The sequence below is a fragment of the Bradyrhizobium sp. BRP22 genome (assembly GCF_020194175.1).
Taxonomy (GTDB): Bacteria; Pseudomonadota; Alphaproteobacteria; order Rhizobiales; family Xanthobacteraceae; genus Bradyrhizobium.
Window position 1 is genome coordinate 56,960 of record NZ_JADYVX010000005.1, and the last position, 110,684, is coordinate 167,643.

Here is a 110,684-nt window from a genome sequence, read left to right on the forward strand (position 1 = left end):
ACTTCCTGTCCGCGCGTCAGCATGTTGTTCTTGGAGAACGTATCGCGATGCGGGATCTGATCCTGCAGATGCGTGCCGGGCACGACTTCCAGCGCGCCGTTCGCCTTATTGCTCTCCGACAGCGCGACCCACGCGGTGACGACATCCGGGCTCGACAGGCCCCAATAGGTGGAGTCCTGATGCCATGACACGAAGGACGGGTCTTCCGCTTCCTTGATGAAGAAGCTGCTGGCCCAGCACAGGATGTTCTCGCCGTAGAGATCCTCGATCGCATCAACGATGCGCTCTTCGCGGATCAAGTCGTTCAGCCAGGTGAACAGGAGATGGCTCCGTCCGCGCAGCGACCCGCTGAGCGGACCGCCGGTGCTTCGCTCGAACGCTTCCAGCTTCTCGCGGATCGACGCCGCTCGCTCGGTCGAGATCGCGCGGATAGGAGCGACATATCCATCCTTCCAAAAGCCCTCGACTTGCTCGGGCGACAACACCTTCGGCATTTGCTTCTCCCTTATCGTTCTTGCCCTTCTTATGATGTACATTGCATTCAATGTACATTAATGGCAGGATACTGCGTCAAGTTCGGACCGGTCAACCCTCCAGGCGGTCCGGCCGGACGAAGCAATGAGGCCGCGCGAAGAAAGCGGCCCGCACAAGCTAGGGAGAGTTCCAATGCCATTCAGCCATACCGTCCGGCGGGTGTTTTTGGCGGCCGTCACTATTCTTGCCGCAACCTGCACGGCTTCGGCGCAGACGAAGTACGACGTCGGCGCCACCGATACCGAGATCAAGATCGGCAACATCATGCCCTATAGCGGGCCGCTGTCCGCCTACGGCGTCATCGGCGAGACCGAGGCCGCGTACTTCAGGATGATCAACGAGCAGGGCGGCATCAACGGCCGCAAGATCAATTTCATCTCATATGACGACGCCTACAGCCCGCCGAAAACAGTTGAGCAGGCGCGCAAGCTGGTCGAGAGCGACGAGGTGCTCCTGATCTTCCACGCATTGGGAACGCCGACCAACAGCGCCATTCACAAATACATGAATACGAAGAAGGTCCCGCACCTCTTCGTCTCCAGTGGCGCCACCAAGTGGAACGACCCGAAGCACTTTCCGTGGACCACGGGCTGGCAGCCGAACTATCAGAGCGAAGCCCGCATCTTCGCGAAGTACGTGCTCAAGGAGAAGCCCGACGCCAGGATCGGCGTTTTCTATCAGAACGATGATTCCGGCGTCGATTTCATGAAGGGCTTCAGGGACGGGCTGGGCGACAAGGCCCGCTCCATGATCGTGGCCGAGGAGAGCTACGAGACCTCGGAGCCGACGATCGACTCGCACATCGTGAAAATGAAGTCGGCCAATGTCGACGTCATCGTCAACTTCGCCACTCCCAAGTTCGCAGCGCAGGCGATCAAGAAGATTGCCGAAATCGGCTGGAAGCCCATGCATGTCATGACCAGCGTCTCGATCTCGGTGGCGAGCGTGATGAAGCCGGCGGGCGTCGAGAACGGCCAGGGCATCGTATCGGCCACCTATCTGAAGGATGCGACCGATGCCCAATGGAAGGACGATCCCGGCATCCAGCGTTTCGACACGTTCCTGGCGAAATACTATCCAAGAGGAAATCGCGCCGACGTGCTGGTGCTGACGGGCTATTCAGCGGCCCAATCGCTGGTCCATGTCCTGAAGGCCTGCGGCGACAACCTGACCCGCGAAAACGTCATGAAGCAGGCCGCGTCGATGAAGGACGTCGAGCTTGACGGGCTGCTGCCGGGCATCAAGATGAACACGAGCGCCAATGATTTTGGCCCGATCCAGGACCTGCAGCTCATCCGCTTCAAGGGCGAAAGCTGGGAGCGCTTCGGCGACGTCATATCCGGACGCCGCGCCGCGAGCGAGATGAACTAGCACTTCACCTCGCTCCGCTAGAGGGGCGAGGTGACCCCCGGCTTGCTTTCTGATTCTAGAACGGCGTTCCCATCAGCTTCGACAATCTTTCGATGCTGAGATAGCCGGCGCTATAGGCCCACATCGCGACGCCAAAAATGACCGCCGAGATCAGTGTGGTCCAGATGAGCTTGCGACCCATCCGCGCCATGATCGGCGCGCCCGGATCGGTGCCTTCAGCGCCGCCGCCCTCCTCGTGCTGGCTGCGCACGCCGAATGGCAGTGTCAGAAACAGCACGATCCACCACAGGACAAAGTAAATCGCGAATGCAGTTGAAATGCTATAGGCCATCAGAGCATGATCCGGAAAAGTGGAAACCGGTTTTCCGAAAGGATCATGCTCAAATAGAGAGACGAGGTCATGATCCGATTCCGTCTAATCGGATCATGCTCTACGCCTGCTCGATCTCGACCAGCGCGCCAGAAAAATCCTTCGGGTGGAAGAACAACACCGGCTTGCCGTGGGCTCCGATCTTGGGCTGGCCGTCGCCGAGCACGCGCGCGCCCTCCCCGACCAGCCGGTCGCGCGCGGCGATGATGTCGGGCACGTCATAGCAGACATGATGGATGCCGCCATCGGCGTTGCGCTCGACGAATTTTGCGATCGGCGAAGCGTCGCCGAGCGGCTCGATGAACTCGATCTTGGTGTTCGGCAAGGTTACGAACACGGTGATGACGCCGTGCTCCGGCAACGGCACGGCATCCGAAATCTCGGCGCCGAACGCGGTGCCATAGATCTTGGCCGCCTTCTTCGCGTCCTTGACCGCTATCGCGACGTGGTTGAGCCGGCCCATCATGTTGTCTCTCCCTCGCAGTTGCGCCTGTTCTTATCGCGCCCGTACCGCATCAGACCGTCAGCACGTGAACGAGGCAGATCGGCTTCTTGCCCCAATGCTCGTTCACGGTTGCCCGCACCGCGCGCCGCACCGATTCCGCAACCGCATCCGGGTCGCGTCGGCGTGCCCGCGGCAGGCTTTCCACCGTCGATACCACCACATCGAACACGATCTCGTCGAGCACCTCGCCCGCGGTATTTTTCTCGGGCACACCGACCAGATCGACCTCCGGATCCTCCGCCAATTCCCCCTGCTCCGTCATGGCCATCGCAACAAAGGCGCAGCCGGCAAACCCCATCCGCCGCCGCTCGACCACGGCGCGGGACTTGGCGTCCTCCAGAATGATGCCGTCCTTGTAGAGGCGCCCCGAGGGCAGCTCGGCGATGATCCCGGGCTCGCCGGGGCCGAGCTTGACCAGATCGCCGTTGCGGCACTCGATGACCTTTGGCACGCCGGCGGCACGCGCAAGCTTGGCGTGCTCGTGCAGATGCAGCGCCTCGCCATGCACGGGGATGACGATCTGTGGCCGCACCCAGGACAGCATCTCGCGCATCTCGTCGCGGCGCGGATGGCCGGAGACGTGGACCAGACAGTCACGGTCGGTGATGATCTCGATACCCTGCTCGACCAAATCGTTGATGATCGAGCCGACCGCTTTCTCGTTGCCGGGAATGGTGCGCGAGGAGAAGATCACGCAATCGCCCTTGTTGAGCGTGATCTCCGGATGATCGTCCTTGGCGATCCGTGCCAGCGCTGCGCGCGGCTCGCCCTGGCTGCCGGTGCAGATCGCCAGCACCTTGTCTGGCGGGAAATGGCCATAGAGATCGGGCCCGCGGAAATTCTGCACGCCATCGAGATAGCCGGTCTCGCGCGCGACCTGGACCACGCGGTCCATGGCGCGGCCGACCACCACGACCTCACGGTCCGCCACCCGCGCCGCATCGGCGACCGCCTTGATGCGCGCGACGTTGGAGGCGAAGGTCGTCACTGCGACGCGGCCCTTCGCGCCCTTCACCAGCTCGGCGATGGTCTTCGACACCTCCGCTTCCGAGGGCGAACGCCCGTCACGCACGGCGTTGGTGGAATCGCCGATCAGCGCGAGCACGCCGGCGTCGCCAAGCTCGCGCAAGCGCTTCTCATCGGTGGGCGCACCAACGGTGGGGGTCGGATCGAGCTTCCAGTCGCCGGTGTGCAAGACCGTACCGACCTCGGTGTGGATGGCGAGCGCATGCGACTCGGGAATCGAATGCGCGACCGGGATGAATTCGACATTGAACGGGCCGATATCGACGCGCCCGCCGGAGGGCACCACGGTGATCGGAATGTTCGGCGGATTGCGCTCGGCGGCGCATTTGGCTTCGAACAGCGCCGCGCTGAACTGGGTCGCGTAGATCTTGCATCGCAGCTTCGGCCAGAGATCGATGATGGCGCCGAAATGGTCCTCATGGGCGTGCGTCAGCACGAGGCCCATCAGGTTCTGTTGTTCCTTCTCCAGGAACGAGATGTCGGGCATGATCAGGTCGATGCCGGGCAGATGCTCCTCGTCGCCGAAGGAGACGCCGAGATCGACTGCGAGCCAGGACCGCTGGTGGCGGTTGCCGAGCCCATAGATCGACAGGTTCATGCCGATCTCACCGACGCCGCCGAGCGGCGCGAAGGTCAGTTCATCCGGCCGCGCCATCAGGCCGATCCTACTGAGGCCGCCGTGCCGAAATAGACCTCGCCTGCGGTTACGGGGACGTGCTTGCCGTCGGGCAGCCGGATAATCATGCAACCTGTCTCATCGATGGTGTCGAACGTGCCTTCGAGAATAGCGTCCCCTGTCCGGATCGCCACCTTCTCCCCCAGCCGGGCGGCACGCTGAAGCCAAAGCCTCCGGATCTCCGAAAAGCCGCGGCCGTTGTCCCAGATGCCGCGGAATTCCACCCAGGCCTCCGAAAGCGCGGTAAACAGCTCCTCGGCGCTGATATGGACGCCGAGGGCGGCCAGTGAGGTCGCGGGCGTCGGCGTGCCTTCCGGTGCCCCCACGACATTAGTGCCGATACCGACGACGACGGCAAGGCCGCCATCGGCAATGTTCTCCGCCTCGAGCAGGATGCCGGCAAGCTTCCTGTCCCCTGCCAGCACGTCGTTCGGCCACTTCAGCGAGAACTTCAGCGGGTCTATTCCGCCCAAACGGAGCGCCGCCTCGACGCTGATTTTTTGCAGCGCGGCCTCGAGCGACAGCCCGGCGGCAAAGCCGAGCGTCGCCGCAACCGCGGGCGCGACGTCCATCACCTCGAGGATGCTGCTGGCGAGATTGCCGCGCGGCGCGATCCAGGCCCGCTGCCGCCGGCCGCGCCCTGCCGTCTGCTCCGGCGTCACGAACCAGATCGGCCCCCGCTCGCCTTCGCGGGCGCGGGCCATCGCCTCCGCATTGGTCGAACCGATCTGGTCAAAGGCGGCGAGCCGGTAGCCGGCGGAGGTGGCGCGCGGACCGAGCGTGAACGGCATCTAGAAGAGCGACTTCGCCGCCGCCGTGGCGACGCTGACCAGCGGTGCCGGATAGGCGAAGAAGAAGATGTTGAAGAGGCCTGCGACCGCCAGCACGCCCCGCAACTCGATTCTGACAGGATCGAGCTTGCCGACCGGCTCGTCGAAATACATCGTCTTGATGATGGCGAGATAATAGTAGGCGCCCACCACGCTGGTGAGCACGCCGATTACGGCGAGCGTGAACAAATTGGCCTTGATCGCCGCGACGAAGACGTACCACTTGGCGAAGAATCCCGCGAGCGGCGGAATGCCGGCGAGCGAGAACAGCAGCATCGCGAAGAAGAAGGCGAGCAGCGGATTGGTGCGCGACAGCCCGGCAAAATCGCTGATCTGTTCGACCGCCTGCCCGTTGCGCTTCATCGCCAGGATGATCGCGAATGAGCCGAGCGTCATCGCGACATAGATCGCGATGTACATCAGCACGCCCTGCGCGCCTTCCACCGTGCCGGCGGCGAGGCCGACCAGCGCAAAGCCCATGTGGCCGATCGAGGAATAGGCCATCAGGCGCTTGATGTTCTTCTGTCCGATCGCGGCGAACGAGCCGAGCGCCATCGAGGCGATGGAGACGAACACCAGGATCTGCTGCCACTGCGGCACGATGCCGGGGAACGCGGTCAGCGTCGCACGCGTGAACACGGCCAGCGCCGCGACCTTCGGTGCGGAAGCAAAGAACGCCGTGACCGGGGTCGGCGCGCCCTCATAGACATCAGGCGTCCACATGTGGAACGGCACCGCCGAGACCTTGAAGCAGAGGCCTGCGAGCAGGAACACCAAACCGAACACGATGCCGGGGCTGCCGGTGTTGGCCGCCGCCGCGATACCGGCGAAGCTCACCGTACCCGTGAAACCGTAAATCAGCGAGGCGCCATAGAGCAGCATGCCCGAGGACAGCGCGCCCAGCACGAAATATTTCAGGCCGGCTTCAGTCGACTTGGCGTTGTCGCGATGGCTGGCGGCGACGACGTAGAGCGCAAGGCTCATCAGCTCGAGTCCGAGATAGAGCATGATCAGGTCGCCGGCCGAGATCAGCACCATCATGCCGAGCGTGGAGAGCAGCACCAGGATCGAATATTCGAAGATGCGGCGCGATGGGTCGGACAGGAATTCCGTCGACAGGATCAGGGTTGCCGCCGAGCCGATCAGGGCGAGGATCTTCAGGAAGCGGGCAAAGTCGTCGACAATGAAGCTGCCGCCGAAGGTGACGAGCTTGCCGGATGGCAGCATCAGTACGAGCGCGCCGGTGAGGATCAGGAGCAAAGTCGCAAGCGTGGTCACGAGCCTGGTGGTCCCCTGCCCACGATAGGCCCCGATCATCAACAGCACCATCGAGCCGACCGCGAGCACGAGCTCGGGCAGCACCGGCTGCAACTGATAACCTGCACTCGAAAAGCTCATGGGTAAGGCCTTATTGAACCGCCAGAGCGGCTGCCTTCACGGCAGTCACGGCAGTGTTGTAATTGTTGACGAGCTGCTGCACCGATGCCTCCGACATGTCCAGCACCGGCTTCGGATAGACGCCGAACAGAATGGTCAGCGCCACCAGCGGAAACAGGATCAGGCATTCGCGCGCCGTGAGGTCCTTGATGCTCATCAAGGACGGCTTGACCAGCGCGCCGAACACCACCTTGCGATAGAGCCACAACGCGTAAGCCGCCGACAGGATCACGCCCGTGGTGGCGAGCACGGTGGTCGGCAACGACACCTTGAAGGTGCCGAGCAGCGTCATGAACTCGCCGACGAAGCCACTGGTCCCGGGCAGGCCGACATTGGCCATGGTGAAGACCATGAACACCAGCGCATAGAGCGGCATCCGGTTCACCAGGCCGCCATAAGCGGCGATCTCGCGGGTATGCATGCGGTCGTAGACGATGCCGACACAGAGGAACAGCGCGCCCGAGACGATGCCGTGGGAGATCATCTGGAACACGCCGCCGGCAACGCCCTGCATGGTGCCGGCGAAAATGCCCATGGTGACGAAGCCCATATGGGCGACAGACGAGTAGGCGATCAGCTTCTTGATGTCCTCCTGCATCAGCGCCACCAGCGAGGTGTAGATGATGGCGATGACCGAGAGCGTGAAGATCAGCGGTGCGAAGTCGTGCGACGCCAGCGGGAACATCGGCAGCGAGAAGCGCAGGAAGCCGTAGCCGCCCATCTTGAGGAGGATCGCCGCCAGGATCACCGAGCCCGCCGTCGGCGCCTCGACGTGCGCATCGGGCAGCCAGGTGTGCACCGGCCACATCGGCATCTTCACCGCAAAGGAAGCGAAGAAGGCGAGCCAGGCCCACTTCTGCAGGCTGTGCGGCACGGCAGTGTGCAACAGGGTCGGAATGTCTGTTGTGCCTGCGTTCCAGTACAGCGCCATGATGGCGAGAAGCATCAGCACCGAGCCGAGCAGCGTGTAGAGGAAGAACTTGAAGGAGGCATAGACCCGGCGCGGGCCGCCCCAGACGCCGATGATCAGGAACATCGGGATCAGGCCGCCTTCGAAGAACAGGTAGAACAGCACGAGGTCGAGCGCCGAGAAGGTGCCGACCATCAGCGTTTCCAGGATCAGGAACGCCATCATGTATTCGCTCACGCGCTGCGTGACCGATTTCCAGCTCGCGATAATGCAGAACGGCATGACCGCGGTGGTCAGGATCACCAGCGGCAGCGAGATGCCGTCGACGCCCATGTGATAGCTGATGCCGGTGGCGAGCCAGTTCGTCTTCTCGACGAACTGGAAGTCGGGGTTCGCCGGGTCGAACCGCGCGACCAGGATCAGCGACACCAGGAAGGTGATCAGCGTCGTCCAGAACGAGATCCAGCGGGCGTTGCGGTTCGCCGCCTCGTCCCCGCCCCGTGCGAGCAGATAGACCAGCAGCGCGCCGAGCGCCGGCAGGAAGGTAACAACGGAAAGGATGGGCCAGGTCGTCATCACTGGCCTCCCAGGCCGAACATGAACCAGGTGATCAGGCCGGCGACGCCGATCAGCATCGCAAAGGCGTAGTGGTAGAGATAGCCGGTCTGGATCTTCACGGCATTGCGGGCGACGTCGAGCACGCGTGCCGACACGCCATCCGGCCCGAAGCCGTCGATGATGAGACCGTCACCCTTCTTCCAGAAGGTGTAACCGATCCACTTCGCGGGCCGCACGAAGATCAGATCGTACAGCTCGTCGAAATACCACTTGTTGAGCAGGAACTGGTAGAGCATCGGCTGCTGCTTGGCGAGCTCGACCGGCAGATAGGGCCGGCTGATGTAGAAGAGATACGAGATCAGGAAGCCCAACACCATCATGACCGTCGGCAGGAAAGCGACGCTGGCGGGGATGTGGTGCATCTCCTCGATGATGTGCGGGTTCATCTTCACGGATTCCCGGAAGAACTCCTCGATGCCGTGGCCCGCGAACAATTCCTTGAACGGGAAGCCGGCGAGGAAGGAGCCGACCGCGAGCACGCCGATCGGAATCAGCATCCAGATCGGGCTCTCATGCGCGGCCTCGTAGTGCTCCTCGTCATGCGGCGTGCCGTGGAAGGTCTTGAAGATCAGGCGCCAGGAATAGAACGAGGTCAGGAGGGCAGCGATCACCGTCAGCAGGAAGCCGTAGAATGCGAACGGATTATGCGAGGCATAGGCCGACTCGATGATCGCGTCCTTGGAGAAGTAACCGGCGGTCAGCGGGAAGCCGGTCAGCGCAAGCGTGCCGACCACCATCACTGCGTAGGTATAGGGAATCTTGCGCCACAGCCCGCCCATGTTGCGAATGTCCTGCTCGTGATGCATCGCGTAGATCACCGAGCCCGACCCCAGGAACAGCAACGCCTTGAAGAACGCGTGCGTGAACAGATGGAACATGCCGACTGAATAGGCCCCCGCTCCCATCGCCACGAACATGTAGCCAAGCTGGGAACAGGTCGAATAAGCGACGATGCGCTTGATGTCGTTCTGCACCAGGCCGATGGTCGCGGCGAAGAACGCGGTGGTCGCGCCGATGAACATCACCACGGCCTGCGCGTTCGGCGCCAGCTCGAACAGCGGCGACAATCGCGCCACCATGAAGACGCCGGCGGTCACCATGGTCGCGGCATGGATCAGCGCCGAGACCGGGGTCGGGCCTTCCATCGCGTCCGGCAACCAGGTGTGCAGCAGGAACTGGGCGGATTTGCCCATCGCGCCCATGAACAGCAGGAGGCAGGTCAGCGTCAGCGCATCGACATGCCAGCCGAAGAAATTGATGGTCTTGCCGGTCAGGCCTGCTGCCCCGCCGAAGATGGTGTCGAAATCGGTCGAGCCGACCAGCGCAAAGATCGCAAAGATGCCGAGCGCGAAACCGAAATCGCCGACGCGGTTGACGACGAAGGCCTTGATCGCAGCGGCGTTGGCCGACGGTTTCTGGTACCAGAAGCCGATCAACAGGTAGCTCGCCAGGCCCACCCCTTCCCAGCCGAAGAAGAGCTGCACCAGGTTGTCCGACGTCACCAGCATCAGCATCGCGAAGGTGAACAGCGACAAATAGGCGAAGAAGCGCGGCCGGTTCGGATCCTCGTCCATGTAGCCGATGGAATAGAGGTGCACGAGCGAAGAGACGGTGTTGACGACGACCAGCATGACCGCGGTCAGCGTGTCGATCCGGAGCGCCCAGGAGACCTGCAGGTCGCCGGAGGTGATCCAGGGCAAAAGCGTGACGCGGGCGTCATGGTGCAGGAAGCCGACATCGACCAGCGCGAACCAGGACAGCGCCGCCGAGACGAACAACAGTCCCGTCGTGATCAGTTCGGCCGCGCGCGAGCCCACCGCGGGCGGCTCGGTCACGTGGTGGTCATCATGGCCGTGGGCGTCGTGACCGTCAGGCTCGTGATGAGAGGCATGGATCACACCGGCATCTTCGTTGATGGGCGTGGTGCCGTGCCCATGACCGTCATCGTGATGCTCGACGGTGTCGCCGCTCGGATTGCGTCCATGCGCGCCGACGATCGCAATCAGGCCGGCAAGAATGGCGCCGAGCAGCGGCAGAAAGACGATTGCCTGGTACATCGGCGCGTTAGCCCTTCATCAGATTGACGTCTTCAACCGCGATCGAACCGCGGTTGCGGAAATAGACCACCAGGACGGCAAGCCCGATCGCCGCCTCCGCCGCGGCGACGGTGAGCACCAGGAGTGCGAACACCTGGCCGACGATGTCGCCGAGGAAGGTGGAGAACGCCACCAGGTTGATGTTGACCGAGAGCAGGATCAGTTCGATCGACATCAGGATGACGATGATGTTCTTGCGGTTTAAGAAGATGCCGAGGATCCCGAGCGTGAACAGGATCGCGGCGACCGCGAGATAGTGTCCGAGCCCGATCGTCATTGCACCCACTCCGCCGCATCCGCGTCCTGCAGCCCCTGCCCCGACGGCACCTTGCGCAGCGCCATCGCCATGTCGGGCGTGCGTGCATTCTGCACCGTGATGTCCTGCCGCTTGATGTAGGCCTTGTGCCGCAGCGTCAGCACGATGGCGCCGATCATCGCGACCAGGAGCACGAGGCCCGCGAGCTGGAAGTAGTGGATGTATTTCGTATAGAGCACGAGCCCGAGCGCCTCGGTGTTGGAGACATTGGTCGGGATCGCCGCGGTGATCGTCTTGGTGACGGCTGGATTGATCACCCAGGCGCCGACAACCAGCAGAAGCTCGAACAAGAAGATGCCGCCGATCACGATGCCGACCGGCAGGTATTCGATGAAGCCCTCGCGCAGCTCGCTGAAATCGACGTCGAGCATCATGATCACGAACAGGAACAGCACCGCGACCGCGCCGACATAGACCACGATCAGGATCATCGCCAGGAACTCGGCGCCCATCAGCACGAACAGGCCCGAGGCGTTGACGAAGGCCAGGATCAGATACAGCACGGAATGAACGGGGTTGCGCGACACAACCACCATCACCGCCGAAGCCACGCAGACCGCGGCGAACAGATAGAAGAACAACGCGGGAAGGATCATTGCTGCCCTCCCGTCATTCCGGGGCGCGCAACGCGCGAACCCGGAATCTCGCTCCACAAGTTCCAGATTCCGGGTTCGCGGACGTCGTCCGCGCCCCGGAATGACGTGGGAATGTTCTGAACGATCATGCCCTCACCTCAGCGGTACGGCGCATCGAGCGCGATCGCTTTTGCGATCTCGCGCTCCCAGCGGTCGCCATTGGCGAGCAGCTTGGCCTTGTCATAGTACAGTTCCTCGCGCGTCTCGGTCGCGAATTCGAAATTCGGTCCTTCGACGATGGCATCGACCGGACAGGCCTCCTGGCACAGGCCGCAATAGATGCACTTCACCATGTCGATGTCGTAGCGCACGGTGCGGCGGGTGCCGTCGTTGCGGCGCGGGCCGGCCTCGATCGTGATCGCCTGCGCCGGGCAGATCGCCTCGCACAGCTTGCAGGCGATGCAGCGTTCCTCGCCGTTCGGGTAGCGGCGCAGCGCATGCTCGCCGCGGAAGCGCGGTGAGATCGGGTTCTTCTCGAACGGATAGTTGATGGTCGGCTTCGGCTTGAAGAAATAGCGCATGGCGAGGAAGAACGCCGAGACGAATTCCGAAAGCAGAAGCGAGCGGGCTGTTGCGTTGATATTCATGACGGCCTCACTTCGGCGCGATGCCGGCGAACTGCAGCACCGCGGCCACAACCACCACCATCACCAGCGACAGCGGCAGGAACACCTTCCAGCCAAGCCGCATCAGTTGATCGTAGCGGTAGCGCGGCACGATCGCCTTCGCCATCGCGAACAGGAAGAACATGAAGAAGAGTTTCAGCGCGAACCAGATCACGCCGGGGATCCAGGTGAACGGCGGCAGCGCCACCGGCGGCAGCCAGCCGCCGAGGAACAGGATCGTCGCCATCGCGCACATCGTGGTGATCGCGACATATTCGCCGAGCATGAACAGCAGGTACGGCGTCGAGCCGTATTCGACCATGAACCCCGCGACCAGTTCGGATTCCGCCTCCACGAGGTCGAACGGCGGGCGGTTGGTCTCCGCCAGCGCCGAGACGTAGAACACCACGAACATCGGCAGTAGCGGCCACACATACCAGTTCAGGATGGTGAGCTGCGGCAGGCCGATCAGGTGGGCCAGCCCGCGGGTGTTCTGCGCTTCGACCACCGCGGAGAGATTGAGCGACCCGGCGCAGAGCAGCACGGTGATGATGACAAAGCCGATCGAGACTTCATAGGACACCATCTGCGCCGCCGAGCGGAGCGCGGCAAGGAACGGGTATTTCGAGTTCGACGACCAGCCGGCCATGATGATGCCGTAGATCGACAGCGAGGAGATCGCGAAGATGTAGAGGATGCCGACATTGATGTCGGAGATCACCCAGCCGAGATCCATCGGGATCACCGCCCAGGCGGCGAGCGCGAGCACGCAGGACACCAGCGGCGCCAGCAGGAACACGCCCTTGTTGGCGCTCGCCGGGATCGTCGGCTCCTTGAGCACGAACTTCAGGAGGTCGGCGAAGGATTGCAGCAATCCCCACGGTCCGACCACGTTGGGGCCGCGGCGGATCTGCACCGCCGCCCAGATCTTGCGGTCGGCGAGCAGGATGTAGGCGATCGCGATCAGGAGCACGACGAGCAGCAGCACGCTCTGCGCCACCATGATGATCAGCGGCCAGAGGAAGCCTGTCCAGAACGAGCTTGTGAAGAAATCAGTCATCAGTTCACGCTCACTCCGCTGCCGTCAGCATCCGCCCGGACGCCAGGCGCGAACATTCCGCCATCACGGCGGACGCCCGTGCGATCGGGTTGGTCAGGTAGAAGTCCTCGACCGGGCTCTTGAATGCCGCCTTGTCGGCGCTTCCGCCCCTCGACGCAAGCGTCTTGATATCGTCGGCCTTGCCGGGCTCGATCTGGTCGATCCGCATCAGGTGCGGTGCGGTCTTGAACAGCGCCTGACGCAAGGCAGCCAGCGAATCGTACGGCAGCTTCTTGCCCAGCACGTCCGAGAGCGCACGGATGATCGCCCAGTCCTCGCGCGCTTCTCCGGGCGGGAACGCAGCGCGGGCCGCCATCTGGGCCCTGCCCTCGGTATTGACGTAGATGCCGGACTTCTCGGTGTAGGCGGCGCCCGGCAGGATCACGTCGGCGCGGTGCGCGCCGCGATCGCCATGGGTGCCGATATAGACCACGACGGTCCCCTCCGGCACCTTGATCTCGTCGGCGCCGAGCAGGAACAGCACGTCGAGCGCGCCGGAGGTCGTCATCTGTGCCGCAGTCAGGCTGCCGGCGCTGGCCGAAAAGCCGACATCGAGCGCACCGACGCGCGAGGCGGTGTCGTGCAGCACGCCGAACCCGTTCCAGCCGTCCTTCAGCGCGCCGAAATCGACCGCAAGCTTCGCCGCCTGCGCCAGCACCGCCGCGCCGTCCTGACGCGCAAACGCGCCGGCGCCCACCAGCACGATCGGGTGCTTGGCATTCTTCAGCACGTCGGCGAAGGAATGCTTGCCGGCTGCGAGCGCCGCAAGCGTCTCCGGCCCGGCGCCAAGATAGTCGTAGTGATAGGTCAGATCCGCCTTCGGGCCGATCACACCGATCTTGAGCTGGCCGGTGCGCCAGCGCTTGCGGATGCGGGCGTTGATGATCGCGGCTTCCTTGCGCGGGGTCGAGCCGATGATCAGCAGCGCATCGGCCTGCTCGATGCCCACGATCGTCGGGTTGAAGATGTAGCTGCCGCGACCCGCCGTCGGGTCGAAGGCGTCGCCGCCCTGTACCGCGAGATTGGATGAGCCGTACTTCGCCAGCAGTTCCTTCAGCGCGAACATCTCTTCGACCGCCGCAAGGTCGCCGGCGATGGCGCCGATCCGCTTGCCGTCGATGCGGCCGGCCTTGGCGGCGATCGCGGCGAAGGCTTCCTGCCATGACGCAGCGCGGAGTTGGCCGTTCTCGCGGATATAAGGCCGGTCGAGCCGCTGCACCCGCAGGCCATCGACCACGTGGCGGGTCTTGTCGGAGATCCACTCCTCGTTCACGGCCTCATTGATGCGCGGCAGGATCCGCATCACTTCGCGGCCGCGGGTGTCGACCCGGATCGCGGAGCCGACGCCGTCCATGACGTCGATCGACTGCGTCTTGTTGAGCTCCCACGGCCGCGCCACGAAGGCGTAGGGCTTCGAGGTCAACGCGCCCACCGGGCAGATATCGACCAGATTGCCCTGCAGCTCCGAACTCAGCGCCTGCTCCAGATAGGTCGTGATCTCCATGTCCTCGCCGCGGCCGGTCGCGCCCATCTCCGGCGTGCCGCAGACCTCCGCGGAGAAGCGGACGCAGCGCGTGCACTGGATGCAGCGGTTCATCGAGGTCTTGACCAGCGCGCCGAGATACTTGTCCTCGACCGCGCGCTTGTTCTCGGCGAAGCGGCTGGTGTCGACGCCATAGCCCATCGCCTGGTCCTGCAGGTCGCATTCGCCGCCCTGGTCGCAGATCGGGCAGTCCAGCGGATGGTTGATCAGCAGGAACTCCATCACGCCTTCGCGCGCCTTCTTCACCATCGGCGAGCGGGTGGAGATTTCCGGCGGCTCGCCCTTGGGGCCTGGACGGCAGTCGCGCACGCCCCAGGCGCAGCTTGCGACCGGCTTTGGGCCGCCCTTCACCTCGACGAGGCACATCCGGCAATTGCCGGCGATCGACAGCCGCTCGTGGTAGCAGAAGCGCGGGATTTCGGCGCCGGCGGCCTCGCAGGCCTGCAGCAGCGTGTATTCCGGCGGCACATCGATCTCTTTGCCGTCGATGATCAGTTTGGTCATTTCTTCTACTCCGCCGCCACCATGTGCACGGGGTCGCGTACCCCGACATCATCGATATCGGCCTTGTGCGAATATTGGTCGATGCGCGCTTCGATCTCGTGACGGAAGTGCGCAATCAGGCCCTGGATCGGCCAGGCCGCGGCGTCGCCGAGCGCGCAGATGGTGTGACCCTCGACCTGCTTGGTGACCTCCAGCAGCATGTCGATTTCGCGCTTGTGCGCGCGGCCTTCGGCCATCCGGGTCAACACCCGCCACATCCAGCCGGTTCCCTCGCGGCAGGGCGTGCACTGGCCGCAGCTCTCGTGCTTGTAGAAATAGGAGATGCGCGCGATCGCCCGGATCAGGTCGGTCGACTTGTCCATCACGATCACGGCCGCGGTGCCGAGGCCCGAGCGCAATTTGCTCAAGGAATCGAAATCCATCGGCGTGTCGATGATCTGCTCGGCCGGGACCATGCGCACCGAGGATCCGCCGGGGATCACCGCCTTCAGATTGTCCCAGCCGCCGCGGATGCCGCCGCAATGCTTTTCGATCAGCTCGCGGAACGGGATCCCCATCGCCTCTTCGACGTTGCAGGGCCGCTCGACATGGCCGGAGATGCAGAACAGTTTTGTGCCGACATTGTTGGGCCGGCCGATCGCGGCGAACCAGGCCGCACCGCGACGCAGGATGTCGGGCGCAACCGCGATCGACTCCACATTGTTGACGGTGGTCGGGCAGCCGAACAGGCCGACATTGGCCGGGAATGGCGGCTTCAGCCGCGGCTGGCCCTTCTTGCCCTCGAGGCTTTCCAACAGCGCCGTCTCTTCGCCGCAGATATAGGCGCCGGCGCCATGGGCGACGTAGAGATCGAACGGCCAGCCGTTGACGTTGTCCTTGCCGATCAGCCTGGCCTCATAGGCCTGATCGATCGCCGCCTGCAGGTGCTCGCGCTCGCGGATGAATTCGCCGCGGACATAGATGTAGCAGGCGTGCGCGTTCATCGCGAAGCTGGCGAGCAGGCAGCCCTCGATCAGGAGATGCGGATCATGCCGCATGATCTCGCGATCCTTGCAGGTGCCGGGTTCGGACTCGTCGGCATTCACGACCAGGTAGCTCGGCCGGCCGTCGGTCGATTCCTTCGGCATGAACGACCATTTCAGGCCGGTCGGGAAACCGGCCCCGCCACGGCCGCGCAGGCCCGACGCCTTCATCTCGCTGATGATCCAGTCGCGGCCCTTGTCGATGATCGCCTTGGTGCCATCCCATGCGCCGCGGCGGCGCGCGCCCTCCAGGCCCCAATCATGGAGGCCATAGAGGTTCTTGAAGATGCGGTCCTTGTCGTCGAGCATGCCTAGAACTTTCCAAACATCAACGATTGGCCTGGGCGTAAGCGAGCCCCGCAGCGCATCCGCCGAAGGTCAGCGCCCACAACAGGCTGGATTCAAGCGAGGCGTTCAGCCCGTAGCGCTGCAGCAGGAAAATGAACACGGCGGCGACCGCCGCGTGGAGAGCGATGTAACGCCAGTGCTTCATCGCGACCTCCCTTCCCGCCCGCTGCCATGCGAGACCAGGCCTCATGTGGTTTCCTTCAGCGTGGTGGGCCCGCCCACCGGCGCGGAGAACTGACGGTCGACCTGCGGGCCCGGCTTCGGCGGATTGCCCGAGGCGAAGCCGTCCAGGAGCTTGCCGAAGCTCTCCTTGGTCAGGTCCTCATAAGTGTCCTTCCAGATCAGGACCATCGGCGCATTCACGCAGGCGCCCAGGCACTCGACCTCTTCCCAGGAGAAATTGCCGTCCTTCGACAGTTCGAAGGGCTCGTGATTGATGCGATTCTGGCAGACCTCGATCAGGTCGCCGGCGCCGCGCAGGCGGCAGGGCGTCGTGCCGCAGACCTGGATGTGCGCCTTCTTGCCGACCGGCTGGAGCTGGAACATCGTGTAGAAGGTCGCAACCTCCAGAACGCGGATGTAGGGCATTTCGAGCATGTCCGCGACAGTGCGGATCGCGGCTTCCGAAACCCAGCCCTCGTTCTGCTCCTGCGCCCGCCACAGGATCGCGATGACCGCGGAGGCCTGACGTCCCGCCGGATACTTCGCGATCTGCTGCTTGGCGAAAGCGAGGTTCTCCTCCGTGAACGCGAAGCTTTCGGGCTGCAATTCCTTCGGGGCAAGTCGGCGGACGGACATCTCTTAATCTCTCATTGCACGCGGCGCACGGCTTTCGCATTCAGCGCGTTGATCCGGTCCTGCCAGAAGGCGCTTGCGGTGCCGAACACGTTGTAGCCGACATGGGTCGATACCTTGATACGATCGAGGATCGAAAGCTCGCTCACGGTTTCAAGGCGATTGGAACGGGGATCGTAGACGATCAGCGCGAGCGGGGTCTCTTCCAGGATGTAGCGCGACACGGTGTGCTCGCGATCGCTGCCATGCTCCTCGCACAGCAGCACGCTGTCGCCCTGCATCAGCCGGGCCCCGCCCTTCATGGCCTCGATCTCGACGCCCTCGACGTCGAGCTTGATCAGGTATTTTCCGTTCAGTGCGATCTTGCCGTCGTCGAGCAGATTGTCGAGCGCAATGACGGGCACTTCCTCACCGCCGGTCTGGTCGCCGGCGATGCTGAACGCCTCGTGCTTGGTGCCGGAGAGCTTTGCCTTGCCCCTGCCCGCGCCGATCGCGCATTTCATCGTCTCGAAACGGTTGCCGTTGATATCAGCGTTGTTCGCAAGCTTCGGGAAGTTCTGTCCCGACGGCTCGATCGCGATCGCCTTCTGCGAGCCGAATGGCCTGCTCGAGACCAGCACCGACCAATAGCCGTAGTTGGCGCCGCAATCGATCAGCGTGTAGTCGACGTCGGCCGAATCCTTGAACAGAAGCTCGAGCTCGTCCTCGTAATGGTAGGAGCGGTTGAGCAGTTTGCTCCAATAGCCGTCGCCATAGGGAAACGCGAACACCGCGTCTTCATTGAGCCTGACTGCGATGTCTCGCTCGGGCAGCGTCTTGCGCAGCAGGTTGGCGCAGGCGATGTAGCCCATGTGGGAAAAGTGTGAGGAGATCTTCGAACCGGTCGACAGCGCCAGCGCAGCCGTCCGCTCCCACAGGTTGGCTCCTTCCAGAGCCCCCGAGGCGCGGTCAAACTGTATTGGCGGCTGCACCATCACCGATCCACCTCTCCGAACACGATGTCGAGCGAACCCAGGATCGCGGAGACGTCGGCGAGCAGATGGCCGGTGCAGATATGATCCATCGCCTGCAGATGGGCAAAGCCCGGTGCGCGGATCTTGCACTTGTAGGGCTTGTTGGTGCCGTCGGCGACGAGATAGACGCCGAACTCGCCCTTGGGTGCTTCGACCGCGGCATAGACTTCGCCGGCCGGCACGTGCACGCCCTCGGTGTAGAGCTTGAAGTGATGGATCAGCGCCTCCATCGAGCGCTTCATCTCGCCTCGGCGTGGCGGCGCGATCTTGTTGTCCTCGACCACGACCGGCCCCTGTCCGTCGGGCGATTTCAGTTTCTGGATGCACTGCTTCATGATACGCACCGACTGGCGCATCTCTTCCATCCGGATCAGGTAGCGGTCGTAACAGTCGCCGTTCTTGCCGATCGGGATGTCGAAATCCATCTCGGCATAGCACTCGTAGGGCTGCGCCTTGCGCAAATCCCAGGCCGCGCCGGAGCCACGCACCATCACGCCCGAGAAGCCCCATTCCCAGGCTTCCTTCAGCGGCACCACGCCGATATCGACGTTGCGCTGCTTGAAGATGCGGTTGCCGGTCAGCAGCGTGTCGAGGTCGTCGACCACTTTAAGGAACGGGTCGCACCACGCTTCGATGTCATCGATCAGCTTCGGCGGTAGGTCCTGGTGCACGCCGCCGATGCGGAAATAGGCCGCATGCATGCGCGAGCCGGAGGCGCGCTCGTAGAACACCATCAGCTTCTCGCGCTCCTCGAAGCCCCACAGCGGCGGGGTGAGCGCGCCGACGTCCATCGCCTGCGTCGTGACGTTGAGCAGGTGCGACAGGATGCGGCCGATTTCGCAATAGAGCACGCGGATCAACTGCCCGCGCCGCGGCACCTCGATGCCCAGCAGCTTCTCCGCCGCGAGGCAGAAGGCATGCTCCTGGTTCATCGGCGCGACGTAATCGAGCCGGTCGAAATACGGGATCGCCTGCAGATAGGTCTTGTGCTCGATCAGCTTCTCGGTGCCACGATGCAACAGCCCGATATGCGGATCGACGCGCGCGACCACTTCGCCATCGAGTTCGAGCACGAGACGCAACACGCCGTGCGCGGCAGGATGCTGCGGCCCAAAATTGATGGTGAAGTTGCGCAGATTCTGCGGTTGCTCATTCATGATCAGGCCTTCGGCTCCGCCTTTGCCTTCTCGTCTCCGGGCAGCGGATAATCCGCACCTTCCCAGGGCGAGAGGAAATCGAACTTGCGGAATTCCTGGTTGAGGCGCACCGGCTCGTATACCACCCGCTTCTCCTCGTCGTCGTAGCGGACCTCGACGAAGCCGGTGAGCGGAAAGTCCTTGCGCAGCGGATGGCCGTCAAATCCGTAGTCGGTCAGGATCCGGCGCATGTCGGGATGGCCGGTGAAGATGACCCCGTACAGATCGTAGGTCTCGCGCTCGAACCAGTCGGCGCCGGGAAAGACCTCGATGATCGACGGCACCTGCGTATTCTCATCGGCCTCCGCGCGGAGGCGGATGCGCGTGTTCAGCGTCGGTGACAGGAAGTGGTAGACGACGTCGAAGCGCTTCTCGCGTTCGGGGTAATCAACTGCGGTCACATCGGTGAAGTTGACGAAGCGCAGGGCGGGATCGTCGCGCAGGTGCTTGACGACGTCCACGATCTTCTCCGCGTCCACATCAACAGTGAGCTGGTTGAACGCAACCGAATGCGCCTTCGCCGCGCCGGGAAGCGCGCTAACGATCGTCTGCCCCAGGGCGTCGAGCTTGGCGTCGTCCATGACGTAATACCTTAGCGTTCGATAGTGCCGATGCGGCGGATCTTCTTCTGCAGCAGCAAAACGCCGTAGAGCAGCGCTTCCGCCGTCGGCGGACAGCCCGGCACGTAGATGTCGATCGGCACGATGCGGTCGCAGCCACGCACCACCGAATAGGAATAGTGGTAGTAGCCGCCGCCATTGGCGCAGGAGCCCATCGAGATCACGTAGCGCGGCTCGGGCATCTGGTCGTAGACCTTGCGCAGCGCCGGCGCCATCTTGTTGGTCAGCGTGCCCGCGACGATCATCACGTCGGACTGCCGCGGCGAGGCCCGTGGCGCGAAGCCGAAGCGCTCGACGTCGTAGCGCGGCATCGAGACCTGCATCATCTCGACCGCGCAGCAGGCGAGGCCGAACGTCATCCACATCAGCGAGCCGGTGCGGGCCCAGGTGATCAGGTCGTCGGCGGCCGCGACGAAGAAACCCTTGTCGGAGAGCTCGTGATTGATCTCGCGGAAATACGGGTCATTGGCGCCGACCGGTTTGCCGGTGGCGGGATCGAGGATGCCCTTCGGCGCCGGCGCGATCGCCGGCTGGAATGTCTCAGCGGTTGGGCTCAATCCCATTCGAGCGCGCCTTTCTTCCATTCATACGCAAAGCCGACGGTCAGCACGGCCAGGAACACCATCATCGACCAGAACCCGGTCGCGCCCAGCTTGCCGAACGCCACCGCCCAGGGGAACAGAAACGCCACTTCGAGGTCGAAGATGATGAAGAGGATCGCCACCAGATAGAAGCGGACGTCGAACTTCATGCGGGCATCGTCGAAAGCGTTGAATCCGCATTCATAAGCGGACAGCTTTTCCGGGTCGGGCTGCTGGAATGCGAGCAGGAATGGCGCGATCAGGAGCGCCAGGCCGATCACGGCCGCGACCCCAATAAACACCACAAGTGGAAGATAATTCTGCAGGATGCCGGTCATCGGCGGTGCCTTCTTGCTGCGGTTCGGACAGCCGCAGATTCGTTTCATTGGAATTATTCTTGAGCCTTAGCGCAGCGCAACAGAGGGCGCAAGACAAGCAATTTTAAAGCTCTGTCGGGCTCAGTCGCCCCCGATCATCCGTGGTTGAGCGCGCGTTCTCGCCCCGGATGAAGAACGCGTGACGTCGAAGATCGGTGCCCCGGATTTGCAGCTTCAGACCGCTCGAATCCACCCTGCACAATGGCCGTCTTTGTGCACCTCTCGTTTAGTTGAACTGCAAGGGGGTCCTGCCGATCGAACGGTACGCTGATCCGTCCCTGCGCAGGCTTTATCCCCAGGGATTGCTCGGCGATAAGCCGGCTCCAAAGGCTGTTTCTCTGTGACTTTATTCCTCTGCTTTGCCTCCAGCCGCCAGCCGCACATCGCACGAAACCAACCCGGGTCAGCAACGAAACCATTTTAGGGAACCCGCGAAACCTTCCTGAAACAGATGGGGCGTACCCCTTTGGCCAACAGGCGACGGCAAAGTTCGCCCGGAGGCATCGGATGAACCACTCGATTCACTCAGCAGATCGCTCGACCCACCTGAAGATCGTGGTGGTGGCGCTGGTGGCGGGCATTGCAATTACAGCCCTGGGTATCGCCGCGCGCAACAATTCCGAGTTCACCCAGACCGCCCAGACACCGGTCGTGAAGGCTGGCAAGCCGGTGGCGATCACGAGCTCCGGGGCCTCCACGGTCCGCTGACCGACGCATTTTCTGACAGGGAAGGAAAGCCGCCTCCGGGCGGCTTTGTCGTCTGACACGGCCGAAGCTGACAGCCTCCCCGGTTTGGAACAGCCTGTACCAATCCGGTGCATAACCTGATTGATCGGACCCGGCTCCGCCCCCGCGCCGATGGAAACGCAGCCGCGTCCTCGGCCTATGCCGCGGGCCGAAAATCCCGAAAAACCCGCCTCTGTTACCGCTGTTAACCGCGTTGCGTGGGTTTCCGCGACGCTGCCGGCTTCATCGTCCACTGCGGCATGATCGCTGCCCTTCCAAGGCATCTTCCGTCGCATCCGCCCCGATGCGGCACAGAGGTAGCCTGGAGGATTGCATGTCCGTCACCCACTACGCGCCGCCGTCGGCGGGTCTTGCCGACTACATCGCCATCGCGCGGCCCGACCACTGGATCAAGCACGTGCTGATCGTGCCAGGGGTTGCCTTCGCGATGATCATGGCAGGCACCGGACCGGTCGACTACACGGCGCTGGTGGAACGCCTGCTCGGCTGCCTGTTCGTCGCGATGGCGCTGTCGTCGGCCAACTACACCATCAACGAATGGCTCGATGCCCCCTTCGACGCCATGCACCCGACCAAGCGGGCGCGTCCGGCGGTACAGACCACGATGTCACCCAGCATCGTCTTCGCCCAATATATCCTTTTGACCGCCGTGGGCCTGCTGGTCGCCAACCAGCTCGGCCAGAGCTTTGCCCTCACCGCGACCGTGTTCGTCGTGTTCGGCATCATCTACAATGTGCGCCCGATCCGAGCCAAGGACCGCGCCTTCCTCGATGTCATCGTCGAGTCCCTGAACAATCCGCTGCGCTTCCTGTTCGGCTGGTTCGCGGTGGTCCCGCATATCGCCCCGCCGATCTCGATCCTGCTCGCCTACTGGTTCGGCGGCGCCTTCCTGATGGCCGCCAAGCGCGTCTCCGAGCATCGCGCCATTGTCGAGGCAGGCGGCACCGCCAACCTCGCCGCCTATCGTCCCTCCTTTGCCGTCTACACGCATTCGAGCCTGGTGACGAGCTGCCTCGTCTACGCTCAGGGCTTTGCGTTCATGATGGCAATCTTCCTGATCAAGTACCGGATCGAATACATCGTCGCGATCCCGTTCCTGATCGCGCTGTTCGCCGCCTATATGCGGCTCGCGTTGACCCCGGATTCCGCGGCCGCGCGGCCCGAGGAATTGATGCGGCAGCCGTCGATGCTGATTGCCGCGGCGGTCACCATGGCGCTGTTCGGCATCCTGACCTTCGTCGATTTGCCGCTGCTCAACAGCCTGACCAGCTCGAACCTCATCCATCTCAGTGCGGGGCGCTGACCATGTCGATGACGGCTTCCCTCAGCACTCCCCGAAATTACGCCGGCGTCGCGGTCGCGACGCTGGCTTTCGCCGCGCTGGCGCTTCTGCTCGACGGGCCGGTCTGGCTGGTGAAACTGGTGCCGACCCAGGACGGCCCGGTGCATCTCGCTCAGGCCGACCTGATCGCCCGTTTCGGCTGGGGCGGCGTGCTGCAGGAGCCTGCCGCCTCCTTCTACCAATGGAATTCGCGGATCGAACCGAACTCCGCGATCTACCTGTTGCTCGCCGGCCTGATCCGGCTGACCGGCAATCCGCTGCTCGCCAACTCGCTGTTTCTGAGCCTGTACGGGCTGATCTGGATCGCAGCCGCCTTCGTGGCGTCGCGCACTGAGACCGAACGGCCGCTGCTGCCGATGCTGCTGCTGTTGCCGGTCGCCTTCGGCGTCTTCATCCATTGGGGCTTCTACAATTTCGCGCTTGGCGTACCGCTGTTCCTCTTCTTCGCAAGCTTCTGGAGCAAGGTGCGCAAGCGCGGCGACATCTTCACTTTCCTCGCCACCGCATTGTTCCTGGCGGCGCTCTATCTGACCCACATCACCTCCGTGGTCGCGGCCTGCCTGCTGCTTGCGGCCGACGGCATCGCCCGCGCGCTCCGCGCGCTGGAGCATGACGGCCCGCGCGCCGCCGGCCGTCGGTTGCTGATCGATGGCGCCTGGGCCACTGCCGCGGCCCTGCCGGTGCTGGTGCTGATCGCAGGATTCCTGCTTGCCTATCAGGACATTCCCGGCGAGGTGCCGGGCGAAGGCGGCGTCACACAGATCCTACGCCGGATCGCCGCCGCCACCCACCTCTTCACCTTCACCTCCTGGGAAGTGGTCGCGCTGGCGCCTCTTCTGGCGGCGGTGCTGGTGGCCGGCGCGATGGCGCTCCGGCACGTGAGGTCGGGCAACCCGACCTGGCCCGTCTTCTTCATCCTCGTCGTGCTCATGTCGCTCCTCAACTTGAAGACCGGTTCGGCGCTGCTGTCGGAACGGCTCGCTCCCTATAGCTGGATCGCGGTCGTGCTCTTCATCGCGAGCCGCCAGCCGCATGAAGCGCTGACGCGGATCCTGTGCCTCGCTGCGATCGCCGGGCTGGTCGGCCAGACCGCGATCCGCACGGTGGCCTACAAGAGCTGGGCGCCGGTGCTGGAAAGCGAGCTTGAGATCGGCCGGCAGAATCCTGGCAAGACCTTCATCAATGCCGATTTGATCGCCCAGCGCGAGAGTTCCCTGTTCGCCTGGCGCATTCGCCCCACCCTGCATGCAGCGCAAACCGCGGCGCTGGCCGCCCGCGGCGCCGGCCTCTCCTCCACACTGCCTTCGACCCGCTATTTCGGTTACTTCCCGCTGCAATATGTGCCGTCGCACGACTTCCTGCGCGCGACGGCCGACTGGGAGACCGAGCGAGATGCCGCCGAGCTCGCAAAATTCCGCAAGGCGAACGGCGGGGCGCCGCAGGTGCTGATCGTGTCGTCCTCCGACCAGAGCGGATCAGCGGTCGCGCGCAATCTGGGCTATGCCGACTGCAAGGCGAAGGAGAGCGCCGGACGCGAGATTGTGGCCTGCACGGCTCCAAACCAATTGAGTGCGATCCGTGACTGACCTTGCCCTGAACATCGCCCCAACGCCGCTGGATGCGAGCACTGCCCCCGCGGATACGCTGCTCGGCCTGCCCACATCGATGCCGCTGGTGCTGGACCTCGACGGCACGCTGATCAGGGGAGACCTTCTCTACAAGAGCTTCTTCTCGATCCTGCGCCGCAATCCGCTGATCGTGCTCGCCTGTGCCAGATGGCTCTTGCGAGGACGCGCCGCGCTCAAGCGCCAGCTTGCGCTGCGCAACCGTATCGACTGGAAGCGGCTCGAATTTCGTCAAGAGGTTGTCGCGCTGGCGCGCCGGGAGCAGGCGGCCGGCCGCATGATCGTGCTTGCTACCGCCGCTGACGCCGTGCTCGCCGGCCAACTCGCATTCCGCCTGCCCCTCTTCGATCAGGTTATCGCCTCCGATGGCGCGCGAAATCTGAAGGGACCGGCCAAGGCCGCACTGCTCCGCGAGCAGTTTCCGGCCGGCTTCATCTACGCCGGCGACAGCAAGTCCGACCTCGCAGTCTGGGCCCGCGCCAGCGGCATCATTCTCGTCAACACGCACCGATCAGTCCGTGAGGCCGCGCTGGCGCTGGGACGGCCAACGCTGGATTTGTCCCCCGCGGCCAGCGTTAACAAGCACTAACGCAATCGCTCGATTGCAACCGGCGTTGCGATCCCAAGCTTAAATTTCGGCGCGTATAGAGAGGGTCGACAGGACCTCCCCCCGATGAATCTGGTTCAGCAAACGCGCACGACAGGCTTCAAGATCGTCTGTACCGACTGCGGCAGCCTCTCGATCAAAATGGCACCGCCCGAGGCCATTGCAGTCGCATCCGGCGAGACGGTCATCGAATGCCGCTGCTGCAGCGCCGTTCGCGGCACATTGGCCGATCTCAAGGATCTGGCGCGCCGCGGACGCGATCTCTACGAATTTTAGTCCACAGCTTCTCCTTCCCCCAAATCTTTACAGGTTCGGGAAATCTTCAACATCCTTGACTTCAAAAGGTCGCCCCTTTAAGTCCCCCACGTCTCGCGGATTTGCGCATCACGCGGGAGTAGCTCAGTTGGTTAGAGCGCCGGCCTGTCACGCCGGAGGTCGCGGGTTCGAGCCCCGTCTCTCGCGCCACTTAGGCGATGTCTTTCATATAGTTAGCTCCGCACCCGCCTTCCGATCCAGTTTTCATCCGCTCCCCGCCTGACCTGCCGCCTTGGTGTTCCGTTTGCCGGCGGTTTTTGCCGTTTCGACGCAGCTAGCGGCCGGTTTTCAGGCGAAACGGCGTAGTCAGTCAGGGTCCGAATCGACTAAGGCCTGAAATGTCAGGGTTTCCTGGACCCTCGCCGTCGAGACCCCCAAGGGCTCCAGATCTCCCGTTGACGCGTTTTCCTCAACGAACCGGTATCCGCTTCGCTCGAAAACGCTTCTCTTTAAGCCATTCACCACGAGGAGGGCCACATATGGCGAAGAAAGCAGCGACCCCGGCGACCATCACTCTGAAGCACCTGGCGGCGGCGATCGCCGAAGACCAGGAACTCTCCAAGAAGCAGGCCGAAAGCATCCTGACCGACGTCGTGACGAGGATCACCAAGCACCTGAAGAAGGGCGAGCGTATCCGCATCGTCGGCCTCGGCATCCTGCAGGTGCGCAAACGCGCCGCCCGGATGGGCCGCAATCCCGCGACCGGCGAGCAGATCCACATCAAGGCCAGCAAGAAGGTCGCCTTCCGTCCTGCGAAGGAACTCAAGGAAGCCATCTGATCGCCCACCCCTTCGCTCCATCATTGCCATTCCGGCTCTTCGACGCGGCCCCGGAATGGCGCTTTTCTGTTATAGAGCCAGCCCGATCCCTCTTTTGGACTTGCGGTCACCATGCTGGCTCCCACGCTCGATTTCAAACACACCGTCACCGAGCGCTTCCTGCGCTACGTCGTGATCGACACCCAGTCCGATCCGGAATCGCCGACCTGCCCTTCCACCGAGAAGCAGAAGGATCTCGGCCGCCTCCTTGTGGCGGAATTGCAGGCGATGGGGATCAGCGACGCCCATCTGGACCAGCACGGCTACGTCTACGCGACCATCCCGGCCACGTCAGACAAGAAGGTGCCGGTGATCTGCTTCTGCTCGCACATGGACACTTCGCCGGACTGCACCGGCAAGAACGTCAAGCCGCAGATCGTCAAGAACTACCGCGGCGGCGACATCGTGCTGCCGGCCGACCCTGCCCAGGTGATCCGCGCCGCCGAGCATCCGGCGCTGTCCGACCAGATCGGCAACGACATCATCACGACCGACGGCACCACGCTGCTCGGGGCCGACAACAAGGCCGGCGTTGCCGAGATCATGGATGCCGCGCATTTCCTGATCCACAATCCGCAAGTGAAGCACGGCACCATCAAGATCCTGTTCACGCCCGATGAGGAGATCGGCCGCGGCGTCGACAAGGTCGACCTGAAGAAGCTCGGCGCCGATTTCGCCTACACGATCGACGGCGAGACCGCCGGCCATATCGAGGACGAGACCTTTTCCGCCGACGGCGCCAGCATCATGATCGAAGGCGTCTCCACCCATCCCGGCTTCGCCAAAGGCAAGATGGAGCATGCGATCAAGATCGCCGCCGCGATCGTCGAGCGGCTGCCGAAGGCCACCTGCTCGCCGGAGACCACCGAAGGCAAGGAAGGCTTTCTGCATCCGATCGCGATCTCCGGTGCGCTGGAGCAGGCGAGGCTCGACTTCATCGTGCGCGATTTCACGGAAGCCGGGCTGAAGGAGAAGGAGATGCTGCTGGAGGCCATCGTCAAGGACGTCATGAAGGCCTATCCGCGCTCGACCTACCGTATGGAGGTCAAGCAGCAGTACCGCAACATGAAGCAGGTGATCGACCGGCATCCGGAGATCGTCGACCACGCCGTCGAAGCGATCCGCCGCGCCGGCCTCACCCCGGTGAAGACCTCGATCCGCGGCGGCACCGACGGCTCCCGCCTGTCCTTCATGGGCCTGCCCTGCCCCAACATCTTCGCCGGCGAGCACGCCTTCCACTCGCGCCTGGAATGGGTGAGCCGGCAGGACATGGAAAAGGCGGTGCAGACCATCGTGCACCTCGCGATGATCTGGGAAGAGCGGGCGTAAGGGTTACGCAAAAAAGCACACGTCCGTCATTGCGAGCGAAGCGAAGCAATCCATGCCTCCACAAGCGCGCAAGCATGGATTGCTTCGTCGCTATCGCTCCTCGCAACGACGGCAAGAGCGCAATGACGGCGAAAACTACGACGCCCGCGCTGTTACGATCCAGATCGAGCCGGGCAATATCACTGAACTGCCCTTGACGAACGGCGCGAGCGCCTCGCGGATCGCAGCCGCGGCGGCGGCGCGGAGCTCAGGCGGCTGATCCTGCAGCGCCCGGCTGGCCGGCCCGATCTCGAGCGCACCCTGCACGGCGCCATCGAGGCCGCGGCCGATCGCAGCATCGAGCAAGATCGGGCACGGCTCCATCTCCACATTCTTGAAGCCGGCCGCGCCGAGGATGCGTCGCACGCGCTCCTCCGAGGCGAACGCGAACGGCCCGGGATCCTCGGGCCCCTGCTGCGGCAGTTTCGGCACATGCTTGTAGGCTGCCTGCAACGGCGTCATGAAGAACGGATTCTCGCGCGGCTCACGCCAGCAGATAAATGCAAGTCGCCCCGAGGGGCGCAGCGCCTTCCTCATATTCGCAAACGACACTGCGGGATCGGCGAAGAACATCACGCCAAACCGCGACGCCAACAGATCGAAGCTGGCGGGCTCGAATGGATATACCGTTGCGTCCGCGAGCGCATATTCCAGCGACAATCCAGGCATCACGCGTTGCCGTGCCTGCTCGAGCATCGGACCGGATACGTCGATCCCAAGCACATGTCCCGACGGCCCGACCTTCTCTGCGAACGCGACCGTGGTCGCGCCGCTGCCGCAACCGACGTCGATGACGCGCTCGCCCGGCGCCGGCCTGGCGCGATCGATCAGGATATCGAGGATTGGAGCCAACAGGATATCCTGCGCCGCCTGCCGGTCCGCCCAGCGCTGGCCGCCCGGCCCGTTCCAGTACGCGATCTGGTCGGCATTCTGTTCGTGGCCAAGCGTGACGTCCATCAGCAGGTCTCTTTCGTTGCGGCCTGCAGCATCGGCATCACCTGATAGGTGAAGCCGGCATCGGCCTTCATGACGGGATCGTTGGCGATAATGCTCTGCGGGTCGGTATCGTCAGGCAATCGCAGCACGCCGAGTCCCCAGACACCGGCCGGATCGGCCACCGGGCCGAACACGATCGCCTTGTCGACCCGCAGCAGTTCCTCGCAACAGGCCGTGTGGGCCTGCATGATCTCGGCCTCCCGCGGCGTCATGTCCTGCGTGAATGTCGAACGCGGCGGGACCAGCTTGCAGAGGAAGTATCTCATTGCGGCGCCTATTTCGCGGCGCTGCCGGTCTTGGATTTCTTCTGCGTCGTGCTGGTGGCCGACGGCGGCGCGTTGTCGCTGCGCACGGCGCCCCAGGGATCGCTGGGCCCCGCCTTGTCGGGAATGTTGCGCAGCGATCTCTTGTAGGCGCGCTCGGCGTTGCGCTCCTCCTCCTTTTGCGACGGACTCTTGTCCTTGTCGACGTCGCCATATCGCGGCACGGCGTCCTGCGCGAATGCCGCTCCCGACATCAGTGCAATCATCACGGCGGCGATAAAGGCTCGCATGGGCATCTCCCCGGTTTTCGCCCGATGATATCACCCGGCCGGGAACATCGACAATCCGTCGCAAGCGCCGGCGCTGCGCATTGAGGCCGCATTGCTTTCACCGAATGGCCACATCAGAAGCAGATGCCAACCAGATTTCACGGTTAGGACTTGTTTGTTCCTCAACCTGGAAAGGCATGACCATGCGCATCTTTACGGCGTCCGCCATCATTGCAGCCCTCTGCCTCGGAACACCGGCCTTGGTGTTGGCGCAGGGAGCCCCGTCGCAACAACGCGGAGCGGAGTCACCGCCTGCTCAGTCCGGCACCGTGATACGCAGCATACAGGTTGTCGACGTCAAGGAACTGCAGCCGGCCGTGCGTTCGAAGGTCGATGAAATCGTCGCGCAGACGAGCGATGAGGACATGCAGTCGCTTCGGAAGTCGATCGACGCGACACCGCAGGCCGTATCGGCACTCAAGGCCAAGGGCGTGACTTCGGCGCAAGTGATCGCCATCAACATCGCCGACGGCGTTCTGACGATGTTCACCAAGATGGCCTGAGATCGTCGGGATAGTTCGCGTCGCCAGTTGAGCGGCGCTTTAAGAGGTTTACTGCTGAACCAGTCCGCCTTCGCCCTGCGCACTCCGGCTTGCCGAGCCGAAGCCCGCAGGGCGAAGGCTGGTAGGCGGTGAGAGATTCGAACTCCCGACCCTCTCGGTGTAAACGAGATGCTCTAACCAGCTGAGCTAACCGCCCTCGGCTGCTTCTTTACCCTTGCCCCGCCCCGCGGCGCAAGGTCGGCGGCTCGAGCATTTTCGGTTCTGATTGAATCAGAACCGAAGCTCTAGGCTCTTGTTTTGACGCGTTTTCTTCACGCGAACCGGTGTCCACTTCGCTCGAAAACGCTATGATCATTCAGTCGGAAGCCCCGGCAACGCCTTGAGATCGTTGATCCAGGGTGCCGCCGAGCGGCACCAGATCTGGCGGCGCGGCTGCAATTGGTCGCGCTGGCGGATGCTGCCCCAGCGGATGCCCCAATCGTCGGGACCGCCGTGTTCGCCGCTCGTGAACAGCGGGGAACCGCATTCGGGCAGAAATGCTGGAAGCGAATTTGTCCGTTGTCGCCGGCCTTCCCATAGATTTTCGGCGGTTTGCCCGTGAGGTGGATTGCTTCGCCGGAGCAGATCGCGGTGACGCGGTACGGTGAGCCCGTCAGCGTCTGGCAGTCCGTGCAATGGCAAATCGAGATCCGCTCCGGATCGATCTCGGCCTCGTAAGTGACGACGCCGCAGTGGCATTGCCCGTCGATCTTCATGGCACCCTCCTCCACCTGCTCGCTGATTCTGATGCGCTCCCGCGGATTCCCATAAACAAAAACGGCGCCCGAAGGCGCCGCTCGTTGTTCAATCAAAACCCGGTCCGGTCAGTGCGCCGTCAGGCCGCCGGTCTCTTCGGCGGTGTCGGGTTTGACGTCGACCTTGGTCTCCTCTTCCCAGACGATCGGTGTCGGCACCCGCACCAACGCCTTGGCGACGACCTCGTCGAGACGGGAGACCGGGATGATCTCCATGCCGCCCTTGATCGCATCGGAAATCTCCGTGAGATCCTTGGCGTTGTCCTCGGGGATCAGCACCGTCTTGATGCCGCCGCGGGCGGCAGCCAGGAGCTTCTCCTTCAGACCGCCGATCGGCAGCACGCGGCCGCGCAGCGTGATCTCGCCGGTCATCGCGACATCATGGCGGACCGGGATGCCGGTCATGACCGAGATGATCGCGGTGGCCATCGCGACGCCTGCGGACGGACCATCCTTCGGCGTCGCGCCCTCGGGCACGTGCACGTGGATGTCGCGCCGGTCGAACATCGGCGGCTCGATGCCGTAGGTGATCGCCCGCGAGCGGACATAGGACGCCGCCGCCGAGATCGATTCCTTCATCACATCGCGCAGGTTGCCCGTGACCGTCATCTTGCCCTTGCCGGGCATCATGACGCCTTCGATGGTGAGCAGCTCGCCGCCGACATCGGTCCAGGCCAGACCGGTGACGATACCGACCTGATCCTCGCTCTCGATCTCGCCGAAGCGGTACTTCGGCACACCGAGGAAGTCCTCCAGGGTCTTCTCGGTGACCTTGACCGACTTCTTCTTGGAGATCATCAGCTCCTTCACCGCCTTGCGGGCGAGTGTCGACAGCTCACGCTCCAGGTTGCGCACGCCCGCTTCGCGGGTGTAGCGGCGGATCACCAGCAGCAACGCGTCGTCGTCGATCGACCATTCCTTGGAGTCCAGGCCGTGCTTGGAGAGCGCGTTCGGGATCAGGTGCTTGCGCGCGATCTCGACCTTTTCGTTCTCGGTGTAGCCGGCGATCCGGATGATCTCCATGCGGTCCATCAGCGGGCCCGGAATATTGAGCGTATTCGCGGTCGTGATGAACATCACGTTCGACAGGTCGTAGTCGACCTCCAGGTAGTGGTCGTTGAAGGTCGAGTTCTGTTCGGGGTCCAGGACCTCGAGCAGCGCCGATGACGGATCGCCGCGGAAGTCGGCGCCCATCTTGTCGATCTCGTCCAACAGGAACAGCGGGTTCGAGGTCTTTGCCTTCCGCATCGACTGGATGATCTTGCCGGGCATCGAGCCGATATAGGTACGGCGGTGACCGCGGATCTCGGCCTCGTCGCGCACGCCGCCGAGCGAGACGCGCACGAATTCACGCCCCGTCGCCTTCGCGATCGACTTGCCGAGCGAGGTCTTGCCGACGCCGGGAGGCCCGACCAGGCACAGGATCGGTCCGGTCAGCTTGTTGGCGCGCGACTGCACCGCGAGATACTCGACGATGCGATCCTTGACCTTCTCGAGGCCGTAGTGATCGGAGTCCAGCACCGCCTGCGCGGCTTCCAGATCCTTCTTGACCTTGGATTTCTTGTTCCACGGGATCGACAGCAGCCAGTCCAGATAGTTGCGCACGACGGTCGCTTCCGCGGACATCGGCGACATCTGGCGCAGCTTCTTCAATTCATGCTGCGCCTTCTCGCGCGCTTCCTTGGAGAGCTTGGTCTTGTTGATGCGCTCTTCCAGATCGGCCAGCTCGTCGCGACCCTCGTCGTCGCCGAGCTCCTTCTGGATCGCCTTCATCTGCTCGTTCAGGTAATACTCGCGCTGGGTCTTCTCCATCTGGCGCTTGACGCGCGACCGGATGCGCTTCTCGACCTGCAGAACCGAGATCTCGCTTTCCATCAGGCCGAGCACCTTCTCCAGGCGCTGGGTGACCGACAGCGTCTCCAGGATGGCCTGGCGATCGGCGATCTTGACCGCCAGATGCGAGGCGACGTTGTCGCTCAGCTTGGCGAAGTCGGTGATCCCCTGAACGACGCCGACGACTTCGGCGGAGATCTTCTTGTTCAGCTTCACATAGCTCTCGAAATCGGACACGACCGAGCGCGCCAGCGCTTCGGCTTCGACCGAATTGGCGTCGGTGTCGGCGAGCGCGACTGCGGTCGCCTCGTAGAACTCGCTGCGATCGGAGTACTTCTCCACGCGCGCACGCTCGAGCCCTTCGACCAGCACCTTCACGGTGCCGTCGGGCAGCTTCAGCAGCTGCAGGACGCTCGCAAGCGTACCCGTCTCATAGATCGACTCGGGCGCCGGATCGTCGTCGGACGCATTCTTCTGCGTCGCGAGCAGGATCAGCGCGTCGTTCTTCATCACTTCTTCAAGAGCGCGGATCGACTTCTCGCGGCCGACGAAGAGCGGCACGATCATGTGCGGGAAGACGACAATGTCACGGAGCGGCAGCACCGGATAAGAATGGCTTTCGCCGTAGACGATCGATGGCCGGGGTTTTGAAGTTGTCATGGCCTATTCCTTTCGTTGCGCCCCCTTGCACGCGGTCCGCTTGCTTGCGCAACCACCACAAGGTGCCGGTATGATCCGAATGTCGTTCGGCCCCTCGGCCGCTTCTCGTTTCGGATGTCAGATGACGAATCTTCAGACGTAAATCCTCATCACCGATAGCATTAGGTGGCTATCGGCTATGGGGGTGTCAAGTACTTAGAAATGCCGGAAAATCCGGGACAAATACGCAGCATTAATCAAATCGAATGGCCGCCGAAAATCCCGGCAGCCATCGTACTTTTGCTCATCCGGCCGCTGCGGCCGGCGAGCGCATCAGGCGCTCGCGCTGCTCTCGACGGCGCGGTCGGAACGATCCGCGTAGATGTAGAGCGGACGGGCCGTTCCCTCGACCACCTCGCGCGAGATCACCACTTCCTCCACACCTTCGAGGCCCGGAAGGTCGAACATGGTCTCGAGCAGGATGCTTTCCAGGATCGAGCGCAACCCGCGCGCGCCGGTCTTGCGCTCGATTGCCTTGCGGGCGACCGCGCCAAGCGCCTCATCGGCGAAAGTCAGCTCGATGTTCTCCATCTCGAACAGCCGCTGATACTGCTTGACCAGCGCGTTCTTCGGATCGGTCAGGATCTTCTTCAGCGAGGTCTCGTCGAGATCCTCCAGCGTCGCGACGACAGGCAGGCGGCCGACGAATTCCGGGATCAGGCCGTACTTCAGCAGATCCTCCGGCTCGACGTGGCGGAAGATCTCGCCGGTGCGGCGATCTTCCGGCGCGAGCACCTGCGCCGCAAAGCCGATCGAGGTCGAGCGGCCGCGCGCGGAGATGATCTTCTCCAACCCGGAGAAGGCGCCGCCGCAGATGAAGAGGATGTTGGTGGTATCGACCTGCAGGAATTCCTGCTGCGGATGCTTGCGGCCGCCCTGCGGCGGAACGGAAGCCACAGTGCCTTCCATGATCTTGAGCAGCGCCTGCTGGACGCCCTCACCCGACACATCGCGCGTGATCGAGGGATTGTCCGACTTGCGGCTGATCTTGTCGATCTCGTCGATATAGACGATGCCGCGCTGCGCGCGCTCGACGTTGTAGTCGGCGGCCTGCAGCAGCTTCAGGATGATGTTCTCGACGTCCTCGCCGACATAGCCGGCTTCGGTCAGCGTCGTCGCGTCCGCCATCGTGAAGGGCACATCGAGGATGCGCGCCAGCGTCTGCGCCAGCAGCGTCTTGCCCGAGCCGGTCGGACCGATCAAAAGGATGTTCGACTTCGCGAGTTCGACGTCGTTGTGCTTGGTCTGGTGATTGAGCCGCTTGTAGTGGTTGTGCACGGCAACCGACAGCACCTTCTTGGCATGGCTCTGGCCGATCACGTAATCGTCCAGCACCTTGCAGATTTCTTTCGGAGTCGGGATGCCGTCGCGCGACTTCACCAGCGAGGACTTGTTCTCCTCGCGGATGATGTCCATGCAGAGCTCGACGCATTCGTCGCAGATGAAAACGGTGGGACCCGCGATCAGCTTGCGGACTTCGTGCTGGCTCTTGCCGCAGAACGAGCAATATAGCGTGTTCTTGGAATCGCTCGTGCCGACCTTACTCATTCTTATCTCCGTCCGCCGTTCGAACCCGTCGCTCGATCGACCCATTCCGGTACTGTCCGGGGCTTTAGGTCTAGATAGAGCAAAAACCGTACCAAAAAAGACCCTACTTAATACTCATGCGGCGAATCGCGGTTCAGTCGAATCTTCCCCCGCAATTACATCCGATACGCCAGAGCCAATCATGCTGTCACCCGACTATCAAGAATTCGCTAACCGGGGGCGTACCTGGCACCGTGACAATACCGTGATTTATAACCTCCGCACTGGATAACCTGTCGAAAACGCACGGCCGTTGCGAGATTGCCACGCGACAGCGCGTTGCGAAAGCGGAACTTTCTGCCCAAGCCGGGGCATAGTGCACCGCAATCGCCTGAGTTTGCCGACAGGGATTTCGTCGTCAACGCCAAAATCGCGCAAGCGATCCCGTAAGACTACGCAGCTTTCGTTGCAGCCGGATCGTCGGGACGCTTGTCGATCACCTTGTCGACGAGACCGAACGCTTTCGCGTCTTCCGCCGTGAGGAACTTGTCGCGCTCAAGCGCATCCTCGATGGCCTTGTAGGTCTGACCGGTGTGCTTGACGTAGATTTCGTTCAGCCGCTTCTTGAGATTCAGGATCTCCTGCGCGTGCAGCATGATGTCGGTGGCCTGGCCCTGGAAGCCGCCGGACGGCTGATGCACCATGATGCGCGAATTCGGCAGCGTGAAGCGCATGTCTTTCTCGCCGGCGGCGAGCAAGAGCGATCCCATGGAGGCCGCCTGCCCCGTGCACAGCGTCGTCACCGGCGGACGGATGAACTGCATGGTGTCGTAGATCGCAAGGCCCGATGTCACCACGCCGCCGGGCGAGTTGATGTACATCGAGATTTCCTTCTTCGGATTCTCGGCTTCAAGGAACAGAAGCTGCGCGACCGTCAGCGTCGACATGCCATCCTCGACCGGGCCGGTCACGAAGATGATGCGCTCCTTCAGCAGGCGCGAGAAGATGTCGTAGGCGCGCTCACCGCGATTGGTCTGTTCGACGACCATCGGCACGAGGTTCATGTAGGTTTCGACGGGATCGCGCATGGGATTACCCCTGGAGTTGGCGGGGCCGAAGCCGGCCGGCTGGCGCCGGACGGACAATCGTCCCGTGATGCAGGACTGCGTTTAGTTGCGTTCAGATATGCGCCATTTTCGCGGCGGCAAGACCGCTCAGATGGCTAGGTCCGAACGCGGCAAGTCAAGCCGATTCGGCTGGTCCGGCCTAGCGACGGAATGTCGTCGCCGGGCCGGTTTCGCCGTTCATCATTAACACGAAGTGCCAGGATTACGCCGCAGTTTTCTCGGCGTCTTCATCCTTGAACAGGTCTTCCTTCGAGACCTTTTTCTCGGTCACGTTGGCGAGTTCGAGGATGAAATCGACCACCTTGTCCTCATAGATCGGGGCACGAAGCTGGGCGAGCGCCTGGGCGTTGTTGCGGTAGAAGTCCCAGACCTCCTTCTCGCGGCCGGGCATCTGGCGGGCGCGCTCGATCACGGCGCGGCCGACCTCATCGTCAGACACCGTGATCTTGTTCTTCTCGCCGATCTCCGACAGCACGAGGCCGAGCCGCACCCGGCGATCGGCGATCTTGCGGTACTCTTCCTTGGCGGCGTCCTCGGTGGTGTTCTCGTCGGCAAACGTCTTGCCGGCGGAGTCCATCTCCGCCTTGATCGAGTTCCACATCAGGTTGAACTCCTCGTCGATCAACGACGGCGGCGCCTCGAACCTGTGGTTCCCGTCTAGCCGGTCGAGCAGCGCGCGCTTGACGCGCTGGCGCGTCGCGGCGGCGAACTCGGCCGTCAATCGTGCCCGCGCGGCTTCCTTCAGCTTGTCGAGCGATTCAAGCCCAAGCGTCTTGGCGAACTCGTCGTCGATCACGGTTTCGCCGGGCGCTTCCACCGCGGTTGCCGTGGTCTCGAATTCGGCCGGCTGGCCGGCGAGCTTTTCGCTGGCATAGTTCTTCGGGAACGTCACCTTCAGCGTGCGCGTCTCGCCTACGCCGATGCCGATCAATTGCTCCTCGAAGCCGGGAATGAACTGGCCGGCGCCGAGCACGACCTGGATGCCCTCGCCGGTCCCGCCGTCAAACGCTTCGCCGTTGATCGTACCCTTGAAGCTGATGGTGACGCGGTCGCCGTTCGCAGCCTTGGCGCCTTCGCTCTTGGCCGCATAGGGACGGCTCTGGTCGGCGATGCGCTTGATCGCCTCGTCGACCTCGGCGTCGGTCACATCGGCCACCGGCTTCTCGACCTGGAAGGTCTTGAAATCGGCGAGCGTGATCGGCGGCACCACTTCGATCGACACCGTGTAGGTCAGGTCGCTCTTGCCGGCGAGCAGTTCCTCGACTTCCTTCTGCTCGGTCGGCATCGTGATCTTCGGCTCGGTTGCAAGGCGGAAGCCGCGGTCGGTGAAGATCTGCGTGTTGGTGTCGCGGATGGTCTGGTCGATGGTCTCGGCCATCACCGAGCGGCCGTAGATCTTCTTGAGATGGCTGACCGGCACCTTGCCGGGACGGAAACCGTTGATGCGGACCTTGTCCTTCAGGTCGACAAGCTTCGCGTCCGCCTTGGCATCGAGGTCGGTGGCGGGAACGCTGATCTTGAACTCGTGCTTCAGTCCCTCGTTAAGGGTCTCGGTGACCTGCATCTTCTTCTTCCGCTCCTGTCGCGCCTCGGCGGGCGCGACTGTGTCAATGGTTCGACGCGTAGCTCAACGCCTGCGCCGGTGGTTCGGCTGACCCGCCTCTCAAAAAGCGACAGGCCCTCCAGAAAGGGTCATGCAAACGCTTGGATCGAGCGCTTGGTGCGGGCGGAGGGACTCGAACCCCCACAACTTTCGTCACTGGAACCTAAATCCAGCGCGTCTACCAGTTCCGCCACGCCCGCTTGGCGCATCATATCCAGCCGCGATGCCGCGGGCGGCGGCTTATAGCATGAGCCCGCCCGTTCGCAGCAAAAAAATGGCCTTTTTCGCATGTCCCCTCGGCCGAAATAGCCGCTGGACTTACAGGTGCAAAAATGGTCCGGATCGGGCCGATGGCAAGCCTTTTCCCGATGCTCGATCGACGCACCCTGCTCGTCGGACTGGGCGCCGCCGCGGTGGCGACGGGCCTTCCCGCCGCAACCTGGGCGCAAGGCCGCCGTTCGTTCGCCATGTCCGCGAAGCCTGAGAGCCTGATGCTACGCCCAGGCGGCGCCGGCACACCGATCTGGTCGTTGGTGGGCGACGACGTCAGGATGAGCCGCGGCGAGACCTTCGAGCTGACGCTCAGCAACGATCTTCCCGCGCCCCTCGCGCTGTGCTGTCGGGGAATCGATGGCGCTGCCGCCGCCGAGCCTCTGCTCACCCGGGCACCGCTCGCCTCCGGGGCGAAAGAGAGCTTCCAGCTTCCACTGCGCCACGCCGGCACATTCTTGTGCGATTCCGGTCTCCTGGGTGACGGACAGCCACGACCGCTGCGCGCAAAACCGCTGGTTGTCCTCGAAAGCGAGCGGATCGCCGTCGACCGCGACGACGTGCTTCTCCTCGAGGAATGGCGGCTGCGGCCGGACGGTACGGCGGCCGCGCCCGGGACCGACGCCAAGGACACGACGCCGGTCTATACCGTTAACGGCCGAACCTCATTCGAACTCTCAGCACGTGCCAACGAGCGGCTGCGGCTCCGCTTCATCAATGCCTCCCAACGCACTGTGCTCGCAGTGAAATTGGAGAGCCACGAGGTCCGCGTCATGGCCATCGACGGCCAGCCGGCCGAGCCGTTCCCGGCGCGCAACGGCGCGCTCGTGCTGGCGCCCGGCGGCCGCGCCGATGCCTTCGTCGATGTGGCCGCGACCGCATCGATCCTGCTCCATGATGGCAAGGAGGCGCGCTCCATTGGACGGCTCACGCTCTCCAGCGAGCCCCCGCTTCGCCCCGGCCCGCTGCCACCGGCGCCGCCGCTTGCTTCAAATGGCCTGCCGGCGCAGCTCGACCTCAAGACTGCGCAGCGGTTCGAATTGGCCCTCGGCACGCCGGCCGACTGGGCGCGCCCAGCCGACTTCGCTGCGTCGTCCCCGCCCGCCTTCCGCGCCAAGGCCGGCCGGGCGGTGGTGCTGGCGCTGACCAATCGCGCCGCCATCGCTACCGTCTTCCATCTGCACGGCCATCACTTCCGCCTGCTCGACCGGCTCGACGACGGCTGGAAGCCGTTCTGGCTCGACACGCTCGCGATCGAACCGGGACAGACTCAGCGCGTCGCGTTCCTGGCCGAGCATGCCGGCCGCTTCCTGATCGAGCAGGTCCCGACCGATTGGGCGTCGCCGCGGTTCGTGCGATGGTACAGCGTCGAATAAGAACAAGGGGAAACGACCATGAGCCAAACCGTTCCAGCCATCCGTAACGTCAAGGCGCGAGCCGTCGTCGTGCCGCTCAAGCGTCCTGTGAAGAACGCGTTCGGCGTGATCGACTCCGGGCCGCTGGTCCTGATCGATATCGAAACCGATCAGGGCGTTACCGGCCGTTCCTACATTTTCGCCTACACCAGGCTCACACTTAAACCGCTGGTTCATCTGGTCGAGGAGACCGGGCGCGAACTCGCGGGGAAACCGGTCGCGCCGTTCGACCTGATGAAGGCGATGGACGCCAAATTCCGCCTGCTCGGCTGGCAGGGTCTGGTCGGCATGGCCGTCTCCGGCCTCGACATGGCCTGCTGGGATGCGCTCGGGCAGATCGCAAACAAACCGGTCGTCGAACTGCTCGGCGGATCGGTGCGCCCCCTCGCAGCCTATGACAGCTATGGCGTGGTCGATCCCACCGCCGATGAGCGGGCGCTGCGCCGCTCGCTCGACCAGGGCTTTCGCGGCATCAAGATCAAGGGCGGCGATGGCGATGCCGCCAATGACGAGCGCGTGGTCAAGGGCGTGCGTGCCGTCATCGGCCCCGACATCACCCTGATGATCGATTTCAACCAGTCGCTCGATCCGGCGGAAGCCAAACGCCGCATCGCCCGCCTTGCGCCTTATGACCTGCACTGGGTCGAGGAGCCGGTGCCGCAGGAAAATCTCTCCGGCCACGCCAGCGTCCGCATGGACTCGCCGATCCCGATCCAGGCCGGCGAGAACTGGTGGTTCCCGCGCGGCTTCGCCGAGGCGATCTCGGTCGGCGCCAGCGATTTCATCATGCCCGACCTGATGAAGGTCGGCGGCGTCACCGGCTGGCTGCAGGTCGCAGGCCAGGCGGACGCCGCCTCGATCCCGATGTCGAGCCATCTGTTCGCGGAAGCGAGCGCGCATATGCTCGCCGTGACGCCGACCGCGCATTGGCTCGAATTCCTCGACCTCGGCAGCGCCATCCTGGCAAAGCCGGCCGAGGTCATCGACGGCGCGGTCACCGCCCGCGGTCCGGGCCTCGGGCTCGAATGGAACGAGCCGGCGGTTGCGAAATATCAGGTGACGTAGTCCATAGGGATGGGTATCCATCCCACGCGCGTCTTCAATACTCAATTCCCATCCCGTCATAGAGCCGGCGGAACACCGCTGGCAGCGTCTCGGGGAGGTCTTCCGCGATCAGGCCCGGGCCGGCTTCCATCGCGGCCTCGCCATGCATCCAGGCGCCGATGCTCGTACCCTCGAAGGCGGGCGTACCTTGCGCCAACAATCCCGCGATGATGCCGGAGAGCACGTCGCCGGCGCCGGCAGTGGCAAGCCATGGCGGTGCGTTCGAGGCGATGGTGGCGCGGCCATCCGGGGCGGCCACCACCGTGTCCGGCCCCTTCAGCAGCACCACCGCACCGGAGCGCTCCGCGGCGGCGCGCACGCGTTCGAGCTTGGAGCGGCCGGGATGCTTGTTGCTGATGTCGCTGAACAGCCGCGGGAACTCGCCCTCATGCGGCGTCAGCACCACGTGCGCCCCTTCCGATGCCTTGATCGCCTCGAACAGCCGCTCCGGCGCATCGGCAAAGCTTGTCAGCGCATCGGCGTCCAGCACCAGATTGCGCTTCGCCGTGAGCGCGGTATGGACGAAATCACGGGTACGCGGGCCGACGCCGGCACCGGGTCCGATCACGCTGGTATTCAATCGCCTGTCGCTGAGGAGATCCGCGAACTGGATCGCATTGTCGACCGCGCGCACCATCACCGCCGTGAGCGCCGCGGCGTTCACCGCCAGCGCATCGGTCGGCGAGGCCAGCGTCGCCAGGCCCGCGCCTGCCCGCAGCGCGCCACGCGCGGCAAGCCGCGCGGCGCCGGTGGCGGCGATGTCGCCGGAGACGGCAAGGACGTGACCGCGGGAATATTTGTGGCCATCGATCTTCGGCACCGGAAACGCGTGCTGCCAGGTCGATGGCTCGTTCTCGAAGGTTGCGGGGCGGATCTCCTCGAGCACCTTCGGATCGATGCCGATGTCGGCGACGCGCACGCGGCCGCAATGCACCCTGCCCGGCAGCAGCAGGTGCGCCGGCTTGCGGCGGAAGAAGGTCACGGTTTCGGTGGCGCGGATCGCGATCCCCATTGGCGCGCCGGTGGTGCCATTGATCCCGCTCGGCAGGTCGACGGCAAGCACCGGCGCGCCGGTGGCGTTGACCGCCTCGATCATCTCATAGGGTTCGCCCTTGACGGGACGGTCGAGCCCGGCGCCGAACAGCGCATCGATGATCAGCGCGGGCTTGCCGATCGCCTGTGGGTTGAACGGCAGCACCGGATACTTCCAGCCGCGTGCGGCAAGCGCCGCGTCGCCCTTCAGGCTGTCGCGCTCGCACAAGAGGATCACCGAGACCTCCCGCCCGCGCGCGGCGAGTTCGGCGGCGGCGACAAAGCCGTCGCCGCCATTGTTGCCGCGGCCCGCCACCACCAGAATCGGCCCCGCCTCGACCAGGTCCATGGCCGCTTCGGCGACCGCCTGGCCCGCGCTCATCATCAGCGCAAAGCCGGGCGTGCCGCCGGCAATGGTCAGCCGATCGGCGCGTTCCATCTCAGCCGTGGTCAGGACTTCCATGCTGAATCCTCAATCTATCAGCCTTTTCGACAGGCATCTCGGGCGACCCGCGCCGATCTCCCGCCGCCGATTGCACACAATTCATCCGTTTGCCTATTTCGCAGGCTTCGGTATCATGGGGCGCTCGGTCCAACCTTGTCTGTCTGCCCGTTAAAAGGCTGATAACATTCCGAAATCAGGGACTTTAACAACTTGGCATAGACCCTGCTTTTGAGGAAGCCGCTCAAACCGGCCACCCCATACGGCCGCGATGGGCGTTTCCGGCTCCGCCGGAAGTTGAAGGATCGAACTGATTGCGCCACGCGCATCGAACCCATCTGCACTTTGTATTCTGGAAATGCCCGGGAGGCCCTCAGTGAAGAAAATCGAAGCCATCATCAAGCCGTTCAAGCTCGACGAGGTGAAAGAGGCGCTTCAGGAAGTCGGACTTCAGGGCATCACGGTAACGGAAGCCAAGGGGTTTGGACGGCAGAAGGGTCACGCCGAGCTTTATCGCGGAGCGGAATACATCGTCGACTTCCTGCCGAAGGTGAAGATCGAAATCGTGATCGGCGATGACCTGGTCGAGAAGGCGATTGATGCGATCCGCCGCGCGGCACAGACCGGCCGCATCGGCGACGGCAAGATTTTCGTTTCCAATATCGAGGAAGCGATCCGCATCCGGACCGGCGAATCGGGGCTGGACGCTATTTAAGCCCGGTGCTATCCGGAATCTTGCGACCCAAGAATAGAATAAGGCTGCCTTCGGCGGCCTGATTTCGTTTGTATCATCGCGCGAACTTGGCCAAAGCGAGAACAACGTCGCTCACCTGGAAACCGACCCGCAAAGTCAAAAGGGATACTCATGAAGACCGCCAAAGACGTCCTGAAATCGATCAAGGACAACGACGTCAAATACGTCGATCTTCGCTTCACCGATCCGCGCGGCAAGTGGCAGCACGTGACCTTCGACGTCGGCATGATCGAAGAGGACACCTTTGCCGAAGGCGTGATGTTCGACGGCTCCTCGATCGCCGGCTGGAAGGCGATCAACGAGTCCGATATGTGCCTGATGCCCGATCCGGTCACCGCGACGATCGACCCGTTCTTCGCCGAGACCACGATGGTCATCACCTGCGACGTGCTCGAGCCGACCACCGGCGAGCCCTACAACCGCGATCCGCGCGGCATCGCCAAGAAGGCGGAAGCGATGGTGAAGTCGATGGGCGTCGGCGACACCGTCTATTTCGGTCCCGAGGCCGAATTCTTCGTGTTCGACGACGTGCGCTTCTCATCCACTCCTTACAACACCGGCTTCCGGCTCGACTCCTCGGAGCTGCCGACCAATTCCGACACCGAATATGAGGGCGGCAATCTCGGCCACCGCATCCGCACCAAGGGCGGCTACTTCCCGGTGCCGCCGCAGGATTCGGTGCAGGATATGCGCTCGGAGATGCTGGGCGCCATGGCCAAGATGGGCGTCAAGGTCGAGAAGCATCACCACGAAGTCGCTTCCGCCCAGCACGAGCTCGGCATGAAGTTCGACACCATGACGCTGATGGCCGACCAGATGCAGATCTACAAGTATTGCATCCACCAGGTCGCCCATATCTACGGCAAGACCGCCACCTTCATGCCGAAGCCGGTCTACGGCGACAACGGCTCGGGGATGCACTGCCACCAGTCGATCTGGAAGGAAGGCAAGCCGGTGTTCGCAGGCAACAAGTACTCCGACCTCTCGGAGACGTGCCTTTCCTATATCGCCGGCATCATCAAGCATGCCAAGGCGATCAACGCCTTCACCAACCCGTCCACCAACTCCTACAAGCGCCTGGTGCCGGGCTATGAGGCCCCCGTGCTGCTCGCCTACTCCGCGCGCAACCGCTCGGCCTCCTGCCGCATCCCCTACACCGCCTCGCCGAAGGCCAAGCGCGTCGAGGTCCGCTTCCCCGATCCGATGGCCAACCCCTATCTCGGCTTCGCCGCGATGCTGATGGCCGGCCTCGACGGCATCAAGAACAAGCTCGACCCGGGCCCGGCGATGGACAAGGACCTTTACGATCTGCCGAAGGAAGAGCTGAAGTCGATCCCGACCGTGTGCGGCAGCCTGCGCGAGGCGCTGGAAAGCCTCGACAAGGACCGCGCCTTCCTGAAGGCCGGCGGCGTGTTCGACGACGACTTCATCGACGCCTACATCGAACTCAAGATGACCGAAGTCGAACGCTTCGAGATGACCCCGCACCCGGTCGAGTTCGACATGTACTATTCGCAGTGAGCTTTCACTGCCATAACAATGCGAAAGGCGCTCCACACGGAGCGCCTTTCGTTTTTTAGAGCATGATCCGGAAAAGTGGAGACCGGTTTTCCGAAAAGATCATGCTCAAACAGAGAGCTAGAGCGGGATGACGATTCGAAGAAAAGTCATCATGCTCTAGGACCGGTGATTACGGAACGATGCCTCGGCAGGCCCACGCGACGTTTGCGAAGGACCTCGGACCGTCAGGCCGGCCGGCCTCATAGGCATCCCGCACGGCGGCGGTGGTGCGCGCCTGCTCGGCAGCGTCGAGTGTTGCCACATATTTGCCGAGCGGCCCCTCGCCCGCGGCAATCGGCGCCCAATAGTCGTCGAAGCTGAGGTAATCCATGCGGATCATCAGCTCCATTTCCGTTACGTCCACGAGGCCCTGTTCGACAAAGGTCCTTTTCATTTCGCCCGGCTGCATCATCGGCTGGAAGCAGTAGCGATTGCGGAGCTGGCGTCCGGCTTCGCTGCGTGCCGCCACCGTGTCGACCATCATGCGCATGCCGGGCATGCCACCGAGATGATCCCACACGGTCGCCGCCACCACACCGCCCGGCCGAACGACGCGGCGCATCTCGGCGACTGCTTGGCCGGCTTCGGGTACGAAGTGGAGCACGAGCAGCGCCAAGGCACGGTCGAACGTACCGTCCTCGAACGGCAGCGCGCAGGCATCCGCCTGCCGGATCTTTATCCGCGGATCGATGTTGCGCCGGATGGCTTCCTCGACAAACACCGGCGAATAATCAATCGCGCCAATCTCGGCGAGGTTAGCGGACCTCGCGAGTGCAAAGGTCAGGCTGCCGGTCCCGCAGCCAACGTCGAGGATCTTTTCGCCATCGGCAAGCCCCGCAAATTCGATGAACAGGGGCGCGAGCCTTTGGCTCCAGCGCCCCATGAGCTGCTCATAGCCGGCGGCATTGCGAACGTTGAATTCCGAGGTCATCGAAACCTCCATACGCTCGGCCAATGCTAACCCCCGAGCGGATTATTGCCAAGGCGCCAAAGCACCGCACTGACGGAACAGCCGCTCACGACACTCGTCATTCAATCCCCACCTCTGTTGCTCATCGGATCGGTCGCATCAAAACAGCGAGACTGACGGCGCTTATGTGGATTGTTCCCGCTTCCCTGACAGATGACTTGCAGAACTGTGAGTGACAACGCAAACTGCGGCAAAACAAAAAAGGGAGTGAAAAGATGAAACGGCGCACCTTTCTTGCCGGTCTTGGTGCCACAGTCTTCTCTCCGGCGATTGTCCGCGCCGCGGGAGACCCGCCGTTAAAGTTCGGTGTCCTGACGGATATGAACGGCCTGTTTGCAGACAATGGCGGCAAGGGATCGGTGGCGGCCGCGCAATTGGCGATCGAGGAGTGTGGCGGCAGCGTCTTGGGCAAGCCCATCGAATTGATTTCCGCCGATCACCAGAACAAGCCGGACCTCGGCGGGAACATTGCGCGCCAATGGTACGATCAGGATGGCGTCGACGTCATCCTCGACGTGCCGGTGTCATCGGTCTGTATTGCGGTCCAGAACTTTGCCAGGGATCGAAACAAGATGTTCATCACATCCGCGGGCGGCTCCGCGGATCTGAGTGGAAAGCTATGCTCTCCGAACTTCATCCAGTGGACATATAATACCTACGCACTGGCTAACGTGGCCGGGAAAGCGTTGCTCCAACGTGGAGCCGACACATGGTTCTTTATTGCTGCGGACTACGCATTCGGCCATGCGCTCGAGCGCGACGTAACGGAAGTTGTGACCAGGGGTGGAGGAAAGTCATTGGGGCATGCACCGCATCCCATCAACACGGCAGATTTCAGCTCGGTCCTTCTGACGGCCAAGTCTTCGGGCGCGAAGGTTATCGCACTGGCGAACGCTGGCGCGGACACTCAGAACGGCATCAAACAAGCGGAAGAATTTGGCCTCACCAGCGGCGGCCAGCAGATGATCGCTCTGCTGATTGACGTCAATGACATCCAGAGCATTGGTCTGAAGAGCGCGCAGGGCTTGCTTGCCACGATTGGCTTCTATTGGAACATGGATGACCGGACGCGCGAATTCGCAAAGCGCTATGCCGCCAAGATGGGAAAACCGCCGAGCATGATGCAGGCGGGCGTGTATTCGTCCGCGTTGAACTACATCAAATCGGTCCAGACCGCGAATACCAAGGATCCGGCCGCTGTCGTGAAGGATTTGCAGGGCCGCACCTTCAATGATGCTTTCGCGCGAAACGGCAAGCTTCGCGCCGATAACCTGATGGTGCATGACATGTACCTCGCCGAGGTCAAGAAGCCGAGCGAGGTGTCCGACCCGTCGGACGTCTTCAGGATCCTCGCGACGGTCGAAGGCAAGGATGCATTTCCACCGCTCTCGAGCAGCGCTTGCCCGATGGTGACGGCCCAGAAGTAAATTCGGGCAGTTAGCGATTCGCACAAACGGTACTGCAGAAAGCGTTATGATCTTGGCCGGGACCGCCGTTTCGATCAGCGTCACACCCCCACCCTGTTTGAAAACTCAAATCCCAACTCACCCCGTCATTGCGAGCGCAGCGAAGCAATCCATCGCGCCACTTGCGGAGCCGTGGATTGCTTCGCTACGCTCGCAATGACGATGTGGGTGCTTTGGGTGCGACATAACAGCCCGACGGGCAAATCAGTAGAAACGTGTCCATCCCTCGCGCGAAAAATAAATCGCTTAACCCGTCGGGCAAATCACCGCTATGATTCCGCGCGTCTCACCCAGATGAGGGGCGGCTCGCGATCGTCACGAACGTTGCGGTGAGATGCGGTGGACGCGATGCGTGCGACTGACGAGCGTGCGTAAGGCGGACGGCGAAGTCGTGTGGTTCTGGCGCCCCGACGCTGGCGCTAAGTTCTGTGGATCGAGTATCTGCGGAGCGACGGTGGCAAGAAAGCCCGGTCACCGAGAAGAGCACGAAGTAAGCCGTAAACCATCGCGCAGGGAAAGCCGGAGTTGCTTCGGTTGACCTGTGGTCCTACCCCCGTGCTTTTTGTTGCACGGGGCCCACGGGTGCAACCGGCACCCGGCTTTCCCTGCGCCCTCCGATATCGATGAGGGTGAAACGAGATGCAAAGCTCGGACGCCATGCGCCGCGAGAACGCGAACTTACATCCTCACTCCACCGTCATGCCCGCGAAGGCGGGCATCCAGTAACCCGCGGCCTCTCGGCATAAGCACTGACGTCTCTGGAATACTGGCGTCCGGTCAAGCCGGACGATGACAACGGAGAAGCTATTTGACATTTGAATCAGTATCTCTCCCGTCGTCCCGGTCTTGCGGCGCCGCGGCGAAGCCCTTGGGCGTAGCCGGGAGCCGGAGCCCATAACCACAGGCTTTTGCGTGTGCTCCGCTGTAACCGCTTGCTCGCTGCAACAACTGCCTGTGGTTATGGGTCCCCGCCTTCGCGGGGACGACAGCGAGAAACGTAGGATAGGTAGCGCGCAGCGAAACCCATCATCGTGCCGCTTGCTCCATCGCGATGGGTTTCGCTGCGCTCTACCTATCCTACGAAATTGCTGTTTGAAATTTGAATCAGAACTCTTCGCCGTCATTGCGAGCAGCGCAAGCGACAAAGCAATCCATGCGCACGCGGCGCGATAGATTGCTTCGCTGCGCTCGCAACGGCGGCGCCGCTACGCCGCCGTCCGCTGACGTTCACGCAACGCGGCGGCGAAAGCTTCGAACAGTTTCCTGTTGATCGGGTTGCGCTGCGGGTCGTATTCCGCGTGCCACTGCACACCGAGCGCAAAGCCCGGCGCATCGGCGATCCGGATCGCCTCGATGGTGCCGTCCTCGGCGATGCCTTCGATCACGACGCGCTCGCCGGGCTCCAGGATGCCCTGCCCGTGCAGCGAATTGACGCGGATGATCTCGCAGCCCAGGAGCTTGGCGAACACTCCGCCGGGCGTGAGCTTGACGTCGTGGCGGTCGGCGAACACGACCAGCGGGTCCGGATGGATCTCGCCGTTCTCCAGCCGCGGCATGCGATGATTTATGCGCCCGGGCAGTTCGCGGATCTCCGGATGCAGCGAGCCGCCAAAGGCGACATTCATCTCCTGCAGGCCACGACAGATGCCGAACAGCGGGATGCCGCGCGCGACGCAGGCTTCCGCCACCGCCAGCGCGACCTCGTCGCGCTCGATGTCATAGGGCTCGTGGCTCTCATGCGGTTCGCATTTGAAGCGGGTCGGATGGACATTGGCCCTCGCCCCGGTCAGCACCACGCCATCGACGACGTCGAGCAAGGCGCCGACGTCGGTGATCTCAGGCGAACCGGCGAACATCAGCGGAACCGCGCCGGCGACATCGGTGATCGCGCGCAGGTTGCGCTCCCCGACCATCTGAACCGTGAAACGATCTTCGATGCGATGGGCGTTTCCGATCACGCCGACCACGGGCCGTCTCATGCTTCAGTGTCTCGCGTAGGAATGATTTTCTATGTTTGTCATGGTTCCAGATCGATAATGCCCCCGACTGGACCGTTGATCAACATATTATGCTGGCGGAGCACATCGGCGTGGGACGCAGGCGCCGCGGGGCCGGCTTGCCGTTATCCCGCAGGAAAAGGCTTGTCCGGCAGGCAGCGGCAAACCGGCGCGCGTGCGGCGGCTTGATCCCGCCGGGATTTTGGCGACAAGGTGAGAACAATCGATGCGCGAAGGAATCAACGTGAGACTACCGGACGGCGACCACCTTCAGGCCCGCAACGACCTGGCGTGGGCGATCAGTGTCGGCGGCATCGGTATCGTGCTGTTCGCGGCGGTGCTGGCGCTCGCCTGGCACTATGCGGCGACGCTGTTCCTGATCTTCGCCGGGGTGCTGCTCGGCGTCGCGCTCAACGCCCTCACCAACCTGCTCGGCCACATGGTCAAACTTCCGCATGCGCTGCGGCTGACCATCGTCTGCCTGGCGCTGGCGGCGCTGCTGTCGGGCGTCGTCTTCCTCGGCGGGGCCACCATCGCCCAGCAGGCGTCCGCGCTCAGCGACACCATCAAGTCGCAACTGGTGTACGTCAAATCCTTCCTCGAGCAGCACGGCATCGACACCAGCTACCTCGATTTCAGCAATCAGGTTTCCGCACCGACGGAATCGCTATCGCCAACGACGCCGGGCGCGGCGGCCACCCACAGCCTGCCGAGCGCCGGGGCGCTCGCCTCCTCCGGCGGCGCGATCATCAGCCAGACCTTCAAGGTGCTGCTCGGCACCGTGAGCGCGGTCGGCAACTTCTTCATCGTACTGTTTCTCGGGTTTGCCTTTGCCGCCCAACCCAGCATCTACCGCGCCGGGCTGTTGTTCGTGATGCCCACCAGGCACCGCGCGCAGGCCACCATCATCGTCGACCGGATCGGCGACACGCTGGAGCGCTGGCTGATCGCCCAGATCATCACGATGGGCGCGGTGTTCCTGGTCACCTGGATCGGCCTGTCGATCATCGGCATCCAGAGCTCGTTCATTCTGGGCATCCAGGCGGGCCTGCTCGCCTTCATTCCGACCGTGGGCGCAATCCTGGGGGGATTGATCGTGGTGCTGGCGAGCCTTGCCTCGGGCTGGATCGCAGCGCTCTCGGCCTTCGTGCTGTTCCTCGGGGTGCACGCGATGGAGAGCTACGTGCTGACGCCGATCATCCAGCGGCAGGCGCTGGATATTCCGCCTGCCACGCTGTTTGCGTTCCAGATCCTGCTCGGGGTGGTATTCGGCGTCTGGGGGCTCGCGCTCGCGCTCCCCCTGATGGCGATCGCCAAGGTGATGATCGACCACTTCAAGGCCGAGGCGCCGCCTGTGGCGGCTTGAGCTGGCCTCAGGCTGTCAGCACGATCTCGGTATGCTCGACCTCCGGCGGCGCGGCAAAGAACGGCCCGACCAGGGCTCGCCAGGCGGCGAAATCCTCCGAGCCGCGGAAATCGACGGTGTGATTTTCCAGCGTCTCCCACTTCGCGACCAGCCGATAGCGCGACGGCTTCTCGATCGACTTGTGCAGTTCGAATCCCTTGCCGCCCTTGGCGCGCAGGAACAGCGGCCGCGCCTTCTCCACCGCGGCTTCGAAATCCTTTTCGGAGCCGGGCTTGACGTCGATGAGTGCAATTTCGGTGACCATTGGGCTTCTCCCTGGAAAGGGCCCGTCTCTAGCTCAGCTTATGGAAAAGAAAAAGGCGCCTCGCGGCGCCCTCACCAATACGGGATGTGCTGTTACCTAGCTGAATACGAGCACGGTGCCGACCACCATCAACGTGAGGCCCAGAAACATCATCATCGGCCAAGCGCTGCGCGGGCGGCCGTAGCGGCCCTGGGCGCGGCGCTCGGCGATCAGCGCGGTCTCGTACTCATCCGAGCTGGAGAACAGGCAGCCGAACCCACCGCGGGCGGTGGCGGCGGCTGCTTCGAGGGACAACAGGACGGAGGATTGAGCGTTGTGAAGGCGGGTCGATTCCATAGCTGGGATGATAGGAATCGAATGGTAAACAGAAGCTTACCGCAATATCGCTCATGCCGCGATCTGTCTCTCACGCGCCTGCGGCGCGAGGCCGGCGGTCTTGCGCCGCCAGTTCTCCAGCGACAGCGGCAATTCCTCCGCGGCCTCGACGCGGTTGCGGCCGCCGCGCTTGGCCTGGTAGAGCGCGGTATCGGCCGCCGCCAGCAACACTTCGAGCTCGGTGCCGGCCGGCCCGCCGGCGACGCCGATGCTGACGGTGGTCTCGACCGCGCCCTCCTCGCAGACGATGCCGGAGGCCTGGAAGCATTCGCGCACGCGCTCGGCGGCGATCACGCCCTCCTCCAGCGAGCACGGCAGCAGCGCCGCGAATTCCTCGCCGCCTATGCGTCCGGAGAGATCCGTGATGCGGAGGCTGTTGACGACGACGGCCGAAAACAGTTTCAGGATCTCGTCGCCCGCGGGATGGCCGAAGCGGTCGTTGATCGATTTGAAGTGGTCGATGTCGAAGATCATCACCGTCACCGGACGGCCGGCCTGGGCCTCGCGTTCGATCACGCGCGCGCAGGCCTCGGCGAAGCCGCGGCGGTTGAACATGCCGGTCAAGGGATCCATCGAGGCCGCCGTCTTGTGCGCGGTCACCTCGCGGTCCGATACCAGCATGAAGATCACGAACACGGTGCCGATCGCATAGAGAATGAGTTCGACCGAGAACACCGTCACCCAGATGCTGTTGCCGAACGCCGCATCATGCGGACGCAGGAGATTGCCGAGCAGGATCGGCAGCAGCAGCACGCAGCCGTGGAGTACGGGGATCGCGAGTGCAGGCCAGCGCCGCTGTGTCGCGCGCCGCCGCTCGCGCCACAACTCGGCCGCCGTGAGGCACGCATAGATCGCGATGATCGCGGCGCCGATGGTCAGCTTCAGCATTTGCTGCTCGGGCGGCAAGGTCAGCGCGGTGCCGACCCATGCAATCGCGCCGAGCACAAGGCCGGGGATGTTCGGCTTGCGGCCATGGAAGACGCGCGCAGCATTCCACACCATGCCGCAGGCAATGAAGCCGGCTACATTCAGCGCCTGCGAGGCGATCTCGCCGAGCATCGCGCCCGCGATGGTCGACGCTGCGACAGAGGCCGCGCCGAGGAGATACGCGCTGCCCCACCACTTCAACGCCGGAATCTTCTCCTGATTGCCGAAGAACAACAGCATGGCGCCGAGCATTCCGGCCACCATGGTGGCAAACAGATAAAGCGTCGAAGTGTCGAACGACATGAGCCCCTGCCTGGCGCGCGTGTGATGAAAGCGTGTGATGCCACGTTCTCGAGGCGCGACCCGAAAAGGATAACGCGCCATCATACCGCTGAAGCTATGACTCGCGTGTTGGCAATCCGTTTGCGTGCATACAAAAGTTTTCGAGAAAAACTGCAGACAATTGATGCGCAAAGCCGCAGCAAAAAGGGCGCCTCGCGGCGCCCTTCGCAGTTGCTGCAAATTGCAATGAAGCGGTTAGCGCTTCGAGAACTGGAACGACTTGCGCGCCTTGGCGCGGCCGTACTTCTTGCGCTCGACGGTGCGCGAGTCGCGGGTGAGAAAGCCGCCCTTCTTCAATACGCCGCGCAATTCCGGTTCAAAATTGGTCAGCGCCTTGGAGAGGCCGTGGCGCACCGCACCGGCCTGGCCGGACAGGCCGCCGCCGGTGACCGTGCAGATCACGTCATACTGGCCGGCGCGGGCCGCAGCGACCAGCGGCTGCTGGATCATCATCCGCAGCACCGGACGGGCGAAATAGATTTCGACGTCGCGGGTGTTGACGGAGATCTTGCCGGAGCCCGGCTTGACCCAGACGCGGGCGACCGCGTCCTTGCGCTTGCCGGTGGCATAAGCGCGGCCGTACTTGTCGACCTTCTTCACATACTTCGGCGCCTCGGGAGCCGCCGGCTTCAACTGCGCAAGCTGATCGAGAGACTGCATGGTATCGGACATCTTATGCGGCCCTCATGTTCTTGCGGTTCGCGGACGCGAAATCGATCTTCTCGGGGTTCTGCGCTTCGTGCGGATGCTCGGCGCCGGGATAGACGCGCAAATTGCCCATCTGCATGCGACCGAGCGGGCCGCGCGGGATCATGCGCTCGACGGCCTTCTCCACCACGCGCTCGGGGAAGCGGCCTTCGAGGATCTGCTTGGCGCTGCGTTCCTTGATGCCGCCGATGTAGCCGGTATGCTTGTGGTAGACCTTCTGATCGCGCTTGCGACCGGTCAGCACGACATGGGCGGCGTTGATGATGATGACATTGTCGCCGCAATCGACATGCGGCGTGTAGGTGGGCAGGTGCTTGCCGCGCAGTCGCATCGCGACCATGGTAGCGAGCCGACCGACCACCACACCCTTGGCGTCGATCACGACCCACTTCTTCTGCACCTCGGCGGGCTTGGCCGAAAAGGTTTTCATGTGAGCTGTCCGTGGAAAGGAGTTTTCAGGCGCAGAACGCCGCGCCGGATTGCGCGCGTTTTTAGGGAAGCAAATGCAATTCGTCAATGCAAATTGACGCCGATTATCGCCGCAAAAACAATGAGTTAAAATTACGGTATTTTAATACCGCAAGAAATGCTATTTGTTTGGAATGGAATAGGTCGCCGTCACATGTGCAATCGGATCCGGGGAATCGCCCGAAAGCAGGTTGACCTCCCCGACTGCCAACCGCTTGCCGAGCTTCAACAGCCGCGCCGCCGCCAGAACGTCCTGTCCTGGCTGGCCCTTGCGGAGGAAATTGATGTTGAGATTGGTGGTGACCGCCAGGCCCACCGGACCGATCGCCGACAACAGCACCACATACATCGCGAAATCGGCCAGCGCCATCAGCGTCGGGCCCGACACCGTTCCGCCGGGCCGCAACATCCGCTCGCTGTAGCGCTGGCGCAAAAGACAGGTCTCGCCATCCGCGTTCTCGATCGTGATGTCGTCCCCGCTGAATGCCTGGGGGAATTCCGCGCGCAGGAACTTCTCCAGTTCAGCCACGCTCATTTTCGCCAACGCCATGCCGTCCCCGCCCCTCGATTCAGTCCGCGTGTTACATTAAGTTGCGGCCAAAGCCTTAGCCGAAAAAAGCCTTAGTGGATATTTGGAGATGCCCCAAGCCGCCCGTGCCGTCGCGCCGCAATCGCCGATCCTCCTGCGCGAGCAGGTCGGCAGCATCGCCGTGCTGACGCTCAACCGCCCCGCCGCGCGCAACAGCCTCTCCGAAGGCCTGATCGCCGAACTGCACGGCGCGCTCAGGGAGATTCATGATGACGGAGCAGTGCGCGCCGTCGTCATCGCCGCCAACGGTCCCGCCTTCTCGGCCGGCCACGACATGAAGGAACTTACCGCCCGCCGCGGCGACGCCGATCGCGGCCGAGCCTATTTCGCAGAGATCATGAACGCCTGCAGCGCCATGATGCAGGCGATCGTGCATCTGTCCAAGCCGGTGGTCGCTTCCGTCCAGGGCATTGCGACCGCTGCCGGCTGCCAACTGGTTGCGAGCTGCGATCTCGCGATCGCCTCGGAAACCGCGACCTTCGCGACGCCCGGCGTCGATATCGGCCTGTTCTGCTCGACACCGATGGTGGCGCTGTCGCGCAATGTTCCGCGCAAGCAGGCGATGGAGATGCTGCTGACGGGCGAGCCGATTTCGGCCGCGACTGCCCGCGACATCGGGCTCGTCAACCGCGTCGTGCCTGCCGGCACCGAACGAGAGGCCGCGATTGCGCTGGCGCAAAAAGTGGCGCTGAAATCCGCCTACACTGTGAAGCTTGGCAAGGAAGCATTCTACCGTCAGGCCGAGATGACCCTGGCCGAGGCCTATCGCTACGCCGCCGAGGTGATGACCGAAAACATGATGGCGCGCGACGCCGAGGAAGGCATCGGTGCCTTCATCGAGAAGCGAGAGCCGAAATGGCAGGATAGATGATCCTCATCCTGAGGAGCCGCAAAGCGGCATCTCGAAGGATGCAGCCCGTCTGGGGCCTCATGGTTCGGGACGCGCGTTCCACGCTCCTCACCATGAGGGTCGAGAGAAACGAAGATGAACCACGACACCTACACCGATAACTACATCCGCGGCATCCTCAACGGCGTGAAGTCGATCGCGATGGTCGGCGCCTCGCCAGTCAATGTGCGGCCGAGCTATTTCGCCTTCAAGTATCTGGCCGAGCGCGGCTACGACATGATTCCGGTCAATCCCGGCCATGTCGGCAAGAGCCTGCTCGGCAAGCCCTTCGTCGCGTCGCTCGCCGACATCGGGCGCCCCGTCGATATGATCGACATCTTCCGCAACTCGAGCCACATCATGCCGGTTGTCGAGGAGGCGCTCGGGCTGTCGCCATTGCCGAAGGTGATCTGGATGCAGCTCGGCGCGCGCGACGACGCGGCGGCCACGAAGGCCGAGGCGGTCGGCATCAAGGTCGTGATGAACCGCTGCCCGAAGATTGAATATGGCCGGCTGTCGTCGGAGATCTCCTGGATGGGCGTCAATTCGCGCACGCTAAGTTCCAAGCGTGCGCCCATGCCGACGCAGGGCATGCGGTTGTCGCTCAACCGGATGAGCGTTGGCGGCGGCGAAACCGCAGCGTCCGATCGTGCCGCGAAGAACAAGACCGAGACGACGTGACGCAATTGCGAAACCGTTGTTGCGATCACGCGACATAACGAAGTACGCCCTTCGAACACGCGACCCTGCCAACTCGCCTTGACCGCCGACATTGCTGCCATCAGCATGCCGCGCATTTTTGTTCCGACCCAAACACAGGACGACCAGAATGACCGATCGCCTTCCGGGATTTTCGACCCTCGCCGTGCATGCCGGTGCGCAGCCGGATCCCACCACCGGCGCGCGGGCGACGCCGATCTATCAGACGACGTCATTCGTATTCAACGATGCCGACCATGCGGCCTCACTGTTCGGCCTGCAGTCGTTCGGCAACATCTACACCCGCATCGGCAATCCGACCAATGCGGTGCTGGAGGAGCGCGTCGCCGCGCTCGAAGGCGGCACCGCAGCGCTCGCGGTCGCCTCGGGACACGCCGCGCAGGTCGTGGTGCTGCAGCAATTGATGAAGCCGGGCGACGAGATCATCGCCGCGCGCAAGCTCTATGGCGGCTCGATCAACCAGTTCACCCATGCCTTCAAGAGCTTTGGCTGGAACGTCGCCTGGGCCGATCCGGACGAGATCGAAAGCTTCGAGCGTGCGGTCACGCCGCACACCAAGGCGATGTTCATCGAATCGATCGCCAATCCTTCCGGCAGCGTCACCGACATCGAGGCGATCGCTGCTGTCGCGCGCAAGGCCGGCGTTCCGCTGATCGTCGACAACACGCTGGCAACGCCGTATCTGATCAAACCGATCGACCACGGCGCCGACATCGTCGTGCACTCGCTCACCAAATTCCTCGGCGGCCACGGCAACTCGCTCGGCGGCATCATCGTCGACGCCGGCACCTTCGATTGGTCCAAGGACAACAAATATCCGATGCTGAGCGAGCCGCGCCCGGAATATCACGGCATCAAGATCCAGGAGACGTTCGGCAATTTCGCCTTCGCGATCGCCTGCCGCGTACTCGGCTTGCGCGATCTCGGCCCGGCGCTGTCGCCGTTCAACGCCTTCATGATCCTGACCGGCATCGAGACGCTGCCGCTGCGCATGCAGAAGCATTGCGACAACGCGAAAGCGGTCGCCGAATTCCTGGCCGGCCATCCCGCGGTTGCGGCGGTGAACTACGCGGGGCTGCCTGGCGACAAGTATAACAACCTCGCGCGCAAATATGCGCCGAAGGGCGCGGGCGCGGTGTTCACCTTCAGCCTCAAGGGCGGCTACGATGCCGGCGTCAACCTGGTATCGAACCTGAGGCTGTTCTCGCACCTCGCCAATGTCGGCGATACCCGTTCGCTGGTGATCCACCCCGCCTCCACCACCCACAGCCAGCTCGACGATGCCGCGAAGATCAAGTCCGGCGCGGCCCCCGACGTGGTCCGGCTCTCGATCGGCATCGAGGACAAGGACGACCTGATCGCCGACCTCGACCAGGCGCTGAGGGCCTAGCCGTTGGTCGTCATTCCGGGGCGATGCGCAGCATCGAGCCCGGAATCTCGAGATTCCGGGTCTGGTGCTAGCGCACCATCCCGGAATGACCCGATCTCATTAACGGTCATTCCGCTATAAGGTGGCATTCTGTCGCCCTCTCGATTCGGAGACGACGATGCTGCGCTCGATATTGCTCTTTGTGATCGCCTTCCTCGCAATCGATGTCGCCGCGGCCGCCGACGGACCGGTTGCAACCAAGCAGGCAGCCTACCGCGCCGCCCGTCAACTGCCGCCCGGCCTTCCGCGCCCGCACTACAAGTACCGGACAACCGTGAGCCCCGCCCCCTACGTCCGCCGCGGGCGTCAGATCATCGTCGCAGAGGATCCGGACGTGCTGTTCACGCCCGCCGCCGTGATCCCTTACGTGCCGTTTGTGAATGGCGAGCCGATCCTGCCGGGCTCATCGAGCCTGCCCGGCTATTACGGCAACCACTTCTCCTACAGCTATGATGGCCCGTACTACGGAGGCCCCTATTACGGTGGTCCCTACTGGAATCGCCTACCGTACGCCTGTGGCGTTTACGGCTATTGCTAGCGGCGACAGGATATCCGCGTGGCAAACGCACCGCGAAAAGCCGAAACATCGATCGATGCGATCGCCGCCGACCTCGTCGCCGTCCTGGTGGCGGTGACCGAGGGCGAGCCGAAGATCATGACGATCGCGAATGCGGCCGCGCTGCCGAGCGGTCCGTTCCAGTTCGGCCATCGCTCGCTGCAGACCGGCCTGCGCGCCTGGGTCGAGGCGCAGACCGGACATCCGCTCGGCTATGTCGAGCAGCTCTATACCTTCGCTGATCATGGCCGTACCGGCGACGCTCGCGCGCCGCATCGCATCTCGATCAGCTATCTCGGCCTGACCCGCGAAGACCAGGTCAGGGAGGGCTCGGAAGGCCATTGGTCCGGCTGGTATGAGTATTTCCCGTGGGAGGATCATCGCGCCGGGCCGCCGGCGCTGATCGCGAAGATCGTGGCGCCGAAGCTGCGCGGCTGGGCCAAATCGGCAGAGAGCACGTCCGTTCAGAGGGCGCGCTGGCAGCGCGCCGCCATCACCTTCGGCCTCGACGACCGCGCCTGGAATGAAGAGCTGGTGCTGCAGCGCTATGAGCTGCTCTACGAGGCGTCGGTGATCCCTGAGGCGGTGCGTGACAAGCCCGCCGGGGAAGCCGTGGTGCCCGGCCGCTCCATGATATCGGATCATCGCCGCATTCTGGCCACCGGGATCGCGCGGCTGCGCGCCAAGATCAAATACCGGCCGGTCGTCTTCGAGCTGATGCCGGCCGAATTCACCCTGCTGCAACTGCAACGCAGTGTTGAGGCGCTTGCGGGCCGCCTCGTCCACAAACAGAATTTCCGACGCCTGATCGAGCAGCAGGAACTCGTTGAAGAGACAGGCGCAATGGCCGCGGAGACGGTCGGCCGCCCGGCCAAGCTCTTCCGCTTCCGTCACGGCATCGTGGCCGAACGGGCCGTCGCCGGCACCAAGCTTCCCCTCTCGCGCTCTTGACTTCCATTATGCTCAGGATAAGTATAACCTCAAATATACTCAAGGAGAGCATAAATGGCCGTAACAGAATCCAGCGCGCTGCCGCGCACCGCGCCGCTGTATGACCGCGTCAAACGGGTGATTCCTCCGTTCGAATGGGCCACCTTCGCCGACGACGTCGACGCCATCCTCGAACTGAAGCGCAAGCGCAACGCCGTGGTGCTGGCGCACAACTATCAGACGCCGGAAATCTTCCATGGCGTCGCCGATATCGTCGGCGACAGCCTGATGCTCGCGCGCGAGGCGACCAAGGTCGATGCCGATGTGATCGTGCTCGCCGGCGTGCACTTCATGGCCGAGACGGCAAAGCTGCTCAATCCCGAGAAGACGGTACTGATCCCGGATCTCAGCGCTGGCTGCTCGCTCGCGGAGTCGATTACGGCGGCCGATGTGCGGCTGATGCGCGAGCGCCATCCGGGTGCTCCCATCGTCACCTATGTCAACACCTCCGCAGCGGTGAAAGCGGAGTCCGATATCTGCTGCACCTCGGGCAATGCGCTCGCGGTCGTGCAGTCGCTCGGCGCCGAGCATGTCATCATGCTGCCGGATGAATATCTGGCGCAGAACATCGCCGCGCAGACCAAGGTAAAGATCACGGCCTGGAAAGGCCATTGCGAAGTGCACGAGCTCTTCAACGCCGAGGACGTACGCCAGCTTCGCGAAAATCATCCCGGCGTCACCATCCTGGCGCATCCGGAATGCCCGCCCGAGGTGGTAGCGGAAGCGGATTTCTCGGGCTCCACGGCGGCCATGTCCGGCTTTGTCGACAAGGAACATCCGGCACGCGTGGTGCTGCTGACGGAATGCTCGATGAGCGACAATGTCGCGGTGCTCCATCCCGACGTCGAGTTCATCCGGCCCTGCAATCTCTGCCCGCATATGAAGCGGATCACGCTGAAGAACATCCGCCACGCGCTCGAGACCAACGAGCACGAGGTCACGATCGATCCTGAGATCGCCGACCGCGCGCGGCGCTCCGTCGAAAGGATGCTGGCGCTATGAGTACCGATGTTTCAGCGTTGACCGGGCAGCCGGTGATCATCGGCGGCGGCGCCGCTGGATTGATGACGGCGCTGCAGCTTGCGCCCGCGCCGGTCGTGCTGTTGTCGAAATCGCCGCTCGGGGCTGAGGCTTCCAGCATGTGGGCGCAGGGCGGACTCGCGGCGGCGGTCGGCGCCGACGACACCCCTGCCCTGCATCTGCAGGACACCATCGCCGCCGGCGCTGGTCTCTGCGACGAGGAAGCTGCGAGCCGCATCGTCGCTGCGGCGCCCGCTGCCGTCGAATGTCTCGCACGGCTCGGCGTCGGCTTTGATCACAGGCCGGATGGAAGCTGGCAGCTCGGGCTCGAGGCCGCGCACAGCCGTAAGCGGATCGTCCACGCCACCGGCGACGGCACCGGGCGCGAGATCATGCGCGCGCTGATCGCCGCCGTGCGTCGCTGTCCGTCGATCACGCTGCTCGAGGGTCTTGAGGCCCGCCAACTCCTCGTGGAGGACAACGCGATCAGGGGCGTGCTCGCAGCGAATACGCGTGGCTCGCTCGTCATTCCGACCAACCGCGTCGTGCTGGCGACCGGCGGCATTGGCGGCCTGTTCCAGGACAGCACCAATCCCATGGGCTGCTTCGGCCAGGGGCTCGCTCTCGCGGCCCGCGCCGGCGCCGTTCTCTCCGACCTCGAATTCATCCAGTTTCACCCGACCGCCTTCGACGGACCGTCGCGGCCGATGCCACTATTGACCGAAGCGATCCGCGGCGACGGCGCGATCCTGATTGACGAGACAGGACAGCGCTTCATGGCGAACGAGCCGGGCGCCGAGCTCGCGCCGCGCGACGTCGTGGCGCGCGCGGTCTGGCGCCGTCGCGCGCAAGGACATCGGGTCTTCCTCGATGCACGGCAGCATCCGGGCAAGGATTTCGCGCAGCGCTATCCCGTCATCAGCGCGTTCTGCAGGATGGCCGGGATCGATCCGGCCAATGATCCGATCCCCGTGCGTCCGGCGGCGCATTATCACATGGGCGGCATCGCCGTTGACGGCGAAGGCCGCAGCACAGTGACGGGCTTGTGGGCCTGCGGCGAAGTCAGCCGCACCGGCCTGCACGGCGCCAACCGGCTCGCCAGCAATTCGCTAATGGAGGCCATCGTCTGTGCGCAATGGGTGGCCGAGAGCGTCAATGGCGTGGCTGGTAGTGGCGCGGCTCCGGGCACGCCGACCGCGCTCCCGCCAGCATCCGATCCATCGACGGCGCGGCCGTTCGTCTCCCAGGGCCTAGGCGTGCTGCGCGATCGGCTCGCGATCGAGCGCACCATCCGCAATCTCTATCCGATGGCGACGGGCAACAATGCTGCCGCCGATCCTGCGCTGGTCGGATTGATGATCGCGGTCGCCGCGCTAAGGCGCGAGGAAAGCCGCGGCGGCCACTACCGCACCGACTTTACGGACACGTTGCCCAATAGCGTGCCTCCCACCTCCACCCTCGCGGAAGCGCTCAGCGTCGCCGGCGAGATCGTCGAATCCGAACTGCCGATCAGGAGCGTCCAGTCGTGACCCTCAATCCCCTTCTGCCCCTGATGTACGAACCATTGGTGCGAACCGCGCTGCTCGAGGATCTCGGTCGCGCCGGCGACATCACGGCCGATGCGATCGTGCCTGCCGACCAGCGCGCCGCGCTCGGCTTGCGGGCACGCCAGCCGGGCGTTGTCGCCGGCCTCGACGTGGCACGCTGCGCCTTTCAAACGATTTCCCCCGCGATCCGGATCGAGATCGAGCGGCCCGACGGCAGCGTCGTCGCCCCCGGCGACACGATCGCGACCATCAAAGGGCCGGCACGGGCATTGTTGACCGGCGAGCGCACCGCGCTCAATTTCCTCTGTCACCTGAGCGGCGTCGCGACCGCGACGGCTTCGCTGGTGTCAGCGGTGAAAGGCACGCGCGCGCAGATCGTCTGCACCCGCAAGACGACGCCGGGCCTGCGTACCCTGGAGAAATACGCGGTGCGCGCCGGCGGCGGCGGCAATCACCGTTTCGGTCTCGACGATGCCGTGCTGATCAAGGACAACCATATCGCGCTTGCCGGCAATATCCGGACCGCGATCGAGCGCGCCAAGGCGCATGTCGGCCACCTCGTCAAAATCGAGGTCGAAGTCGATACGCTGGCGCAGTTCGAGGAGGCACTGACACTCGGGATCGACGCAGTCCTGCTCGACAACATGACGGTTGACGACCTCAGGCAGGCGGTGGCGATGGCCCGCGGCAAAGTAATCACGGAAGCCTCGGGCCGCATCACGGCTGCCACCGCGCCCGCAATTGCGGCGGCGGGCGTCGACCTGATTTCCGTCGGCTGGGTCACGCACTCCTCGGCGGCGCTCGATATCGGGCTGGATTATCTCTAACGCGCTGGGTTCGTGCGCGCTCAAAGAGCTGCCCGCGCGCCCTCCTTGCGATAGTAGAAAATCTGCCGTGCTCGGACCTCGTTCTCGACGATCCCGATCAGGCCGATCAGCTTTTCGGACGTCCGAACCTGCACGATGTCAGGCGTCACCACGAAGACAGTCGCTTCGTCGTAAGGCTGGGCGCTCATGATCATCTTGCGCATTTCAGCGACGACGTTTGCCCATGACTTGGCGTGGCGCTCGGACCTCGCGAAGTACGAGGTGAATGTCTTGAGCGCCAGATCATAGGTCGCGTCCATGGATGGCATGGCCATCGACGGATATTCCCGATCGAAACAGACCAGCGCGTCGGTCAAATCGGTCGTCACTGCCGGACGGAGCGATTCGGCGAGGGCTTGCGCGTGGTTGAAGCACACATTGCTGAACATCCACGACCGCTGCGCAAACTGCGTTTCCCCGAATGCGGCTATCGCCTTGGGCACGAAGCCGAACCACCAGCGCGCGATCTCGAGCAGCTGGAATCGCACGTTGTACTGCTCCCGCACGACATCGCCGGGCGCAAGGACGGAGAGCGCCGCGATGCGATCGGTATCGAGCAGACGCAAGCTGGTCACCGCGACGGTGGCCGCGGCTCCGAGATTGATCAACAGGGCCGAGGCGCGATCGGGATCATCGAGTATCGAATCGTTGAAGGTATCGGCAGCCAGGAACGAATCCCACAGCGCATTGGCGATGATGAGCCGGATCAGGGAGCGCTCCTCGGCAGCCGCCAGGAGCGGCGACGCCGCACGCGGAACGTAGCTCACGAGAGCGGGGTTGTGTCCGACATAGGGACACGTGATCGCCGTGTTGATCCGCTTCGATCCGGCCGTAAAGCTGGTCCAGAAGGCAGCGAACGCGGGCGACAGAAAGTTCGACAGTATCGTCTCGCGGGGCTGGCACGGCGAGATCGATGCCCTTTCGCTCGCGGCCGATCTCAACCGCTCGCGGATGTCGCGCGACGTTGCATCGATCAACGTCCGGCGCATTTCGCCATCTCCGACCGGCGCTGGGTAGCCGTCGCGCGTTTCGAAGAAATCCTGTCCGGGCAGGCACCCGTTGGCCCGATCCTCACCGCTTTCCGTCATCAATACCCCCGCCCGCAAAAGCCCCTATTCAACAGACAGTTCGGCGAGACAAAATCCGCAATGCAAATGACAAAAAATCCGATGTAGGGGTTCCATAGTACCGCGCAACGTTCGGGCGGCTCTTGGTACCCAGCTCACCAGCGGCAGATGTGATCATTCGGCCGGCGCGTTCGTCGACGCCTTGCTCTGGCGCGTCAGGCGACTGTTGCGCTGGAACACCGAATAGCTCGCGAGCGCAAACAGGATCACCAGGAACTGCAGCGAGAGCGCTTCCAGCGTTGGGTTCAGGCCGATGTCGGCGAGCCAGGACATGCTCTTCAGCTCGGTGAACGGCAGCAGCGCCTGCTCCTGGAATTCCTGCACGGCCTCGCCGATGAACTTGATCGCCATCACGAACAGGAAGGCCGAGGTCAGGATGAACAATGGCCGCAGCGGAATCTTCCGGGCGATCAGGTTGATGAAATAGAACAGCACCGCAAGTCCGATAGCGGCGACTCCGAGGCCGGCAAACAGGCCTGCGCTCCAGCCGCCTTCGGTGGTCGCCAGAGCGTTGATGAACAGCACGGTCTCGGCGCCTCGCGGAACACCGCGAGGAAGGCGAGCGCGCCGACCGCCCACACCGTGTCCTGCGCCAGCGCCGTCTCGGCCTTGTGCGCGAGATATTCGTTCCAGCCCCGGGGATCCTGCTTCACCATCAGCCAGCCGCTGACATAGAGCATGAGGCCGGCGGCAAAGAGGATGATGACGCCCTCGAGGATATCGCTGTGCTCGCCTGAATTCAGCACCGCGAACAGCCAGGCCGCAATGATGCTGGCGCCGATTGCCGCGAGCGCGCCGCCATAGAGCGCCCGGATGCGATGATCGGCGCCAACCTTTGAGAGATAACCGGCGAGCGCGGCGATCACCAGCATCGCCTCCAGTCCCTCGCGCAGCAGGATGACGGCAGCCTGAACGAATGCAGACGACATGAGCGAACCCAGTTTTGGCTCGTTCTATCGCCCGGAATTTTCAAGTAAAGCGATGTCGGTCCGCACGACCTCGTCAACTGCCCGGCGACGCGAGAAACCCGCGCAAAACGGCCGTTTCTTGCAGCAACACGGATTAGAATAGTTCAATTCAACCGGGTTGCCCGACCGGCATGGCGAGCTTTGGCTGCCCCACTTCGCGGCGTCGCGGCAAGAGCCGCTCGACCTGCAGGACCGCCAGCGTCAGCACCACGACCGCCATCGCCTGGTGGCTGAGCGCGAGATCAATCGGCACCTGGTTCAAGAGCGTCAGGATCCCGAGCGTCGCCTGCAACGTGATAGCGGCCGCCAGCCACCAGGCGCCGGCGATTACAGCGCCGCCTGCCCGCGCGCGAACAGCGTCGATCGCGTGCAGGATCGCCAGCGCCAACAGCGCGTAGGCGGTCATGCGGTGCTCGAACTGCACGGTGAGAGTATTGTCGAACAGATTGCGCCACCAGGGCTGCTCGAAGAACAGGCGTCCCGCGGACGGAATGAAAGCGCCGTCAATCTCCGGCCAGGTGTTGTAGACTTTTCCCGCGCGCAGACCCGCGACCAGCGCGCCGAAATAGAGCTGCAGGAAGGTCAGCGCGAGCAGCAGCAAGGCGGTGATCTTCAGCCGCAACGGCGCCGGACTCGGCGGCCGATCGGAAAGCCGCCGCACCGTCCATACGATCGCCGAATAGATCAGGAGCGCCAGTATCAGATGGACCGCGAGGCGATATTGCGAAACCTCCACCTTGTCGGAGAGACCCGAAGCAACCATCCACCAGCCCACCGCCCCCTGCAGCGCGCCGAGACCGAAGATCAGCCACAGCCGCCGCTTCAGCTCGCCGTCGGCGACGGCCCCGCGCCACAGGAAATAGAGAAACGGCAGCAAGTAGGCGATGCCGATCACCCGCCCAAGGAGGCGATGGCTCCATTCCCACCAGAAGATCGTCTTGAATTCATGGAGCGTCATCCCGGCATTGAGCTCGCGATATTGCGGAATTTTCCTGTAGCCCTCGTAGGCTTCCGTCCATTGAGCTTCTGTGAGCGGCGGCAGCGTGCCGGTAACCGGCTTCCATTCCACGATCGAAAGCCCGGATTCGGTGAGCCGGGTAGCGCCGCCGACCACGACCATGAGCGCGATCAGGGCTGCGACCGAAAGCAGCCACCAGCGGACGGCGGTGTTTTGGGATGGCCCGGAGGCGGAACGTGCGGTCATCGGTCCTGCTTGATCGGATTGGCGCGCCCCTTATAGTCCGCCCCCTCGCAGGCGCAAGGCGCGCTTTGCCTCACGAATGATCTATCAATCGGCCATGAATATACGCACCCGCAAGCTGCTTGGAACCATCTTCCTGCTGATGCTCGTGGTGGTGTGGTCACTGCTCGGCATGACGGTCGCGCAGACACCGTGGCTCGCCAATTCGGGCCTGCTGCAGGCGATCTTCTATGTCGTGGCCGGGCTCGGCTGGGTGCTGCCGGCAATGCCGATCGTGGCCTGGATGTCGCGGCCCGACCGCGCCTAGAGCTGCGCCCGCTTCAAGCGGCTGATATCCGCCACCACGTCCCGCCCCCGGATCCGGCGGTTCGCAGGCCCGTCTAACGATTGTTATTACCCTTTGTTGACATTTCCCTGCGAAGGTCGGCCCGCCCGAACTGTAAATAATAGATTAATAACAGGTTCATCGATGACCATGGCTGCCGCGATCGAAGGACGGACGGCGGAGTTGGGAGCGTGGTCGAAGACAAGCCGCGTCGCCGGCGTCGACATCATCCGCGATCTCGAAGCCGCCGAATTGGTATGGCGCGGCTTCGAAAAGCAGTTCTGCACGCCCTACCAGCGCTTCGATTTCCTCGCTGCCTGGCAGCGGCAGGTCGGCGTGCACGAGGGTCTCACGCCATTCGTCGTGATCGGCCGCGACAGCGAGCGGCGGCCGCTGTTCCTGCTGCCGCTGACGCTCGAAACCGCCTTTGGCGTGCGCTGCGCCAAATTCATGGGCGGCAAGCATGCGACCTTCAACATGCCGCTGTGGGACCGCGACTTCGCCGCGGGCGCAACCGCCGCCGATCTCAGGACGATGGTGTCTGCGATCGCGGCACATGGCGAGGCCGATGTCCTTGCGTTGTGCCAAGAGCCGCTGCATTGGCGCGATCTGCCGAACCCGCTGGCCCTGCTGCCGCACCAATCTTCCGTCAATGACTGCCCCCTGCTCGCAATCGCGCCCGGCGCCGATCGCGCCACCCTTATCAGCAATTCGTTCCGCCGACGGCTGAAAGGCAAGGAGCGCAAGCTGCAGCAGCTTTCCGGCTATCGCTATCATGTGGCCGCCACCGACGCCGATGTGACGCGGATCTTGAACTGGTTCTTCCGCATCAAGCCGCAGCGGATGGCCGAGCAGAAACTGCCCAATGTCTTTGCCGAGCCGGGCGTGGAGGATTTCATCCGCGCCGCCTGCCTGACCGAGCTTCCGGGCGGCGGCCACGTCGTCGACATTCATGCGCTCGAATGCGACGACGAGGTGATCGCGATCTTCGCCGGTGTCGCCGACGGCCATCGCTTCTCGATGATGTTCAACACCTACACGATGTCTGCCAGTGCCAAGTTCAGCCCCGGCCTGATCCTGATGCGAAACATCATCGATCACTACGCCGCGCTGAACTACCGCGCCCTCGACCTCGGCATCGGCTCGGACGAATACAAGCGGCTGTTCTGCAAGAGCGACGAGCCGATCTTCGACAGCTTCATTCCGCTCACCTGGCGCGGCCGGCCCGCGGCGGCTGCGATGTCCGCCGCCAACCGCGCCAAGCGCCTGGTGAAGCGCAATCCAGCGCTGTTCGATCTCGCGCAAAACCTGCGCGGCATGCTCCGCTAGCGCATGCATCGGCTGTTACCGGCGCGCAGCTCATGACGTGTGAGCCGCCGACTTGCCTGCCATCGACTTCGCGACATCGCGAACGCATGCGACGAATATCTCGGCAGCCGGGCTCAGCGTGCGGTTCTTCAGCGTCACAATGGCCGCCGACACCGCCGAAGTTCGCGGCAGCCTGACTGGAAGTTTCTTCAGTGACAGGTCGCGGCCGCTGAACTGCACAATCGAGCTTGGAAGCAAGGTGATGAAGTGCCCGGTTGCAGCGAGCCTGCAGCAGAGGTGAAGCGACAGCGTCGTGACAGGCGTGCGAGGTACGCTCAATCCGCTTTCGCGAAACAGATCGGCCGTCGCCGAGCCTGGAAAAGTGTCCGGCGGAGGCAAAATCCAGGCTTCATCGGCAAGATCGGCCAAGCTGACCTTGGAACATCGCGCCCATTTGCTTCGCTGCCCCACAACCACGACCCGCGGGTCACTGAGCACAGGCTCCACCGCCAGATCTTCCTCGGCAAACGGCGTTGGAATCCAGCCCAGCAATAGATCGATGCTCCGCTCGCGCAGTTCGCTGTAACGCGTGGTGCCAAGTACCATCTGCGCAACGTTCAGGCGGATACCTGGATGGCGCCGCGTGAATCGATCGATCACGGCCGGAAGCAGGCCGGCCGCAATGCTTTCCGAACTACCGATGTGGAGCTGCCCAATGGTTGGATCGGCAAGAAATTCGAGCTCTTCCAGACCTTGCATCAGTTCGTCGAAGATCGCCGTGCCGCGCTTGACGAGGGCACGCCCATACGGCGTGGCCTCGATGCCGTTGCGGCCGCGGTCGAGAAGCCGAAGCCCGAGTGCATGCTCCATGTCAGCAATTGCCCTCGACACGGCGGGCTGCGAAATTGCCAGTTCGGCTGCGGCCTTTGCCATGCTGCCCCGCTGCACCACGACCAGCAGGATATGGAGATCGCGCAGCTTGATGCGGCGCCGGGCTCGCTCAATGGATTGCATGTCCGATCCTTATCAAAACAGTTATGAAACCCTCACATACTAGCATTGGACGGATATGCCCGCCTCAAGCATCCTCTCGATACGATCCAGTCGTTTCAGTCGCGGAGGATCCGATGGTCTGGATGATGATGACGCGCCGCGAAATGCTGGCAATGTCAGGCGCCGGCATTGCTTTCTCCGTCGCCGGTCTCGTGCCGCAGAGCATCGCCGAGCCGAGCCCGAAGACCGTGCATATACTGACAGGCTTCACGCCCGGGCTCCCCGATGCCGTGGCAAGGCTGGTTGCCGATCAGATGAAGGATTATGCCGCGTCGATCGTGGTCGAGACCCGGCCGGGCGCGAGCGGGCGCGTCGCGGTGGAGGCCGTGAAGGCGGCCGCCCCCGATGGATCCGTCCTTCTGCTGGCGCCACTTGGCTTCTTGACGCTGTTTCCTCACGTCTACAAGACGCTCAGATACGAGCCGCGGGATTTTATTCCGGTATCGACCGTCGCCTCATTCCCGACATTGCTGACGGTGGGTCCGAAGGTGCCGCGCGAGGTAAAGACGCTGGCTGAATTCATCACATGGTGCCGCGCCAATCCGACGCAGGCGACCTACGGCACGGCAGGTGCTGGATCGACGCTGCACTTCATCGGAGCGATGCTGGGCCGCACCGCGGGCTTCGAGTATCTCCACGTACCCTATCAAGGCAGGGCCGCGATACAGGATCTCGTGAAAGGAGAGATCGCATCGGCCATCATGCCGCTCGGCAGTTCCCTTGGCCTGGTCCAGTCCGGAGAGCTTCGTGCGCTGGCGACCACGGGTCCGCGCCGCAGCCCATTTCTTCCCGATGTGCCCACGATGGCCGAAGCCGGCTATCCCTCGCTTGAGGACCTCACATGGTTTGGGTTTTTCGTTCCGGCAAAGACCCCGGCGGTAACAGTCGAAAGGCTCAATGGCTCGATCCAGTCGGCCTTACGCACCGACGAGGTAAAGGCCGGCATGGCAAAACAGTTCGTCGAGATTGACGCAATCCCGATGGCCGACTTTGCCCGGCTGCTCGCATCCGAATCCGGGCGGTGGAAAGCGATCGTGGAGGCAACCGAGTTCACGCCGACCAATTGAAGGTCTCGGCCCCCCAGTGTCCCTGTTCTACGCCGCGACCACGCGCGGGCCCGGCTCGACGGCGTCGGACGGCTCGCACGGCTTTGTCAGCATCGTCACTTCGGAGAAGCCGACCGCGGCAAGCTGCTCGCACATCACGCGGCGGGCATCGTCGGCCATCGAGGCATCCGGCACCACGACGGCGCGGGCATGCGCCGTCAGCAGATCGGCCGGCAGGTCGGAAGCCGCGCCGGCGTCGAGCAGCACGTGGTCATAGACACTGAGCAGCGCATCGATCGCGAGCGCGACCCGCGGCGACTGCAATTGGGTGCGATCGAAACCGGGCCGGCCGGCACTGACCAGATTCACGCGTGACAACCGGTCGCGCGTGATGATCTCCGAGAACGTCGCCTCGCCCTGCATCAATTCGGCGAACCCGGGCGCGCCAGGATCGGTCGATACTGCCGTCAGCGTCGGCGATGCCGCCGCGAGATCGACGACGGCGACCTTGGCCTCACGCGCCATCAGCCGCGCCAGCGTCAGCGTGGTCAGCGCCATGCTCTCGCTCGAGGCCGTCCCCAACACCGTGACCTTGCGGGCATCGGCGCCAGCGCGGCGCAGTTCCGTGGCAAGCTGCTCGATCTCTCCGATGGCTGCGGGCGCTTCCGGTTGCGGCGCAATGGATGCGGCTTCGGCCTCCGGCTCGACCTCTTCTGGTTCCGACTCCGTTTCTGGCTCATCGCGGGTCTCGGCCGCCGCAGCGCGAACGGGTGGCCGCGCGGTCGCTTGCGGCGCGACGGGTGCCGCGGCGGCCCGCGGCGCGGTCATGCGCAGGAGTTCGCCGGTGATGATCAGGCCGGAAGAGAGCAACAGCGTCGCCAGGGTCGCGATCAGCACGATCGGCAGCTTCTTCGGATAGGCCGGCGTGTTGGAGACCGAAGCGCGCGAGATGATGCGGCCATCGGACGGTCCGGCGTCGATGTTCTCGCGGGTATTGGCTTCGCGGTATTTCGCCAGATAGGATTCGAGCAGGTCGCGCTGCGCCTTGGCCTCGCGCTCCAGCGCGCGGAGCTGGACGTCCTGGCCGTTATAGGAGGACGCCTGCTTCTTCAGTTGATCGAGGCTCGCGCTCAGCGCCTCGACGCGACCGCCGGCGACGCGCGCATCATTGTCGAGCGAGCGGGAGATCTTGCTGGCCTCCTCCCGCAACTGGCGATCGAGATCGGCGAGCTGCGCCTTCAATTCCTTGATGCGCGGATGATTGTCGAGCAGCGTCGATGATTGCTCGGCGAGCTGAGCGCGCAGCGTCACGCGCTGCTCGCTGAGGCGGCGGATCAGTTCGGAGTTGAAGATTTCGGAAGCTTCGATCGGCTTGCCGCTCTGCAGCATCTCGCGGATCAGTCGCGCCTTGGTCTCGGCATCGGCCTTCAGCGCGCGCGCATTATTGAGCTGTGTGTTGAGCTCACCCATCTGCTGGTTGGACAACGAGGTATTGTTGGTGCCAATGAACAGGCTCGACTTGGAGCGGAAATCCTCGACGCGGGATTCGGCGTCCGCGACCTTCTTCCGCAAATTCTCGATCTCGCCGGCAAGCCACTGGCTCGCCGTCTTCGCCTGCTCCTGCCGCGCATTCTGCTGCAGCACCAGGTACCCTTCGGCGATCGAGTTGGCGACGCGCGCGGCAAGCTCGGGATCTCGCGACTGGAATTCGACCACGATGACGCGCGACTTGTCGACCGCGTAAGCCTGCAGGCGCTCGTAATAGGCTTCCAGCACACGCTCCTCCGGCGTCAGTGAGAACGGGTCGCGCCCGATGCCGAACAGCGCCAGCAGCGATTTCAGAGGCGAAAAGCCCTGCAGCACCGGATCGAATTCCGGCCGCTCGGCGAGCTTGTTCTTCTTGATGATCTCGCGCGCGAGATCGCGCGACAGCAGGAGCTGCACCTGGCTGGTGACGGCTTCCGGATCGACGACGTTGCGCTCCTCGTTGCGCTCGCCGCTCGGCCGCAGGAACACGTTCTCGCGGCCGTCGATCAGGATGCGGGCTTCGGACTTGTAGCGCGGCGTCACCATGTTGACCGCGGCCAGCGACAGCGTGAACGCCAGCACCGTCGGCACGATGATCCAGCTCCGCCGGCGCATCAGCGCATGACCGAGCGCCGGCAGGTCGAGATCCCCTGCGGGCGACACGGCCGCCGATGCAGGCTCGGCCGCGGCCGGCGCAGGCTTTGCGAGCGCGCGCCGGACCACGGCCCTGTCCTTGCCGAAACGCCAGAACGCTAAACGCATCGCTCACTCCCGCGGGGACGCCACTCAATCTACCTCAGCCGGGGCGATTACACTCCATTAAGGTTGCCGCTGGGTTAACCGGCACGATTGACGGGCAGCAGCGCACGCTCTCACCCATGCGTCATGCTTTGTTAACCATGAACGTCCTTAATCGGCCGCGATATTTGCCGGGATTCCAAGAATGCGCCGCCAGCGCGCCATTGCTTCATGCCTGCTTGCCATGCTTGCGCGCAGCGCTTCCACCAGCGTTGGCGAGCGCCCGACGTGACTATCGGTTCCGACCAGCCGCTCCGCATCCTGCATGTCGTGCGCGCCCCTGTCGGCGGCATCTTTCGCCACATCCTCGACGTCGCCAACGGACAGATCGAGCGCGGTCATCACGTCGGAATCGTCGCCGACAGCATCACGGGCGGTGAGCGCGCCGCTACCGCGCTTGCTGAAATCGAGCCGCGCCTGAAGCTCGGCGTGTGCCGCGTCGCCATTCGCCGCGAGCCGCGGTTCGCAGATGTCATGGTCTGGGCGCAGATCGCCGGTCTGATCTGGAGATTGAAGCCGGATGTGCTGCACGGCCATGGCGCCAAGGCCGGCGCCTATGTCCGCCTGCGGCCGCACTCGAAGCACACCATTCGCGTCTACACGCCGCATGGCGGTTCGCTGCATTACCCGCTGGACACGCTGAAGGGCAATTTCTACAGCCGGCTCGAACGGGCGCTGATGAACAGCACCGACCTGTTCCTGTTCGAGAGCGCTTTCGCACGTGACACCTATCAGCGCACCGTCGGCACTTCGACCAGCGGCGTCGTGAGCTGCGTGTTCAACGGCGTGACCGCCGAGGAATTCGATCCCGTGGAGCGCGCCGAGGATGCCACCGACATCGTCTATGTCGGCGAATTCCGTCACATCAAGGGCGCCGACCTCCTGATCGATGCCGTGGCGAAACTGCGCGCCGAGGGCAAGCCGGTGGCGCTGACCCTTGCCGGCGACGGCGAGGAATCGGAGAAGCTGAAGGCGCAGGTCGAGCGGCTCGCGCTCGACGACGCCGCGCGCTTCATCGGCCACGTCAAAGCACGCTACGGATTCTCGAAGGGCAAGCTGCTGGTCGTTCCCTCCCGCGGCGATTCGATGCCCTATGTCGTGATCGAGGCCGCGGCCGCGGGGATTCCGATGGTGGCAGCCAATGTTGGCGGCATCCCCGAGATCTTCGGCCCGTATACCGACGCGCTGTTCGCGCCGAGCAACGCAGCGGCCATGGCCGAAGCGATCGGCCGCGCGCTCGATGATCCCGCGGCGACGCTGGCGCGCGCGCAGGCGTTGCGCGAACGCATTTCCGCGCATTTTTCACAGCGCGCCATGGTCGAGGGCGTACTCGCCGGCTATCGCGACGCGTTTGCCAATCGTTAACCTTTACTTACCGACGTAACCGTTTGTTCCGATTTCTCCCCTAATCCGTGAGGCGAGGCAATTCCGCAGCGGCCTCCGCATCCCCATGTGCGGCCGCGAGAGCATGATCCGGAAAAGTGAGTACCGGTTTTCCGAAAAGATCATGCTCAAACAACGGACGTGACGACGTGGAACCGATCAACGCACGCTCGATGCTGGACGCGGCAGCGACCGCCGGTGGCGGCCGTCCGCCCGTCGAACGGCGCCGCAGACTATCGCCCGCCGCCCTCGCCGTTGCCAATGACAAGGTCCGCGGCGCCTATTCGCCCGTTGTCATCACCGGCATCGCTCGCCTGATCGATTTCACGCTGCTGAGCCTGGTCGGCGTCGCGCTATATCTCTGGTACGTGATGCCGCTCTCGGGATTCCGCTGGGAATATGTCGCGGCGATCCTTGCCATGGCGATATCGGCGGTGGTCGGCTTCCAGGCCGCCGATCTCTACGAAGTCCAGATGTTCCGCGGACAGTTGCGGCAGACGACGCGGATGATCTCGTCCTGGGCCATCGTGTTTCTGCTGTTCATCGGTGTGTCGTTCCTGGTCAAGCTCGGCGGCGAGATCTCACGGGTATGGCTGACGGCATTCTTCTTCGTGGGCCTCGCGGCCCTGATCGTCGAGCGGCTGATCCTGCGCGGCCTGGTGCGGCGCTGGGCGCGCGACGGCCGGCTCGATCGTCGCACCGTGATCGTCGGCGCCGACCAGAACGGCGAGCAGCTCGTCGCAGCGCTCAACGCGCAGCCCGACACCGACATCCGCGTGCTCGGCGTGTTCGACGACCGCAACGATGATCGCGCGCTTGATACTTGCGCCGGCAGCCCGAAGCTCGGCAAGGTCGACGACATCGTCGAGTTCGCCCGCCGCACCCGCGTCGACCTCGTGCTGTTCGCGCTGCCGATCTCGGCCGAGACCCGCATCCTGCAGATGTTGAAGAAGCTCTGGGTGCTGCCGCTCGATATCCGCCTGTCTGCGCACACCAACAGGCTGCGCTTCCGCCCCCGCTCCTATTCCTATCTCGGCAAGGTGCCGACGCTCGACGTGTTCGAGGCTCCGATCACCGACTGGGACCTCGTGACGAAATGGCTGTTCGACCGCATCGTCGGCGGCCTGATCCTCATCGCCGCGCTGCCGGTGATGGGGCTGGTGGCGCTCGCGGTGAAGCTCGACAGTCCGGGCCCGGTGCTGTTCCGCCAGAAGCGGTTCGGCTTCAACAATGAGCGGATCGACGTCTACAAGTTCCGCTCGCTCTACCATCACCAGGCCGATCCCACCGCCTCGAAGGTCGTGACCAAGGACGATCCGCGCGTCACCCGCGTCGGCCGCTTCATCCGCAAGAGCAGCCTCGACGAACTGCCGCAGCTCTTCAACGTCGTGCTGAAGGGCAACCTCTCCCTGGTCGGCCCGCGTCCGCATGCGGTGCAGGGCAAATTGCAGAACCGCCTGTTCGACGAAGCCGTCGACGGCTATTTCGCCCGCCACCGCGTCAAGCCCGGCATCACCGGATGGGCGCAAATCAACGGCTGGCGCGGCGAAGTCGATACCGACGAGAAGATCCAGAAGCGCGTCGAGTTCGATCTCTATTACATCGAGAACTGGTCGGTGCTGTTCGACCTCTACATCCTCCTGAAGACGCCGTTCTCGCTGCTGACCAAGAACGAGAACGCGTATTGACGATGGAACTATCTCCACGATGGCGCTGCGCCCCCTCTCCCGCTTGCGGGGGGCTGGAGCGCGATTCAAAGTCTTTGAGTGGAGATAGTCGGTCACCCGGCGCTACGCGCCGACCTCGCCCGCAAGCGGGAGAGGTGAAGTGAGTCCGCGGATGGACCGTTCATAATGGCCTACGCCGCAACAGCGGGCACCTCCCTGCCGCACGCCGCGCCCGGCGTGCTGGCGCTGCAGCGCGCGATGGTGTGGCTCGCGGGCGCTTCCAGCGCGATTGTCTTCATCGAGCCGAGCCCGTATGAGCTGGTCACGCTCACGGCCGCCGTGATCTTTTTCGCGACGGGCCTGCGGATGCGGCTCGCTTTCATGCCGCTGCTGCTCGCCCTCGTCGTGCTCAATGTCGGCTACAGCATCGGCGCCATCCCGTTCCTCGACAGGCCGGAGATCGCGACCTGGATCGCGACGTCCTGGTACATGGCGATCACCGTGCTGTTCTTCGCCATGGTCGTCGCCGAGGATACCGAGGCGCGGCTCGACATGCTCCGGCGCGGCCTGGTCGTGGGCGCAATGATCGCATCGCTCGCCGCGGTCGGCGGCTACTTCCATCTGGTGCCCGGCGGCTACGATCTCCTGACGCTGTATGGCCGCGCGCGCGGCACGTTCAAGGATCCGAACGTGCTCGGTGCCTTCCTGATCCTGCCGGCGCTGTTCTCGCTGCAAAGCGTCGTCTCCGCTCCTCTCGGCAAGGCGTTCCGCAACACTATTGCCTTCGGCATCATGTCGCTGGCGATCCTGCTCGCGTTCTCGCGCGCGGCGTGGGGCGGGCTGATCATCACCGCGGCCTTCATGCTGGTGCTGATGGTGTTGACCAGCCGCTCGCAGGCGGAGCGCTCGCGCATCATCGTGATGGCGCTCGTTGCCGTCATCCTCGCGGTCGCGCTGGTCGCGATCCTGTTGTCGTTCGATACGATCGCGGAGATGTTCAAGCAGCGCGCCAGCTTCGACCAGAGCTATGACGAAGGCCGCTTCGGCCGATTCGGGCGGCACATCCTCGGGGCCGAGATGGCGCTCGACCTGCCCTTCGGCGTCGGTCCGCTGCAGTTCCGCAACTATTTCCCCGAGGACACCCACAACTCCTATCTGAACGCCTTCATGTCAGGGGGCTGGATCTCCGGCATCACCTATCCGGCGCTGGTGTTCGTCACCGTGATCACGGGCTTCCGCTATGTCTTCCTGCCCGTGCCCTGGCAGCGGACCTATCTTGCGATCTTCGCAGCCTTCCTCGGCACCGTGGCCGAAAGCTTCATCATCGACACCGACCATTGGCGGCACTTCTGGATGATGTTGGGGGCGATGTGGGGCATGTATGTCGCCGCGGCGCGCTACCGGGCGGTCTCCCAACCGGCGCTCACCGCCGAGGCGGCCGCCCGCGCTTCCTAGCCGGCTTCTCATCCGGCGTATCGATCAGCCCCTTGAGCTTCTCGGTCGCCTCCAGCACGGCCTTGTAGCCTTCGTTGGCGAAGCGCAGCAGCAGTTGCAGCTCAGCTTCCGAATAGGTGCTCCAGAGCCGGTGCATCTCCTCCTGCATCGGCACGTAGTATCGGCCGATCCGCGCAACGTTCTCCGGCACGGTGACGATGAAGACCTTGCGTCGGTCGCTCTCGTCGCGCTCGCGACGCACGAAGCCGGCCTTCTCCAGGCGGTCGACCACGCCGGTGATGGCGCCGGTCGTGAGCCCGGTGACCTCCGCGAGCCGGCCTGCCGTCACACGGCCTTCGAGGATCAGGAAATCGAGGCATTCGAGGTCGGAACCGGAAATTCCCGCCACATTGGCAACGGCTTGCCCGTACAGCACGCCCTGTGCCGACGACCGCCGCATCGCCTCTTCCAATTCCTGCATCAGCGCCGCTCGCGGCTGCAACCTTGACAAGATCTCTCCTTTTCCTTAGCAAATGTATATCTTACATATTAAGATAATTAGCTGCTGACCTTTCCTAACCCGCGCAGTCCAACGGAGCAAGAGATGCCCCGCCGTCCCCGCAAGGCCCTGATCATCGGCGCCGGCATCGCCGGCCCCGTTGCTGCGATCTTCCTCAAGCGTGCCGGCTATGACGTCGAGGTCTACGAGGGCTGGCCGCATTCGAGCGGCATCGGCGGCGGGCTGCAGATCGCGCCGAACGGCATGCAGGTGATGGCTGAGCTCGGTCTCGCCGACGAACTGATCCGCCGGGGCTCGATCGCCGAATCCTTCGATTTCTATTCGCAGGGAGGCCGAAAGCTCGGCTCGATCAACCGCGACATGGAGAAGCGCTTTGGCCAGCCGGCGGTGAACGTCCGTCGCGCCACGCTGCAGGAGATCCTCCTCAACAAGGCGTGGTGCTCGAATGCCGAGCTCTATTTCGAGAAGCGCCTGGTCAAGATCATCGACCGGCCCGACCAGCCGGTCGTCGCTTATTTCGCCGACGGCACCACCGCCGAAGGCGATTTTCTGATTGGCGCCGACGGCATACGCTCCAAGGTGCGGAGCCATGTGGTGCCGGACGGTCCAAAACCCTTCGACACCGGCCTGATCGGCTTCGGCGGCTTCGTGCCCCGCTCCGTCCTCGAAGCCAGATCGATCGGCGGCCGCGTCGAGACCACGTTCGGCCGGAGCGGCTTCTTCGGTTATGGCTTCTGCAGCTCCGATCCCGATGACGGGGCGATGTGGTGGAGCACGCAGCCTTCGCGCGGTGTCGACGCCGCGACCTTCCGCGCCATGGATCAGGCGGCGCTGAAACAGCATTTGCGCGACTTCCACAGCGGGTGGCACGATCCGATTCCGCGCATCATCGAAGCCGCCGAAAACATTGTGGTGACCGACACGCTCGACGTCGCAAGCCTGCCGACCTGGTCGCGCAAGCGCTCGCTCCTCATCGGCGATGCCGCGCATGCCACCAGCCCACATGCCGGCCAGGGCGCTTCGCTGGCGCTGGAAGACGCGATGCGGCTCGGCAAACTCATGCTGGACGGACAGGAACTCGGCCTCACCTTCCAGAACTTCGAGCATGAGCGCCGTCCGCGCGCGGAGAAGATCGTCGCGATCGCCCGCCGCAACGGCAACAGCAAGCGCGAATTCAGCGCCGCGGGAGCGTGGGTGCGCGATCACGTGCTGAGCTTGCTTCTCCCGGTAACCTCGCGGTGCATGGATTTCATGTACGTCTATGATCCGCGTGCCGCATAGCCCTACAATCTCCAAACGTAGGATGGTAGAGCGAAGCGAAACCCATCACCTTCAGAGCAAGCCCAACGATGGAGGGTTTCGCTTCGCTCCACCCACCCTGCGATCTATGATTCACTTCTCCACCGCAAACGTCAGGCCGGCGTGATCGGTCAGCCGCTTGATGAGCTTGTCCTTCATCGCAGCGCCCGGCGTCCAGATGCCGGCGGGAACGTCCGCCGCATCGCGCAACAGGCAGATCGCGCATTCCGAGATCATCTTCGATGTCGAGCCATAGCCGGGATCGCGGTCGCCCTTCACCGATGCGCGCACCTGCCGGCCATCGGGCGCGATCGCGACGTACAGGAGATCGTAGCGGCCGTTCTCGCGTTCTTCCTTCGAGGGCCCCTCGCCCGGCTTCGGCGCATTTGGACCGGTCTTTTCGGTGTTGGCGGCCATCACCCGCTTGGCGTTGGCTTCGCCTTTCTCGCCGGCGCCAGTCAGCACCATCTCGTCGTAGACGAGTTCCTCACCATACGGAAACCCCATCAGCATGTTGGATCGATGGATGTTGCGCGTATTGATGGTCGCCATCACGAAGGGCGCGCTCCAGGACTGCAGATCGTCCTCGAATAGAGGCTTGTTGCCTGGCGGCTGTTTCGGCCCGCGAAATCCCGGCGTCAGGACGAACGGATCCTTCAGCATCGCGACGAGGCTGAGATCCTTGGCGACGGCTTCAAACGTCGCCCTTGCGCTCGCGGCCGTGCCGCCGGAGAACGTGCCGCGCATATCACGCACGCGCCCCTTGACGCGGAGCGCCGGTGCGCCGAACACGCGTTTCGCCTCTTGCTGGACAAAGAACGCACCGAGTTCGAACGGCAGCGAGTCGAAGCCGCAGGAAAACACGATGCGCGCACCGCTCGCCTTCGCCGCGGCCTCGTGCTTGTCGATCATCTGTCGCATCCACAGCGGCTCGCCGCTGAGATCGAAATAATCGACGCCAGCTTCCACGCAGGCTGCGACCAGGTCGTTGCCATAGAGCTGATACGGACCGACCGTGCTGATCACGGATTTGGCCGCCCCAACCATGGCTTTCAGCGAGCCGACGTCGCTTGAATCGGCGACGATCAGCGGCGTGTCTGCGGGCGCGCCAATGGCATCGCGCACCGCGGCAAGCTTGTCCTTGCTGCGCCCCGCCATCGCCCATGTCAGGCCATCGCCCTTGTAATGCTGCGCGAGATATTCGGCGACGAGCTGGCCGGTGAAGCCGGTTGCGCCATAAACGACAATGTCGAACTTCGACGACATAGATGTACTTTCCTTGAGACTTCTCGTCATTGCGCGGAGCCAACCGGTCCCGCCTCTGGCGGGCCCGATGACAAGCTCCGCGACGAAGCAATCCATCTCTCCGCAGGCGGCAGCATGGATTGCTTCACGGAGCCTGTCATCGGGCGGCGCTACGCGCCGACCCGTTGGCTCGCAATGACGCGTTTGGCATCATTTCGCAATGGCTATTTCTTGGCATAGGACACGCCCATGCCGGCGCGCACGTCGGCCTGGATGCCGTAGGGCGCGATCGGATAGCGCAGGCCGTTCCTGGCGAGTTGCTTCATGCCGGCGATCGCCTTGGCAAGATCGGCGGGCGGCAGCGCCATCAGCATCTCCTCGTCAGGCACGCCGCCATAGCGCCGTTCGGCGAAACATGGCAGCGACAGCGACGGCTCGCGCGTCCTCAGTGCCCGCCCCCAGGAATCCGCGCACGCTGTCTCGCCGACCACGCTCCATTCGAACTTCTTGTAGCCGGTATATTGCAGCCCGTTGATCAGGATGATCATCTGCCCCGGCGTCGCATAGACGAGGCAGATGTCGGGCGGATTGAGTCGGCCGCTCGCCAGCGGGCTCGCCGCAAAGGCCTGGTATCGGCCATAGGGCACTACATCCAGCGCTTCCTGCCGCTTGCGCGCGTCCTCCGCGGTGCCGTGCCACACCCCGACGTAGGATTCGCCCGCGAGCCATTTCTCATCTTGCGGCGCGAGTCCGATCACGGCGCGGCACTGCGCGCCGACCAGATCGTCGGCGGTGACGCCGACCGTCCAGCCGAGCCGCGAGGCCATGCTGACGATCTGGTCGGTGGTGTGGACGGCCGTCGGGCGCCGGATCTTGGGGATCGCCATCATGTCCTCGACCCGCTCGAACAGCTTCAGGCCGATCACGGTCGTCTTCAGCCTGAGCAGGCTGTTGAGATCGGCCACCATCGCGGCGGGATCGAATTGTTCCGGCGGTATCTGCTGTTGCATGGCGTGAGTTCCCGGGATCTTTTTGCCGCAACCTTAGCCCGATCGGCAGCCGGCTGCGACCCGGGAACTCCCACCAGCATTGCCGCGGGCGGCGTTGTCCTCCTGTGAGGACGGCGCGACAGTTTTCGCCGTGAGATACCGGGTATTTAATTTGACTTTAATTTTTATTTAAATGATGTTAATTTCGTATTTAAACGGCGTTTTATTCGTTGGGACACATGGGGGCCGCAGGCACCCGAATTGCCGCGACGTCAATCCGATTACACGTGGTCCGATTGAATACGAAGACAAAGGCGTCATACATGCGCCAGCCGATTGATACTGCACCAAGGGACGGCAAGGACATCTGGGTCGAGAGTGCGACCGGGGCCTTTGATATCGCGCACTGGTCATCCGAGACGGGCGAATGGGTCTGGAAAAGTGGACATCCGATCAATATAGCGCCCACGCATTGGTATCCGATAACTGAGGATGTGTTTCTAGAGGACGAGCAGTCGAGCGGCCCATTAGGTCGGACGGGTCGAAGGTTGACGTCTTTGATCGCTGTAATCCTCGTTGCGGCCGCAATCGTCGGTGTATTCGATGCATTCAGCGAACGCGCGGCCTCCGAAACGACCGAAGGCTGGCGCGCCGCCGAACTCAATCTGAAGCCAGAGGTCGCGACTGCTTGGCAAGGCCGCATTCAGCGCGAAACAGCGGCCCTCATGCAGGATACTGACGCTTCTCGGCCCGTGCTGTTGGCCGGCACGGTCCAGCGTCGCCAAGCGCTCGAAGACGAGATTTCACACAAGGACGCCGCGGCGGGCGAGCTCGCGGCGGCCACGTCCGCCGACTTGCGGCAGTCACTGCACCAGGAACGCGAAAGATCCGCCGCACTGGCGGCCGAACTCGCGAAAGTCCGCGGCGACCTGGAGGCGATGCTGGCACTGTCGAGCAAGTTCCAGGACGACGCGGTGCAGCGCTGGGAGGCAGCGGAAATTGCAGCGGAGGAGCTGCGGCAGTCGCTACGCCAGGAACAGGCCCGCGCCACCACGCTCGCGAACGAACTGAGCGGAAGGCGCAGCGAGACCGAGACCCGGGACGTCGAGACGCGCAAGGCGGACGATGCGGCTGCGCAACCGAGACAGGCGACCGAAGGAGAGATCGCGGAACTGCGGCAGTCGCTGGAGCAGGAGCGGGAAAGGACTGCAGCCCTTACCCGGGAGGTCGGCGCGGCGCGCCAGGCGATGACGGCGAGTGCCGAGCAGCAGAGCCGCGCGCTCGACGAGGCAAAGATGCGTGCCGCGGCGCTCGCGAGCGAACTCGCCGGAGCGCGCAGCGAGATCGAGAGCCAGACCGCGCAGCCAAAGGCGCTTGATGAAGCTGTACAGCAGAAGCAGGCGGCTGAGGCCACCATCGCGGAGCTGCGGCAGTCGCTGCAACAGGAGCGGGAAAAAACCGCCGCCCTTGTGAGAGAGGCCGAGACCGCGCACGCGGCAATGGCAAGCGCCGAGCAACAGTCTCGCGCGCTCGAGGAGGCGCAGGCCCGCGCGACGGCGCTCACAAACGAACTTTCCGGAACGCGCCGCGAGATCGAGGCCCGGGACATGCAGTCGCGCAAGGCGAACGACGAAGCCGCCCGGCAGAGACAGGCGGCGGAGCGAGAGATCGCCGAACTGCGGCAGCTGCTGCAGCGGGAGCGGAGCAGAACCGAAGCCATGGCCCGGGAGCTTGCATCCGTACGGCGGCCCATCGATGAGCGCGTGACCGTGGAGCGCGCAATTGAAGGCCCGATCGTGCCGGCGACACAGACCGTGGCTGCGGCGGTTACGGAGCCGCCGACAGCCGCAGACCAGGACAAGGCGGAGGCGGCCCGACTGATCGCGCGCGCCAGCGCATTGCTCGGCCAGGGCAATATCGGCGCGGCGCGGATCGTGCTTGAGCGCGCCGCCGAGAACGACAATGCGCAGGCAAGCTTCATGCTCGCGGAGACATATGATCCCGCCATCTTGTCTGCCTGGGGCACCTATGGAACGCGCGGCGAAGCGGCCAAGGCGCGAGAGCTTTACGCGAAGGCACACCGTGGCGGTATTCGCGAGGCCAAGGATCGGCTCGACGCGCTATCCCGGTGAGAGGACAGGTTTGTTGCGTCCAACATGATGACACTGGCTGCCGCAGTTGATGATCGAGAGGGGGACTGACATGAACACGCTGCCAAGGTCACGCTCGTTGCTCCTGCTCGCCGCACTGCTGCCCCTCGCCATGATGCTTCAGCCGGCTGAGGTGGAAGCACAGACCGCGCAACCCTCCAAGGGCAACGCACAGGCGGTTCGACGCTCCCTGCCGCAGGAGACCGAAAAGGAGCGGATGAATGCCTGGACCGTTGGGCTCGCCGGCGGCTTGCTGGAGGGCGCGCCGATTCGCCTGGCCGCGGAAATGGCCCGCGTCGTCGATGATGGCGCAAACCTGCATCTGCTGCCGATCGTCACCCGGGGCGCCACGGAAAATCTGAACTCGCTGCTCTATCTGCGCGGCGTCGACACGGCAATCATCAATTCCGACGCGCTCGAAGAGTACAGGATTCAAGTGCCGCAGATCCGGAGCCGCATCACCTACCTGCTCAATCTCTTCCCGTCCGAGCTGCATGTTTTCGTCCGACCGGAAATTGCAAGCCTGCAGGATCTCGCCGGCAAGAAAGTGAACTTCAACACCCAGGGCACGGCAGCCGCCTATTCAGGACCGCTGATCTTCAGCCGTCTTGGCGTCGAGGTCGAGAAGACGTTCATTCCCCATCAGGTCGCCCTGGAACAGATGCGCAAGGGTGAGATGGCGGCCGTGGTGTTCATCACGTCCAAACCGGTCGATGCCTTCGTGCGCGGCCGCTGGGAGACGGGATTCAAGTTTCTCCCGATCCAATACGACAGCAAGTTCGAGGATTACTACCTGCCCGCAACGCTGGAGCCGAATGAGTATCCCAATCTGATCAAGCAGGGCGAGCGGGTGTCGACCATCGCGGTGCCGACCGCGCTTGTCGCGTTCAACTGGCCGCCGCAGTCGAATCGTTATCAACGCGTCGCGCGCTTTGTCGACTACCTGTTCTCGCGGATCGACCGCCTGCAGGCGCCGGGTTTTGACCCGAAATGGAAGTCGATCAATCTCGCAGCGACCGTCCCCGGACTGGCCCGCTTCCCGGCCGCGCAGCAATGGCTGGATCGCAGCAAGGCGCGCAGCGCGCAGGCGCCGCCATGAAGGCCGCTGCTGTTCCCGTCGCCGTCACGTTCAAGATCGTTTGCGGCATCGCCTACGCGCAGGGCACGAACGATCCGATGACAAATCTTCGGGCCTGCTCGGTGATGGAGGGAGCGGCCCGGCTGGAATGTCTGGAGGCCCTGTCGCGCAAGATTGCGCCGCCTGGTCGTCCGGCGCCATACGACAACTGGCTGCTCAGCGAAACCACCTCGCCGGTGGATTATTCGCCGATCGTCACCGCCACCACGTTCTCTCGCGGTGGCTCGGATGGCGCCGCAATGCAACTGTCGATCCACTGCCGCAAAGGCCGCACCGAGCTCGCGCTGGCAGGACCGGCGGTCTCACGCAGCGCCGAGGAGTACGCCATCTCCTACCGTGTCAATGCCAATCCACCGGTGCAGCTTGCGGCCGCCTTGTCGTCATTCGGGACCGGTGTCGCCGTCCGGGGCGACGTCGTGCGTTTGCTGCAATCGCTGCCCGAAGACGGCGGCGTTGCAGTCCGTCTGTCGACCCGCACCGGCGCGGCCCAGGAAGGGTATTTCCTGCTCGGCGGATTCAAGATCGTGCGCGAAAAGCTGGCGGCGGCGTGCAAATGGCCACATGCCGTCGCCAGGCCAGGAGACTGATGGTCATGGGACAGGGAGAAGCAGGATGATCGGAAATGGAAATCTGATGATAGCAGCCGTTGCCGGCTTGGCGATGTTGCTCCTGATCGCGCCGACCGCACAGGCGCAACTGGACAATCAGGTGAAGCCGCAAGCGAGCAAGCAGTACCGGATAAGCAAGCAGAAAGAGCCGATCAGGCAGAAGCAGGAGAGCAAGCAGGACCAGGCGGGCAAGCAGAAACTGGCGCTGGTGACAAAGCCCGCCGAGGTCGCCGGGAAGAAGCCGCATCAACTGCTCCTGCAGGTCAATTCCAACGAACCCGCGATGATGAATCTCGCGTTGAACAATGCGACCAACGTTGCGCAATACTATCGCAATCTCGGTGAAGACGTGTCGATCGAGGTTGTCACCTTTGGCCCCGGCCTTCACATGCTGCGCGATGACACCTCTCCGGTGAAAGCGCGCATCGAGGCGCTTGCGATGAGCAATCCGGAAATCTCCTTCAAAGCCTGCGGTAACACCCAGGCAAACATGAGTAAGGCGGAGAATAAAGACATCAGCCTCATTCCACAGGCGACGATTGTAAAATCCGGCGTCGTCCGCGTCATCGAGCTGCAGGAGCAGGGCTGGAGCTACGTCAAATTGTGAGACGTCGCTCCGCTCTGTGCCATCGGGCTTATAAGTACACTATCTAGTTCGTTGACGGCCCCGGCAGCAGCTCGTCGGTTCGGCCGACGGCGCGATAGGCAACGAGGCCCATCCACTCGCGCACTGCAAGATCGGTCCGCGACAATCCATCGAGCGCGCTGTTGGTAAACCAGAAGACGTCGTTGCCTGTCCCGACCCGCCAGTCGACAGGATAGGGCTCGACCGGAAAACCCACTTTCCGAAACAGCCCGATTGATCGCGGCATGTGGAACGCCGACGTCACCAGGAGCCAGCGCTCGCCTGGTCTCGGCGCCACCAGCGCCTTGGAGAATTCGGCATTCTCCCAGGTGTTGCGCGATTGCCGCTCGATGATGAGCCGCGATTTTGCGACACCGAGGCTTTCGAAGATTTCCGCGACGAAATCAGCCTCCTTGGCGTCATTGGAAATCAGGTTGGCGCTGCCGCCGGAAAACACCACGCGCGCATTCGGATATTTCCGTGCGAGCTCGGCCGCGGCGATGATGCGGTCCGCCGCGTTGCGCACGATCGGGGTGTCATGCGCGACCGAAAGATCGGCATCGACCGAGCCGCCGAGCACGACGATGCCATCCGGGATCCCTTCCGTTGGATTCCACGGCGGAAAGCGCGTCTCCAGCGGGTAGAGCAGCAGGTTTCCAAGCGGCGAGAAGCCGGCCACGACAAGCAGCGCGATGACCGCGATCAGAAGCTTGCGGCCAAGCGCGGCAAACCGCGTCGCGAGCAGGATCGCGCCGAGCACGCCGATGCCGATCAGGAAATTGCCCGGCAACAGCATGACCCCGAGCGTCTTCGACAGCACAAAAAACACCCGCGGCGGCCTCCGATCCGATCAAGCTGGGGAGCGCCTTAGCAGCAAATCCAGGAGCAGGCCATCTCGGCCGGACTCGAATCGCTGAACGAGATTGCGAGCGTCACCGCCTCAGTGCACGAGTTCACGCCAATTGCCTTTCATGGCGCGTCGTACATGCTCATGCCCTAATGATCTCCGCCGGATGTGATCCGGCAACGATTGATCTGACCGCAAAAGCCCATTCTAAATGGGACGCACCTCACGCATGACATGCCCGGTCGAGACATCCCATGACACACCATCATCTGCCCGCCAGCCCGGAGACCTGCCACTGGGGCTTCTTCGAAGCAAAGCTCAAGCCGGTGCTTGCGATCAAGAGCGGCGACGAGGTCACCATCGATACCGTCAGCGGCGGCCCCGACGTGGTGCCTGACCGGGGCAGGTTTCACATCCCGCCCCAGCTTGCCGAAATCCATGCGAGGTCCGAGCGGATGCTGCCGGGTCATATCCTCACCGGCCCGGTCGCGGTGGAGGGTGCCGAGCCGGGCGACGTGCTGGAGGTCGATATCCTCGATGTCGGGCTACGGCAGGACTGGGGCTATAATCTGATCCGTCCGCTCTCCGGCACCCTGCCCGACGATTTTCACGAACCGCGCATCCTCAACATCCCGCTGGATCGCGAGCGGATGGTCGGCCGCCTGCCCTGGGGATTGGAGCTGCCGCTCAAACCCTTCTTCGGCGTGATGGGCGTGGCGCCGCCGCCGGCCTGGGGCCGCATCACCTCGCTGATCCCGCGCGCGATGGGCGGCAATCTCGACAACAAGGAGCTCGGCCCGGGCGCAAAACTCTATTTGCCGGTGTTCGTGCCCGGCGCGCTGTTCTCCTGCGGCGATGGGCACGGCGTGCAGGGCGACGGCGAGGTCTGCGTCACCGCGATCGAGACCGCACTGCAGGGCCGCTTCAAATTGACGCTGCGCAAGGACCTGCGGCTCAATTATCCCCGCGCCGAGACCGCCGATCACTACATGACGATGGCGATGGACCCGGATCTCGACCAATGCGTGGTGCGGGCGCTGCGCGACATGATCGCTCTGCTCGGGGAGAAGCGGAATCTGTCGCGCGAGGATGCCTACACGCTGTGCAGCCTCGCAGCCGATCTGCGGGTAACGCAAACCGTGAACGGCTCGAAAGGCATTCATTGCATGATCGCAAAGGCCATCGTCCACGGCTGAGCGAGGTGTCATTCCGGGGCGATGCGCAGCATCGAACCCGGAATCTCGAGATTCCGGGTCTGGTCCTCCGGACCATCCCGGAATGACCGGCGCCAAGAGGAATGACCGATTGCCGCACTTGTGCTGTGCGAGCCCTGCTCGATACAATCTCCCAAACCAAAACAAGGCCACAGGGAGAGACATGCTCAAGGAAAGGCTATCGCCGGCGGAAGAAGCCGCGCGCGAACAGGAAATGCGGGACGAGCTCGCCGCCTGCCCGCGCATCCTCGATCTGATCGCCCGCGGTCCGCTCGGCGATCCCAATGCGGAAGGCGTCATCTACCTGCGCTCGCCGCTCGATCTCAATCCCGTGATCCTCTCGAACGATCAGCTCATGGGCTCCATCAAGGCCGCGGAAAACGTCTTCCGCCGTGAGGGCATCGGCAAGGAAGACACCATCGCGATCCTGCTGCCGAGCTGCCCCGCCGCGATCGCAGCGATCTGGGGCGCGGCGGCGTGCGGCATCGCCGAGCCGCTCAACCTCCTGTTCACGCGCGAGGCCATCATCGCCCAGCTCAATGCGGTGCAGGCAAAACTGCTGCTGGCGCCGCCCCCGGGCATGCCGGGCGGGCTCTACGAGAAGATCGAGGGCCTGCAGCGCGACGTACCTTCGCTCAAGCGCATCGTGATCGTGCCGCTCGACGGCACCATCTCCTTCGACGGAGAGGTCCTTAAGCCCGATCCGGCCTGGCGCGACGATTACGGCCGGTCGAAGGACTTCTCCGAAGCCGACCGCGTCGCGGTGATGCTGCCGACCGGCGGCACCACCGGCCATCCCAAGGTGGCGCGGCTCACCAACCGCGCCATGGTCGCCTCCACGGTCTCCTCGCGGATGGCGCTGGACTTCCGAAAGGGCGAACGCTGCACGATCACGCTGCCGCTGTTCCATGTCGGCGGCCTGTTCTGCACCGCCGCCAACAGCCTGTCGGCCGGCGCGACCATGTTCATCCCCGGCCCTGCCGGCGCGCGCGATCCGGCGCTGATCACGAATTTCTGGAAGATCGTCGAGAAATACCGCGTCAACATCAACGGCAACGTGCCGACGGCGCTCGGCGCCATCGCCGGTGTCCCGGTCGGCGATGCCGACATCTCGTCCCTGCGCGTGACCGCTACGGGCGCCTCAATCTGCCCGCTGGAGATCGAACGCCGCTATCTTGCGGCCTGGGGCGGGCCCTGCATCCAGCAGCTCTACGGCATGACCGAGCTCGCCGGCGCCATCACCCACGATGTTCACGGCATCAAGCCGCGGCCCGAAGCCGTCGGCACCTGCAATCCGCTGGTCGAGCTTGCGATCCTCGCTGACGGCAAGCTGCACACTGGCCCATGGCCTTCTCCGGTCGGCGAACTGCTGACGCGCGGGCCACAGGTGTTCGCCGGCTATGTCGACAAGAAGCAGACCGAGGATGCCTTCCACGACGGCTGGCTGCGCACCGGCGACATCTGCCGGATCGATGCCGACGGCTTCGTCTACATCATGGGCCGCGCCAAGGACGTCATCATCCGCGGCGGCCACAACATCGATCCGCGCTCGATCGAGGATGCGGCGCTGCAGTTTCCGGGCGTCGCGCTCGCCGCGGCGGTGGGGCGCCCCGACGCCTATGCGGGCGAAGTGCCGATGCTGTTCGTCTCGACCCAGCCCGGCGTCCAGGTCGATGCGCAGGCGCTCGCCGCCTTCGTGCAGGAGAACATCCCCGAGCCGCCGGCGCGGCCGCGCGCGGTCTCGGTGATCCCTGAAATGCCGGTGACGCCGGTCGGCAAGATCTTCAAGCCGAAGCTGCGCGAGATCGCCGCCGGAGATGCCGCGCGCGAGTTGCTCGCCGCGCAGGGCCTCGCCAAGGAGGTGAACGTGGAAGCGATCACCGATCCCTCGCGCGGGCTCTATCTTCGGGTCAACGCCCCGCCCGACAAGGCGGAGGCGGCTGGCCGGCTGTTGCAGAAATTCCCGGTCAAGGTCGAGGTCGAGGCGGCCTCAGCCTCATAGCTTCGAGCGCAGCATCAGCCTGGCAACGAACATGACGCTGGTCTTTCCGACCAGCGCCGTCCCGCTCACCTGCGCGGTGTCGGGCGAATAGAGGCCGGTGAAGCCGCAGGTCACATCGCGTCCGCCGAACAGCGGCAATACGCCGACGGACCTGGTGTGCTCGCTGGTGGTCAGCTCGCCGCGCCATTTGCCGTGATCGGCGCTGTAGGAGCCTGAGTAGTAGAAGTACGAATCTCCGCCCGCGATCCTGCCATCGTGCAGCACGATGACGCCGCTGGCACGGCCCTGCCCGCCCTCGGTCATCTCGATCTGAATGGTGTAGAGCCCGTTCGTTACCGTCATCGCGCCCGAATTTTCCCGGCGCATCATCGTCGGCCCGGGCCGGCAGAAGCAATCCCATAAATCGGCGAATCCGTTGCGCGTTTCGCCGCGCCCTCAGCGCCTGCCGACTGGGCAACGAACAGCGGCGGCGCGCGTTATCCCCAAGGGCGAAATCTTCTTTCTGATGAATTTCCAACAGGATAACGCTCGAAAAGCGAATCAATTTGACTCGCCGGTGCAAAACTAAATAGAGTCTGAATAGATACTTTTCTGTACACGCGTAAAAGGCTAGCGTTTTGGCATGGCCACGGAGAAAGCCGAGACCGATCGCATTCCCGTCACTTTGGCGCTCTCGACCATCGCTTACATGGAGAAGCTGGTGAGACAGGGCACCCACGGCACCAGCGTCCCCGGCGTCGCCCGGACCCTGATCGAGGAAGGCATCCGCCTCGCGATCAAGGATGGGCTGTTGTCGATCCGCGACAACGGTAAGCCGTGAAGCGAGGCGTCAGACGGTCTGGCCGAGGCGTGGTCAAGCCAATCCGGACACTACTGTCCGGCAACCTGGGACCATCGCCATGACCGCCATCCTATCGATCTGGACCCCCGAGCGTGTCGAACAGCTGAAGCGCTGCTTCGATGCCGGATTGACCTGCCGCCAGATCGCCGCCGACATCGGCGTCAGCCGCAACGCCGTGATCGGCAAGCTCTCCCGCCTCAACCTGACACGGGAGCCGCGCGACGACGCAGCGCGGCCGGCGCGAAAGGCCTCGCCCCGCTCGCCGCGGGCAAGGACGGTGCGGCATCAGATCCGGTTGCTGCACGCCGAATACGGCGAGGCGCCACCGGAGGCGCCGATCGCGAACGGCCATTGCTGCTCCCTGCTCGAGCTCGACGAGCAGCGCTGCCGCTGGCCGGTCGAGACGCCTGATGCCACGGATTTCCGCTTCTGCGGCAACCGGCCGGTCGACGGCCTGCCCTATTGCGCGGGGCACGCCCGGCTCGCCTATCAGCCCGGCACTCGCCCGCGCGCGGCGCGCGGGTAATTTTCAGCCGAGCCGCCAGCCGACATCCGCCTTGATGCGCTCGAGGAATTCCGGCGTGTAGGCCAGTTCCGGCGTCTGCCGCACGCGCTCGTCGAGCACATGGGCGTCCTCGCCGACCAGGATGCGCCAGCGATCGGCCTTGACGCCGTCGAGGATGATCTTTGCCGCAGCGGCCGCCGTGGTCGGCGCGTCATCGTGGAACGTCCGCGCCCGGTCGAGCGCGGCCTGCTGGATCTGTTCGTCCGACATCGCGTCGACATCGAGGCCTGCGCCTTTCATGCGCTGGCGCGCCTGCAGGATTTCCTGCTCGGTGAGCCGGTCGGACTCCGAGCCGCTCTGCACCTTGCGTGTGTTGGAAACGATCGACGTACCGATATGGCCGGGCATCACCACCGAGCACTTGATGTGCGGCGCGTTCAGCCGGAGATCGTTGATCAGCGCCTCGGTGAATCCCTTCACCGCGAATTTCGCCGCGCTGTAGGCGGTGTGCGACACGCCCAAGCCGACGCTCGCCCAGAACCCGTTGACGCTGGAGGTGTTGACGATATGGCCCTCGTCCGCCTTCACCAGGAGCGGCAGGAAGGTGCGCACGCCGAGATAGACGCCGCCCCAGCAGATGTTGAAGGTGCGCTCCCACTGCTCGCGCGTATTGGTGAACAGGCTGCCACCGCCGCCGATGCCGGCATTGTTGATCAAGAGGTGGATTCTGTCGGTCGCCTGCTGCTCGATCACCTCGTCGCGAAAGCGCTTGAAGTGATCCTCGATCGAGACGTCGGCAACATGCGTGGTGACGCGCAATCCCTGCGGCAGCTTCTCGGTTTCGCACAGCCGCTTCGTCTCGGCCATCGCCTCGAGCGAGACGTCGCACATCGCGACGTTGCATCCTTCCGCCACGAGCTGCCGCGCCAGCTCGCGCCCCATGCCTGTCCCGCCGCCCGTGATCACGGCAATCTTCCCGGCAAATTCCTTCATTGGAGACGCTTCCCTTTTCGTTGGTTGTTATGCGTCCCATTCCACGAGGCGGAAATCGACGCCCGGCGCTCGCTGTGCCGATGACGACGAGACTAGCCAATGCCAGAGCCGCGATCCAGTTGCGACGCTTCGCCACCTAGCCGCCTCGAAATCAGTTTCAGCCACGGCGCCAGATGGAAGGCACTCATCAGTGCGTACATCGGCACCATTCCCCCGAACGGTGACGTGGCCTGCGAGCAGAGCATCTCAGGCGCGCCGCTGACTGCGCCGGTGAGCAGCGCCATGATCGCGAAGGTCGGCGCGGCGGCGAGCGACAGCCAGTCGGCCGCGGAGATCTTGGTTGTGAGGCTCGAACGCTGGGATGGCGAAACCTCGTTCGCCGCCGCAACGTCGAGCTTTGGGCGATGCGTCGTCATCATCATCCCTCGACGCCGGATTCGTCCGTCGCGTGGCTTGGGCCGACCGTCAGCACCGTGACGACGGCCTCGGCCCACTCCACCGTGGCGGTGAGGAATGTTGGGGAAAGGATTGTCCAGTCGACCATGGCTCGCCTCCTTTTGCCTCCTCGCTGCGTACTGGTCTGTAACGGTGAGGTAGACTAGGACGGGGCGCTGAAGGGGTGAGAGTGACAAGTGTGACGGGATTCCGATGGACTCGCTGATCACGGCCGCCGCGCGTGCGCTCGCGATGGGCGATCCTCTCGGCGCATTGAACCGCGTTGCGCTGCGCGAGGATGCAGCCGCGCTGGCGCTTCGTGGCATCGCGATGGCGCAGCTCGGCGATTTCATCCGCGCCAAGGCCCTGCTGCGCAGCGCGGCGCGCGCCTTCGGTCCGAAGGAGGCGGTGGCGCGCGCCAGATGCGTCGTCGCGGAGGCCGAGATCGCGCTGGCTTCGCGCGACCTCGGCTTCCCAGCCAAGGCGCTCGATGCCGCGCGGGCGACGCTGGAAGCGCACAGCGATTTCGTCAACGCCGCGCATGCGCGCTATCTCGAGATCCGGCGCCTGCTCCTGATCGGACGCCTGGATGAGGCCGAGCGCAGGCTTGCCGACCTTGATCCCTCGCCGTTCCCGCCGGCCTCGCGGGCCGCACATGAATTGGTCCTGGCGGGCATCGCGATGCGCCGCCTCCGGACCAAACCGGCCCGTGCCGCGCTGGCGCGCGCCGAGGCTGCGGCGCGGCAGGCACGTATCCCCGCGCTGACGGCTGAGGTCGAAAGCGCGGCCCTGCTGCTCGGCGCGCCCGCGGCGCGCCTCATTGCACGCGGCGAGGAGCGCCCGCTCCTGCTCGATGAAGTGGAAGCGTTGCTGGCCTCGAAGTCGCTGATCGTGGATGCCTGCCGCTACGTGATGCGTGAGAGGGACACGACGGTCTCGCTCGCCACGCGTCCGGTTCTGTTCGCGCTCGCCCGCGCGCTTGCCGAAGCCTGGCCGAACGATGTGACCAGGGAGACGCTGATTGCGCAGGCCTTCCGCGGCAAGCATGCCGATGAATCGCATCGCGCCCGGTTGCGGGTCGAGATCGGGCGGCTTCGCAGGATGCTGCGCACGCTCGCCGACGTCAGCGCCACCAAACAAGGCTTCGCGCTGGTGCCACGCCACGCACGCGACATCGTCGTGCTGGCGCGCCCGGTCGAAGAGGACCACGCCGAGGTGCTCGCCTTTCTCGCCGACGGCGAGTCGTGGTCGAGCTCGGCACTGGCGCTCGCGCTCGGCGCCAGTCAGCGCACCGTGCAGCGGGCGCTCGACGAGCTCGCGACGAAAGACAAGGTGCAGTCGTTCGGCCGCGGGCGCGCGCGCCGCTGGATGACGCCGCCGCTGCCCGGATTCGCGACGACCTTGTTACTCACCGCGCCGCTGCCGGGTGGCTAGGGTGCCTCCACTTTCGAACAGCGAGGAGGAAAGCATGATTACATCAGCAGCCGAAATCATCCGCGAATATGGCCCATTCCCGGGCGTTGACCACGTTCACGGGTTGACCTTCGACGGCAAGCTCGTCTGGTTCGCGTCCGGCGACCGGATCAACGCCATGGATCCGGCGAGCGGGGACACGGTGCGCGCGATCGAGGTTCCTGCGCATGCGGGAACGGCGTTCGACGGCCAGCATCTGTTTCAGATCGCCGAGGATACCATCCAGAAGATCGATCCGAAGAGCGGCCGTGTGCTCGCCACGATCCCCTCACCCGGCGGCGGCGGAGACTCAGGGCTGGCCTGGGCTGAAGGCACGCTCTGGGTCGGGCAGTACCGGGAGCGGAAGATCCACCAGATCGATCCGCAAACCGGCGCGATCCTCCGCACCATCCAATCCAACCGCTTCGTCACCGGCGTCACCTGGATCGATGGCGAGCTCTGGCACGGCACCTGGGAAGGCGACGAAGGCGATCTGACCCGAATTGATCCCAAGACCGGGGAAGCCCTGGAGCGTCTGCAGTTACCGCCCGGCGTCAGCGTCTCAGGACTGGAATCCGACGGACGCGATCAATTCTTCTGCGGCGGCGGCAACAGCGGCAGGGTGCGCGCCGTCCGCCGGCCGAAGCGAAGCTCACGGTAGGAGACAGGCAACTCCCGACACGTCGTCTGCCAGCTCAGTCGACGTGTCCGCCTCCTGTTCGCTGCACCGGTCCGACGAGAAGCTGGTGGAGGTGGGGTGACAAATGCAACATCCGAGCACGGCCCACGGCGGGATTGCTACGGATCCTTGGTGCCGTTTTTTTTCACGCTGATATTGCCATCGGGTTCAATGTAGGCCTCGGCGACTTCGCTTGGACTCGTCACGCCCTCTTCGCGCAATTTGCTCATGAGCTCGTCCATGGTGACGAGTTCTTGTCGCAAGTGGCCGCGCAGCACCCGTCCGTCCTTGATCAGCATCAGCGGTGTGGGCCGAAGCAGCCGCTCCATGGCCGGAGAATGATATTCGAGCCAATCGATCATGAAATTCCAGAAGATGATGGTGGAGACGAGAACAATGCCCTCGGTGATCGAGCGATACTCGCCCGCCATCCCGTTCTGCGCTGCATCGGCCAAGAGGACGACGAGAAGCACGTCCGATATGCTCAGCCCGCCAGCCTGGCGTTTCAGCACGAAGCGCATGAGCACGAAGATGACGAGATACATGATGGTGCCACGCACGAACATCTCCAGCACCGAATGCGTGGGAAGAAAAACCTCATCCCACCCTTTGCTGAACTCGAACAAGGCCACCTCCCTTGACTAAAGGTCCAACCGCTCCGTCTCGACCAAATGTCATCGATGTGTTCAGTCCTGCTGCTCCGGCTTGAGGGACGCATCCACGTCACGGGCTGCTTTGAACCTTGAACCGTCCGCGGCGACCTATTTCCGAGAGGCAATGGATGGAGGCCGTCATGACGTACTGGCGCGATACCATGGTCGACCAGCCCGAACGCGATAGTGCGGCGTACGTCACCGGATGGACGATCAGCGGGCTGGCCGTGCTCGGTACCATCATTGGCGTCTGGGTGCTGGGTATCTAGGCCGCAAATACGTCGCCTGGAAAGATCGCCGGAACGATTGGATTTAAACCACAATCTCTAGTCCCGCCGGTAACGGCTCAAAGCCTCAATTTTTGACCGGCCGACAAAGCACCTGATGGATCCGGTCTCCGGCGCCGATCCGCTACGGCAAGCCGTTAAAGTCGCCTTCGTCACGACGGTTCGATGGAGCCGAAGCGGGCGATTGCACGCCCCGCCGCCCCGTTTCCGTGGCTTGCGCAAGCTTAAGCCATTCCTCCGAAAGCCGATGCCATTGTTCTTTCTCAACAGGCCCAACAGCCGTGGCGGCCTGCTGACGGCATTGCTCAGCCTGCTTGCGGAATCTATTTGCGTCATCTGCCATGATTGGAGACGCCCTGCTGCAATCTTCGTTCCTGAGCGCTGCGGTCCACGATGACGCACCCTGATGCTTGCTGATTTCGATGAGGCAGAAAAGGCTGCGCATTGGTGCGGCCTTCGGATGATTTGCGACCGCGCCCTTCAGCCGAGCGCGATCAAGCTGAACTCTCGTAATCGAACCCGGACCGAGAGCAAACCAGTTCTGGCTCAAAGGGTGTCCGGCGTCTTCAGCTCATGCTGTATCTGCTCTTCCTTGAGCTGGCGCTCCGCCTCGTACCAGAAGCGCTCTTCTTCACCTTCGGGACTTCCGGCCGCTTCCCACAGTCGATAGGCGCGCGCTCGGATAGCCTGTTCTTCCACCTTCATTTGCCCAGCTCCTTCCGGACCGTGGCGGCATTGTTGCCGACCTTGTCGACAGCCTTCTGTAGCTGCTCTCTCGTTACCCCGAGTTCTCTGGTCCAGTACTTGACCTCGAAATCCTCGTGCATGTTGATCTTCGAGCGGTCGCGTTGATCCCTCTTGGTCAGATTATCCATGGCGTTTCCTCTCCCTGCGGATAGAACGCGACAGCTCATTGCATGTTCCCGGTAGGCGGTGATCGCCTTGTTCGCCAGCATCAACTGACGCCGCTCGCCCCGCTTGATCAGCGCCTCGATCGTATCCAGCAGGATGACTGCAGACATGTCTGGCTGACCCAGCTCGCCGGTCTTTTCGAGATAGGTCCAGGCGATGAAGAACGAGTTGTCGACGAGTGAACGTATCGACTCCATAGGCTGCAAAACCCAACCCGCGCGGACGCGTTCCACCGCTTGCGGCTGATCGTCTCCAATCTTGATAACCGCTCCCTCTGCCGCCAACCGGGCGATATCGAGCCGTAACGAGCCCGGAAGAATGCTGGTGCGGACAACTGCGACAACGTCTACGTCGAGCCCGATCACCTCACGCTACGTCACCGGCGCAACGAGGCTGGGTCGGGTCAGAAACCGCGGTTTTTGCCGGGGCCCGCGCCGGATCCCCGATGCGGGCAAAGTACTCGAACCTTATCTAGTTAAATCATTTAATCGGTTAATAGTGGTATTTAACCGGTCCGTTTAATATTCGACCGGACAGGGGGAAGTCAGATGAAGATCGGCTTTGGCACCATGCGCCCCGCCAAGCATGGACTTGCAGCCATCTCCGACGGCCCACTTCCGAAAGGTAATGGATGGGACGCCCCATCGAAGGAAGCCCGCCATTGGCGACGGGCTCAGGTTTAGGGAGGCGCGTCTGAGGACGCCGTTTCAGTCTAGAGCGAGTCGCGCTTGCATCTTGTGTTGCAATTCACACACATGCACAGGAATTCGCGGCTACCGGCCAACCTGCCATGCATCGCGGCTCACATCGTCCCTTGTCCTACGCTGCTGAGCCCAAGCGGTTTGGGAGTTCGCGACTTGCATCGGAAACCCATCCCCGCGCGGGTCGCGGCGTGCCGACGGCGCGGGCCAAGCTGCTCGTCTGGAACAGCCGCCCAACTGTTCCGTGGGCTGGTGGATCAGTTGCTGACCTGACCAACCGCAGAACCTCGGCAATGTCAGATATGCGGGACGGAGACCGTATTCTCAGCAAATACTCTCGATCTTCTGCTTTGCACTCCGTTTTCCATTTCGGCATCGGCAACGATCTTACGAAGCGAAACGAGGCTCGACATTTTTTCTCTGAGCATGGTGTCATCCAACGCAAGTTGCTCGCGAAGCTCTTTAATCGTACGTGATGAAGTGCGCATCGAAAACCGCCCTCCTGCGAAGGGGGCCAAGCATTCATTTATCGGGAAAAATAGGCAATAAACTGGGTTATAAGTACGAAGAGGAACAATTAGATTCGAACATGGACCTCAGCTTTGTGCCCGAGCCGGGGCTTCGGCCGTGCATGGAGGCTGCCGGCGGCCCTCCCGTCCCGAGTGCAGGTGTGGAGGAACGAAGCAGTCGCTCAAGCGTACTTCGATCCGATCAATTGTGCGCAAAGGTTCCGCGAGCGGAGTGAAGACTTTCTTCAGACCGCCAGAACCGGAAAATTTTTTGGGAGATCATCCATGGCCAAGGAGCCGCTCACGGTAGACGCGGGCAATGTTCCCGAAACGCTTTGTGTAGGAAAAATCAATTTGGCTTCGGGTCCTGGGCCGCTCATGACGCTTACATTTACAAACGTTCGACCAAAGGCAGGTCCTTTATTCGATTCCAACAGGATTGAGCACGAAAGCGTCGTGCGTGCCCGCATTGTCACGACGTTGGACAATTTGATTGCCTTGCGAGATCTATTGAACACTTCGATACGACAAACGCCGGCTTCGTCCGCCAGCAGCGAGGCGCTCAACATCCATTGATGGGTTAAGGGCAACGGGACCGAGCCACCACGCGCGCGGCTGACCGCATTGCCGATTGTCTTGCGGCACGGGCCGCTGGCGAAAGACCCCCGATGGTCGCTTCACCTCACATCAACATGGGAAAATTCGGCATCCATGGCATAAAATGTGTTTTATTTAACTAAAGTTAATCTTTTGATTTTTCAACGTGATATTTAGTATTTAATGCACAGTCGGATTTCAGGGAGAAGTCAGATGAAGATCGGCTTTGGCATCGCCGCCGCGATTTTGGCCCTCGCTCTGACGACGGGCACCCCGCCTGTGCAAGCCTGCAATGAGAAGGGAAATTGTGCGAACGCGCCTGGCCAGACCAGGGGAGCGCCCGGCCCGATCGCCGGCGCAGGCCTCCCGATCCTTGCCATCGGCTACGGCGTCTACTGGCTGGTCAAGCGGCGGCGCAAGTACGATTGACATTCGGCACAATGAGGCGAGGTCGCGCACCACACGAGCGCCTCCAAGATGGCGTGCATCCTCCCTGTTTGAGGCGCCTTAGAGCGTTTTCGAGCGAAGTGGACACCGGTTCGCGTGAAGAAAACGCATCAAAACAAGAATCTGGAGCTTCGGTTCTGATTCAATCAGAACCGAAAATGCTCTAGCCACGAGGGAGCCGACTCGTCCGACGCATCCGGAACTTTGTTCTCGGTCGGAGAACCACGGGAATTAGAACAATCCCAAATGAGCTGGCACGTCGCCTTGCGCGAAGCGGCGTTCGCAGCTAATGGAACGGCATCGGAGCGTGGCGCAGCCCGGTTAGCGCACTAGTCTGGGAGACTAGGGGTCGAAGGTTCAAATCCTTTCGCTCCGACCAATTTTCGACCGACGGATCGAAAAGTTCCGGCGCCCTACCCCTCCTTGAGCGCCGAATCCAGCATTTCGCGGCAGTTGATCAGGTCCTCGAGGGCCCGCTGCAGGCGTTCGCGGTCGGCGGCGGGGATGCCGCGGGCGGGCGCTGCGGCGGCCGTGGGCTGGGCGGCCGGGGCTTGCCGGCCCTTGAAGGGTGCGAGGATGCCGTCCTCGTCGGGGTCGACGAAGCGGTAGTCGATCTCGATGGCGTTGCCGTCATCATAATCTTCGTCCTCGGCATCGGTATCGAGGCCGGCGGCCTCTTCGTCATCAGGTTCCCGCAGGCTTTGGCCGATCGCCTCCTCGACGGCGCCGAAGGAGATCGCCGCGCTCTGGTCGGCGATCGCCTGGACCGACTTAATGCCATGCTCCTTCAGGATCCGCTGCACGCCGCGGATCGTATAGCCCTCGCCATACAGCAGGCGGCGGATGCCCTTGAGTAGGTCGACATCGTCAGGGCGATAGTAGCGGCGGCCGCCGCTACGCTTCATCGGCTTGATCTGCGCGAACCGCGTCTCCCAGAAGCGCAACACATGCTGGGGGATGTCGAGCTCGTCGGCTACCTCGCTGATGGTACGGAATGCATCGGGCGCCTTCTCCAAATGCCCGCTCCCTCTCCTGGGGCATGATCCGCACGGATGCGCTCGCGATAACGCCACGCGTTTGCGCGGAGATCATGCTCGAACAACGATAGCGCGGGATGACGATTCGAAGAAACGTCATCACGCCCAAGAAGGAATTATCCGCTCTTGCTTTCGGCGTTGCCGTTGGTCGGCCCGTGATTGCCGTTGATCCGTTGCTTCAGGATCGCCGACGGCTTGAACACCATCACCCGCCGCGGCGAGATCGGCACTTCGGTGCCGGTCTTCGGGTTACGCCCGATACGCTGGCCCTTTTTTCGTACCATGAAGGAGCCGAAGGACGACAATTTCACCGTTTCGCCCTTTTCCAGGCAATCGGTGATTTCCTTCAGGACGAGTTCGACGAACGCCGAAGATTCAGTGCGGGACAGCCCCACCTTCTGGTAGACCGCCTCGCATAAATCGACTCGTGTGACTGTTTTACCGGTTCCGGTCATCGCCTGCCCCGCACTCTCGGCGAACAAATTTGTCCCCTGAAATTAGGAGGTTAGCAGGCGATGGTCAACAGTGGCGATAATGCAGCAGCCTGCCCAAAATCGTCAGAGACGTGTCTTTTTTGATTGCGTGCGTCACCAGCGAACGAGCGCCGAGCCCCAGGTGAAGCCGCCGCCCATCGCTTCGAACAGGACAAGATCGCCCTTCTTGACGCGTCCATCCTTCACCGCGACGGAAAGCGCCAAGGGAATCGATGCTGCGGAGGTGTTGCCATGGCGATCGACCGTCAGCACCACCTTCTGCGGCGCAATATGAAGCTTGTGCGCTGAAGCATCGATGATCCGCTTGTTGGCCTGGTGAGGGATGAACCAGTCGATGTCCTCGGCGGTGGTGCCGGTGGCATTGAATGCGTCGACGATCACGTCGGTGATCATGCCGACCGCATGCTTGAACACTTCGCGGCCTTCCATCCTGAGATGGCCGACCGTCCGCGTCGACCCGGGACCGCCGTCTACGAACAGCTTCGCCTTGTGGCGGCCGTCGGAACGCAGATGCGTCGTCAGCACGCCGCGGTCGGACGATTTGCCGGGCTGTTCCTGCGCTTCCAGCACCACCGCGCCGGCGCCGTCGCCGAACAGCACGCAGGTGCCGCGGTCGCTCCAGTCGAGGATGCGCGAGAAGGTTTCGGCGCCGATCACCAGCGCCCGTTTGTAGGCGCCGGTCCGCAGGAAATTGTCCGCCGTCGCCAGCGCGAAGACGAAGCCGGAGCACACCGCCTGCAGGTCGAACGCCGCGCCATGGGTGATGCCGAGCCCGTTCTGCACTGCGACCGCGGTTGCCGGAAACGTATTGTCCGGCGTCGAGGTCGCGAGCACGATCAGGTCGATATCCTGCGCATCGAGGCCGGCATCCGCCAACGCCGCGCGCGCGGCATTGATGCCGAGATGGGAGGTGAACTCCCCTTCGGCGGCGATGTGCCGCTCCCTGATCCCGGTGCGCTGCACGATCCATTCGTCCGACGTATCAACCCGGGTCGCCAGTTCGGCATTGGTCAGCACCCGCTCCGGCAAATAAGAGCCGCAGCCGAGCACGACCGATCGTATCGCAGTCACGAGACAGCCTCCTGCGCGGTCTGCGCTGAGGCCAGCGCGCTGCCGTCGCGGTTGAGCATCTGATTGATCTTGGTGAGGAGATCGTAGTGGGCCATCTCATAGCCAACATCGACGGCATAGGCAAAGCCTTCGGAATTGATGCCGCCGTGACTTTTCACCACCAGGCCCTTCAGGCCCAGCAGCACCCCGCCATTGGACTTGTTGGGGTCCATCTTGTTGCGCAGCGCCTGGAAGGCGCCGCGGGCAAAGAGATAGCCGATCCGCGACAACAGGCTTCGCGACATGGCGTTGCGCAGGAATTCGGACATCTGCCGCGCGGTGCCCTCGGCCGCCTTGAGCGCGATGTTGCCGGAGAAGCCCTCGGTGACGATGACGTCGGTCAGGCCCTTGCCGATGCCGTCGCCCTCGACGAAGCCGACATAATTGAGCTGCGGCAGGTTCATCGCCCTGAGCAGTTCGGCCGCCTCGCGGATCTCCTCGTGTCCCTTCATCTCCTCGACGCCGATGTTGAGCAGGCCCACTGTCGGCCGCTCGATGTTGAACAGCACGCTCGCCATCGCGCTGCCCATCACCGCGAGCGCCACCAGATGGTGCGCATCGCCGCCGATGGACGCGCCGAGGTCGAGCACGACGGAATCGCCGCGCAGGGTCGGCCACACCGCCGCGATCGCCGGGCGATCGATCCCCGGCAGCGTGCGCAGGTTGAACCGCGCCATCGCCATCAGCGCGCCGGTGTTGCCGGCGGAAACCGCAACGTCGGCCTGGCCGTGCTTCACCGCGTCGATCGCAAGCCACATTGACGAGGTCTTGCGGCCTCGCCTGAGCGCCTGGCTCGGCTTGTCGTCCATGCTGACGGCGACGTTGGTATGGATAACGCGCGAGGCCGCCTTCAGTGCGGGATGCCGGGCGAGTTCCGGCTCGATCAGCTTGCTGTCGCCGAACAGCAGGAATTCGGTATCGGGATGCCTGGCCAACGAAATCGCCGCGCCGGGGACGACGACCGATGCGCCGACATCGCCACCCATGGCGTCAAGCGCGATTCGAACCTTTTGAGGCATGAACGTCCCGGAAACCTGCTCTCTGGCCGCCTTGAAGCAGACCGGCCACCCGTTTGAAAGCCACCGCCGTCAGCGATGTCTATCGCAATCGGCGATGTCCACCGCGGTCGCGATGCCCGGCCGGAGGCAACGGTGCGCCCGGCCGGGCCGCGACAATAACCTGTCCCCGTTCTGACACAACCTCTTCACCATGCTTTACCGGCCGGTCGAGGGTTGCGGGAATACAGCGGCCCACCCGCATTATACCTCAAGTAATTCAATACGTTGCCTCGAATTCATGAGATTCGGACGGATCCGCTTCGCGCGATGGTTCGCCCTCACAATCCACTTGAGCCGGGGCCTATGTCCCATTGGATTTCCCTTTCGGCTTCTTTCCCGCGGGCGTTTTCGGCGCGGCCTGCAGCGCCTTCAGCGCGGCAAACGGGTGGTCCTCGGGGTCGGCGGCCTCGACCACCGGCTCGAACACGGCATCCTCCTTGCGAGGATAGGGATCAATCCCCAGGAACAGCGCGTCGGTTGCCAGCCGGCCAAGATCGATCGTGCCGTTCTCGATCGGCTCCGGCGGGTCCGGCATCTCGGCGTCGCTGCGTTCGGCCTCCTCCGCCAGCGCCGCCATCTGCGGGATCTGCTCCGGCGGCGCGAAGATCAGGTCGATCTCCTCGTCGATGTCGTTCTCGATCTCCTCGAGCGTCACGACGCAGGTCTGTCCGACCCGGGCGCGCACCGAGCCCGCAACATGGAAGCGGCCCCCGCTCTTTGGCGTGACGTCAAACGACGCTTGCGCCGAAAGGACCTCGCGCAAGCCAGCGGTATCGGCGAGCGCCTGGCGCTGGCGTGGGTCGGCCTCGATGTCGCGGTGCAGGCCGGTCTCCGGCACCTGCGCCACCGCAACCAGCGCGCGCCAAGGATCACGCGGAGGATGCGGTCTCTCTGTCTCGGTTGTCCTGTTCATTGGTCCGTGCCCACCTCGTCCGGCATCGGAAATTTCCACGATCCGCCCGACAGCGCCGTCGCGTCGAGTTCGTCCAGCACGGCTGCCACGCGCTCGGCATAGGCTGCGAGCCGCCGGGCCTTCTCGATGTCCTTGCCATCAAAGATATTCTTGCAAAATGCGTTTGCCAGCGCCTCCCGCCCATCAGTGAGCGCAAGGTCGTAGGCCACGGAGCGGCCGTAGAAAGCCTCGCCGAACGCCTTCATCCGCTTCGGCACCGTGAGATCGCCGACCCCCATTTCGCGCAGATTGTCGTCCATATCCTCGCAAAAGCGGTCGAACAGCGCCTGCGACAGCCCCGAATCACCATCGACTGCCCGCAAGCTCCGCAGCACCAGCCACAAATGCATCAGCAGCAGGTCGAAACGGCCGTTAACCGTATCGGCTATGGCGAACTCCCGGTAAAACACCGGTTCTCGCGCCTGCGTCACGATCATGCCATAGATGGTCTCGATGGTGCCGCGCGGGGGTAGCCGGGGTTTCTTGAAGTGATTGAACGGCCAAAGCATTGTGGGTTCCGCCCGCGGGCCCAAGGCGCCCGCCTCTGTTGCAATCCTCAGCCGTGCCCGGTACGTCAACGCCTCGCGCGACGCAAGGGGACGGATCAGTTCCACCAATGACGAAAGCCAATCAGACCAGCCCACGCGTGTCCTTCTCACGCGGCGTGCTAGCGCGCTGCCGCGCCGCGGCGGCCATCGGCCTCGTCTGCGCGCTGCTGGCCGCCTGCACCGGCGAACAATTCCAGAAGGGCTACATCCTGCCGCAGGGCGCGCTGGAGCAGATCCCGATCGGCGCGAGCCAGGACCAGGTGCTGATCGTGATGGGCACGCCCTCCACTGTCGCCACCCTGGACGGTGAGGTGTTCTATTACATCTCCCAGCGCACCGAGCGCCCGGTCGCCTTCATGAACCAGCGGGTGGTCGACCAGCGCGTGATCGCGGTTTATTTCGACAAGAACCGCTCCGTCCGCCGCATCGCCAATTACGGCCTGCAGGACGGCAAGATCTTCGACTTCGTCAGCCGCACCACGCCGACCTCGGGCCAGGAGCTCAGCTACCTGACGCCGCTGTTCAAGCTCTTGAGCTTCAACTAACCACAGCGTTTTCGAGCGAAGTGGATACCGGTTCGCATGAAGAAAACGCGTCAAAACAAGAGTCCACGGCTGCGCCAAGTCGCCGCTTAACTCCTCGCTTGCCGGACCGCCCTGCGCTCCCCTACGCTCCCTGAAAACAAAATCTATCAGGGAGTGAACACGTGAGCCGAACCTTGCTTTCCCGCCGCCGCCTGCTGACGGGCGCCGCCGCGGTCTCCACTGCCGCCATCCTGCCGCGCGCGAGCCTGGGCGCCGGCGACTGGCGGCCGACCGAGACCGTCCGCCTGATCGTGCCGGCCGCGGCTGGCGGCTCCACCGACGTGATGGGCCGTCTGCTCGCCGCGCATCTGCAGACCGCCTGGGGCCAGTCGGCGATCGTGGAGAACCGCTCCGGCGCCGGCGGCACCATCGGCACCGCGGAGGCCCTGCGCAGCAAGGCCGACGGCCATACCATCCTGGTCGGCAATCCCGGTCCCAACGCGATCGCCTACTCGATCTTCAAGAATCTCAGCTACAAGCAGGATCAGTTGCAGCCGGTCTCCAACATGATCCGGATCCCGAACATCGTCTCGGCGCATCCCTCGACCGGCATCAAGTCGATCCCCGAGCTGATCACCTACCTGAAGGCCAATCCGGACAAGCTGACCTATGGCTCCTCGGGGATCGGCCAGAGCCCGCATCTGACCGGCGCCTGGTTCCTGCAGCTCACGGGGCTCAAGATGACGCATGTGCCGTTCCGCGGCGCCGGCCCGGCGCTGCAGGCCGGGCTTGCGGGCGACATCCAGATCCTGTTCGACAACCTCTATCCCTCGCTGCCGCAGGTACTGGACGGCAAGCTCAACGGCCTCTGCGTCACCACCACCGACCGCAGCGACGCCGCGCCAAAACTGCCGACCATGCGCGAGAGCGCGCCGGAGCTTGCGAAATTCGAAGTCTCCTCCTGGTTCGGCGTATTCCTGCCCAAGGCCACGCCCGCGCCGATCGTCGATGAGCTCAACCGCCAGATAAAGGCAATGCTGGAGCGCGACGACGTCAAGAAGAACATCGCCGGCATGGGCGCCCGCCCCGACTACGGCTCGCCGCAGCAGTTCACCGATTTCGTCGACGCCGAAACCAAGAAGTTCGCCGCCATCATCGAGAAGGAAGGCCTGCAGATGGAGGTGAAGTGACGGGCGCTTGCGCCCGTCACTCCGGGGCGGTCCGCAGGACCGAACCCGGAATCTCGAGATTCCGGGTTCGATGCTTCGCATCGCCCCGGAATGACACTGCGCATCAGTGCGCCAGGATCGCCAGCAGCAGCAGCGCCACGATGTTGGTGATCTTGATCATCGGGTTCACGGCCGGGCCCGCCGTGTCCTTGTAGGGATCGCCGACGGTGTCGCCGGTCACCGCGGATTTGTGCGCGTCGGAGCCCTTGCCGCCATAGTGGCCGTCCTCGATGTACTTCTTGGCGTTGTCCCAGGCGCCGCCGCCCGAGGTCATGGAGATCGCCACGAACAGCCCGGTGACGATGACGCCGAGCAGCATCGCGCCGACCGCGGAGAACGCCGCCGACTTGCCGGCCGCGCCGCCGCCCGCGATCACGTAGATCAGGAAGTAGACCACGATCGGCGACAGCACCGGCAGCAGCGACGGAATGATCATCTCCTTGATCGCCGCCTTGGTGAGGAGGTCGACCGCCTTGCCGTAATCAGGCTTGTCGGTGCCCTGCATGATGCCGGGCTTCTCGCGGAACTGGCGCCGCACCTCTTCGACGATCGCGCCGGCCGCGCGGCCGACTGCGGTCATGCCGAGCGCGCCGAACAGATACGGCAAGAGGCCGCCGAACAACAGGCCCACCACCACATAGGGGTTGCTGAGCGAGAAGTCCGGATTGACGCCGGCGAAATAGGTGTGGTTCGCGGAGTCGGCGATGAAGAATTTGAGGTCCTGGTTATAGGCCGCAAACAGCACCAGCGCGCCGAGGCCGGCGGAGCCGATCGCATAGCCCTTGGTCACCGCCTTGGTGGTGTTGCCGACCGCGTCCAGCGCGTCGGTCGACTTGCGCACCTCCTTCGGCAGGCCGGCCATCTCGGCGATGCCGCCGGCATTGTCGGTGACCGGGCCGAAGGCGTCGAGCGCGACGATCATGCCCGCCAGCGCCAGCATGGTCGCGGTCGCGATCGCAATCCCGAACAGGCCGGCCAGGCTGTAGGTGATGAGGATGCCGGCGATGATCACGATCGCGGGCAGCGCGGTCGCTTCCATCGAGATCGCCAATCCCTGGATCACGTTGGTGCCGTGGCCGGTGACCGAGGCTGCGGCGATCGACTTCACCGGGCGATAGTCGGTGCCGGTGTAGTATTCGGTGATCCAGATGATCAGCGCGGTGACGATGAGGCCGACCACGCCGCATTCGAACAGCGCCATGCCGGAATAGTCCACGCCCGGCAGCTTGTCGAAGCCGATCAGCGCGTAGATCACGCCGGCGATGCCGATCAGCGACAGGACGCCGGTCGCGATCAGGCCCTTGTAGAGCGCGCCCATGATCGACTGGCTGGGGCCGAGCTTGACGAAGAAGGTGCCGATGATCGAGGTGATGATGCAGATGCCGCCGATCGCGAGCGGCAGCGTCATCATGTTCACCAGGATCGGCGACTTCGCGAAGAAGATCGCCGCCAGCACCATGGTGGCGACCGCGGTCACCGCATAGGTCTCGAACAGGTCGGCGGCCATGCCGGCGCAGTCGCCGACATTGTCGCCGACATTGTCGGCGATGGTGGCCGGGTTGCGCGGATCGTCCTCGGGAATGCCGGCCTCGACCTTGCCGACGAGGTCGCCGCCGACGTCGGCGCCCTTGGTGAAGATGCCGCCGCCGAGACGGGCGAAGATCGAGATCAGCGAGGCGCCGAAGCCGAGCGCTACCATGGCGTCGATCACGGTGCGGCTATCCGCCGCGAAGCCCGCGATCTTGGTCAAGTAGCCGAAATAGATGGTGACGCCGAGCAGCGCGAGGCCGGCCACCAGCAGGCCGGTGATCGCGCCCGCCTTGAAGGCCAGTTCGAGGCCGCCGGCGAGCGAGGTCGTCGCCGCCTGCGCGGTGCGGACATTAGCGCGGACCGAGACGTTCATGCCGATGAAGCCGGCCGCACCCGACAGGATCGCGCCGATCGCAAAGCCGATCGCGACCAGGGGCCCGAGGAAGTAGGCCAGCAGGATGAAGATCACGACGCCGACGATGCCGATCGTGGTGTATTGGCGCCGCAGATAGGCCTGCGCGCCTTCACGCACGGCTGCGGCGATTTCCTGCATGCGCGCGCTGCCCGCATCAGCCTTCAGAACGGAAGAAGTAGCCCAGATCGCGTAGACAACGGAAAGTATCCCGCAGAGCACGATCAACCATAATGCTGTCATTGGAATTTTGCCTCAGATCCTTGATGTATCCCCACGCCCTTGTTTTTTCCGCGGAATGCGGCGGGCGCTTATTAAGCGGTCCACCCTGCCCACAGGGTAGCCACGATCGGCCGCGACCTTGCCAAAATCGCTTTCGCAGCGCAACGCCGCCGGCAACCAAAACGCGACGATTTCGGCAGCGAATTAGTCTGAGGGGCGGCTTTCTCGGGTAATTCTAGAGCCTGACGCGATCCGTCAAATCAGGCCACGCGTCCCTTCTCACCTCCCCCGCTTGCGGGGGAGGTCGGCGCGTAGCGCCGGGTGAGGGCTCTCTCCACTCAAGGACTCGCGGAGAGAGCCCCACCCCGGCCCTCCCCCGCAAGCAAAGCGGGAGAGGGAGCAGAGCATCGATCGCGGGTGCAGCTCCAGTTCTAGAAATGGCTGTAGGACAGGCGCTTCAGGGCCAGTTCCCGGCCCTGTGCGTCGAGAAAGCTGGGGGGCGCGGAGCCTGCGATGATGCCGCCGATCGCGGTCACGGCCACGCCCGTGCGCCTGGCCTCCTGCACGAAGGCCGCCATGCGGTCCCCGGGGATCGCGCAGAGGATCTCGTAGTCATCGCCGCCAGAGATCAGGGCCTCGATACCGATGACCTTGCGCGCCAGCAGCGCGGCGGCCGGCGGCGAGAGTGGAATGCTCTGGACGTCGATCACGGCCGAGACAGCGGAAGCCGCACAGAGCTTTGCGAGATCGCCGGCAAGGCCATCGGACACGTCCATCGCGGCGGAGGCGTGGTCGCGCACCGCCTTGGCCAGCGCATTGCGGGGCTGCGGCACGCGGTAGCGGCCGGCGAGCATCTCGCGCGCGGCCTCGTCATTGGCCAGCGCTGCAGCAACAGGCCCGGCCTTCAGCAAATTGAGGCCGAGCGCGGCATCGCCGATCGTCCCGGTGACCACGACGCGGTCCCCTGCCCGCGCACCGCGGCGGTGGATCATCTTGCCCTGAGGCACGCGCCCGAACGCGGTGATCGAGATCATCGCGGGCCCGGGCGTGGAGACCGTGTCGCCGCCGAGCAGCGGGCAGCCGAATTGCGCGGCGTCCTCGCCGAGCGCCTGTGCGAATGGTTTCAACCAGGCATCGTCCACGCCGCGCAGCGCCAGCGTCAGCACGAAGCCGGCGGGGACAGCGCCCTTGGCGGCAAGATCGGAGAGATTGACCCGCAGCGCCTTGCGCGCCAGCGTCGCCGGCGGATCACCGGGCAGGAAATGCACCCCCTCGACGATCGCATCGGTGGTGACGACGATATCCTCGCCGCCTGCCCGCAGCGCCGCCGCATCGTCATCGAGATTGAAAGCACCCGGGTCCGTCGCGAGCGGCTTGAAGTAGCGCGCGATCAGCGAGTCCTCGCCGGATGCCGTTTCTCCGCGGTTCGTCATGCCTCCGGACCCACTCCTCAAGCCGCGACGTCATTGCGAGGAGCGCAGCGACGAAGCAATCCATGTCTCTCCCGCGGAAGCTATGGATTGCTTCGCTTCGCTCGCAATGACGGAGAGCTACCCACGCACGAACTCGTCAGCCCGGAACTGGCGGGCGATCTGATCGAGCACCGCATTCACCATGCCGGTCTCGTCCTTCTCCACAAACGCATGCGCGACGTCGACATATTCGGAAACGACCACGCGGCCCGGCACGTCCTTGCGATGCTCGAGCTCATAGGAGCCGGCCCGCAGCACCGCGCGCAGGATCGCATCGACCCGCTTCAGCGGCCAGCCCTTGGACAGCGCCTCGTCGATCAGCGGATCGAGCCTGGCCTGATCGCGCACCACGCCGGAGACGACGTCGCGGAAGAACGCCGCTTCCGCCGGTAGATATTTCTCGCCCTCGACCTCGTTGCCGAGCCAATGGCTCTCGAACTCCGCGAACACGTCGTTCATTCCGGCGCCGGCGATGTCCATCTGGTAGAGCGCCTGGACGGCCGCCAGCCGTGCGGCGCCGCGGCGGTTGGCTTTCCTGTCCAATGGCTTTGCCGGCTTGCCCATGAATCAACCCTTCGCCAGCCGGCGCTTGATGCGCAGCATCGCGAGCGCCGCCCGCGCAGCGTCGCCACCCTTGTTCAATTCATTGGCGCGCGCGCGTTCCCATGCCTGGTCCTCGGTGTTGACGGTGATGATGCCGTTGCCGAGCGGAAACTTCCTGTTCACGGCGAGATCCATCAAGCCGCGCGAGGATTCCATCGAGACGATCTCGAAATGGATGGTCTCGCCGCGCACCACGCAGCCGAGCGCGACCGCCGCGTCGTAGGGCTTGCCGTTCTTCTCGGCCGCATCGAGCGCAATCGCGATCGCCGCGGGAATTTCCAGCGCGCCGGGAACCGTGATCACGTCGTAGGTGACGGCGGCCTCCCGCAATTCGGTGACCGCGCCTTCCAGCAGCGCGTCCTGGATATCGTCATAGAACCGCGCCTCGACGATCAGCGCCCGCGCGCCGGAAATGTCGGTCTGATCCTTCAGCGGTGCGCGCCGTGCGTCTGCCATCGTTCAATCATCCAAAGTCGTCATTGCCGGGCTAAAGCGCGAAGCGCGTCTTCTAACACAGGTCCCCGGCCATCCATCTTGTCAGGAAGATGGATACGCGGGTCAAGCCCGCGTATGACAATTGTTGCGACCCGTCACTTCATCTCTGTCAGCCGCGCCGCATAGCGGGCCATCAGGTCGACCTCGATATTGACCTCGCTGCCGGCACGCCAGCCGCCGATCGTCGTAACTGTGAGAGTATGCGGGATGATCAGCACCGAAAATGTGACGTCATCGACCGTATTCACCGTCAATGATACCCCATCCAGCGTGATCGACCCCTTGACCGCGATGAAACGCGCGAGATCGCGCGTGGTTCGCAGCTCGAACCGCGCCATATCAGGCAGATCCTGGCGCGAGATGATGGTGGCGATGCCATCGGCATGGCCGGCCACGATATGACCGCCAAGTTCGTCGCCGATCTTCAGCGCGCGTTCGAGATTGAGCCGGGTTCCGACGCGCCAGTGCTTCGCGGTGGTCAAGGCAAGCGTTTCGGCAGCGGCGTCGACGTCGAACCAGGTCTTGCCGCTTTCGACGCCGGAGGCGACCACCGTCAGGCAAACACCGTTGCAGGCGATCGAGGCGCCATCCGCGATAGTTGCGCGATCGTAGCGGCAGGCGATCCGCAGCCGGTGCAACTGCCCCTGCGCCGTCGGTGTCAGGCTCGTGATCTCGCCGACATCTGTGACTATGCCCGTGAACATCAAGTGCGCTCGTAAATGGTGAGTGTATCTTTTCCGAGCGTCTCGCTAGCACGAACCTTGAAGGCGTGCGACTGCGTGATCGCACCGAGCGGCAATGCATCCAGCGCGGGCACGCCGTCAGCGCCGACCGACTCCGGCGCGCGCAACAGCCAGGCTTCGTCGACCAGGTCAGCCGCGACGAAGGATGACGCCACCCGCGCCCCGCCCTCGACCATCACTTTGGTGATGCCCTTCTCGGCCAGCGCATGCAGCACCATGGGCAGATCCAGTCCCGGCGGCGAGGTCGTGTCCGCGACCCGGATCACCTGGGCACCGGCGGCACCCAGCTTCATCGCAGCCGGTGCTTCGGCAAGCTCCGATGTCATGACCCATAGCGGCGTCTGGCGCGCCGAATGCACCAGGCGGCTCTCGCCCGGCAGGCGCAGCGCGCGGTCCAGCACCACCCGCACCGGCGAACGTGCCGCCATGCCCGGCAGACGGCACGTCAAGACCGGATCGTCGGCCAGCGCCGTGCCGATCCCGATCAGGATCGCATCACTCTGGGCGCGCAAGAGATGCACCCGCGTCCGAACCACGTCTCCCGTGATCGCCAGCGGCCGGTAGCCGGCCGCGCCGATCTTGTCGTCGGCAGAGACCGCAAGCTTGAGCAGCACATGCGGACGCTTGTCCCTGATACGGCGGAAATGCCCGGCATGGTCGTACGCCGCCTCCTCCGCGCAGAGCCCGACATCCACCGCGATCCCCATCGCGCGCAACCGTGCGTGGCCCTGGCCGCCGACTTCGGGATTGGGATCCTCGATCGCCGACACCACGCGCGCGATACCCGCGGCGATCACCGCATCGACGCAGGGCGGCGAGCGGCCGAAATGCGAGCACGGCTCGAGCGTCACATAGAGCGTGGCGCCGCGCGCCGCTTCGCCGGCGCGCCGCAGCGCCTCCGGCTCGGCATGCGGCCGGCCGCCGGGTTGGGTCCAGCCGCGCCCGACAATGACGCCATCCTTCACCACGACCGCGCCGACGGCGGGGTTCGGCCAGGTGCGGCCCTGGCCGCGCCGGCCGAGCTGAAGCGCAAGCTGCATGAACCGCAGGTCGGCGGCTTTCGATTGTTGGGCTTGTGCGGCGAGCTTGTCTTCCAGGATGCGGAAGATCATTTTCGAAACTGTGCGATGCGCGGGTCGTC

112 protein-coding genes, 4 tRNA genes and 2 pseudogenes (2 of these 118 running past the window's edge) are annotated in these 110,684 nt (G+C 63.7%); 47 read left to right on the forward strand and 71 right to left on the reverse strand.

From position 1 onward, the window contains the following. Window positions 1–494, reverse strand: the 5' portion of a protein-coding gene (locus I6F35_RS08690; RefSeq protein ID WP_225117245.1) for a phytanoyl-CoA dioxygenase family protein. The gene continues 331 nt to the left of window position 1, outside the view; the window shows 494 of its 825 coding nt (coding positions 1–494); it begins with the start codon at window positions 492–494; its stop codon lies off the left edge, out of view. A 172-nt stretch (window positions 495–666) separates the two neighbouring features. Here I6F35_RS08690 and I6F35_RS08695 point away from each other — a divergent pair, with 172 nt between their 5' ends. Next, window positions 667–1,905, forward strand: a complete 1,239-nt coding sequence (locus I6F35_RS08695) for an ABC transporter substrate-binding protein (RefSeq protein ID WP_225117246.1) — start codon at window positions 667–669, stop codon at window positions 1,903–1,905. Window positions 1,906–1,960: 55 nt separating this feature from the next. Here the strand turns inward: I6F35_RS08695 and I6F35_RS08700 are convergent, their stop codons facing one another. The 20 genes from I6F35_RS08700 to I6F35_RS08795 form a co-directional block, all read right to left on the reverse strand. Then, the gene (locus I6F35_RS08700) at window positions 1,961–2,236 is read right to left on the reverse strand and encodes a DUF1467 family protein (RefSeq protein ID WP_225117247.1); all 276 of its coding nucleotides are present in this window, start codon (window positions 2,234–2,236) and stop codon (window positions 1,961–1,963) included. 100 nt (window positions 2,237–2,336) lie between these two features. After that, window positions 2,337–2,741 (reverse strand): methylmalonyl-CoA epimerase, encoded by a 405-nt coding sequence (gene mce / locus I6F35_RS08705; protein WP_225117248.1) that lies wholly within the window; start codon window positions 2,739–2,741, stop codon window positions 2,337–2,339. Window positions 2,742–2,790: 49 nt separating this feature from the next. Continuing rightward, a complete protein-coding gene (locus I6F35_RS08710; protein WP_225117249.1) occupies window positions 2,791–4,461 on the reverse strand; it encodes a ribonuclease J in 1,671 nt (556 codons plus the stop codon). After that, on the reverse strand, window positions 4,461–5,273 hold the full coding sequence (locus I6F35_RS08715) for a biotin--[acetyl-CoA-carboxylase] ligase (RefSeq protein WP_225117250.1): 813 nt from the start codon (window positions 5,271–5,273) through the stop codon (window positions 4,461–4,463). Before I6F35_RS08715 ends, I6F35_RS08710 begins: the two co-directional genes overlap by 1 nt. Then, the gene (nuoN, locus tag I6F35_RS08720; protein ID WP_225117251.1) at window positions 5,274–6,710 is read right to left on the reverse strand and encodes an NADH-quinone oxidoreductase subunit NuoN; all 1,437 of its coding nucleotides are present in this window, start codon (window positions 6,708–6,710) and stop codon (window positions 5,274–5,276) included. A 10-nt stretch (window positions 6,711–6,720) separates the two neighbouring features. Next, the gene (locus I6F35_RS08725) at window positions 6,721–8,235 is read right to left on the reverse strand and encodes an NADH-quinone oxidoreductase subunit M (protein ID WP_225117252.1); all 1,515 of its coding nucleotides are present in this window, start codon (window positions 8,233–8,235) and stop codon (window positions 6,721–6,723) included. Then, the gene (gene nuoL / locus I6F35_RS08730; RefSeq protein WP_225117253.1) at window positions 8,235–10,334 is read right to left on the reverse strand and encodes an NADH-quinone oxidoreductase subunit L; all 2,100 of its coding nucleotides are present in this window, start codon (window positions 10,332–10,334) and stop codon (window positions 8,235–8,237) included. The genes I6F35_RS08725 and nuoL overlap by 1 nt, the downstream gene beginning before the upstream one ends. Window positions 10,335–10,341: 7 nt before the next feature. Next, a complete protein-coding gene (nuoK, locus tag I6F35_RS08735; protein ID WP_016841823.1) occupies window positions 10,342–10,650 on the reverse strand; it encodes an NADH-quinone oxidoreductase subunit NuoK in 309 nt (102 codons plus the stop codon). Further along, window positions 10,647–11,285, reverse strand: a complete 639-nt coding sequence (locus tag I6F35_RS08740) for an NADH-quinone oxidoreductase subunit J (protein ID WP_225117254.1) — start codon at window positions 11,283–11,285, stop codon at window positions 10,647–10,649. Before I6F35_RS08740 ends, nuoK begins: the two co-directional genes overlap by 4 nt. A gap of 137 nt (window positions 11,286–11,422) precedes the next feature. Beyond that, window positions 11,423–11,911: an NADH-quinone oxidoreductase subunit NuoI gene (gene nuoI, locus I6F35_RS08745; RefSeq protein WP_225117255.1), complete on the reverse strand. Its 489-nt coding sequence runs from the start codon at window positions 11,909–11,911 to the stop codon at window positions 11,423–11,425. A gap of 7 nt (window positions 11,912–11,918) precedes the next feature. Beyond that, window positions 11,919–12,989, reverse strand: coding sequence for an NADH-quinone oxidoreductase subunit NuoH (gene nuoH / locus I6F35_RS08750; RefSeq protein WP_225117256.1), 1,071 nt, complete (start codon window positions 12,987–12,989; stop codon window positions 11,919–11,921). A gap of 10 nt (window positions 12,990–12,999) precedes the next feature. Next, complete coding sequence (gene nuoG / locus I6F35_RS08755; protein ID WP_225117257.1) at window positions 13,000–15,075, reverse strand: NADH-quinone oxidoreductase subunit NuoG; 2,076 nt, start codon at window positions 15,073–15,075, stop codon at window positions 13,000–13,002. A 5-nt stretch (window positions 15,076–15,080) separates the two neighbouring features. Further along, a complete protein-coding gene (nuoF, locus tag I6F35_RS08760; protein WP_225117258.1) occupies window positions 15,081–16,406 on the reverse strand; it encodes an NADH-quinone oxidoreductase subunit NuoF in 1,326 nt (441 codons plus the stop codon). Window positions 16,407–16,425: 19 nt separating this feature from the next. Further along, on the reverse strand, window positions 16,426–16,635 hold the full coding sequence (locus I6F35_RS08765; protein WP_225117259.1) for a hypothetical protein: 210 nt from the start codon (window positions 16,633–16,635) through the stop codon (window positions 16,426–16,428). Then, window positions 16,632–17,243 carry an NADH-quinone oxidoreductase subunit NuoE gene (nuoE, locus tag I6F35_RS08770; RefSeq protein ID WP_225117260.1) on the reverse strand — a complete coding sequence of 204 codons (612 nt, stop codon included), beginning with the start codon at window positions 17,241–17,243 and terminating at the stop codon, window positions 16,632–16,634. The genes I6F35_RS08765 and nuoE overlap by 4 nt, the downstream gene beginning before the upstream one ends. Window positions 17,244–17,254: 11 nt before the next feature. Then, entirely contained in the window at window positions 17,255–18,214 is a 960-nt protein-coding gene (locus tag I6F35_RS08775) for an FkbM family methyltransferase (RefSeq protein WP_225117261.1), read from the reverse strand. Beyond that, entirely contained in the window at window positions 18,214–19,410 is a 1,197-nt protein-coding gene (locus I6F35_RS08780) for an NADH-quinone oxidoreductase subunit D (protein ID WP_225117262.1), read from the reverse strand. Before I6F35_RS08780 ends, I6F35_RS08775 begins: the two co-directional genes overlap by 1 nt. Before the next feature lie 2 nt (window positions 19,411–19,412). Continuing rightward, the gene (locus I6F35_RS08785; RefSeq protein WP_225117263.1) at window positions 19,413–20,030 is read right to left on the reverse strand and encodes an NADH-quinone oxidoreductase subunit C; all 618 of its coding nucleotides are present in this window, start codon (window positions 20,028–20,030) and stop codon (window positions 19,413–19,415) included. An 11-nt stretch (window positions 20,031–20,041) separates the two neighbouring features. Further along, complete coding sequence (locus tag I6F35_RS08790) at window positions 20,042–20,632, reverse strand: NADH-quinone oxidoreductase subunit B (RefSeq protein ID WP_225117264.1); 591 nt, start codon at window positions 20,630–20,632, stop codon at window positions 20,042–20,044. Further along, window positions 20,623–20,988, reverse strand: a complete 366-nt coding sequence (locus tag I6F35_RS08795) for an NADH-quinone oxidoreductase subunit A (protein ID WP_225117509.1) — start codon at window positions 20,986–20,988, stop codon at window positions 20,623–20,625. The genes I6F35_RS08790 and I6F35_RS08795 overlap by 10 nt, the downstream gene beginning before the upstream one ends. 546 nt (window positions 20,989–21,534) lie before the next feature. Here I6F35_RS08795 and I6F35_RS08800 point away from each other — a divergent pair. The 8 genes from I6F35_RS08800 to pepT all read left to right on the forward strand — a co-directional run bounded on the left by I6F35_RS08800 (window position 21,535) and on the right by pepT (window position 27,810). Further along, window positions 21,535–21,735: a hypothetical protein gene (locus I6F35_RS08800; protein WP_225117265.1), complete on the forward strand. Its 201-nt coding sequence runs from the start codon at window positions 21,535–21,537 to the stop codon at window positions 21,733–21,735. Between the two features lie 352 nt (window positions 21,736–22,087). Then, a complete protein-coding gene (locus I6F35_RS08805; protein WP_225117266.1) occupies window positions 22,088–23,077 on the forward strand; it encodes a UbiA family prenyltransferase in 990 nt (329 codons plus the stop codon). A 2-nt stretch (window positions 23,078–23,079) separates the two neighbouring features. After that, window positions 23,080–24,702 (forward strand): hypothetical protein, encoded by a 1,623-nt coding sequence (locus I6F35_RS08810; RefSeq protein ID WP_225117267.1) that lies wholly within the window; start codon window positions 23,080–23,082, stop codon window positions 24,700–24,702. Next, on the forward strand, window positions 24,695–25,330 hold the full coding sequence (locus tag I6F35_RS08815) for a haloacid dehalogenase-like hydrolase (RefSeq protein WP_225117268.1): 636 nt from the start codon (window positions 24,695–24,697) through the stop codon (window positions 25,328–25,330). The genes I6F35_RS08810 and I6F35_RS08815 overlap by 8 nt, the downstream gene beginning before the upstream one ends. A gap of 84 nt (window positions 25,331–25,414) precedes the next feature. After that, on the forward strand, window positions 25,415–25,624 hold the full coding sequence (locus I6F35_RS08820; RefSeq protein WP_225117269.1) for a hypothetical protein: 210 nt from the start codon (window positions 25,415–25,417) through the stop codon (window positions 25,622–25,624). A gap of 112 nt (window positions 25,625–25,736) precedes the next feature. After that, window positions 25,737–25,813, forward strand: a tRNA-Asp gene (locus I6F35_RS08825). A gap of 329 nt (window positions 25,814–26,142) precedes the next feature. After that, the gene (locus tag I6F35_RS08830; RefSeq protein WP_027580650.1) at window positions 26,143–26,442 is read left to right on the forward strand and encodes an HU family DNA-binding protein; all 300 of its coding nucleotides are present in this window, start codon (window positions 26,143–26,145) and stop codon (window positions 26,440–26,442) included. A 111-nt stretch (window positions 26,443–26,553) separates the two neighbouring features. Next, window positions 26,554–27,810 (forward strand): peptidase T, encoded by a 1,257-nt coding sequence (gene pepT, locus I6F35_RS08835; protein ID WP_225117270.1) that lies wholly within the window; start codon window positions 26,554–26,556, stop codon window positions 27,808–27,810. Window positions 27,811–27,945: 135 nt separating this feature from the next. Here pepT and I6F35_RS08840 read toward each other — a convergent pair whose 3' ends face one another. Genes I6F35_RS08840 through I6F35_RS08850 form a run of 3 tightly spaced genes read right to left on the reverse strand, consistent with a single transcriptional unit; the run spans window position 27,946 to window position 29,398 of the window. Then, window positions 27,946–28,806 (reverse strand): methyltransferase domain-containing protein, encoded by an 861-nt coding sequence (locus tag I6F35_RS08840; RefSeq protein WP_225117271.1) that lies wholly within the window; start codon window positions 28,804–28,806, stop codon window positions 27,946–27,948. Next, window positions 28,806–29,111, reverse strand: coding sequence for a YciI family protein (locus I6F35_RS08845; RefSeq protein WP_225117272.1), 306 nt, complete (start codon window positions 29,109–29,111; stop codon window positions 28,806–28,808). The genes I6F35_RS08840 and I6F35_RS08845 overlap by 1 nt, the downstream gene beginning before the upstream one ends. 8 nt (window positions 29,112–29,119) lie before the next feature. Beyond that, entirely contained in the window at window positions 29,120–29,398 is a 279-nt protein-coding gene (locus tag I6F35_RS08850; RefSeq protein ID WP_225117273.1) for a hypothetical protein, read from the reverse strand. Window positions 29,399–29,574: 176 nt separating this feature from the next. On the opposite strand from I6F35_RS08850, the gene I6F35_RS08855 reads away from it, so the two are divergent. Next, window positions 29,575–29,940 carry a hypothetical protein gene (locus tag I6F35_RS08855; RefSeq protein WP_225117274.1) on the forward strand — a complete coding sequence of 122 codons (366 nt, stop codon included), beginning with the start codon at window positions 29,575–29,577 and terminating at the stop codon, window positions 29,938–29,940. 119 nt (window positions 29,941–30,059) lie between these two features. Here the strand turns inward: I6F35_RS08855 and I6F35_RS08860 are convergent. The 7 genes and pseudogenes from I6F35_RS08860 to I6F35_RS08890 form a co-directional block, all read right to left on the reverse strand. Next, a tRNA-Val gene (locus I6F35_RS08860) sits at window positions 30,060–30,136 on the reverse strand. A gap of 155 nt (window positions 30,137–30,291) precedes the next feature. After that, window positions 30,292–30,695 (reverse strand): annotated as a pseudogene (locus tag I6F35_RS08865) (GFA family protein). A 108-nt stretch (window positions 30,696–30,803) separates the two neighbouring features. Continuing rightward, complete coding sequence (lon, locus tag I6F35_RS08870) at window positions 30,804–33,227, reverse strand: endopeptidase La (protein WP_225117275.1); 2,424 nt, start codon at window positions 33,225–33,227, stop codon at window positions 30,804–30,806. A 312-nt stretch (window positions 33,228–33,539) separates the two neighbouring features. Then, window positions 33,540–34,814, reverse strand: a complete 1,275-nt coding sequence (clpX, locus tag I6F35_RS08875; protein ID WP_024506813.1) for an ATP-dependent Clp protease ATP-binding subunit ClpX — start codon at window positions 34,812–34,814, stop codon at window positions 33,540–33,542. Between the two features lie 431 nt (window positions 34,815–35,245). Then, window positions 35,246–35,881, reverse strand: a complete 636-nt coding sequence (locus I6F35_RS08880) for an ATP-dependent Clp protease proteolytic subunit (protein WP_225117276.1) — start codon at window positions 35,879–35,881, stop codon at window positions 35,246–35,248. A 241-nt stretch (window positions 35,882–36,122) separates the two neighbouring features. Continuing rightward, window positions 36,123–37,484 (reverse strand): trigger factor, encoded by a 1,362-nt coding sequence (tig, locus tag I6F35_RS08885; protein ID WP_225117277.1) that lies wholly within the window; start codon window positions 37,482–37,484, stop codon window positions 36,123–36,125. Window positions 37,485–37,638: 154 nt separating this feature from the next. After that, a tRNA-Leu gene (locus I6F35_RS08890) sits at window positions 37,639–37,723 on the reverse strand. Window positions 37,724–37,873: 150 nt separating this feature from the next. On the opposite strand from I6F35_RS08890, the gene I6F35_RS08895 reads away from it, so the two are divergent. Both I6F35_RS08895 and I6F35_RS08900 read left to right on the forward strand, forming a co-directional pair. After that, window positions 37,874–39,169, forward strand: a complete 1,296-nt coding sequence (locus tag I6F35_RS08895; protein WP_225117278.1) for a multicopper oxidase domain-containing protein — start codon at window positions 37,874–37,876, stop codon at window positions 39,167–39,169. Window positions 39,170–39,187: 18 nt separating this feature from the next. After that, window positions 39,188–40,273 carry an enolase C-terminal domain-like protein gene (locus I6F35_RS08900; protein ID WP_225117279.1) on the forward strand — a complete coding sequence of 362 codons (1,086 nt, stop codon included), beginning with the start codon at window positions 39,188–39,190 and terminating at the stop codon, window positions 40,271–40,273. A 34-nt stretch (window positions 40,274–40,307) separates the two neighbouring features. Here the strand turns inward: I6F35_RS08900 and I6F35_RS08905 are convergent, their stop codons facing one another. Further along, window positions 40,308–41,807 (reverse strand): NAD(P)H-hydrate dehydratase, encoded by a 1,500-nt coding sequence (locus tag I6F35_RS08905; RefSeq protein WP_225117280.1) that lies wholly within the window; start codon window positions 41,805–41,807, stop codon window positions 40,308–40,310. A 355-nt stretch (window positions 41,808–42,162) separates the two neighbouring features. Here I6F35_RS08905 and I6F35_RS08910 point away from each other — a divergent pair, with 355 nt between their 5' ends. After that, window positions 42,163–42,501, forward strand: a complete 339-nt coding sequence (locus I6F35_RS08910; RefSeq protein ID WP_011441447.1) for a P-II family nitrogen regulator — start codon at window positions 42,163–42,165, stop codon at window positions 42,499–42,501. Window positions 42,502–42,651: 150 nt separating this feature from the next. Beyond that, complete coding sequence (gene glnA, locus I6F35_RS08915; protein ID WP_225117281.1) at window positions 42,652–44,061, forward strand: type I glutamate--ammonia ligase; 1,410 nt, start codon at window positions 42,652–42,654, stop codon at window positions 44,059–44,061. Window positions 44,062–44,230: 169 nt separating this feature from the next. On the opposite strand, the gene I6F35_RS08920 is transcribed toward glnA, so the two are convergent. Next, window positions 44,231–45,031, reverse strand: a complete 801-nt coding sequence (locus I6F35_RS08920; RefSeq protein ID WP_225117282.1) for a class I SAM-dependent methyltransferase — start codon at window positions 45,029–45,031, stop codon at window positions 44,231–44,233. A 254-nt stretch (window positions 45,032–45,285) separates the two neighbouring features. Between I6F35_RS08920 and I6F35_RS08925 the strand changes: the two genes are divergently transcribed. Next, window positions 45,286–46,497 (forward strand): ABC transporter substrate-binding protein, encoded by a 1,212-nt coding sequence (locus I6F35_RS08925; RefSeq protein ID WP_225117283.1) that lies wholly within the window; start codon window positions 45,286–45,288, stop codon window positions 46,495–46,497. A 1,244-nt stretch (window positions 46,498–47,741) separates the two neighbouring features. Here I6F35_RS08925 and I6F35_RS08930 read toward each other — a convergent pair. Next, window positions 47,742–48,515: a gamma-glutamyl-gamma-aminobutyrate hydrolase family protein gene (locus I6F35_RS08930; protein WP_225117284.1), complete on the reverse strand. Its 774-nt coding sequence runs from the start codon at window positions 48,513–48,515 to the stop codon at window positions 47,742–47,744. A gap of 244 nt (window positions 48,516–48,759) precedes the next feature. On the opposite strand from I6F35_RS08930, the gene I6F35_RS08935 reads away from it, so the two are divergent. Continuing rightward, window positions 48,760–49,899, forward strand: a complete 1,140-nt coding sequence (locus I6F35_RS08935) for an AI-2E family transporter (RefSeq protein ID WP_225117285.1) — start codon at window positions 48,760–48,762, stop codon at window positions 49,897–49,899. A 7-nt stretch (window positions 49,900–49,906) separates the two neighbouring features. Here I6F35_RS08935 and I6F35_RS08940 read toward each other — a convergent pair whose 3' ends face one another. From I6F35_RS08940 to I6F35_RS08965, 6 genes are all read right to left on the reverse strand, one after another. After that, window positions 49,907–50,203 carry an antibiotic biosynthesis monooxygenase family protein gene (locus I6F35_RS08940; RefSeq protein WP_225117286.1) on the reverse strand — a complete coding sequence of 99 codons (297 nt, stop codon included), beginning with the start codon at window positions 50,201–50,203 and terminating at the stop codon, window positions 49,907–49,909. A gap of 96 nt (window positions 50,204–50,299) precedes the next feature. After that, a complete protein-coding gene (locus I6F35_RS08945; protein ID WP_225117287.1) occupies window positions 50,300–50,539 on the reverse strand; it encodes a hypothetical protein in 240 nt (79 codons plus the stop codon). A gap of 51 nt (window positions 50,540–50,590) precedes the next feature. Then, window positions 50,591–51,808 (reverse strand): GGDEF domain-containing protein, encoded by a 1,218-nt coding sequence (locus I6F35_RS08950; protein WP_225117288.1) that lies wholly within the window; start codon window positions 51,806–51,808, stop codon window positions 50,591–50,593. A gap of 234 nt (window positions 51,809–52,042) precedes the next feature. After that, window positions 52,043–52,519, reverse strand: a complete 477-nt coding sequence (rpsI, locus tag I6F35_RS08955) for a 30S ribosomal protein S9 (RefSeq protein ID WP_225117289.1) — start codon at window positions 52,517–52,519, stop codon at window positions 52,043–52,045. A 1-nt stretch (window position 52,520) separates the two neighbouring features. Then, a complete protein-coding gene (gene rplM / locus I6F35_RS08960) occupies window positions 52,521–52,985 on the reverse strand; it encodes a 50S ribosomal protein L13 (protein WP_225117290.1) in 465 nt (154 codons plus the stop codon). A 159-nt stretch (window positions 52,986–53,144) separates the two neighbouring features. After that, window positions 53,145–53,573, reverse strand: coding sequence for a PaaI family thioesterase (locus I6F35_RS08965; RefSeq protein ID WP_225117291.1), 429 nt, complete (start codon window positions 53,571–53,573; stop codon window positions 53,145–53,147). Window positions 53,574–53,661: 88 nt separating this feature from the next. On the opposite strand from I6F35_RS08965, the gene I6F35_RS08970 reads away from it, so the two are divergent. From I6F35_RS08970 to nadC, 8 genes are all read left to right on the forward strand, one after another. After that, complete coding sequence (locus I6F35_RS08970) at window positions 53,662–54,483, forward strand: enoyl-CoA hydratase (RefSeq protein WP_225117292.1); 822 nt, start codon at window positions 53,662–53,664, stop codon at window positions 54,481–54,483. A 114-nt stretch (window positions 54,484–54,597) separates the two neighbouring features. Further along, a complete protein-coding gene (locus I6F35_RS08975) occupies window positions 54,598–55,182 on the forward strand; it encodes a CoA-binding protein (protein ID WP_225117293.1) in 585 nt (194 codons plus the stop codon). A gap of 148 nt (window positions 55,183–55,330) precedes the next feature. Then, window positions 55,331–56,611, forward strand: coding sequence for an O-acetylhomoserine aminocarboxypropyltransferase (locus tag I6F35_RS08980; protein ID WP_225117294.1), 1,281 nt, complete (start codon window positions 55,331–55,333; stop codon window positions 56,609–56,611). Window positions 56,612–56,768: 157 nt separating this feature from the next. Beyond that, the gene (locus tag I6F35_RS08985) at window positions 56,769–57,188 is read left to right on the forward strand and encodes a hypothetical protein (protein WP_225117295.1); all 420 of its coding nucleotides are present in this window, start codon (window positions 56,769–56,771) and stop codon (window positions 57,186–57,188) included. Window positions 57,189–57,206: 18 nt separating this feature from the next. Next, window positions 57,207–58,157, forward strand: a complete 951-nt coding sequence (locus I6F35_RS08990) for a hypothetical protein (RefSeq protein WP_225117296.1) — start codon at window positions 57,207–57,209, stop codon at window positions 58,155–58,157. 54 nt (window positions 58,158–58,211) lie between these two features. Continuing rightward, window positions 58,212–59,198: a quinolinate synthase NadA gene (nadA, locus tag I6F35_RS08995; RefSeq protein ID WP_225117297.1), complete on the forward strand. Its 987-nt coding sequence runs from the start codon at window positions 58,212–58,214 to the stop codon at window positions 59,196–59,198. Continuing rightward, window positions 59,195–60,745, forward strand: a complete 1,551-nt coding sequence (locus I6F35_RS09000) for an L-aspartate oxidase (protein WP_225117298.1) — start codon at window positions 59,195–59,197, stop codon at window positions 60,743–60,745. The genes nadA and I6F35_RS09000 overlap by 4 nt, the downstream gene beginning before the upstream one ends. Further along, window positions 60,742–61,590 carry a carboxylating nicotinate-nucleotide diphosphorylase gene (nadC, locus tag I6F35_RS09005; protein WP_225117299.1) on the forward strand — a complete coding sequence of 283 codons (849 nt, stop codon included), beginning with the start codon at window positions 60,742–60,744 and terminating at the stop codon, window positions 61,588–61,590. The genes I6F35_RS09000 and nadC overlap by 4 nt, the downstream gene beginning before the upstream one ends. Window positions 61,591–61,610: 20 nt before the next feature. Here nadC and I6F35_RS09010 read toward each other — a convergent pair whose 3' ends face one another. The 3 genes and pseudogenes from I6F35_RS09010 to I6F35_RS09025 all read right to left on the reverse strand — a co-directional run bounded on the left by I6F35_RS09010 (window position 61,611) and on the right by I6F35_RS09025 (window position 64,928). Further along, the gene (locus tag I6F35_RS09010) at window positions 61,611–62,717 is read right to left on the reverse strand and encodes a hypothetical protein (protein ID WP_225117300.1); all 1,107 of its coding nucleotides are present in this window, start codon (window positions 62,715–62,717) and stop codon (window positions 61,611–61,613) included. A gap of 153 nt (window positions 62,718–62,870) precedes the next feature. Then, window positions 62,871–63,685 (reverse strand): annotated as a pseudogene (locus I6F35_RS40465) (FTR1 family protein). A gap of 148 nt (window positions 63,686–63,833) precedes the next feature. Beyond that, on the reverse strand, window positions 63,834–64,928 hold the full coding sequence (locus tag I6F35_RS09025) for a COX15/CtaA family protein (RefSeq protein WP_225117303.1): 1,095 nt from the start codon (window positions 64,926–64,928) through the stop codon (window positions 63,834–63,836). Window positions 64,929–65,022: 94 nt separating this feature from the next. Between I6F35_RS09025 and I6F35_RS09030 the strand changes: the two genes are divergently transcribed. Further along, window positions 65,023–65,232, forward strand: coding sequence for a DUF2842 domain-containing protein (locus I6F35_RS09030; RefSeq protein ID WP_028162849.1), 210 nt, complete (start codon window positions 65,023–65,025; stop codon window positions 65,230–65,232). Window positions 65,233–65,394: 162 nt separating this feature from the next. Continuing rightward, window positions 65,395–66,579: a GNAT family N-acetyltransferase gene (locus I6F35_RS09035; protein ID WP_225117304.1), complete on the forward strand. Its 1,185-nt coding sequence runs from the start codon at window positions 65,395–65,397 to the stop codon at window positions 66,577–66,579. A gap of 30 nt (window positions 66,580–66,609) precedes the next feature. On the opposite strand, the gene I6F35_RS09040 is transcribed toward I6F35_RS09035, so the two are convergent. Next, window positions 66,610–67,572, reverse strand: a complete 963-nt coding sequence (locus tag I6F35_RS09040) for a LysR family transcriptional regulator (RefSeq protein WP_225117305.1) — start codon at window positions 67,570–67,572, stop codon at window positions 66,610–66,612. 113 nt (window positions 67,573–67,685) lie between these two features. Here I6F35_RS09040 and I6F35_RS09045 point away from each other — a divergent pair, with 113 nt between their 5' ends. Continuing rightward, window positions 67,686–68,678: a tripartite tricarboxylate transporter substrate-binding protein gene (locus tag I6F35_RS09045; RefSeq protein WP_225117306.1), complete on the forward strand. Its 993-nt coding sequence runs from the start codon at window positions 67,686–67,688 to the stop codon at window positions 68,676–68,678. Window positions 68,679–68,705: 27 nt separating this feature from the next. Here the strand turns inward: I6F35_RS09045 and I6F35_RS09050 are convergent, their stop codons facing one another. Then, on the reverse strand, window positions 68,706–70,946 hold the full coding sequence (locus I6F35_RS09050) for an exopolysaccharide transport family protein (RefSeq protein WP_225117307.1): 2,241 nt from the start codon (window positions 70,944–70,946) through the stop codon (window positions 68,706–68,708). Between the two features lie 264 nt (window positions 70,947–71,210). Between I6F35_RS09050 and I6F35_RS09055 the strand changes: the two genes are divergently transcribed. From I6F35_RS09055 to I6F35_RS09065, 3 genes are all read left to right on the forward strand, one after another. After that, on the forward strand, window positions 71,211–72,347 hold the full coding sequence (locus I6F35_RS09055) for a glycosyltransferase family 4 protein (RefSeq protein ID WP_225117308.1): 1,137 nt from the start codon (window positions 71,211–71,213) through the stop codon (window positions 72,345–72,347). A gap of 167 nt (window positions 72,348–72,514) precedes the next feature. After that, window positions 72,515–74,053: an undecaprenyl-phosphate glucose phosphotransferase gene (locus I6F35_RS09060; RefSeq protein WP_225117309.1), complete on the forward strand. Its 1,539-nt coding sequence runs from the start codon at window positions 72,515–72,517 to the stop codon at window positions 74,051–74,053. A gap of 165 nt (window positions 74,054–74,218) precedes the next feature. Next, window positions 74,219–75,487 carry an O-antigen ligase family protein gene (locus I6F35_RS09065; RefSeq protein ID WP_225117310.1) on the forward strand — a complete coding sequence of 423 codons (1,269 nt, stop codon included), beginning with the start codon at window positions 74,219–74,221 and terminating at the stop codon, window positions 75,485–75,487. Here I6F35_RS09065 and I6F35_RS09070 read toward each other — a convergent pair. After that, the gene (locus tag I6F35_RS09070) at window positions 75,456–75,926 is read right to left on the reverse strand and encodes a MarR family transcriptional regulator (RefSeq protein ID WP_225117510.1); all 471 of its coding nucleotides are present in this window, start codon (window positions 75,924–75,926) and stop codon (window positions 75,456–75,458) included. The two genes, I6F35_RS09065 and I6F35_RS09070, sit on opposite strands and share 32 nt — an antisense overlap. Before the next feature lie 144 nt (window positions 75,927–76,070). On the opposite strand from I6F35_RS09070, the gene I6F35_RS09075 reads away from it, so the two are divergent. Continuing rightward, window positions 76,071–77,267, forward strand: a complete 1,197-nt coding sequence (locus I6F35_RS09075) for an FAD-dependent monooxygenase (RefSeq protein WP_225117311.1) — start codon at window positions 76,071–76,073, stop codon at window positions 77,265–77,267. Between the two features lie 111 nt (window positions 77,268–77,378). On the opposite strand, the gene I6F35_RS09080 is transcribed toward I6F35_RS09075, so the two are convergent. Continuing rightward, the gene (locus I6F35_RS09080; protein WP_225117312.1) at window positions 77,379–78,551 is read right to left on the reverse strand and encodes a saccharopine dehydrogenase NADP-binding domain-containing protein; all 1,173 of its coding nucleotides are present in this window, start codon (window positions 78,549–78,551) and stop codon (window positions 77,379–77,381) included. Between the two features lie 203 nt (window positions 78,552–78,754). Next, complete coding sequence (locus I6F35_RS09085) at window positions 78,755–79,540, reverse strand: DUF169 domain-containing protein (RefSeq protein ID WP_225117313.1); 786 nt, start codon at window positions 79,538–79,540, stop codon at window positions 78,755–78,757. Between the two features lie 302 nt (window positions 79,541–79,842). On the opposite strand from I6F35_RS09085, the gene I6F35_RS09090 reads away from it, so the two are divergent. The 4 genes from I6F35_RS09090 (at window position 79,843) to I6F35_RS09105 (ending at window position 84,022) form a co-directional block, all read left to right on the forward strand. Continuing rightward, window positions 79,843–81,651, forward strand: a complete 1,809-nt coding sequence (locus I6F35_RS09090; protein WP_225117314.1) for a hypothetical protein — start codon at window positions 79,843–79,845, stop codon at window positions 81,649–81,651. A 70-nt stretch (window positions 81,652–81,721) separates the two neighbouring features. Further along, window positions 81,722–82,768 (forward strand): TAXI family TRAP transporter solute-binding subunit, encoded by a 1,047-nt coding sequence (locus tag I6F35_RS09095; protein WP_225117315.1) that lies wholly within the window; start codon window positions 81,722–81,724, stop codon window positions 82,766–82,768. Beyond that, entirely contained in the window at window positions 82,765–83,394 is a 630-nt protein-coding gene (locus I6F35_RS09100; protein WP_225117316.1) for a hypothetical protein, read from the forward strand. Before I6F35_RS09095 ends, I6F35_RS09100 begins: the two co-directional genes overlap by 4 nt. 49 nt (window positions 83,395–83,443) lie before the next feature. Further along, complete coding sequence (locus I6F35_RS09105; protein WP_225117511.1) at window positions 83,444–84,022, forward strand: DsrE family protein; 579 nt, start codon at window positions 83,444–83,446, stop codon at window positions 84,020–84,022. 43 nt (window positions 84,023–84,065) lie between these two features. Here I6F35_RS09105 and I6F35_RS09110 read toward each other — a convergent pair whose 3' ends face one another. Continuing rightward, window positions 84,066–84,869: a YdcF family protein gene (locus I6F35_RS09110; protein ID WP_225117317.1), complete on the reverse strand. Its 804-nt coding sequence runs from the start codon at window positions 84,867–84,869 to the stop codon at window positions 84,066–84,068. Window positions 84,870–85,141: 272 nt separating this feature from the next. Here I6F35_RS09110 and I6F35_RS09115 point away from each other — a divergent pair, with 272 nt between their 5' ends. Together I6F35_RS09115 and I6F35_RS09120 are read left to right on the forward strand one after the other, a co-directional pair. Further along, on the forward strand, window positions 85,142–86,083 hold the full coding sequence (locus I6F35_RS09115) for an acetamidase/formamidase family protein (RefSeq protein WP_225117318.1): 942 nt from the start codon (window positions 85,142–85,144) through the stop codon (window positions 86,081–86,083). Window positions 86,084–86,264: 181 nt separating this feature from the next. Next, window positions 86,265–88,103, forward strand: a complete 1,839-nt coding sequence (locus I6F35_RS09120; protein WP_225117319.1) for an AMP-binding protein — start codon at window positions 86,265–86,267, stop codon at window positions 88,101–88,103. Here I6F35_RS09120 and I6F35_RS09125 read toward each other — a convergent pair. Beyond that, a complete protein-coding gene (locus tag I6F35_RS09125) occupies window positions 88,098–88,445 on the reverse strand; it encodes a GrlR family regulatory protein (protein ID WP_225117320.1) in 348 nt (115 codons plus the stop codon). The two genes, I6F35_RS09120 and I6F35_RS09125, sit on opposite strands and share 6 nt — an antisense overlap. A gap of 280 nt (window positions 88,446–88,725) precedes the next feature. Between I6F35_RS09125 and I6F35_RS09130 the strand changes: the two genes are divergently transcribed. Together I6F35_RS09130 and I6F35_RS09135 are read left to right on the forward strand one after the other, a co-directional pair. Next, the gene (locus tag I6F35_RS09130; protein ID WP_027580595.1) at window positions 88,726–88,923 is read left to right on the forward strand and encodes a hypothetical protein; all 198 of its coding nucleotides are present in this window, start codon (window positions 88,726–88,728) and stop codon (window positions 88,921–88,923) included. A 79-nt stretch (window positions 88,924–89,002) separates the two neighbouring features. After that, a complete protein-coding gene (locus tag I6F35_RS09135; protein WP_225117321.1) occupies window positions 89,003–89,470 on the forward strand; it encodes a GcrA family cell cycle regulator in 468 nt (155 codons plus the stop codon). A 3-nt stretch (window positions 89,471–89,473) separates the two neighbouring features. On the opposite strand, the gene I6F35_RS09140 is transcribed toward I6F35_RS09135, so the two are convergent. The 3 genes from I6F35_RS09140 to I6F35_RS40135 form a co-directional block, all read right to left on the reverse strand. Next, window positions 89,474–90,442: an SDR family NAD(P)-dependent oxidoreductase gene (locus I6F35_RS09140; protein ID WP_225117322.1), complete on the reverse strand. Its 969-nt coding sequence runs from the start codon at window positions 90,440–90,442 to the stop codon at window positions 89,474–89,476. A gap of 92 nt (window positions 90,443–90,534) precedes the next feature. After that, complete coding sequence (locus I6F35_RS09145) at window positions 90,535–90,858, reverse strand: hypothetical protein (RefSeq protein ID WP_225117323.1); 324 nt, start codon at window positions 90,856–90,858, stop codon at window positions 90,535–90,537. A 2-nt stretch (window positions 90,859–90,860) separates the two neighbouring features. Next, a complete protein-coding gene (locus I6F35_RS40135; protein ID WP_275945447.1) occupies window positions 90,861–90,986 on the reverse strand; it encodes a hypothetical protein in 126 nt (41 codons plus the stop codon). A gap of 104 nt (window positions 90,987–91,090) precedes the next feature. Between I6F35_RS40135 and I6F35_RS09150 the strand changes: the two genes are divergently transcribed. Together I6F35_RS09150 and I6F35_RS09155 are read left to right on the forward strand one after the other, a co-directional pair. After that, on the forward strand, window positions 91,091–92,311 hold the full coding sequence (locus tag I6F35_RS09150; RefSeq protein ID WP_225117324.1) for a helix-turn-helix domain-containing protein: 1,221 nt from the start codon (window positions 91,091–91,093) through the stop codon (window positions 92,309–92,311). 34 nt (window positions 92,312–92,345) lie between these two features. Beyond that, entirely contained in the window at window positions 92,346–92,990 is a 645-nt protein-coding gene (locus I6F35_RS09155; protein WP_225117325.1) for a glutamine cyclotransferase, read from the forward strand. Between the two features lie 137 nt (window positions 92,991–93,127). Here the strand turns inward: I6F35_RS09155 and I6F35_RS09160 are convergent, their stop codons facing one another. After that, on the reverse strand, window positions 93,128–93,634 hold the full coding sequence (locus tag I6F35_RS09160; protein ID WP_225117326.1) for a YetF domain-containing protein: 507 nt from the start codon (window positions 93,632–93,634) through the stop codon (window positions 93,128–93,130). Window positions 93,635–93,801: 167 nt separating this feature from the next. Here I6F35_RS09160 and I6F35_RS40140 point away from each other — a divergent pair, with 167 nt between their 5' ends. After that, window positions 93,802–93,930: a hypothetical protein gene (locus I6F35_RS40140; protein WP_275945448.1), complete on the forward strand. Its 129-nt coding sequence runs from the start codon at window positions 93,802–93,804 to the stop codon at window positions 93,928–93,930. 142 nt (window positions 93,931–94,072) lie between these two features. Here I6F35_RS40140 and I6F35_RS09165 read toward each other — a convergent pair whose 3' ends face one another. From I6F35_RS09165 to I6F35_RS09185, 4 genes are all read right to left on the reverse strand, one after another. After that, entirely contained in the window at window positions 94,073–94,498 is a 426-nt protein-coding gene (locus I6F35_RS09165) for a hypothetical protein (RefSeq protein WP_225117327.1), read from the reverse strand. Then, window positions 94,495–94,653, reverse strand: a complete 159-nt coding sequence (locus tag I6F35_RS09170) for a DUF2934 domain-containing protein (RefSeq protein WP_225117328.1) — start codon at window positions 94,651–94,653, stop codon at window positions 94,495–94,497. Before I6F35_RS09170 ends, I6F35_RS09165 begins: the two co-directional genes overlap by 4 nt. Continuing rightward, complete coding sequence (locus I6F35_RS09175; RefSeq protein ID WP_225117512.1) at window positions 94,650–94,823, reverse strand: DUF3606 domain-containing protein; 174 nt, start codon at window positions 94,821–94,823, stop codon at window positions 94,650–94,652. Before I6F35_RS09175 ends, I6F35_RS09170 begins: the two co-directional genes overlap by 4 nt. 1,034 nt (window positions 94,824–95,857) lie before the next feature. Further along, a complete protein-coding gene (locus tag I6F35_RS09185) occupies window positions 95,858–96,049 on the reverse strand; it encodes a hypothetical protein (protein ID WP_225117329.1) in 192 nt (63 codons plus the stop codon). 306 nt (window positions 96,050–96,355) lie between these two features. Between I6F35_RS09185 and I6F35_RS09190 the strand changes: the two genes are divergently transcribed. The 3 genes from I6F35_RS09190 (at window position 96,356) to I6F35_RS09200 (ending at window position 97,493) form a co-directional block, all read left to right on the forward strand. Next, on the forward strand, window positions 96,356–96,646 hold the full coding sequence (locus tag I6F35_RS09190; protein ID WP_225117330.1) for a hypothetical protein: 291 nt from the start codon (window positions 96,356–96,358) through the stop codon (window positions 96,644–96,646). A 234-nt stretch (window positions 96,647–96,880) separates the two neighbouring features. Next, window positions 96,881–97,096 (forward strand): hypothetical protein, encoded by a 216-nt coding sequence (locus tag I6F35_RS09195; RefSeq protein ID WP_225117331.1) that lies wholly within the window; start codon window positions 96,881–96,883, stop codon window positions 97,094–97,096. A gap of 319 nt (window positions 97,097–97,415) precedes the next feature. Continuing rightward, window positions 97,416–97,493 (forward strand) — tRNA-Pro (locus I6F35_RS09200). A 34-nt stretch (window positions 97,494–97,527) separates the two neighbouring features. On the opposite strand, the gene I6F35_RS09205 is transcribed toward I6F35_RS09200, so the two are convergent. The 6 genes from I6F35_RS09205 to I6F35_RS09230 all read right to left on the reverse strand — a co-directional run bounded on the left by I6F35_RS09205 (window position 97,528) and on the right by I6F35_RS09230 (window position 102,274). Next, window positions 97,528–98,130 (reverse strand): MerR family transcriptional regulator, encoded by a 603-nt coding sequence (locus I6F35_RS09205; protein ID WP_225117332.1) that lies wholly within the window; start codon window positions 98,128–98,130, stop codon window positions 97,528–97,530. A gap of 137 nt (window positions 98,131–98,267) precedes the next feature. Next, complete coding sequence (locus tag I6F35_RS09210) at window positions 98,268–98,606, reverse strand: integration host factor subunit alpha (protein WP_225117333.1); 339 nt, start codon at window positions 98,604–98,606, stop codon at window positions 98,268–98,270. 132 nt (window positions 98,607–98,738) lie between these two features. Further along, the gene (locus I6F35_RS09215) at window positions 98,739–99,716 is read right to left on the reverse strand and encodes a beta-ketoacyl-ACP synthase III (RefSeq protein ID WP_225117334.1); all 978 of its coding nucleotides are present in this window, start codon (window positions 99,714–99,716) and stop codon (window positions 98,739–98,741) included. Then, on the reverse strand, window positions 99,713–100,774 hold the full coding sequence (plsX, locus tag I6F35_RS09220) for a phosphate acyltransferase PlsX (RefSeq protein WP_225117335.1): 1,062 nt from the start codon (window positions 100,772–100,774) through the stop codon (window positions 99,713–99,715). Before plsX ends, I6F35_RS09215 begins: the two co-directional genes overlap by 4 nt. Window positions 100,775–101,114: 340 nt before the next feature. Beyond that, window positions 101,115–101,726 (reverse strand): DUF177 domain-containing protein, encoded by a 612-nt coding sequence (locus tag I6F35_RS09225; protein ID WP_225117336.1) that lies wholly within the window; start codon window positions 101,724–101,726, stop codon window positions 101,115–101,117. Continuing rightward, a complete protein-coding gene (locus tag I6F35_RS09230) occupies window positions 101,723–102,274 on the reverse strand; it encodes a ubiquinol-cytochrome C chaperone family protein (protein ID WP_225117513.1) in 552 nt (183 codons plus the stop codon). Before I6F35_RS09230 ends, I6F35_RS09225 begins: the two co-directional genes overlap by 4 nt. 107 nt (window positions 102,275–102,381) lie before the next feature. Here I6F35_RS09230 and I6F35_RS09235 point away from each other — a divergent pair, with 107 nt between their 5' ends. Together I6F35_RS09235 and I6F35_RS09240 are read left to right on the forward strand one after the other, a co-directional pair. After that, window positions 102,382–102,858: an outer membrane protein assembly factor BamE gene (locus I6F35_RS09235; protein ID WP_225117337.1), complete on the forward strand. Its 477-nt coding sequence runs from the start codon at window positions 102,382–102,384 to the stop codon at window positions 102,856–102,858. 161 nt (window positions 102,859–103,019) lie between these two features. Next, window positions 103,020–104,027: a tripartite tricarboxylate transporter substrate binding protein gene (locus tag I6F35_RS09240; protein WP_225117338.1), complete on the forward strand. Its 1,008-nt coding sequence runs from the start codon at window positions 103,020–103,022 to the stop codon at window positions 104,025–104,027. 103 nt (window positions 104,028–104,130) lie between these two features. Here the strand turns inward: I6F35_RS09240 and I6F35_RS09245 are convergent, their stop codons facing one another. The 7 genes from I6F35_RS09245 to nrdR form a co-directional block, all read right to left on the reverse strand. Then, a complete protein-coding gene (locus I6F35_RS09245; RefSeq protein ID WP_225117339.1) occupies window positions 104,131–106,251 on the reverse strand; it encodes a sodium-translocating pyrophosphatase in 2,121 nt (706 codons plus the stop codon). A 410-nt stretch (window positions 106,252–106,661) separates the two neighbouring features. After that, window positions 106,662–107,663 (reverse strand): thiamine-phosphate kinase, encoded by a 1,002-nt coding sequence (gene thiL / locus I6F35_RS09250; RefSeq protein ID WP_225117340.1) that lies wholly within the window; start codon window positions 107,661–107,663, stop codon window positions 106,662–106,664. A 117-nt stretch (window positions 107,664–107,780) separates the two neighbouring features. After that, window positions 107,781–108,266, reverse strand: coding sequence for a transcription antitermination factor NusB (nusB, locus tag I6F35_RS09255; RefSeq protein WP_225117341.1), 486 nt, complete (start codon window positions 108,264–108,266; stop codon window positions 107,781–107,783). 3 nt (window positions 108,267–108,269) lie between these two features. Next, a complete protein-coding gene (gene ribH / locus I6F35_RS09260) occupies window positions 108,270–108,761 on the reverse strand; it encodes a 6,7-dimethyl-8-ribityllumazine synthase (protein WP_225117342.1) in 492 nt (163 codons plus the stop codon). A 134-nt stretch (window positions 108,762–108,895) separates the two neighbouring features. After that, window positions 108,896–109,504 carry a riboflavin synthase gene (locus I6F35_RS09265; RefSeq protein WP_225117343.1) on the reverse strand — a complete coding sequence of 203 codons (609 nt, stop codon included), beginning with the start codon at window positions 109,502–109,504 and terminating at the stop codon, window positions 108,896–108,898. After that, entirely contained in the window at window positions 109,504–110,655 is a 1,152-nt protein-coding gene (gene ribD, locus I6F35_RS09270; RefSeq protein ID WP_225117344.1) for a bifunctional diaminohydroxyphosphoribosylaminopyrimidine deaminase/5-amino-6-(5-phosphoribosylamino)uracil reductase RibD, read from the reverse strand. Before ribD ends, I6F35_RS09265 begins: the two co-directional genes overlap by 1 nt. After that, window positions 110,652–110,684 carry the final stretch of a transcriptional regulator NrdR gene (nrdR, locus tag I6F35_RS09275; protein ID WP_225117345.1) on the reverse strand. Its footprint extends 450 nt past the window's final position, so the window shows 33 of its 483 coding nt (coding positions 451–483); its start codon lies off the right edge, out of view; it ends in the stop codon at window positions 110,652–110,654. The genes ribD and nrdR overlap by 4 nt, the downstream gene beginning before the upstream one ends.

What these genes read in the sequence shown, in the direction of transcription:
- ribH (WP_225117342.1), bottom strand. Translation starts at nt 108,761, where the DNA reads ATGGCAGACGCACGGCGCGCACCGCTGAAGGATCAGACCGACATTTCC.
- I6F35_RS09025 (WP_225117303.1), bottom strand. Translation starts at nt 64,928, where the DNA reads ATGACCGCACGTTCCGCCTCCGGGCCATCCCAAAACACCGCCGTCCGC.
- I6F35_RS08945 (WP_225117287.1), bottom strand. Translation starts at nt 50,539, where the DNA reads ATGGAATCGACCCGCCTTCACAACGCTCAATCCTCCGTCCTGTTGTCC.
- I6F35_RS09010 (WP_225117300.1), bottom strand. Translation starts at nt 62,717, where the DNA reads ATGACGGAAAGCGGTGAGGATCGGGCCAACGGGTGCCTGCCCGGACAG.
- I6F35_RS09175 (WP_225117512.1), bottom strand. Translation starts at nt 94,823, where the DNA reads ATGGATAATCTGACCAAGAGGGATCAACGCGACCGCTCGAAGATCAAC.
- I6F35_RS08965 (WP_225117291.1), bottom strand. Translation starts at nt 53,573, where the DNA reads ATGGCGTTGGCGAAAATGAGCGTGGCTGAACTGGAGAAGTTCCTGCGC.
- nuoL (WP_225117253.1), bottom strand. Translation starts at nt 10,334, where the DNA reads ATGTACCAGGCAATCGTCTTTCTGCCGCTGCTCGGCGCCATTCTTGCC.
- I6F35_RS09045 (WP_225117306.1), top strand. Translation starts at nt 67,686, where the DNA reads ATGGTCTGGATGATGATGACGCGCCGCGAAATGCTGGCAATGTCAGGC.
- I6F35_RS09210 (WP_225117333.1), bottom strand. Translation starts at nt 98,606, where the DNA reads ATGACCGGAACCGGTAAAACAGTCACACGAGTCGATTTATGCGAGGCG.
- I6F35_RS09225 (WP_225117336.1), bottom strand. Translation starts at nt 101,726, where the DNA reads ATGAACAGGACAACCGAGACAGAGAGACCGCATCCTCCGCGTGATCCT.
- nadA (WP_225117297.1), top strand. Translation starts at nt 58,212, where the DNA reads ATGGCCGTAACAGAATCCAGCGCGCTGCCGCGCACCGCGCCGCTGTAT.
- I6F35_RS09265 (WP_225117343.1), bottom strand. Translation starts at nt 109,504, where the DNA reads ATGTTCACGGGCATAGTCACAGATGTCGGCGAGATCACGAGCCTGACA.
- I6F35_RS09135 (WP_225117321.1), top strand. Translation starts at nt 89,003, where the DNA reads ATGACCGCCATCCTATCGATCTGGACCCCCGAGCGTGTCGAACAGCTG.
- nusB (WP_225117341.1), bottom strand. Translation starts at nt 108,266, where the DNA reads ATGGGCAAGCCGGCAAAGCCATTGGACAGGAAAGCCAACCGCCGCGGC.
- plsX (WP_225117335.1), bottom strand. Translation starts at nt 100,774, where the DNA reads ATGCCTCAAAAGGTTCGAATCGCGCTTGACGCCATGGGTGGCGATGTC.
- nuoI (WP_225117255.1), bottom strand. Translation starts at nt 11,911, where the DNA reads ATGAATATCAACGCAACAGCCCGCTCGCTTCTGCTTTCGGAATTCGTC.
- I6F35_RS08900 (WP_225117279.1), top strand. Translation starts at nt 39,188, where the DNA reads ATGAGCCAAACCGTTCCAGCCATCCGTAACGTCAAGGCGCGAGCCGTC.
- I6F35_RS08855 (WP_225117274.1), top strand. Translation starts at nt 29,575, where the DNA reads ATGACCATGCGCATCTTTACGGCGTCCGCCATCATTGCAGCCCTCTGC.
- I6F35_RS09100 (WP_225117316.1), top strand. Translation starts at nt 82,765, where the DNA reads ATGAAGGCCGCTGCTGTTCCCGTCGCCGTCACGTTCAAGATCGTTTGC.
- I6F35_RS09245 (WP_225117339.1), bottom strand. Translation starts at nt 106,251, where the DNA reads ATGACAGCATTATGGTTGATCGTGCTCTGCGGGATACTTTCCGTTGTC.
- I6F35_RS08895 (WP_225117278.1), top strand. Translation starts at nt 37,874, where the DNA reads ATGGCAAGCCTTTTCCCGATGCTCGATCGACGCACCCTGCTCGTCGGA.
- I6F35_RS09130 (WP_027580595.1), top strand. Translation starts at nt 88,726, where the DNA reads ATGGCCACGGAGAAAGCCGAGACCGATCGCATTCCCGTCACTTTGGCG.
- I6F35_RS08725 (WP_225117252.1), bottom strand. Translation starts at nt 8,235, where the DNA reads ATGACGACCTGGCCCATCCTTTCCGTTGTTACCTTCCTGCCGGCGCTC.
- I6F35_RS09185 (WP_225117329.1), bottom strand. Translation starts at nt 96,049, where the DNA reads ATGCGCACTTCATCACGTACGATTAAAGAGCTTCGCGAGCAACTTGCG.
- I6F35_RS09115 (WP_225117318.1), top strand. Translation starts at nt 85,142, where the DNA reads ATGACACACCATCATCTGCCCGCCAGCCCGGAGACCTGCCACTGGGGC.
- I6F35_RS09050 (WP_225117307.1), bottom strand. Translation starts at nt 70,946, where the DNA reads ATGCGTTTAGCGTTCTGGCGTTTCGGCAAGGACAGGGCCGTGGTCCGG.
- I6F35_RS09155 (WP_225117325.1), top strand. Translation starts at nt 92,346, where the DNA reads ATGATTACATCAGCAGCCGAAATCATCCGCGAATATGGCCCATTCCCG.
- I6F35_RS08740 (WP_225117254.1), bottom strand. Translation starts at nt 11,285, where the DNA reads ATGATCCTTCCCGCGTTGTTCTTCTATCTGTTCGCCGCGGTCTGCGTG.
- nuoH (WP_225117256.1), bottom strand. Translation starts at nt 12,989, where the DNA reads ATGACTGATTTCTTCACAAGCTCGTTCTGGACAGGCTTCCTCTGGCCG.
- I6F35_RS09140 (WP_225117322.1), bottom strand. Translation starts at nt 90,442, where the DNA reads ATGAAGGAATTTGCCGGGAAGATTGCCGTGATCACGGGCGGCGGGACA.
- I6F35_RS08920 (WP_225117282.1), bottom strand. Translation starts at nt 45,031, where the DNA reads ATGACCTCGGAATTCAACGTTCGCAATGCCGCCGGCTATGAGCAGCTC.
- I6F35_RS09120 (WP_225117319.1), top strand. Translation starts at nt 86,265, where the DNA reads ATGCTCAAGGAAAGGCTATCGCCGGCGGAAGAAGCCGCGCGCGAACAG.
- I6F35_RS08830 (WP_027580650.1), top strand. Translation starts at nt 26,143, where the DNA reads ATGGCGAAGAAAGCAGCGACCCCGGCGACCATCACTCTGAAGCACCTG.
- I6F35_RS09190 (WP_225117330.1), top strand. Translation starts at nt 96,356, where the DNA reads ATGGCCAAGGAGCCGCTCACGGTAGACGCGGGCAATGTTCCCGAAACG.
- I6F35_RS08820 (WP_225117269.1), top strand. Translation starts at nt 25,415, where the DNA reads ATGAATCTGGTTCAGCAAACGCGCACGACAGGCTTCAAGATCGTCTGT.
- I6F35_RS09035 (WP_225117304.1), top strand. Translation starts at nt 65,395, where the DNA reads ATGACCATGGCTGCCGCGATCGAAGGACGGACGGCGGAGTTGGGAGCG.
- I6F35_RS09040 (WP_225117305.1), bottom strand. Translation starts at nt 67,572, where the DNA reads ATGCAATCCATTGAGCGAGCCCGGCGCCGCATCAAGCTGCGCGATCTC.
- I6F35_RS09095 (WP_225117315.1), top strand. Translation starts at nt 81,722, where the DNA reads ATGAACACGCTGCCAAGGTCACGCTCGTTGCTCCTGCTCGCCGCACTG.
- I6F35_RS09145 (WP_225117323.1), bottom strand. Translation starts at nt 90,858, where the DNA reads ATGACGACGCATCGCCCAAAGCTCGACGTTGCGGCGGCGAACGAGGTT.
- I6F35_RS08905 (WP_225117280.1), bottom strand. Translation starts at nt 41,807, where the DNA reads ATGGAAGTCCTGACCACGGCTGAGATGGAACGCGCCGATCGGCTGACC.
- I6F35_RS09030 (WP_028162849.1), top strand. Translation starts at nt 65,023, where the DNA reads ATGAATATACGCACCCGCAAGCTGCTTGGAACCATCTTCCTGCTGATG.
- I6F35_RS08980 (WP_225117294.1), top strand. Translation starts at nt 55,331, where the DNA reads ATGACCGATCGCCTTCCGGGATTTTCGACCCTCGCCGTGCATGCCGGT.
- I6F35_RS09230 (WP_225117513.1), bottom strand. Translation starts at nt 102,274, where the DNA reads ATGCTTTGGCCGTTCAATCACTTCAAGAAACCCCGGCTACCCCCGCGC.
- I6F35_RS08840 (WP_225117271.1), bottom strand. Translation starts at nt 28,806, where the DNA reads ATGGACGTCACGCTTGGCCACGAACAGAATGCCGACCAGATCGCGTAC.
- I6F35_RS08765 (WP_225117259.1), bottom strand. Translation starts at nt 16,635, where the DNA reads ATGAGGCCTGGTCTCGCATGGCAGCGGGCGGGAAGGGAGGTCGCGATG.
- I6F35_RS08695 (WP_225117246.1), top strand. Translation starts at nt 667, where the DNA reads ATGCCATTCAGCCATACCGTCCGGCGGGTGTTTTTGGCGGCCGTCACT.
- I6F35_RS08795 (WP_225117509.1), bottom strand. Translation starts at nt 20,988, where the DNA reads ATGACCGGCATCCTGCAGAATTATCTTCCACTTGTGGTGTTTATTGGG.
- I6F35_RS08950 (WP_225117288.1), bottom strand. Translation starts at nt 51,808, where the DNA reads ATGTCGTTCGACACTTCGACGCTTTATCTGTTTGCCACCATGGTGGCC.
- rpsI (WP_225117289.1), bottom strand. Translation starts at nt 52,519, where the DNA reads ATGTCCGATACCATGCAGTCTCTCGATCAGCTTGCGCAGTTGAAGCCG.
- I6F35_RS09070 (WP_225117510.1), bottom strand. Translation starts at nt 75,926, where the DNA reads ATGCGGCGGTCGTCGGCACAGGGCGTGCTGTACGGGCAAGCCGTTGCC.
- I6F35_RS08970 (WP_225117292.1), top strand. Translation starts at nt 53,662, where the DNA reads ATGCCCCAAGCCGCCCGTGCCGTCGCGCCGCAATCGCCGATCCTCCTG.
- lon (WP_225117275.1), bottom strand. Translation starts at nt 33,227, where the DNA reads ATGACAACTTCAAAACCCCGGCCATCGATCGTCTACGGCGAAAGCCAT.
- I6F35_RS08715 (WP_225117250.1), bottom strand. Translation starts at nt 5,273, where the DNA reads ATGCCGTTCACGCTCGGTCCGCGCGCCACCTCCGCCGGCTACCGGCTC.
- I6F35_RS09090 (WP_225117314.1), top strand. Translation starts at nt 79,843, where the DNA reads ATGCGCCAGCCGATTGATACTGCACCAAGGGACGGCAAGGACATCTGG.
- I6F35_RS09075 (WP_225117311.1), top strand. Translation starts at nt 76,071, where the DNA reads ATGCCCCGCCGTCCCCGCAAGGCCCTGATCATCGGCGCCGGCATCGCC.
- I6F35_RS08785 (WP_225117263.1), bottom strand. Translation starts at nt 20,030, where the DNA reads ATGGACGACGCCAAGCTCGACGCCCTGGGGCAGACGATCGTTAGCGCG.
- I6F35_RS08710 (WP_225117249.1), bottom strand. Translation starts at nt 4,461, where the DNA reads ATGGCGCGGCCGGATGAACTGACCTTCGCGCCGCTCGGCGGCGTCGGT.
- I6F35_RS09235 (WP_225117337.1), top strand. Translation starts at nt 102,382, where the DNA reads ATGACGAAAGCCAATCAGACCAGCCCACGCGTGTCCTTCTCACGCGGC.
- rplM (WP_225117290.1), bottom strand. Translation starts at nt 52,985, where the DNA reads ATGAAAACCTTTTCGGCCAAGCCCGCCGAGGTGCAGAAGAAGTGGGTC.
- glnA (WP_225117281.1), top strand. Translation starts at nt 42,652, where the DNA reads ATGAAGACCGCCAAAGACGTCCTGAAATCGATCAAGGACAACGACGTC.
- tig (WP_225117277.1), bottom strand. Translation starts at nt 37,484, where the DNA reads ATGCAGGTCACCGAGACCCTTAACGAGGGACTGAAGCACGAGTTCAAG.
- I6F35_RS08845 (WP_225117272.1), bottom strand. Translation starts at nt 29,111, where the DNA reads ATGAGATACTTCCTCTGCAAGCTGGTCCCGCCGCGTTCGACATTCACG.
- clpX (WP_024506813.1), bottom strand. Translation starts at nt 34,814, where the DNA reads ATGAGTAAGGTCGGCACGAGCGATTCCAAGAACACGCTATATTGCTCG.
- nuoF (WP_225117258.1), bottom strand. Translation starts at nt 16,406, where the DNA reads ATGCTCGACGACAAGGACCGCATCTTCAAGAACCTCTATGGCCTCCAT.
- nuoG (WP_225117257.1), bottom strand. Translation starts at nt 15,075, where the DNA reads ATGACCAAACTGATCATCGACGGCAAAGAGATCGATGTGCCGCCGGAA.
- I6F35_RS09085 (WP_225117313.1), bottom strand. Translation starts at nt 79,540, where the DNA reads ATGCAACAGCAGATACCGCCGGAACAATTCGATCCCGCCGCGATGGTG.
- I6F35_RS09125 (WP_225117320.1), bottom strand. Translation starts at nt 88,445, where the DNA reads ATGACGGTAACGAACGGGCTCTACACCATTCAGATCGAGATGACCGAG.
- I6F35_RS09195 (WP_225117331.1), top strand. Translation starts at nt 96,881, where the DNA reads ATGAAGATCGGCTTTGGCATCGCCGCCGCGATTTTGGCCCTCGCTCTG.
- I6F35_RS08880 (WP_225117276.1), bottom strand. Translation starts at nt 35,881, where the DNA reads ATGCGCGATCCCGTCGAAACCTACATGAACCTCGTGCCGATGGTCGTC.
- I6F35_RS40140 (WP_275945448.1), top strand. Translation starts at nt 93,802, where the DNA reads ATGACGTACTGGCGCGATACCATGGTCGACCAGCCCGAACGCGATAGT.
- I6F35_RS09150 (WP_225117324.1), top strand. Translation starts at nt 91,091, where the DNA reads ATGGACTCGCTGATCACGGCCGCCGCGCGTGCGCTCGCGATGGGCGAT.
- I6F35_RS40135 (WP_275945447.1), bottom strand. Translation starts at nt 90,986, where the DNA reads ATGGTCGACTGGACAATCCTTTCCCCAACATTCCTCACCGCCACGGTG.
- I6F35_RS09000 (WP_225117298.1), top strand. Translation starts at nt 59,195, where the DNA reads ATGAGTACCGATGTTTCAGCGTTGACCGGGCAGCCGGTGATCATCGGC.
- nuoK (WP_016841823.1), bottom strand. Translation starts at nt 10,650, where the DNA reads ATGACGATCGGGCTCGGACACTATCTCGCGGTCGCCGCGATCCTGTTC.
- I6F35_RS08935 (WP_225117285.1), top strand. Translation starts at nt 48,760, where the DNA reads ATGCGCGAAGGAATCAACGTGAGACTACCGGACGGCGACCACCTTCAG.
- nuoN (WP_225117251.1), bottom strand. Translation starts at nt 6,710, where the DNA reads ATGAGCTTTTCGAGTGCAGGTTATCAGTTGCAGCCGGTGCTGCCCGAG.
- I6F35_RS08805 (WP_225117266.1), top strand. Translation starts at nt 22,088, where the DNA reads ATGTCCGTCACCCACTACGCGCCGCCGTCGGCGGGTCTTGCCGACTAC.
- mce (WP_225117248.1), bottom strand. Translation starts at nt 2,741, where the DNA reads ATGATGGGCCGGCTCAACCACGTCGCGATAGCGGTCAAGGACGCGAAG.
- I6F35_RS08940 (WP_225117286.1), bottom strand. Translation starts at nt 50,203, where the DNA reads ATGGTCACCGAAATTGCACTCATCGACGTCAAGCCCGGCTCCGAAAAG.
- I6F35_RS08975 (WP_225117293.1), top strand. Translation starts at nt 54,598, where the DNA reads ATGAACCACGACACCTACACCGATAACTACATCCGCGGCATCCTCAAC.
- I6F35_RS09065 (WP_225117310.1), top strand. Translation starts at nt 74,219, where the DNA reads ATGGCCTACGCCGCAACAGCGGGCACCTCCCTGCCGCACGCCGCGCCC.
- I6F35_RS08850 (WP_225117273.1), bottom strand. Translation starts at nt 29,398, where the DNA reads ATGCGAGCCTTTATCGCCGCCGTGATGATTGCACTGATGTCGGGAGCG.
- I6F35_RS09170 (WP_225117328.1), bottom strand. Translation starts at nt 94,653, where the DNA reads ATGAAGGTGGAAGAACAGGCTATCCGAGCGCGCGCCTATCGACTGTGG.
- I6F35_RS08700 (WP_225117247.1), bottom strand. Translation starts at nt 2,236, where the DNA reads ATGGCCTATAGCATTTCAACTGCATTCGCGATTTACTTTGTCCTGTGG.
- I6F35_RS08775 (WP_225117261.1), bottom strand. Translation starts at nt 18,214, where the DNA reads ATGGTGCAGCCGCCAATACAGTTTGACCGCGCCTCGGGGGCTCTGGAA.
- ribD (WP_225117344.1), bottom strand. Translation starts at nt 110,655, where the DNA reads ATGATCTTCCGCATCCTGGAAGACAAGCTCGCCGCACAAGCCCAACAA.
- nuoE (WP_225117260.1), bottom strand. Translation starts at nt 17,243, where the DNA reads ATGTCCGTCCGCCGACTTGCCCCGAAGGAATTGCAGCCCGAAAGCTTC.
- I6F35_RS08790 (WP_225117264.1), bottom strand. Translation starts at nt 20,632, where the DNA reads ATGGGATTGAGCCCAACCGCTGAGACATTCCAGCCGGCGATCGCGCCG.
- I6F35_RS08780 (WP_225117262.1), bottom strand. Translation starts at nt 19,410, where the DNA reads ATGAATGAGCAACCGCAGAATCTGCGCAACTTCACCATCAATTTTGGG.
- I6F35_RS09080 (WP_225117312.1), bottom strand. Translation starts at nt 78,551, where the DNA reads ATGTCGTCGAAGTTCGACATTGTCGTTTATGGCGCAACCGGCTTCACC.
- I6F35_RS08925 (WP_225117283.1), top strand. Translation starts at nt 45,286, where the DNA reads ATGAAACGGCGCACCTTTCTTGCCGGTCTTGGTGCCACAGTCTTCTCT.
- I6F35_RS08930 (WP_225117284.1), bottom strand. Translation starts at nt 48,515, where the DNA reads ATGAGACGGCCCGTGGTCGGCGTGATCGGAAACGCCCATCGCATCGAA.
- I6F35_RS08810 (WP_225117267.1), top strand. Translation starts at nt 23,080, where the DNA reads ATGTCGATGACGGCTTCCCTCAGCACTCCCCGAAATTACGCCGGCGTC.
- I6F35_RS08985 (WP_225117295.1), top strand. Translation starts at nt 56,769, where the DNA reads ATGCTGCGCTCGATATTGCTCTTTGTGATCGCCTTCCTCGCAATCGAT.
- I6F35_RS08800 (WP_225117265.1), top strand. Translation starts at nt 21,535, where the DNA reads ATGAACCACTCGATTCACTCAGCAGATCGCTCGACCCACCTGAAGATC.
- pepT (WP_225117270.1), top strand. Translation starts at nt 26,554, where the DNA reads ATGCTGGCTCCCACGCTCGATTTCAAACACACCGTCACCGAGCGCTTC.
- thiL (WP_225117340.1), bottom strand. Translation starts at nt 107,663, where the DNA reads ATGACGAACCGCGGAGAAACGGCATCCGGCGAGGACTCGCTGATCGCG.